General features: G+C 37.6%; 107 protein-coding genes and 3 pseudogenes (2 of these 110 running past the window's edge). 85 read left to right on the top strand and 25 right to left on the bottom strand.

What is annotated here, in order from left to right:
* From ACYP5M_RS06880 to ACYP5M_RS06840, 9 genes are all read left to right on the top strand, one after another.
* Positions 1 to 1,080: the 3' portion of a spore germination protein gene (locus ACYP5M_RS06880; protein WP_459734906.1), read on the top strand. It extends 555 nt beyond the left edge of the window; 1,080 of the gene's 1,635 nt are visible here — the last part of the coding sequence; its start codon lies beyond the left edge, outside the window; its stop codon occupies positions 1,078 to 1,080.
* A gap of 25 nt (positions 1,081 to 1,105) precedes the next feature.
* A complete protein-coding gene (locus tag ACYP5M_RS06875) occupies positions 1,106 to 2,293 on the top strand; it encodes a Ger(x)C family spore germination protein (protein WP_452444956.1) in 1,188 nt (395 codons plus the stop codon).
* Between the two features lie 6 nt (positions 2,294 to 2,299).
* Positions 2,300 to 2,533 (top strand): hypothetical protein, encoded by a 234-nt coding sequence (locus tag ACYP5M_RS06870; RefSeq protein WP_063575803.1) that lies wholly within the window; start codon positions 2,300 to 2,302, stop codon positions 2,531 to 2,533.
* 13 nt (positions 2,534 to 2,546) lie between these two features.
* Positions 2,547 to 3,632: a GerAB/ArcD/ProY family transporter gene (locus tag ACYP5M_RS06865; RefSeq protein ID WP_459734818.1), complete on the top strand. Its 1,086-nt coding sequence runs from the start codon at positions 2,547 to 2,549 to the stop codon at positions 3,630 to 3,632.
* A 178-nt stretch (positions 3,633 to 3,810) separates the two neighbouring features.
* Positions 3,811 to 4,797 (top strand): SIS domain-containing protein, encoded by a 987-nt coding sequence (locus tag ACYP5M_RS06860; protein ID WP_459734817.1) that lies wholly within the window; start codon positions 3,811 to 3,813, stop codon positions 4,795 to 4,797.
* Positions 4,798 to 4,911: 114 nt separating this feature from the next.
* Positions 4,912 to 6,198: an ABC transporter substrate-binding protein gene (locus ACYP5M_RS06855; protein WP_434167272.1), complete on the top strand. Its 1,287-nt coding sequence runs from the start codon at positions 4,912 to 4,914 to the stop codon at positions 6,196 to 6,198.
* A 41-nt stretch (positions 6,199 to 6,239) separates the two neighbouring features.
* Positions 6,240 to 7,118: a carbohydrate ABC transporter permease gene (locus tag ACYP5M_RS06850; RefSeq protein ID WP_459734816.1), complete on the top strand. Its 879-nt coding sequence runs from the start codon at positions 6,240 to 6,242 to the stop codon at positions 7,116 to 7,118.
* Positions 7,119 to 7,204: 86 nt separating this feature from the next.
* Positions 7,205 to 8,011 carry a carbohydrate ABC transporter permease gene (locus tag ACYP5M_RS06845; RefSeq protein ID WP_241590391.1) on the top strand — a complete coding sequence of 269 codons (807 nt, stop codon included), beginning with the start codon at positions 7,205 to 7,207 and terminating at the stop codon, positions 8,009 to 8,011.
* Positions 8,012 to 8,028: 17 nt separating this feature from the next.
* The gene (locus tag ACYP5M_RS06840; protein ID WP_402937948.1) at positions 8,029 to 8,865 is read left to right on the top strand and encodes a PfkB family carbohydrate kinase; all 837 of its coding nucleotides are present in this window, start codon (positions 8,029 to 8,031) and stop codon (positions 8,863 to 8,865) included.
* Positions 8,866 to 8,903: 38 nt separating this feature from the next.
* On the opposite strand, the gene ACYP5M_RS06835 is transcribed toward ACYP5M_RS06840, so the two are convergent.
* Entirely contained in the window at positions 8,904 to 9,662 is a 759-nt protein-coding gene (locus ACYP5M_RS06835) for a GntR family transcriptional regulator (protein WP_101222324.1), read from the bottom strand.
* 248 nt (positions 9,663 to 9,910) lie between these two features.
* On the opposite strand from ACYP5M_RS06835, the gene ACYP5M_RS06830 reads away from it, so the two are divergent.
* The gene (locus ACYP5M_RS06830; RefSeq protein ID WP_459734815.1) at positions 9,911 to 11,104 is read left to right on the top strand and encodes a M14 family zinc carboxypeptidase; all 1,194 of its coding nucleotides are present in this window, start codon (positions 9,911 to 9,913) and stop codon (positions 11,102 to 11,104) included.
* 249 nt (positions 11,105 to 11,353) lie between these two features.
* On the top strand, positions 11,354 to 12,418 hold the full coding sequence (locus ACYP5M_RS06825; RefSeq protein WP_101222322.1) for a M14 family zinc carboxypeptidase: 1,065 nt from the start codon (positions 11,354 to 11,356) through the stop codon (positions 12,416 to 12,418).
* A 230-nt stretch (positions 12,419 to 12,648) separates the two neighbouring features.
* Here the strand turns inward: ACYP5M_RS06825 and speB are convergent, their stop codons facing one another.
* Complete coding sequence (speB, locus tag ACYP5M_RS06820) at positions 12,649 to 13,617, bottom strand: agmatinase (RefSeq protein ID WP_230176897.1); 969 nt, start codon at positions 13,615 to 13,617, stop codon at positions 12,649 to 12,651.
* 404 nt (positions 13,618 to 14,021) lie between these two features.
* On the opposite strand from speB, the gene ACYP5M_RS06815 reads away from it, so the two are divergent.
* From ACYP5M_RS06815 to ACYP5M_RS06800, 4 genes are all read left to right on the top strand, one after another.
* The gene (locus tag ACYP5M_RS06815) at positions 14,022 to 15,368 is read left to right on the top strand and encodes an APC family permease (protein ID WP_290370117.1); all 1,347 of its coding nucleotides are present in this window, start codon (positions 14,022 to 14,024) and stop codon (positions 15,366 to 15,368) included.
* Positions 15,369 to 16,066: 698 nt separating this feature from the next.
* Positions 16,067 to 17,344, top strand: coding sequence for a Glu/Leu/Phe/Val family dehydrogenase (locus ACYP5M_RS06810; protein ID WP_230176896.1), 1,278 nt, complete (start codon positions 16,067 to 16,069; stop codon positions 17,342 to 17,344).
* A 34-nt stretch (positions 17,345 to 17,378) separates the two neighbouring features.
* On the top strand, positions 17,379 to 17,669 hold the full coding sequence (locus ACYP5M_RS06805) for an SAV0927 family protein (protein ID WP_101222319.1): 291 nt from the start codon (positions 17,379 to 17,381) through the stop codon (positions 17,667 to 17,669).
* Positions 17,670 to 17,686: 17 nt separating this feature from the next.
* Positions 17,687 to 17,935, top strand: a complete 249-nt coding sequence (locus ACYP5M_RS06800) for a biotin/lipoyl attachment domain-containing protein (RefSeq protein ID WP_101222318.1) — start codon at positions 17,687 to 17,689, stop codon at positions 17,933 to 17,935.
* Between the two features lie 76 nt (positions 17,936 to 18,011).
* Here the strand turns inward: ACYP5M_RS06800 and ACYP5M_RS06795 are convergent, their stop codons facing one another.
* Positions 18,012 to 18,752, bottom strand: coding sequence for an IclR family transcriptional regulator (locus tag ACYP5M_RS06795; protein ID WP_101222317.1), 741 nt, complete (start codon positions 18,750 to 18,752; stop codon positions 18,012 to 18,014).
* Between the two features lie 176 nt (positions 18,753 to 18,928).
* Between ACYP5M_RS06795 and ACYP5M_RS06790 the strand changes: the two genes are divergently transcribed.
* From ACYP5M_RS06790 to ACYP5M_RS06745, 10 genes and pseudogenes are all read left to right on the top strand, one after another.
* Positions 18,929 to 19,807, top strand: a complete 879-nt coding sequence (locus ACYP5M_RS06790; RefSeq protein ID WP_459734905.1) for a dimethylarginine dimethylaminohydrolase family protein — start codon at positions 18,929 to 18,931, stop codon at positions 19,805 to 19,807.
* Entirely contained in the window at positions 19,804 to 21,420 is a 1,617-nt protein-coding gene (locus tag ACYP5M_RS06785; protein WP_459734814.1) for a M20/M25/M40 family metallo-hydrolase, read from the top strand. Before ACYP5M_RS06790 ends, ACYP5M_RS06785 begins: the two co-directional genes overlap by 4 nt.
* Before the next feature lie 166 nt (positions 21,421 to 21,586).
* On the top strand, positions 21,587 to 22,930 hold the full coding sequence (locus tag ACYP5M_RS06780; protein ID WP_402940081.1) for a YfcC family protein: 1,344 nt from the start codon (positions 21,587 to 21,589) through the stop codon (positions 22,928 to 22,930).
* A 45-nt stretch (positions 22,931 to 22,975) separates the two neighbouring features.
* Complete coding sequence (locus ACYP5M_RS06775; RefSeq protein WP_459734813.1) at positions 22,976 to 24,154, top strand: amidohydrolase; 1,179 nt, start codon at positions 22,976 to 22,978, stop codon at positions 24,152 to 24,154.
* 198 nt (positions 24,155 to 24,352) lie between these two features.
* Complete coding sequence (locus ACYP5M_RS06770) at positions 24,353 to 25,114, top strand: dimethylarginine dimethylaminohydrolase family protein (protein WP_459734812.1); 762 nt, start codon at positions 24,353 to 24,355, stop codon at positions 25,112 to 25,114.
* Between the two features lie 51 nt (positions 25,115 to 25,165).
* Positions 25,166 to 26,581, top strand: coding sequence for an amino acid permease (locus tag ACYP5M_RS06765; protein WP_434167265.1), 1,416 nt, complete (start codon positions 25,166 to 25,168; stop codon positions 26,579 to 26,581).
* 255 nt (positions 26,582 to 26,836) lie between these two features.
* Positions 26,837 to 27,174: pseudogene (locus tag ACYP5M_RS06760) on the top strand (VOC family protein).
* A gap of 636 nt (positions 27,175 to 27,810) precedes the next feature.
* Positions 27,811 to 28,950 carry a YibE/F family protein gene (locus tag ACYP5M_RS06755; protein WP_452444950.1) on the top strand — a complete coding sequence of 380 codons (1,140 nt, stop codon included), beginning with the start codon at positions 27,811 to 27,813 and terminating at the stop codon, positions 28,948 to 28,950.
* Positions 28,947 to 29,723 carry a YibE/F family protein gene (locus ACYP5M_RS06750; protein ID WP_434167262.1) on the top strand — a complete coding sequence of 259 codons (777 nt, stop codon included), beginning with the start codon at positions 28,947 to 28,949 and terminating at the stop codon, positions 29,721 to 29,723. The genes ACYP5M_RS06755 and ACYP5M_RS06750 overlap by 4 nt, the downstream gene beginning before the upstream one ends.
* A gap of 169 nt (positions 29,724 to 29,892) precedes the next feature.
* Positions 29,893 to 30,021, top strand: a complete 129-nt coding sequence (locus ACYP5M_RS06745) for a hypothetical protein (protein ID WP_452444949.1) — start codon at positions 29,893 to 29,895, stop codon at positions 30,019 to 30,021.
* 69 nt (positions 30,022 to 30,090) lie between these two features.
* Here the strand turns inward: ACYP5M_RS06745 and ACYP5M_RS06740 are convergent, their stop codons facing one another.
* Complete coding sequence (locus ACYP5M_RS06740) at positions 30,091 to 31,926, bottom strand: sigma 54-interacting transcriptional regulator (protein ID WP_452444948.1); 1,836 nt, start codon at positions 31,924 to 31,926, stop codon at positions 30,091 to 30,093.
* Positions 31,927 to 32,094: 168 nt separating this feature from the next.
* Between ACYP5M_RS06740 and ACYP5M_RS06735 the strand changes: the two genes are divergently transcribed.
* The 10 genes from ACYP5M_RS06735 to ACYP5M_RS06690 all read left to right on the top strand — a co-directional run bounded on the left by ACYP5M_RS06735 (position 32,095) and on the right by ACYP5M_RS06690 (position 44,763).
* Positions 32,095 to 32,325, top strand: a complete 231-nt coding sequence (locus ACYP5M_RS06735) for a hypothetical protein (RefSeq protein ID WP_459734811.1) — start codon at positions 32,095 to 32,097, stop codon at positions 32,323 to 32,325.
* An 82-nt stretch (positions 32,326 to 32,407) separates the two neighbouring features.
* Positions 32,408 to 33,820, top strand: a complete 1,413-nt coding sequence (locus tag ACYP5M_RS06730) for a purine-cytosine permease family protein (RefSeq protein ID WP_230176887.1) — start codon at positions 32,408 to 32,410, stop codon at positions 33,818 to 33,820.
* 47 nt (positions 33,821 to 33,867) lie between these two features.
* Positions 33,868 to 34,854, top strand: coding sequence for a heme-dependent oxidative N-demethylase family protein (locus tag ACYP5M_RS06725; RefSeq protein WP_101222305.1), 987 nt, complete (start codon positions 33,868 to 33,870; stop codon positions 34,852 to 34,854).
* 16 nt (positions 34,855 to 34,870) lie between these two features.
* The gene (locus ACYP5M_RS06720; RefSeq protein WP_459734810.1) at positions 34,871 to 35,389 is read left to right on the top strand and encodes a hypothetical protein; all 519 of its coding nucleotides are present in this window, start codon (positions 34,871 to 34,873) and stop codon (positions 35,387 to 35,389) included.
* Positions 35,390 to 35,394: 5 nt separating this feature from the next.
* The gene (locus tag ACYP5M_RS06715; protein ID WP_459734809.1) at positions 35,395 to 36,360 is read left to right on the top strand and encodes a PDR/VanB family oxidoreductase; all 966 of its coding nucleotides are present in this window, start codon (positions 35,395 to 35,397) and stop codon (positions 36,358 to 36,360) included.
* Between the two features lie 51 nt (positions 36,361 to 36,411).
* On the top strand, positions 36,412 to 37,905 hold the full coding sequence (locus tag ACYP5M_RS06710) for an aldehyde dehydrogenase family protein (RefSeq protein WP_260358942.1): 1,494 nt from the start codon (positions 36,412 to 36,414) through the stop codon (positions 37,903 to 37,905).
* Between the two features lie 1,126 nt (positions 37,906 to 39,031).
* Complete coding sequence (locus ACYP5M_RS06705) at positions 39,032 to 40,636, top strand: sigma-54 interaction domain-containing protein (RefSeq protein WP_452444944.1); 1,605 nt, start codon at positions 39,032 to 39,034, stop codon at positions 40,634 to 40,636.
* A gap of 133 nt (positions 40,637 to 40,769) precedes the next feature.
* Positions 40,770 to 41,921 (top strand): iron-containing alcohol dehydrogenase, encoded by a 1,152-nt coding sequence (locus ACYP5M_RS06700; protein ID WP_459734808.1) that lies wholly within the window; start codon positions 40,770 to 40,772, stop codon positions 41,919 to 41,921.
* A gap of 14 nt (positions 41,922 to 41,935) precedes the next feature.
* Positions 41,936 to 43,327, top strand: coding sequence for a DUF3360 domain-containing protein (locus ACYP5M_RS06695; protein WP_230176884.1), 1,392 nt, complete (start codon positions 41,936 to 41,938; stop codon positions 43,325 to 43,327).
* On the top strand, positions 43,324 to 44,763 hold the full coding sequence (locus tag ACYP5M_RS06690) for an NAD-dependent succinate-semialdehyde dehydrogenase (RefSeq protein ID WP_459734807.1): 1,440 nt from the start codon (positions 43,324 to 43,326) through the stop codon (positions 44,761 to 44,763). The genes ACYP5M_RS06695 and ACYP5M_RS06690 overlap by 4 nt, the downstream gene beginning before the upstream one ends.
* 93 nt (positions 44,764 to 44,856) lie before the next feature.
* Here ACYP5M_RS06690 and anmK read toward each other — a convergent pair whose 3' ends face one another.
* Both anmK and ACYP5M_RS06680 read right to left on the bottom strand, forming a co-directional pair.
* A complete protein-coding gene (anmK, locus tag ACYP5M_RS06685) occupies positions 44,857 to 46,029 on the bottom strand; it encodes an anhydro-N-acetylmuramic acid kinase AnmK (RefSeq protein WP_459734806.1) in 1,173 nt (390 codons plus the stop codon).
* A gap of 117 nt (positions 46,030 to 46,146) precedes the next feature.
* Entirely contained in the window at positions 46,147 to 47,757 is a 1,611-nt protein-coding gene (locus tag ACYP5M_RS06680) for a glycoside hydrolase family 10 protein (protein WP_459734805.1), read from the bottom strand.
* A 340-nt stretch (positions 47,758 to 48,097) separates the two neighbouring features.
* Between ACYP5M_RS06680 and murQ the strand changes: the two genes are divergently transcribed.
* The 10 genes from murQ (at position 48,098) to ACYP5M_RS06630 (ending at position 56,600) form a co-directional block, all read left to right on the top strand.
* Positions 48,098 to 48,982, top strand: coding sequence for an N-acetylmuramic acid 6-phosphate etherase (gene murQ, locus ACYP5M_RS06675; protein WP_459734804.1), 885 nt, complete (start codon positions 48,098 to 48,100; stop codon positions 48,980 to 48,982).
* Positions 48,983 to 49,023: 41 nt separating this feature from the next.
* Positions 49,024 to 49,329: a PTS sugar transporter subunit IIB gene (locus tag ACYP5M_RS06670; protein ID WP_061463755.1), complete on the top strand. Its 306-nt coding sequence runs from the start codon at positions 49,024 to 49,026 to the stop codon at positions 49,327 to 49,329.
* A gap of 49 nt (positions 49,330 to 49,378) precedes the next feature.
* On the top strand, positions 49,379 to 50,668 hold the full coding sequence (locus ACYP5M_RS06665) for a PTS sugar transporter subunit IIC (protein ID WP_101222295.1): 1,290 nt from the start codon (positions 49,379 to 49,381) through the stop codon (positions 50,666 to 50,668).
* 69 nt (positions 50,669 to 50,737) lie between these two features.
* The gene (locus ACYP5M_RS06660; RefSeq protein WP_101222294.1) at positions 50,738 to 51,022 is read left to right on the top strand and encodes a hypothetical protein; all 285 of its coding nucleotides are present in this window, start codon (positions 50,738 to 50,740) and stop codon (positions 51,020 to 51,022) included.
* Between the two features lie 35 nt (positions 51,023 to 51,057).
* On the top strand, positions 51,058 to 52,404 hold the full coding sequence (locus ACYP5M_RS06655) for a 6-phospho-beta-glucosidase (protein ID WP_290370116.1): 1,347 nt from the start codon (positions 51,058 to 51,060) through the stop codon (positions 52,402 to 52,404).
* 80 nt (positions 52,405 to 52,484) lie between these two features.
* Complete coding sequence (locus ACYP5M_RS06650) at positions 52,485 to 52,814, top strand: PTS lactose/cellobiose transporter subunit IIA (RefSeq protein WP_101222292.1); 330 nt, start codon at positions 52,485 to 52,487, stop codon at positions 52,812 to 52,814.
* Positions 52,815 to 52,828: 14 nt separating this feature from the next.
* Positions 52,829 to 53,914, top strand: coding sequence for a DUF871 domain-containing protein (locus ACYP5M_RS06645; RefSeq protein WP_434167252.1), 1,086 nt, complete (start codon positions 52,829 to 52,831; stop codon positions 53,912 to 53,914).
* A gap of 56 nt (positions 53,915 to 53,970) precedes the next feature.
* Complete coding sequence (locus ACYP5M_RS06640; RefSeq protein ID WP_459734803.1) at positions 53,971 to 54,867, top strand: N-acetylglucosamine kinase; 897 nt, start codon at positions 53,971 to 53,973, stop codon at positions 54,865 to 54,867.
* Between the two features lie 25 nt (positions 54,868 to 54,892).
* Positions 54,893 to 55,759, top strand: a complete 867-nt coding sequence (locus ACYP5M_RS06635; protein ID WP_402937873.1) for a MurR/RpiR family transcriptional regulator — start codon at positions 54,893 to 54,895, stop codon at positions 55,757 to 55,759.
* A gap of 115 nt (positions 55,760 to 55,874) precedes the next feature.
* Complete coding sequence (locus ACYP5M_RS06630) at positions 55,875 to 56,600, top strand: GntR family transcriptional regulator (protein WP_434167250.1); 726 nt, start codon at positions 55,875 to 55,877, stop codon at positions 56,598 to 56,600.
* A gap of 162 nt (positions 56,601 to 56,762) precedes the next feature.
* Here the strand turns inward: ACYP5M_RS06630 and ACYP5M_RS06625 are convergent, their stop codons facing one another.
* Positions 56,763 to 57,965, bottom strand: coding sequence for an MFS transporter (locus ACYP5M_RS06625; RefSeq protein ID WP_101222287.1), 1,203 nt, complete (start codon positions 57,963 to 57,965; stop codon positions 56,763 to 56,765).
* A 25-nt stretch (positions 57,966 to 57,990) separates the two neighbouring features.
* The gene (locus ACYP5M_RS06620) at positions 57,991 to 58,581 is read right to left on the bottom strand and encodes a TetR/AcrR family transcriptional regulator (protein WP_434167249.1); all 591 of its coding nucleotides are present in this window, start codon (positions 58,579 to 58,581) and stop codon (positions 57,991 to 57,993) included.
* 408 nt (positions 58,582 to 58,989) lie between these two features.
* On the opposite strand from ACYP5M_RS06620, the gene ACYP5M_RS06615 reads away from it, so the two are divergent.
* Positions 58,990 to 59,730, top strand: coding sequence for a VCBS repeat-containing protein (locus ACYP5M_RS06615; RefSeq protein ID WP_459734904.1), 741 nt, complete (start codon positions 58,990 to 58,992; stop codon positions 59,728 to 59,730).
* Positions 59,731 to 59,932: 202 nt separating this feature from the next.
* On the opposite strand, the gene ACYP5M_RS06610 is transcribed toward ACYP5M_RS06615, so the two are convergent.
* Together ACYP5M_RS06610 and ACYP5M_RS06605 are read right to left on the bottom strand one after the other, a co-directional pair.
* The gene (locus tag ACYP5M_RS06610; protein WP_434167248.1) at positions 59,933 to 60,553 is read right to left on the bottom strand and encodes an NAD(P)-dependent oxidoreductase; all 621 of its coding nucleotides are present in this window, start codon (positions 60,551 to 60,553) and stop codon (positions 59,933 to 59,935) included.
* 205 nt (positions 60,554 to 60,758) lie between these two features.
* Entirely contained in the window at positions 60,759 to 60,923 is a 165-nt protein-coding gene (locus ACYP5M_RS06605) for a hypothetical protein (protein WP_434167247.1), read from the bottom strand.
* A gap of 270 nt (positions 60,924 to 61,193) precedes the next feature.
* Here ACYP5M_RS06605 and ACYP5M_RS06600 point away from each other — a divergent pair, with 270 nt between their 5' ends.
* Entirely contained in the window at positions 61,194 to 62,177 is a 984-nt protein-coding gene (locus tag ACYP5M_RS06600) for an MBL fold metallo-hydrolase (RefSeq protein ID WP_459734802.1), read from the top strand.
* Positions 62,178 to 62,531: 354 nt separating this feature from the next.
* Here ACYP5M_RS06600 and ACYP5M_RS06595 read toward each other — a convergent pair whose 3' ends face one another.
* Positions 62,532 to 62,699: a hypothetical protein gene (locus ACYP5M_RS06595; protein ID WP_350299224.1), complete on the bottom strand. Its 168-nt coding sequence runs from the start codon at positions 62,697 to 62,699 to the stop codon at positions 62,532 to 62,534.
* A 366-nt stretch (positions 62,700 to 63,065) separates the two neighbouring features.
* A complete protein-coding gene (locus ACYP5M_RS06590) occupies positions 63,066 to 63,884 on the bottom strand; it encodes a histidinol-phosphatase (protein WP_459734801.1) in 819 nt (272 codons plus the stop codon).
* Positions 63,885 to 64,144: 260 nt separating this feature from the next.
* Between ACYP5M_RS06590 and ACYP5M_RS06585 the strand changes: the two genes are divergently transcribed.
* From ACYP5M_RS06585 to ACYP5M_RS06565, 5 genes are all read left to right on the top strand, one after another.
* The gene (locus ACYP5M_RS06585) at positions 64,145 to 64,780 is read left to right on the top strand and encodes an FMN-dependent NADH-azoreductase (RefSeq protein ID WP_434167236.1); all 636 of its coding nucleotides are present in this window, start codon (positions 64,145 to 64,147) and stop codon (positions 64,778 to 64,780) included.
* 533 nt (positions 64,781 to 65,313) lie between these two features.
* Positions 65,314 to 65,940, top strand: a complete 627-nt coding sequence (locus ACYP5M_RS06580; protein ID WP_101222281.1) for a fumarylacetoacetate hydrolase family protein — start codon at positions 65,314 to 65,316, stop codon at positions 65,938 to 65,940.
* Between the two features lie 251 nt (positions 65,941 to 66,191).
* A complete protein-coding gene (locus tag ACYP5M_RS06575) occupies positions 66,192 to 66,620 on the top strand; it encodes a MarR family winged helix-turn-helix transcriptional regulator (protein ID WP_459734800.1) in 429 nt (142 codons plus the stop codon).
* Between the two features lie 516 nt (positions 66,621 to 67,136).
* A complete protein-coding gene (locus ACYP5M_RS06570; protein ID WP_434167234.1) occupies positions 67,137 to 68,081 on the top strand; it encodes a sporulation protein in 945 nt (314 codons plus the stop codon).
* Positions 68,082 to 69,016: 935 nt separating this feature from the next.
* Positions 69,017 to 69,244, top strand: coding sequence for a hypothetical protein (locus tag ACYP5M_RS06565; RefSeq protein ID WP_101222274.1), 228 nt, complete (start codon positions 69,017 to 69,019; stop codon positions 69,242 to 69,244).
* 139 nt (positions 69,245 to 69,383) lie between these two features.
* Here ACYP5M_RS06565 and ACYP5M_RS06560 read toward each other — a convergent pair whose 3' ends face one another.
* From ACYP5M_RS06560 to ACYP5M_RS06550, 3 genes are all read right to left on the bottom strand, one after another.
* Positions 69,384 to 70,091 carry an SDR family oxidoreductase gene (locus ACYP5M_RS06560; protein ID WP_434167233.1) on the bottom strand — a complete coding sequence of 236 codons (708 nt, stop codon included), beginning with the start codon at positions 70,089 to 70,091 and terminating at the stop codon, positions 69,384 to 69,386.
* 142 nt (positions 70,092 to 70,233) lie between these two features.
* On the bottom strand, positions 70,234 to 71,406 hold the full coding sequence (locus ACYP5M_RS06555; RefSeq protein WP_459734799.1) for an MFS transporter: 1,173 nt from the start codon (positions 71,404 to 71,406) through the stop codon (positions 70,234 to 70,236).
* Positions 71,407 to 71,668: 262 nt separating this feature from the next.
* Positions 71,669 to 72,415: an SDR family oxidoreductase gene (locus ACYP5M_RS06550; protein ID WP_459734798.1), complete on the bottom strand. Its 747-nt coding sequence runs from the start codon at positions 72,413 to 72,415 to the stop codon at positions 71,669 to 71,671.
* 184 nt (positions 72,416 to 72,599) lie between these two features.
* On the opposite strand from ACYP5M_RS06550, the gene ACYP5M_RS06545 reads away from it, so the two are divergent.
* The 4 genes from ACYP5M_RS06545 to ACYP5M_RS06530 all read left to right on the top strand — a co-directional run bounded on the left by ACYP5M_RS06545 (position 72,600) and on the right by ACYP5M_RS06530 (position 78,202).
* Positions 72,600 to 73,145, top strand: coding sequence for a TetR-like C-terminal domain-containing protein (locus ACYP5M_RS06545; RefSeq protein WP_101222270.1), 546 nt, complete (start codon positions 72,600 to 72,602; stop codon positions 73,143 to 73,145).
* Between the two features lie 223 nt (positions 73,146 to 73,368).
* Positions 73,369 to 74,031 (top strand): hypothetical protein, encoded by a 663-nt coding sequence (locus ACYP5M_RS06540; protein WP_434167231.1) that lies wholly within the window; start codon positions 73,369 to 73,371, stop codon positions 74,029 to 74,031.
* Between the two features lie 912 nt (positions 74,032 to 74,943).
* Positions 74,944 to 77,688, top strand: coding sequence for a DUF3289 family protein (locus ACYP5M_RS06535; RefSeq protein ID WP_434167230.1), 2,745 nt, complete (start codon positions 74,944 to 74,946; stop codon positions 77,686 to 77,688).
* Complete coding sequence (locus ACYP5M_RS06530; protein ID WP_434167229.1) at positions 77,681 to 78,202, top strand: hypothetical protein; 522 nt, start codon at positions 77,681 to 77,683, stop codon at positions 78,200 to 78,202. Before ACYP5M_RS06535 ends, ACYP5M_RS06530 begins: the two co-directional genes overlap by 8 nt.
* Positions 78,203 to 78,865: 663 nt before the next feature.
* On the opposite strand, the gene ACYP5M_RS06525 is transcribed toward ACYP5M_RS06530, so the two are convergent.
* Positions 78,866 to 79,357 (bottom strand): hypothetical protein, encoded by a 492-nt coding sequence (locus tag ACYP5M_RS06525; RefSeq protein WP_057277227.1) that lies wholly within the window; start codon positions 79,355 to 79,357, stop codon positions 78,866 to 78,868.
* A 613-nt stretch (positions 79,358 to 79,970) separates the two neighbouring features.
* Between ACYP5M_RS06525 and ACYP5M_RS06520 the strand changes: the two genes are divergently transcribed.
* From ACYP5M_RS06520 to ACYP5M_RS06505, 4 genes are all read left to right on the top strand, one after another.
* Positions 79,971 to 80,312, top strand: a complete 342-nt coding sequence (locus ACYP5M_RS06520; protein ID WP_101226114.1) for a hypothetical protein — start codon at positions 79,971 to 79,973, stop codon at positions 80,310 to 80,312.
* Positions 80,313 to 80,493: 181 nt separating this feature from the next.
* Positions 80,494 to 80,769, top strand: a complete 276-nt coding sequence (locus ACYP5M_RS06515) for a hypothetical protein (RefSeq protein WP_459734797.1) — start codon at positions 80,494 to 80,496, stop codon at positions 80,767 to 80,769.
* Positions 80,770 to 81,378: 609 nt separating this feature from the next.
* Positions 81,379 to 82,467 carry a tetratricopeptide repeat-containing glycosyltransferase family 2 protein gene (locus ACYP5M_RS06510; protein WP_434167227.1) on the top strand — a complete coding sequence of 363 codons (1,089 nt, stop codon included), beginning with the start codon at positions 81,379 to 81,381 and terminating at the stop codon, positions 82,465 to 82,467.
* A gap of 471 nt (positions 82,468 to 82,938) precedes the next feature.
* The gene (locus ACYP5M_RS06505) at positions 82,939 to 85,740 is read left to right on the top strand and encodes a beta strand repeat-containing protein (RefSeq protein ID WP_459734796.1); all 2,802 of its coding nucleotides are present in this window, start codon (positions 82,939 to 82,941) and stop codon (positions 85,738 to 85,740) included.
* A gap of 420 nt (positions 85,741 to 86,160) precedes the next feature.
* Here the strand turns inward: ACYP5M_RS06505 and ACYP5M_RS06500 are convergent, their stop codons facing one another.
* Positions 86,161 to 86,778: a TetR/AcrR family transcriptional regulator gene (locus ACYP5M_RS06500; protein ID WP_434167225.1), complete on the bottom strand. Its 618-nt coding sequence runs from the start codon at positions 86,776 to 86,778 to the stop codon at positions 86,161 to 86,163.
* 174 nt (positions 86,779 to 86,952) lie between these two features.
* Here ACYP5M_RS06500 and ACYP5M_RS06495 point away from each other — a divergent pair, with 174 nt between their 5' ends.
* A complete protein-coding gene (locus ACYP5M_RS06495; protein WP_434167224.1) occupies positions 86,953 to 88,143 on the top strand; it encodes a YhgE/Pip domain-containing protein in 1,191 nt (396 codons plus the stop codon).
* Positions 88,144 to 88,354: 211 nt separating this feature from the next.
* On the top strand, positions 88,355 to 88,711 hold the full coding sequence (locus ACYP5M_RS06490; protein ID WP_101226108.1) for a VOC family protein: 357 nt from the start codon (positions 88,355 to 88,357) through the stop codon (positions 88,709 to 88,711).
* 390 nt (positions 88,712 to 89,101) lie between these two features.
* Here the strand turns inward: ACYP5M_RS06490 and ACYP5M_RS06485 are convergent, their stop codons facing one another.
* Positions 89,102 to 90,559 (bottom strand): S8 family serine peptidase, encoded by a 1,458-nt coding sequence (locus ACYP5M_RS06485; protein WP_434167223.1) that lies wholly within the window; start codon positions 90,557 to 90,559, stop codon positions 89,102 to 89,104.
* 202 nt (positions 90,560 to 90,761) lie between these two features.
* Here ACYP5M_RS06485 and ACYP5M_RS06480 point away from each other — a divergent pair, with 202 nt between their 5' ends.
* The 3 genes from ACYP5M_RS06480 (at position 90,762) to ACYP5M_RS06470 (ending at position 92,722) form a co-directional block, all read left to right on the top strand.
* Positions 90,762 to 90,971, top strand: coding sequence for a hypothetical protein (locus ACYP5M_RS06480; protein ID WP_434167222.1), 210 nt, complete (start codon positions 90,762 to 90,764; stop codon positions 90,969 to 90,971).
* A gap of 403 nt (positions 90,972 to 91,374) precedes the next feature.
* Positions 91,375 to 91,623, top strand: coding sequence for a hypothetical protein (locus ACYP5M_RS06475; protein ID WP_434167221.1), 249 nt, complete (start codon positions 91,375 to 91,377; stop codon positions 91,621 to 91,623).
* A 949-nt stretch (positions 91,624 to 92,572) separates the two neighbouring features.
* The gene (locus ACYP5M_RS06470) at positions 92,573 to 92,722 is read left to right on the top strand and encodes a hypothetical protein (protein ID WP_434167220.1); all 150 of its coding nucleotides are present in this window, start codon (positions 92,573 to 92,575) and stop codon (positions 92,720 to 92,722) included.
* Positions 92,723 to 92,756: 34 nt separating this feature from the next.
* Here ACYP5M_RS06470 and ACYP5M_RS06465 read toward each other — a convergent pair whose 3' ends face one another.
* Entirely contained in the window at positions 92,757 to 93,023 is a 267-nt protein-coding gene (locus ACYP5M_RS06465; RefSeq protein WP_434167219.1) for a hypothetical protein, read from the bottom strand.
* A 994-nt stretch (positions 93,024 to 94,017) separates the two neighbouring features.
* On the opposite strand from ACYP5M_RS06465, the gene ACYP5M_RS06460 reads away from it, so the two are divergent.
* The 8 genes and pseudogenes from ACYP5M_RS06460 to ACYP5M_RS06425 all read left to right on the top strand — a co-directional run bounded on the left by ACYP5M_RS06460 (position 94,018) and on the right by ACYP5M_RS06425 (position 99,189).
* Positions 94,018 to 94,479: a GNAT family N-acetyltransferase gene (locus ACYP5M_RS06460; RefSeq protein WP_434167218.1), complete on the top strand. Its 462-nt coding sequence runs from the start codon at positions 94,018 to 94,020 to the stop codon at positions 94,477 to 94,479.
* A gap of 674 nt (positions 94,480 to 95,153) precedes the next feature.
* Positions 95,154 to 95,663 (top strand): ankyrin repeat domain-containing protein, encoded by a 510-nt coding sequence (locus ACYP5M_RS06455; protein ID WP_434167217.1) that lies wholly within the window; start codon positions 95,154 to 95,156, stop codon positions 95,661 to 95,663.
* A 105-nt stretch (positions 95,664 to 95,768) separates the two neighbouring features.
* Positions 95,769 to 96,221, top strand: a complete 453-nt coding sequence (locus tag ACYP5M_RS06450; RefSeq protein WP_101226091.1) for a tetratricopeptide repeat protein — start codon at positions 95,769 to 95,771, stop codon at positions 96,219 to 96,221.
* Between the two features lie 155 nt (positions 96,222 to 96,376).
* A complete protein-coding gene (locus tag ACYP5M_RS06445; protein WP_434167216.1) occupies positions 96,377 to 96,775 on the top strand; it encodes a hypothetical protein in 399 nt (132 codons plus the stop codon).
* A 256-nt stretch (positions 96,776 to 97,031) separates the two neighbouring features.
* Positions 97,032 to 97,556, top strand: a complete 525-nt coding sequence (locus ACYP5M_RS06440) for a DUF2199 domain-containing protein (protein ID WP_230178943.1) — start codon at positions 97,032 to 97,034, stop codon at positions 97,554 to 97,556.
* A 170-nt stretch (positions 97,557 to 97,726) separates the two neighbouring features.
* Positions 97,727 to 98,194 carry a DinB family protein gene (locus tag ACYP5M_RS06435; RefSeq protein WP_434167215.1) on the top strand — a complete coding sequence of 156 codons (468 nt, stop codon included), beginning with the start codon at positions 97,727 to 97,729 and terminating at the stop codon, positions 98,192 to 98,194.
* A 164-nt stretch (positions 98,195 to 98,358) separates the two neighbouring features.
* A pseudogene (locus tag ACYP5M_RS06430) lies at positions 98,359 to 98,765 on the top strand (GNAT family N-acetyltransferase).
* Positions 98,766 to 98,913: 148 nt separating this feature from the next.
* A complete protein-coding gene (locus tag ACYP5M_RS06425) occupies positions 98,914 to 99,189 on the top strand; it encodes a hypothetical protein (RefSeq protein WP_434167213.1) in 276 nt (91 codons plus the stop codon).
* A 156-nt stretch (positions 99,190 to 99,345) separates the two neighbouring features.
* On the opposite strand, the gene ACYP5M_RS06420 is transcribed toward ACYP5M_RS06425, so the two are convergent.
* Positions 99,346 to 100,731 carry a cytochrome P450 gene (locus ACYP5M_RS06420; RefSeq protein ID WP_434167212.1) on the bottom strand — a complete coding sequence of 462 codons (1,386 nt, stop codon included), beginning with the start codon at positions 100,729 to 100,731 and terminating at the stop codon, positions 99,346 to 99,348.
* Positions 100,732 to 101,187: 456 nt separating this feature from the next.
* Positions 101,188 to 102,039: a LysR family transcriptional regulator gene (locus ACYP5M_RS06415; RefSeq protein WP_459734795.1), complete on the bottom strand. Its 852-nt coding sequence runs from the start codon at positions 102,037 to 102,039 to the stop codon at positions 101,188 to 101,190.
* 267 nt (positions 102,040 to 102,306) lie between these two features.
* Between ACYP5M_RS06415 and ACYP5M_RS06410 the strand changes: the two genes are divergently transcribed.
* Together ACYP5M_RS06410 and ACYP5M_RS06405 are read left to right on the top strand one after the other, a co-directional pair.
* Positions 102,307 to 103,482: an MFS transporter gene (locus ACYP5M_RS06410; RefSeq protein ID WP_452444913.1), complete on the top strand. Its 1,176-nt coding sequence runs from the start codon at positions 102,307 to 102,309 to the stop codon at positions 103,480 to 103,482.
* Between the two features lie 30 nt (positions 103,483 to 103,512).
* Positions 103,513 to 104,160: a DsbA family oxidoreductase gene (locus ACYP5M_RS06405; protein WP_452444912.1), complete on the top strand. Its 648-nt coding sequence runs from the start codon at positions 103,513 to 103,515 to the stop codon at positions 104,158 to 104,160.
* A gap of 406 nt (positions 104,161 to 104,566) precedes the next feature.
* On the opposite strand, the gene ACYP5M_RS06400 is transcribed toward ACYP5M_RS06405, so the two are convergent.
* Entirely contained in the window at positions 104,567 to 105,433 is an 867-nt protein-coding gene (locus ACYP5M_RS06400) for a PhzF family phenazine biosynthesis protein (RefSeq protein WP_452445285.1), read from the bottom strand.
* Positions 105,434 to 105,647: 214 nt separating this feature from the next.
* Between ACYP5M_RS06400 and ACYP5M_RS06395 the strand changes: the two genes are divergently transcribed.
* Together ACYP5M_RS06395 and ACYP5M_RS06390 are read left to right on the top strand one after the other, a co-directional pair.
* On the top strand, positions 105,648 to 106,217 hold the full coding sequence (locus tag ACYP5M_RS06395) for a nucleotidyltransferase domain-containing protein (protein ID WP_452445284.1): 570 nt from the start codon (positions 105,648 to 105,650) through the stop codon (positions 106,215 to 106,217).
* A gap of 73 nt (positions 106,218 to 106,290) precedes the next feature.
* A pseudogene (locus ACYP5M_RS06390) lies at positions 106,291 to 106,911 on the top strand (uridine kinase family protein).
* Positions 106,912 to 107,166: 255 nt separating this feature from the next.
* Here ACYP5M_RS06390 and ACYP5M_RS06385 read toward each other — a convergent pair.
* Positions 107,167 to 107,796, bottom strand: a complete 630-nt coding sequence (locus ACYP5M_RS06385) for a YczE/YyaS/YitT family protein (protein ID WP_452445283.1) — start codon at positions 107,794 to 107,796, stop codon at positions 107,167 to 107,169.
* Between the two features lie 2 nt (positions 107,797 to 107,798).
* The gene (locus ACYP5M_RS06380) at positions 107,799 to 108,494 is read right to left on the bottom strand and encodes a YjjG family noncanonical pyrimidine nucleotidase (RefSeq protein ID WP_402937807.1); all 696 of its coding nucleotides are present in this window, start codon (positions 108,492 to 108,494) and stop codon (positions 107,799 to 107,801) included.
* A 77-nt stretch (positions 108,495 to 108,571) separates the two neighbouring features.
* Between ACYP5M_RS06380 and yeiL the strand changes: the two genes are divergently transcribed.
* From yeiL to ACYP5M_RS06365, 3 genes are all read left to right on the top strand, one after another.
* Entirely contained in the window at positions 108,572 to 109,243 is a 672-nt protein-coding gene (gene yeiL / locus ACYP5M_RS06375) for a transcriptional regulator YeiL (protein ID WP_452445282.1), read from the top strand.
* Between the two features lie 508 nt (positions 109,244 to 109,751).
* Complete coding sequence (locus ACYP5M_RS06370) at positions 109,752 to 110,237, top strand: HIT family protein (protein WP_134783723.1); 486 nt, start codon at positions 109,752 to 109,754, stop codon at positions 110,235 to 110,237.
* A gap of 231 nt (positions 110,238 to 110,468) precedes the next feature.
* Positions 110,469 to 111,215, top strand: a complete 747-nt coding sequence (locus ACYP5M_RS06365) for a polysaccharide deacetylase family protein (protein WP_452445281.1) — start codon at positions 110,469 to 110,471, stop codon at positions 111,213 to 111,215.
* 269 nt (positions 111,216 to 111,484) lie between these two features.
* Here ACYP5M_RS06365 and ACYP5M_RS06360 read toward each other — a convergent pair whose 3' ends face one another.
* Positions 111,485 to 112,102 (bottom strand): cell wall hydrolase, encoded by a 618-nt coding sequence (locus ACYP5M_RS06360; RefSeq protein WP_452445280.1) that lies wholly within the window; start codon positions 112,100 to 112,102, stop codon positions 111,485 to 111,487.
* A gap of 356 nt (positions 112,103 to 112,458) precedes the next feature.
* Between ACYP5M_RS06360 and ACYP5M_RS06355 the strand changes: the two genes are divergently transcribed.
* The 5 genes from ACYP5M_RS06355 to ACYP5M_RS06335 all read left to right on the top strand — a co-directional run.
* Complete coding sequence (locus ACYP5M_RS06355; RefSeq protein WP_459734794.1) at positions 112,459 to 113,025, top strand: sugar O-acetyltransferase; 567 nt, start codon at positions 112,459 to 112,461, stop codon at positions 113,023 to 113,025.
* Between the two features lie 236 nt (positions 113,026 to 113,261).
* Positions 113,262 to 113,681, top strand: a complete 420-nt coding sequence (locus tag ACYP5M_RS06350) for a VOC family protein (protein WP_452445278.1) — start codon at positions 113,262 to 113,264, stop codon at positions 113,679 to 113,681.
* A gap of 163 nt (positions 113,682 to 113,844) precedes the next feature.
* Complete coding sequence (locus tag ACYP5M_RS06345; protein WP_260358058.1) at positions 113,845 to 114,066, top strand: hypothetical protein; 222 nt, start codon at positions 113,845 to 113,847, stop codon at positions 114,064 to 114,066.
* A 257-nt stretch (positions 114,067 to 114,323) separates the two neighbouring features.
* Positions 114,324 to 114,584, top strand: coding sequence for a hypothetical protein (locus ACYP5M_RS06340; RefSeq protein ID WP_452445277.1), 261 nt, complete (start codon positions 114,324 to 114,326; stop codon positions 114,582 to 114,584).
* A gap of 535 nt (positions 114,585 to 115,119) precedes the next feature.
* Positions 115,120 to 115,343 carry the start of an APC family permease gene (locus tag ACYP5M_RS06335; protein WP_459734793.1) on the top strand. The gene runs 1,312 nt beyond the window's last position, so 224 of the gene's 1,536 nt are visible here — the first part of the coding sequence; the start codon lies at positions 115,120 to 115,122; its stop codon lies off the right edge, out of view.

The following is a 115,343-nucleotide window of genomic DNA, read 5'->3' as shown; positions in this document are numbered from 1 at the left end:
GTAGTCAGAGGACCAAAGGATGGGTTCACTGAAACGCTGCGAACAAATACTGCTTTAATACGACGGAGAATAAAAGATCCTAACCTATGGCTTGAAACAAAACAGATTGGAGAAAAAACGCAAACAGACGTAGCGATTATGTATTTAAAAGGTGTTGCCGATGATAAAACGGTTTCAGAATTGCAAAGCCGTTTAAATAGAATCAATATAGATGCGATTCTTGAGAGTGGTTACATTGAAGAGCTTATTCAGGATGAAGTATACACTCCTTTTCCAACCGTTTATAATACGGAACGACCTGATGCTGTAGCCGCTGCCATTTTAGAAGGAAGGATTGCGATACTAATTGACGGAACTCCGTTTGTCCTTATCGTTCCAGCATTGATGGTGCATTTTTTCCAGTCCAGTGAAGACTATTATCAACGGGCAGACATTGCAACATTAATTCGAGTATTACGGTATTTATCCTTTTTCCTTGCTTTGCTTACACCGTCACTTTATATCGCTGTCTCGACCTTTCATCAAGAAATGCTTCCTACTCCTTTACTCATAAGTCTAGCCTCACAGCGAGAGGGTGTTCCTTTTCCAGCTTTTGTAGAGGCGATGCTTATGGAGGTAGTATTTGAAATCTTGCGTGAGGCAGGTGTGAGGATGCCTAGGGCAATTGGTTCATCCATTTCCATCGTGGGTGCATTAGTTATTGGACAGGCTGCTGTCGAAGCAGGGTTCGTTTCAGCAACAATGGTTATCATCGTGTCCTTAACAGCCATCTGCAGCTTTGTGTTCCCAGCCAATAGTATGGCCATGGCTTTTCGGATGCTTCGATTCTTGTTTATGATCCTTGCCGCTACATTTGGGTTATACGGAATCATTTTAGGGCTGATCGTGATGGTCCTGCATTTAAATAGCATACGATCTTTTGGTTTACCATATTTGGCTCCAAATGCACCATTCATTTTACAAGATCAAAAAGACAATATCATTCGTATGCCGCATTGGTCATTATTAAAGCGGCCTCGGTTGATCAGTAAAAATGATACAGACAGAGGAGAAGTAAGTTCTCCTAAACCACCTAGATAAAATGATGAGATTATGAGGGTTCACTATGAAAAAAATGCTAAAGGTATTTTTAATGCTACCTATAATTTGTTTATCAGGCTGTTGGAGCAGCATTGAGTTGAACGAACTTGCCATCGTTACTGCCATGGGAATTGATAAAAAAGAAGATGGGTATCTTGTAACCGTCCAAGTTCTAAATTCGAGTGAGCTGGCAGGTGATGCCCGGTCCGGCCGCACGGAAGTTGTAACCTTCAGGAAAAGCGGTGCAACCATTGCTGAAGCAATTAGAAGCCTATCAACTGATGTACCAAGGAGGTTATATGTCGCACATCTTCGTGAAATAGTCTTTGGTGAGGAAATGGCCAGGGCGGGAATTGCAAAGCCTCTGGATGTCCTTTCCCGGCAAAAGGAGTTGCGTTCGGATTTCTATATGACCGTTGCGAAGGGTGCAACTGCTTATGAAACGCTTAATGTGCAAACGGCCCTTGAAAAAATACCGGCAAATAAAGTTTTTGATGCCTTGGAAAATTCAGAGAGAAGGTGGGCACCGACAAGGACGGTCACTTTGGATGAGCTGGTCAGCAGTATCGTCAGCAAGGGCAGACAGGCCATGCTAACGGGGATTTTCGTTTATGGTGATCCCGAAGCAGGAAGCAATGTTACGAATGCACAAAATATCTCTCCGAAATCCGGCTTGCGTTTGGATTATCTTGGAGTATTCAAGAAGGATAAACTTGTCGGCTGGTTAAACAGGAACGACAGTAAAGGTGTTAGTTACATTACGGATCATGTTAAGTCCACCGCGGTAAATATTCCATGTGAAGGTGACCAAATTACGGTCAACACGACAAGTACAAAAACGAAAATCAAGGGAAAAATGGAAAAAGGAAATCCGAAAATTGATATAAATGTCACGTCAGAAGGGAGTATAGGTGAAGTAGAATGCACAATTGATTTAACTAAACCCGAAAAAATCGAAGAATTGAATAAAAGATACGCAAAAGACATTAAGGATAAAATAGAAGGATCGATAAAAACGCTTCAAGAGAAGTATCAAAGTGACATCTTCGGTTTTGGTGACGAAATTCATAGAACCGATCCTAAAGCATGGAAACGTTTAGAAGGAAATTGGGATCAGGAATTCGCAAAATTGGACGTGAATGTAACCGTTAAAGCAAAGATTCGCAATTTAGGCACCATATCAGAATCCTTTCAAAAAGAAATCGAGGAGTAAAGATCAATGTGGGCAATTATTGGAACAGTGTGTACTGGAGCTATTATTTCATTTTTCGAAATACCACCCCTTATCAAAAAGAAATGCTGGAAGGAAATTGTCATTTTCATTTTATTGCTTTTAGTTGGCATGACGTTGAGTATTTTAATTATCAAGGATGTTACCATTCCCACTCCTATAGACTGGATAACGAAAATATATAGTCCACTCGCTCATTTCATGGATCGTATTTTATCCTAGGGAGGTATCGAATATGCTCGAAAAAGGAAAAATCAGCTCTGGTGAATTTCTAATAATGGTCATCATATTCACCATAGGAGGAGCGATACTTACTTTACCTTCCGTACTTGTCTCTTTAGCAAAACAGGATGGCTGGATTGCCTATATCTTAGCTACTCTCATCGGTTTATGTTTCGTTTTCTTATTTACCCGGCTCGCATCACTTTACCCATCCATGACTTATATAGAAGTTAATGAAAAAATATTTGGGAAATGGATCGGGAAGATATCTGGAATCCTATTCTTATTTTATTTATATTACCTTTCTTCAGCGTTACTTAGTGAAATTGGGAATTTTTTTTCAACTCAGGTCCTGGTTGAGACACCTATGGAAATGATAATGATCTTGTTTATATTAACAAGCTTATTTGGTGCACGGCTAGGATTGGAAGTTATCTGCCGGACTGCATTAATCTTTTTTCCTTGGCTTGTACTGCTGCTTTTCATATTATTCGTATTTCTTATCCCGGATATCAATATCGAAAATTTGCAACCTATATTTGAAGAAGGCATGAAACCGATAATGGGGGGATCATATCACTCTTTAGCACTGCCTTATGTTCAGCTTGTTTTCTTTTTAATGATCACTCCATATGTAAACGAAAAGACTAAAGTGAAGAAAAACTTTTATTTAGGAGCTTTGTTAGGTGGCGGCGCTCTTTTCTTAGTGATCATTTTCAGTATCCTCGTATTGGGTGCTGATAATACAGCAAGATTGACCTATCCTTCTTATGAATTGGGGATGAGGATAAGCATCGGTAATTTTTTTGAAAGGGTCGAGGTCATTGTGGCCTTCATTTGGGTTTTTACAGAGTATTTTAAGTTGACCATATGCTTTTATGGACTCGCTTTAGGAATAGCTCAATTGCTAGGATTAAAAAATTACAAAATTCTTCTATTCCCATTAGCTTTTCTAATTCTCACTTTTACCATCTTTTCGCATCCCGATATCGTGCATTATCAAAACTTTATGGCTACAGCCTGGACACCATTATCCTTAACGATTTGTTTTATTCTGCCATTGTTATTATTAATGGTTGGGAAAATCAGAAAAAAGTAAGAAGTGTATCACATTGATGTTCAAGTGGACGTTTATTACATCTGTAAATATAAATTTGCCAAGAAAGTAATAAATGAAATATTCTGACAAATACATTGACTATATAAAACTTATGATTTAATATAACAATATATAACATTACATAATGTTGTATATCAAATATTAAAGGAGTGGGAAAATGAGTAAATCGGTTATTAATGTAAAAAGTAATGTAAAAACAGTATTGGATCAATTAAAGGGTAGGAAAATTAACAATATTTATTTTGTAGCATGCGGGGGATCTTCTGCCATCATGTATTCAGCTAAGTATATACTGGATCGTGAAGCTGAAAATATAACATCCGATCTATATAGTTCAAATGAGTTTATACATCGTAATCCACAACAACTAGGGAAGGAATCTTTAGTAATTTTATGCTCTATGTCTGGAACAACTCCCGAAACGGCAGAAGCGGCTAAGTTTGCAAAAAGTAAAGGTGCGTTTACTGTGGCATTAACGAACGAACCAGGATCACCATTAGCCCAAAATGCGGACCTTTTCATTAAATATGAATGGGGTAACGGTGTAAACGCCTTTGATACAAACCTGAGTGTTTTATATCAACTAGTTTTTGGTGTACTTCATTTAGCGGAAAATAATGAGAAGTTTGGAAAACTAGTATCAAGTTTAGAGAATTTACAGCCAGTGTATGAAAAAGCCCTGGAGCAAGAAGCTTCTAATGCAAGAGTATTCGCCCAATCCCATGCAAAAGAACCTGTTATCTATACAATGGCAAGCGGTTCCAACTACGGGACAGCCTATTCTTTCAGTATTTGTATCTTAATGGAAATGCAATGGATACACTCACATGCCATTCATGCGGGCGAGTACTTCCATGGACCATTCGAAATTTTTGACGAAAATGTACCGTTCATCATTCTATTGGGATTGGATGAAACAAGACCATTAGAAGAAAGAGCTTTATCTTTTTCTCAGCGTTATGGCAAAAAGCTAACGGTGCTAGATGCAAAACAGTATGATCTTGATGGTATCGATGAAGAAGTAAAAGGGTATATTGCGCCGCTTATCTTAAATCGTGTATTGCGTCAATATGCAGAAGAATTAGCGGAAGCGCGTAATCATCCTTTAAGCAAGAGGCGTTATATGTGGAAAGTAGAATACTAATAATTGAAGAAAACTTAATATTCTGTATATTTTTTACGAATTATACTATAATGTTTTATAACATTATAGTATAATTTCCTGATGATAAAAGCATTTATAATAAGGAGGGTATTCATGAGAAAAACAAAACTTATAATCGCATCATTTTTAAGTTTATCTTTAATGCTAGGGGGATGTTCTGGTGAAAAAACATCTTCAGAATCAGATGTTGGAAAAACTACCTTAACATTTTTCCATAGGTGGCCAAAGGAACCTGAAAAAACTTACTTTAATGAAGTTGTAAAAGAATTTGAAAAACAAAACCCCGATATCAATATTAAAACCGAAGCAGTGCTAAATGATTCGTATAAAGACAAAATTAAAGTAATGACTGGTACAAATAATCCACCTGATGTTTATTTCTCATGGAGTGATGAATTTGCCAGTCAGTTTGTGCGAGGGAATAAAGCTTTGGATTTAACTTCTTATTATGAAAACGATCCGGAATGGTCTTCTCAACTCGTTCCATCCCAAGTCAAACCGTATACATTTAATAATAAGGTGTATGGTGTCCCCGTAACAATGGATGGGAAAATGTTTTTCTATAACAAGGATGTCTTCGAAAAATTGAACATAAACCCGCCTAAAACCTGGAATGAATTAATCGACGTGTTAAAAGTGTTAAAAAAGAATAACTACACAGCCATTCAATTCGGCAGTCAAGACACTTGGACAATTTCACATTATTTGGGCACATTGAATCAACGCCTTGTTAGACCGGAAGTGCTGACAATGGATTATAATCGAAAAACCGGAAAATTCAAGGATGACGACTACATAAAAGCGCTTGAAAAATTCCAAGAGTTATTACCTTATTTTAATGAGAATACGAATTCAATAGATCACGAATATGCTAGGCAGCAATTTTCAAACGGTAAGGCACCCATGATTTATGCTGAATCGGCAGAAATCAAGCTATTTGGACCCACTAAGTTTGAACTTGGAATGTTTAACTTTCCTGAAGTAGAAGACGGAAAAGGCAATCAAACAAATCTAACGGGTTCTCCTGAGGGCTTTATGATTTCTTCCAAGACAAAGCATCCTAAAGAGGCGATGGAGTTTTTAAAGTTTTTAACCACTAAACAGATGGGAGAGAAACTAGTCACTGATGTGGGCAAGTATAGTGCAGTTGAAGGTACAGTGAATGAAAATAATTCTTCCCCGGAACAGCTTGAAGCGGTTCAAAGCATATTGAAGGCCAATGAAATGGCTCCATGGTTTGACATGAGTATTGATGCGCGTATTGCAGATGCTTATTTAACAGGAGCACAAATGATGTTAAATGGAGATAAAACACCTAAACAAATCATGCGTGATGTTCAAAAAGCTGCCGATACTGTTAGAATCGAAGCGGGAAAATAAGGGAAATCATTTTTCCGTTTTATTAAGGGAGTGATCTTTTAATGATAAAACTCGATAAATTTGTACCTTATCTATATCTTCTTCCAGCCTTAGTTTTTTTACTGCTAGTTTATATCCCCATTTTCCAGAATATTGGCGACAGTCTGTATAATTGGAGTACTTTTTCACCAAATAAAGCATTTGTAGGGTTGGACAACTACTTTACTTTGTTTGAAGATCCCGTATTTTATGAAGCTTTAAAAAATAATATTCTTTATGCAGTCATTTCAATTGTTTTCCAAGTATTTGGAGGGTTAATTGTTGCAGCTGTTTTAGAAGATAAATTGATCCGTAAATTTTCACCCATCTTTCGTACAGTCTATTTCTTACCAGTCGTCGTTTCAATGACAGTCATAGCGTTGCTGTTTTCATTTTTTTACAACCCGGAAGTGGGGTTGTTAAATCAGTTTCTTAAAACGATTGGATTGAATAATTTAGCACTGCCATGGTTGGGCGATGGTGATACGGCAATCTATGCAGTCATTGCTGTCTCACAGTGGCAATCGATTGGTTATATAGCCATGTTATATATCGTATCCATTCAAAAAATTTCACCTGAGCTATATGAGGCAGCTGAAATTGATGGAGCGAATAAAATAAAAACGTTTTTTCACATTACGGTTCCAGAAACGAAGGAAATGACATTTGTAGCCGTAATCTTAACACTGACAGGTGCTTTTACAGTGTTTAATGAGCCATATATCTTAACCGGAGGGGGTCCGGGAACTTCTTCGGAAGTCCTAAGTACCTATTTATATAAAACGGCTTTTTCAAAAGATATGATGGGATATGCTTCAGCCATTGCAACGGTTATCCTAATTATTACGTTACTTATTTCTCTTGTTCAAATTAAAATATTTAAAACAGGAAAGGGGGACTAATAATGGAGATGCCTAAATCAACGATCAGAGTACCGGAATTAGTTGTTAAAAATCTAAAATATGCAAGGAAAAGAAAAGACTATAATATGAGAGTAGCACTAGTCTATGCAGGTTTAATCGCATACTTTCTTGTTGTAGCCTATCCCTTATTATGGATGGTCATCAGTTCTTTTAAAAGCACAGAGGAAATTTTTAACCATAGTTGGTCCCTTCCTCATACATGGCTGTTTGAAAATTATGTAACAGCCTGGAATAGTGGGATTTCTTCCTACTTTTTAAATAGTGTCATGGTTACTGGTTTGACATGTATTCTAACGGTATTAGTAAGTGCATTAGGTGCCTACGGATTATCTCGCTTTGATTTTCGTGGAAAGGCTTTCATTTTGGTCATATGCTTAGGGGGGTTGATGCTATCTCCCCAAGTAAGCCTGATCCCTTTGTATAATATAATTCAGAAGCTAGGTATATATAACACCCATTGGGCATTAATCTTACCTTATGTAGCATACAGAATTCCGCTAACCATCTTGTTGATTCGGGCCTACTTCCTGTCCATTCCGAAAGAACTTGAAGAGGCTGCCCGGTTGGATGGATGCACAAACCTTGGAATCCTTTTTAGAATTTTCATCCCTATGAGTAAGCCTATTTTATTAACAACGACAATTTTAACAGCTTACTATACATGGAATGAATTCATGTTCGCGATCATCTTTATAGATGATGATAGTTTACGTACGATACCTGCCGGTTTAATGCAATTTCGGGATGCACTGCAAACCGATTGGGGAGTGTTACTTTCTGGATTAACGATTTCAGCGGCACCTATCGTCATTTTATTTTTATTCATGCAGAAGTACTTTATCCGTGGAATTGCTAGTGGAAGTGTAAAATGATAACAGGGGGAACAGGTATGAAATTAATTGGAATTGGCGATAACGTAGTAGATTTTTATAAAGATCAAGGAAAGATATATCCTGGCGGCAATTCATTAAACGTGGCAGTATTGTGCAATCGTTTAAATGATGAGCAATCTTCATATATTGGCATTGTAGGAAATGACGGGGCAGCAGACCATGTGTTAGAGGCATTGCAAAAGGAAAAGATAGAGATTAGTAGAGTAAGACAAGCAGTAGGAGAGAATGGTATGGCAGTCGTCGCGTTGGATAAGGACGGGGACCGAATTTTTATTGGTTCGAATAAAGGGGGAATTCAATCCAGATTGGGGATCGTACTGAATGACAAGGATTTGGATTATATTCGGCAACACGACCTTCTTCATACAAGTGTATATAGCCGAATAGAGAATAACCTTCCAATATTAAGCCAATTCATTGAAATTTCTTTTGATTTTTCGACAAATCAAGAGGATCACTATTTACAAAAGGTTTGTCCGTTTGTGAATTATGCATTTTTTTCCGGAAGCAATTTAAACGAGGCAGAGTGCAACGCACTTATTCAAAAGGTTCATTCGTTTGGCACAAAGGTGATATGTGTTACTCGTGGGGAAAAGGGGGCACTTTTATCGACTGAAAATCAAATATATGAACAAGCCATTATCCAAACCAAAGTTGTAGATACGTTGGGGGCGGGAGATTCCTTTATTGCTGGTTTTCTCTCATCGTACGTTCAAGGACAAGATGTATATAAAGCTTTACAGAAAGGAGCATTAGTCGCCTCCCAAACCTGTCAGGATTATGGTGCTTTTGGGTATGGCAAAGTATATAATCCAGATCATATGATGGTTTAAAATGATGCATCGATGAATAAAGGTAACGAGATCCCGGATTAGGAGGGGGATTCGTTACCTTTTTCTTGCGATATTGAACTATCAATCGTAAAGGTCACGCGATTAGCAGGATAATATAGGAAGGATGAATGGATAGGCTGCTTCTTACCGTCATATGCCACTTTCTCCACTTTGAAAAGGGGATCTCCCACTTCGCATTCTAAATATTTTGCTTCATCTGCATTTGCCAATACCATATTTAAAAGTTTCGTGTTATGAACAGGAGTTATATTATATTTATGCTTTATGATATCATACATGGAAACAGAGTTATGGACATGTTGATTTAAATTTGGCAGGATCTTTAAGGAATAATGTGAAATTTCTAAGGTGAGAGGTTGATTATCATAGTATAAGATCCGTTGTAATTCAAGAACATCACTTTCAGGAGTAATCTCCAAGGATTTGGAAATATTAGCCGGTGCAGGCAGTATTCCAAATGAAAGGATTTTAGTTTGAGGTATCTTCCCTAATTCTGACATATATTCAGCATGCCCATTTACAGCAAATAATTCTCTTTTTACTTTAGGGTATTGGACAAACGTTCCCTTTCCCTGTTGGCGTATTAGCAGCCCCTCTTCCACCAGATCCAAAACCGCTTTTCTTACAGTAATGCGACTTACTCCATATATGTCGCATAAATCTGTTTCGGTTGGCAATCTTTCGCCAGAAGAGTAAATACCTTTGTTTATATCTTCGATGATAGATTGCTTTAATTGCATGTATAATGGCGTAGAACTATTAGTGTTGAGTTTCATATTTTCCCCTTTCTCGTATTTTTCCTCTAATTATAACGTAATGTGATGTTATAGTACAAATCATCAATTCGACAGACCGCGAACAACAATCCTCGATAAAAATGTCACGTTTTTTTTTGCGTGAACTTAAAGCAGATGCCCAAATCATAAAATAGCCATAATACGACATCAAATTCCAACAAATTTCTACTTTCCCATTTTGTATAATGAGATAGAAAAATAATTTGAGGGAGAGTGATTATTGTAATATGAAAAACAGGAAAGTTATTTCAACTCTGGGAGTTGCCATTTTATCGGCGAGTATTGCGGCACCAACATTTGCAGCTAATGAAACAGCCCCGGGAACACCCATTCAACAAACTTATTCGGTTTCAGGTTTCACAGATCATGCTGAACTAGGAAAAAAGCTAGAACAAATTGAGAGTGATAGCCAAGGTAAAGTAAAAGTGGATGTAGCTGGATATTCCAATAGAAATAGAGAAATCTATAAAGCAACCGTGGGAACTGGCGACAAAGTCGTTTTAATTCAAAGTGAGATTCATGGAAATGAGAAAACCGGTACGGATGCCATCTTGAATATCTTGAAGTTTTTGGGGACCAACTCTCCTGAAGCAGAGAAAATTCGTAAAGAAATTACCCTGGTCGCTTTGCCTAAAATGAATCCGGATGCTGCTGAATTGAACCGTCGGGGAAATGATATGACCTGGGCAGAGGTCGTGGAACAGTTTCCACAGTTAGCAGGAGCGAATCCATCTTGGAACTATTATACATACAAAAATGAATCATTCGATTATGAGTCCAAACCTGGTTTCGATGTCAATCGTGACTTTAATCCTGATTTGAATTATATTCCCCAAGCTAAAGACTTCCCTGGAAAATCATCCACCCCTGGCTGGTTCATAACACCTGAATCACAAACAACACGTGATGTTTACAAGTCTCTACTGAAGCAATACGGAAAGGTGGAGATTTTTGTGGACTTGCATCACCAAGCTCCCTATTATGAAGTTGATGGAACGGATGATTTAGTCACATACTCGATTTCCGCTCAATTTGTTCCAGATCCAAGCTCGCCTTCAGGACAAGATTATGCCAAATATGCAAAAAACTATAATTATGATTTTTCCAGACAATTGAATGTAGCGGTATATAATGCTATGAAAGAACAAGGTAATTCTCCATATGGAAATATATCCTTATATCCGCAAAACCAAAACCTTCCTGGAACGGCTTTAGGAGCCTTTGCTTTAAATGGAAGTGGGACAGTGCTCTTTGAAGTTAGAGGCCAAACACAGTCCTTTGGCCAAAAGAAAAAAGGCATGCTCATTAAAGCAGTTGAAAGAGGGTTATATGGAATTATTGATGGAGTTACTGATGGATCTGTATATAAAATCAATCCGGAACAATACGAGTCAATTCCATTGACGGAGGGCAGGCAATAATAAATATTTGGTGAGTGTATCAACTTCCAGCCTAGATTGAAGTAACCAGACGGGTGTCCGCCTGGTTTTTCTTCATCGGGAACATTTGAATATCGCCTTTGCAGAAGTAATTCCTTCAAGTTATATTGTGTAGAAGAAAACTATTTGGAAACATAGTTATTTTTCACTATTAACATAAAGTAGTAAAAATGTCAGAATATTATTAATAGTTATTTTTCTGATTATTATATTTTATAAGGAGGGTTTTTATTGAATTTTAAAAAGAAGGTTCTATCAGTTTCATTATCTAGTTTAATGACCTTAAGCGCAGTAACAGCTGTTGCGCTACCAGTCGGAGCGGTTGGAAATGGCCCCAGTGCTGGAAATGGACAAGTTACAACTTCAAATCTTCATACATATGAAAGCCTTGTAAGCTATCTTAAAACGCAGGATGCAAAACAAGAAAGGCTGGCACTGGAAGTAATCGGGGAAACGGTAAAAGGGAGGGATATTTACCTAGCGAAGTACATCTCAAATCCTAAGAATCCTACTATACTATTTTTGACTCAACAGCATGGAAATGAACAACTGACTACTGAGGGTGCACTCGAATTCATTAAACATCTAGGCACGAACAAGACTAAAGGTATTTTGGAAAATGTTAATATACTGATCATTCCCATGTTAAACGCAGATGGGGCCATGGGAGATGTTAATTTCCCTCTTGATGACTATTTAGCAAAAGGTGATCGGCATCTAACACGGGCAAATGCAAATGGGATCGACTTGAACCGTGAGCATGATAAAAAAACTGATAACATGCAAGTAGAGGTAAAGGCTTTACACGAAAATGTATTTGCGAAATACGATATAGACTACATGATAGATTTACATCATCAAGGGACGCTAAGCGAAACGGACGGTGAACTTGTTTCAGGTTCAATTCTTTATCCTACAAACGCAAACGTAAAGCCTGAAGTGTTAGAAGCCTCAAAAAAACTGGGTGCTGTTGTATATAACTCCATTGAACCAACTGGTTGGGGGCATATTGGTAGGTATGATGGCGGTTCTGGAGAAAATATAGGCCGTAATGGTGCAGCCGTTCGCTATGATATTGCTACACTTCTTTTTGAGATGCGAGGTATGTCGGACCACAATGTCGAGTCAGTAGCGCTTGGACAAAAAAGTAATGGCTATCTAATAAAGCAAACGGTAACCACTTTGGATGCAGCTGTCAGAGCTATTGCCGATGATTCAATTGAAACGGTTGATGCAAGCTTTTGGGACACTCTGCCAACACAATCCAATCGTCCCGGGTTAGAATCGGACGAATAAAATGAAGACACATTCCATTCTTTCAGATGGGATGTGTTTTTTTATTTTCCTACACCCTAGTAGCTTGAACTTGTTCATCAGACTATATGAAATGATTTATAGTGGAAATAGCAGGACAAGATAAAAGATTACATAGAAAAAAGGCATCTGCTTTCACTAAAAGCAGATGCCTTTTGAACGATTACAGTTTGTACCTGATTTGTCCCTACGTTAATAGTGGGTGTTTGCTCCTATAAGCTTTTTTCGGTTGAATTCTCCTTTTTTTGTTCTTCTTTTAGTTGTAAGGCTACTAAACTGGCAAAGTCATGAATGATGGTGGCTGCCAATAGTGAAGTAATTTGTGTTGGATCATACGGCGGGAGGACTTCCACCAGGTCGAACCCAATAAAGTTGAACCCTTGCAGAGAGCGTATCATCTCTAGGGTTTCAAAGCTATTTAGACCGCCGACCTCCAATGTGCCAGTTCCAGGAGCGCAGGATGGATCAACAAAATCAATATCAAAGGTCAAGAAACATGGTGTATCCCCAATGGTTTTCTTGACTTCCTTCACGACATCTTCGATTCCTCTCTTCTTCAGCTCGGGCGTTGTTATCACATTGTAGCCTAGATCTGTACTGGAATCTAAATCTCCTGGATGATTGAGCGTACCTCTGATGCCAATCTGGAAAACTTTATCCGTTTGGAGCAAACCTTCCTCATATGCACGGATAAACGGCGAACCATGCCAGTATTTTTCTTCATAATAAGTATCCCAGGTATCTGTATGTGAATCAAAATGAAGAAGTGCAACAGGACCGTGTATTTTTGCGGCTGCTCTTAGATTAGCCAATGTTACTGAATGATCTCCTCCGATTCCTATTGGAATGATCCCGTTTTTCATCAAGTCTGACATGGCCTTTTCAATTAACTCATAGCTTCGATGTATATTATGGGGAATCACCGAAACATCCCCAATATCAATTGCATTACATTCGTCAAACGGAAATACCTTGTGAATGGGATGATAAGGAAACAACGTCATGGATGCTTGGCGGACTGCCTGTGGAGCAAAACGGGCTCCTACCCTGAATGAAGCAGCTGTATCAAAAGGCATACCTACCACTGCCAATTTGGCATTTTCTCTTGTAGAAGGTAAGCGCATAAATGACCCTGTGGTACAAAACTCTGGTTGAACATCAGGTGATAAAGGATATTTCATTTTTCTATTCCTCCATTTTCTTATAACTTAATAGGTTTTGAAACTCATATAGGTATTTATGCAATTACCATGCCAAGTCACAGGCAGTGATTTCTTGCGGTTTCTAACCAGGTAACATGTGCTTGGAATATGCAAAGGCGAATAATTTATGGGAGATTGAATCGCCGATGGAAGAGATGCTGAAAGACTTCATTTCTATGAATCAATCTTTTTCGATTAAAAATACAGGAATTAAGTAGCATTTTAGGCGTTTTTCGTTTGTCGAAGTAAACAGAAATCATGTGGCACAGAAATTGCATTTAGGTATATAGGTAAAACTTTTAAAAAAGAGGGAGGCATGGAGATTTATCTAGTTAAGAAAATGAACCCACTAGTTTGAAAGCGGTTTCAAGGAGGAATGATAGGTGGAGAATGAGGTTACATTGAAAAGATCACTGAAGTTATGGCAAATCGTTATGATGGGGTTAGCATATATGACCCCCATGGTCGTATTTGATACATTCGGCATTGTATCTGGGATTACGGGCGGCCATGTGCCGACTGCCTATATCGTTGCATTGGTGGGGATGCTTTTTACAGCTGCCAGCTATGGAAAACTTGTAAAGGTTTTTCCTGCTGCAGGTTCTGCCTACACTTATACACAAAAGGCAATAAACCCGCATTTAGGATTCTTGGTAGGATGGTCTTCGTTGTTAGACTATTTGTTTTTACCTATGGTAAATGCATTGTTAACCAAAATTTATCTGACAGCATTATTTCCAGGTGTTCCTACATGGATTTGGGTATTATTGTTCGTAGCAATCGTCACCATTCTCAATCTCAGGAGCGTCAATGTACTTGCAAACTTTAATGCGCTTTTTGTTTTAATTCAGATTGCCATCATGGCAGTGTTCATCATTCTTGTTGTCAAAGGCTTGAATAATGGAGAAGGTACAGGAGAAGTGTTTACAATAATCCCTTTCGTAAATGAAGGAATGGATTTCTCGGCCATAATAACCGGGGCCACAATCCTTTGTTTTTCCTTTTTGGGATTCGATGCGGTAACGACACTATCTGAGGAAACGCCGGATCCGAAAAAAACGATACCAAAAGCGATATTTTTAACTGCACTTTGGGGTGGAATCATCTTCATTACCGCATCTTTCTTTATTCAGCTCTTTTTTCCGGATATATCCCGTTTTAAGGAACCGGATGCTGCATTACCGGAAATCGCCCTTTATGTAGGCGGGAAGCTATTTCAATCCATTTTTCTTTGTACGACTTTCGTCAATACGCTAGCCTCGGGACTAGCATCACATGCCAGCGTGTCCCGTCTTTTGTATGTTATGGGCCGTGATAAAGTGTTTCCGGAAAAATGGTTTGGATTTATTCATCCTAAGTGGAAGACACCAGCGATTAATGTACTCATAGTTGGAGTCATTTCAATGTCGGCTTTATTCTTTGATTTAGTGACAGCAACGTCACTGATCAACTTTGGTGCTTTAATGGCATTTACCTTTGTAAATCTGTCAGTGATCAGCCATTTTATCATTCGGGAAAAGAAGCATCGAACGATAAAGGGGTGTATTCAATACTTAATCATGCCTTTAATTGGTGCTATAGCAATTGGCATTCTTTGGATCAACCTTGAGACAAGTTCCCTAATAATGGGGACAAGTTGGTTCATTATTGGTTTTTGTTATCTATTATATATCACAAAGGCATTCCGGAAAGCTCCGCCCCAATACCAAGTTGAAGAAATTCAGCTATAGGATTTTCCAAGAAAAAACGCATCCGATAAGGATGCTTCAGTTTATAGACAAAAAGGTTTCGGAATGGTTTCATTCCGAAACCTTTTTGATTTTTTAATAGGATTTGAAGCAGGTATAGAGAATAGATGACCGCAACCATTTTCGTCCCTTGCCTGTCAGTTGGAAATCTTCTTTAAATTCATGGCAGCTAAAGTAAGCGTCTCCCGGGTCTCGGCTAGCCACTATTCGGCAGGAGTGTCGCAAATTTCTTCAATCCAGCGAGTTTTCATCATATAAAACAGTAAAAATAAATAAAGGATAACCAATGGTTTTGTTTTAAGAATGTGGTAAAAATCGCTTCGATATCCAGTTTGTAAAAAAGGAGTTCTATCTAAATTTTAAAACAAATTTGATAGGAGCGAGTGCCTGGAGGCAATGTTCAAATTGTACAACCCATTAAATGACTGTAGACAAACTCGATGAAAATCGAGTTTGTCTACAATCTGACGCAACCTAAAAAGGATGCTTTTTTTATGTATTTAATCATTACTGTTTATATATGCAAATCTGAATTGCTTATGAATTAATACATATTTCCTGATGATTGCATGATGATGCTGATGATTGGGAAATGGCGGTATATTGCTATCCACATAATATCCTCAAAGCTGGCATGAAAGTTGCTTAATAAGTTATAAGAATATAAGTGAGGTGCTAAAATGACAGAGAAAATTAAGGTAATTGAAAAACGTCAATTGGATAATCCACTGCAAGAATTCCAGGATATCTTAAAAGAAGCGATTCATGTTTTGAACTATCCAGATCAGGTTTTTGATTTTCTAAAAGCGCCAATGCGTTTTCTGGAAGTCTGTATTCCTATTCAAATGGATAATGGGGAGACAAGGATGTTTCAAGGGTATCGGGCTCAACATAATGATGCAGCCGGTCCAACTAAAGGGGGGATTCGGTTTCACCCGGATGTCACTCCCGAAGAAGTTAAAGCATTGGCCGGGTGGATGAGCTTGAAATGCGGAATAACAGATCTTCCATATGGAGGTGCGAAAGGCGGCATTGTGTGTGATCCCAGACAGATGAGTTCATCTGAGCTTGAAAGATTAAGCAGAGGGTATGTCAGGGCAGTAAGTCAAATAGTGGGACCTACAAAAGATATCCCGGCACCTGATATGTATACGAATTCACAAATCATGGCCTGGATGCTGGATGAATACGATCACATCAGGGAATTCGATTCACCCGGCTTCATTACAGGAAAGCCTCTGAGGTTAGGGGGATCGAAGGGCAGGGAAAAGGCCACTTCCAAAGGAGTATTATACACACTTCAAATGATATGTGATTTAAAGGGGATTCCTATTGAAGGCATGCGGGTAATCATTCAGGGATTCGGTAATGTTGGCAGTCATTTGGCCATGTATTTACATGAAATGGGGGCTAAGGTTGTCGGAATAGCGGATGAGCTTGGAGGTTTATATGATCCGAATGGCCTGGACATTCCTTACCTTTTGGAGAACAGGGACTCGTTTGGGGTCGTTTCGAACTTATACAAAGATTCGTTATCCAATCAAGAATTATTGGAAAAAGAGTGTGATGTGCTGATTCCTGCAGCCATCAGCGGAGTGGTGAATAAAGATAATGCAATACGATTAAAATGTGAAATCCTGATTGAAGCAGCAAATGGTCCGACCACAAAGGAAGCAATCAAGATTCTTGATGATAAAGGTATAGTGCTAGTTCCGGATATTTTGGCGAATTCAGGAGGGGTGATAGTCTCGTATTTTGAATGGTGCCAGAACAACCAAGGCTATTACTGGACGGAAGAGCTTGTGGATGAACGATTGAAGGAAAAGATAACGGCCAGCTTTTTGAATGTCTACCATACTTCACAAAAATATTCCGTGAACATGAAAGTTGCGGCTTATATTGAAGGAATCCGCAAAATAGCTGAAGCATCCCAGCTTCGGGGTTGGATCAGGTTCTGAACGAATTAGGGCTTACAAGAAAGGAGGCAATCCGTTGAATTTTGATATTCTTTCCGAGAATAAAGAAAACCAGGCTATTCATCATTACTGCTTATTGTCACAAGATTATAGATATGATGTGACCATTGTATATTCGGGCCAGTTTTTCGGTAAAGCAATGGTGACTTCCATGCAAAGCGGAAGAATGATCCTGCTTTGTGCCAATGATATTAATTTAGATCAGTACTGGGCTCCGACCCTGGGCATTGAACAAGAAGATATACCTGAGTTCCAAAACTTTCTCAGGTTAGTGTTACAAACCCCATTTCATTTTGAAGAATACTGAAGGAAGGAATGATTTAAATGTACGTTGATGTGATTCTAAGCCCTTGTGAAGGCAGGATTGAAAAAATATCAATATCCAAAAATTCCAGGTTTTATGAATGGGAACAATTATTTCAGATTAAGAAGGCAGATGGCTGTGTGGAAATCATTGATATTGGTGTCAGCGGAAAGATAGAATCATTAGAGGTATTGGAGGGAGAACCTGTTGTGGCCGGCGAGGTCCTTGCCTATTTCAGGGAAGATTTATTCGTGACCGGCAGCGATTAATATAAAAACGAAAAGAAGATGAAATGATTCATCTTCTTTTTTTGGCTTATCCGATAATCCACCACTGCCCGCTTATTCATTGTCCCCTATACCCCAATTTTGCAGAAACCCGATTGCCAGTTTCCATCACATTCTTAATGAGGAAATCAAGTCTTTCTTCTGTCAGGTTAAAGCTGACAAAACCTATGCTCACCGCACCATGAACTTCCCCAAAATGGTTCAATATCGGCACGGCAACAGAACATGTTCCCTCTGTTCTTTCACTGTGACTGATTCCATGCCCCTTCATTTTAGTCTCTTGCAATATATCCCAAAAAGCTGCTCTTTCTTGAGTTGGCAGAAGAGCATCTACAATTTTTTTCGCTTGTTTATATGGCATATAGGCGAGCATCGCTTTATTGGCTGCCCCAATATGCATAGGAACTCGTGAGCCAAGCTGGTCATAAACCCGGATTTGGCTTTTTTCACTGTCGATTCGTTCGATAACAAGTGATTCCATTCCGATTGGCTGGCTAAGATAGACGCTTTCCTCCACATTGTTCATCAGTCTTTCCAGTTCAGGCCTTATTTGGCTGATGTAATCCATTTTGTCATACATACGTAAACCGTATTCGAGCCAAATATTCCCCAAACCATATTGTTTGGTTTGCCCGTCCTGTTGGATTAACCCATGCGAGGACATCGCTTTTAACAAACGATGCATGGAGCTGACAGGAAGATCACACTCTTGAGAAAGTTCCGTAATTGACAGCCAGTTTTCCGATGAATTGGAAACCAGCACCTTTATAACGTTCATGGCACGGTCGATCGATTGCATAAACAAACCACCTATCTTTCATTCCAAGTTGTATAAAACGTTGATTTATTTGAATATTTAAAACATATTGACATTATACCAAAACTAATTTTATAATAAAAGAAAATATTCCTATTAGCGGAAACGTTTTCCGATATGCGGAAAAGGAGGGAGAGGCAGTGACTTATTGTTCGTCCATGTACAAACCATTGGAACGTGTCATTGTAAAACATCCGAAAGAAGCTTTTATTAGTCAAGAGCATTTAAGCCAAGCATGGCGGAACTTCAACTTTGCGGAAGAGCCAGATTTTAACGAAGCTCTAACCGAGTATGGTGAATTTATTTCCATTTTGGAGAAATATGTTCCAAACATCGATTATTTGCCAGCATCTTCGGTAGTCGGGATTGACTCCTTATATGCGCATGACCCAATCAAATTCACAAGCCAAGGGGCCATTATTTTAAAGTCAGGGAAAGAATTGAGGCAGCCTGAAGCTAATGTATACAAGGAATTTTGCAAGGAAAAGAACATCCCGATTATTGGGTATTTAACGGGTGATGCGGTCGCGGATGGCGGTGATATCATTTGGCTTGATGATAAAACCCTGGTTGTCGGACATGGTTATCGTACAAACGCAGAAGCCATTCGGCAATTAAAGGAAATGACCTCACATCTTGTGGATGATTTCATCGTAGTTCAGCTGCCGCATGATCAAGGAGAGGGAGAGTGTCTCCATCTAATGTCTTTCATCAGCCTTGTCGACCATGATTTAGCCGTAGTTCATTCCCGCCTTATGCCTGTCTTTTTCAGAAAACTGCTTATTGAACGAGGCATTCAGCTTATCGAAGTGCCGGTTGATGAGTACTTGAACTTGGGCTGTAATGTGCTTGCCATCGCTCCGCGGGTTTGCGTTATATCTTCTGGTAACGCTTACACGAAGCAACAGCTTCTTGATGCCGGAGCAACGGTTTATGAATACAAAGGAACTGAAATCAGTTACAAAGGCACTGGCGGTCCAACTTGTTTAACCTGCCCGGTGGTTCGTACAAATATTGATGAAGGGGGATTGAAATGAGTCAATTACTATGGGGTACTCCAGAAACGCTTCGTGCTTTGTTATGTGAACTTGTTAGCTGGGAAAGCCGTACTCTTACACCAGGGGAGCGAGTGTTCCCTTATAAGGTTCAAGAGAAATTGAGGGAGCTTGAATATTTTAAAAGGAATCCGGCGTACTTATCGCTTCACGAGGCTGATTTAGGGAGGAACTTTGTCAATGCCTTTTATAAACATCCCGATAGCAAGGAGACCATTGTATTAATCAGCCATTTTGATACGGTTCATACTGAAGAATACGGTGACCTTGAGACTCTTGCATTTCAGCCGGAGGAGCTCACAAAAAAACTTCATGACCGAAAAGATGATCTACCGGAAGAAGCGCGCATTGATCTTGAATCAGGAAAGTACTTGTTTGGTAGAGGAACAATGGATATGAAAATGGGGCTTGCCCTTCATATGGCTATCATCGAAAAGGCAAGCGTTGAAAAATGGCCGATCAATCTCCTGCTGTTAACCGTTCCTGATGAGGAAGTGAATTCTGCGGGAATGAGGGCTGCAGTTAAAGAACTTGTGTCTTTACGTGATAAATATGACCTTTCCTATAAAATGTTTTTTAATAGTGAACCTTCCTTTTCACAGAAGCCAGGCGATAATAGACATTATATTTATTCCGGAACTTTGGGGAAAATCATGCCCGCTGCCCTTTTTTATGGGAAAGAAACTCATGTGGGTGAGCCATTAAAGGGCATAACGGCTAACTATATAGCCTCATTCCTTACGCAGCTCATGGAGTGGAACACTCTTTTTCAGGAAAGTGATCTTGGCGAGGAAACACCTTTACCAGTATCGCTTCAGCAAAAAGATCTGAAACTACAATATTCAACACAGACACCCTATCGTGCAGCAGCGCTATATAATGTGTTCATTATGAAAAGGACAGCTGCAGAAATAATGGATTTATTCGAGCAGGTTGCAAACGAAGCAGCGATAAAATGCAATGAATCTTATAAAGCTCTTTGTCTGCGAGAACATATTGAAGGTGTAGGTGAAGTACAAGTATTGCGCTACGAAAAGTTACTTTCATATGCCGAGGACAAATTTGGCGGCAGTTTTGTTGAGCAAATAAAAAGTGAAGTTAAAGGAAACATGGATTTGGATGAGCGGGAAAAATCATTTAGGATCGCAGAAAAATTGATGATACAATGTCAGGAGCTTTCACCTGCCATCGTATTGCTGTTCGCACCGCCATATTATCCAGCCGTCAATACGTCCGATGATCCGCTTATCATGGAATCTGTGAAATTAATGAAGGAAACTGCTAGATTGCTTGATGAAGAAGTCAGCCAAATTCATTATTTTAATGGCATTTGCGATTTAAGCTATGTTCAATATACTGATGAGTCTGATGGCTGGACGGCTTTTGAAAAAAATACACCGGTCTGGGGCGATACTTACAGCATTCCTTTTGCTGATATGCAAAGGCTTCAGGCACCCGTACTTAATGTGGGGCCGTTCGGCAAGGATGCCCACCAGCGTACTGAGCGCCTTCACATCGATAGTGCCTTCGTCCATACGCCCGTTATGCTGGAGAAGTTAATAAAGAGTATGTTTAAGTGTTTGGTTGAGAAGTGATGGTCCGACAGGAAAACTGGATTAGTAGTATAAAACTTTAACTGGGGGTATTTATATGAATGACCTGCCTAATGGTCAAATCACTTCCGAGCCGCTTAATCAGAATAATAAGCCACTTAACCAACTAACGGAGTTACCGGAAAAAGGGATTAATCCCTTTGTCTTAATGTTTATCGTAATTGTAATCGTGACGGTTTTAACCTATATCTTGCCTGCAGGCCAATATGAAAGAATTGAAAAGGATGGCCGAAGTGTAGTCGATCCAACTTCATTTGAATTCATTGAATCAACACCAGTGGGATTATTGGAAATGTTCAGCAGCATTCACGCAGGGATGATTGAAGGAGCATCAATTATCTTATTCGTCTTTTTGTTTGGCGGGGCATTGGGAATTATGCAGGCAACTGGAGCACTGGATTCTTTCATTAAGTTTGTGGCTGTCCGATTCGGAACAAAAGTGAAATTGCTCATTCCGTTGATGGTATTGATCTTCGCTTCATTAGGGACACTGATCGGATCTGCTGAAGATGCATTAGTTTATATCGCAATCATTGTTCCGATGACGATTGCATTAGGCTTTGATGCACTTACGGGTTTTGCGATCGTCATGCTTGGGACATTGGCGACTGGATTCATTTCGGGCATTACGAACCCTTTTAATGTAGGAGTTGCCCAAAGCATTGCAGAACTGCCCATGTATTCGGGAATGGGATTGCGAATCGCTCTTCTTGCAGTGTTTTATATCGTTACAGTATTGTACATCTATTTCCATGCAATGAAGGTTAAAAGAAACCCTGAACTGGGGGAGTATGGGAAATTCAGGCGTGAAGATCATGCACATTTTGATAAAAACTTTAGGATAAGTAAAAGACATAGCGCAGCTTTAATTATTTTATTGGTGAATTTCATCCTATTAATATACGGAGTTATTAAATTAGGATGGTATATAAGTGAAATTGGCGGATTGTTTTTATTAAGCGGGATCATTATGGGCATAATTGGAGGCTTAACTCCATCCAAGATGGCTAATGGTTTTATTTCAGGAGCAGGCGATATGGTTTCTGGGGCATTGATAATAGGAGTTGCGCAGACAATCCTGGTCATCATTACAAGTGGCGGATTGTTGGATACCATTTTATATTATGCTGCTGGATTGGTTGAACAACTTCCTCCCGCGATAAATGCAATCGGAATGTTCATTGTCCAATTATTTCTTAACTTCATTGTTCCATCCGGAAGTGGGCAAGCTGCATTGACGATGCCAATCATGGCTCCATTAGCGGATTTAATGGGTGTTACAAGACAAACGGCAGTATTAGCTTTCCAATTAGGGGATGGGATTTCGAATATGATATTTCCGACTTCTGGAGTGCTATTGGCTGGATTGGCAGTGGCAGGCATATCATTTACGAAATGGGTAAAATGGGTGTTTCCATATCTTCTGATTCAGTTTGCGATAGCGATTATCTTTTTGATCATTGCTCAAAGCATACAGTATGGCCCTTTTTAAAGAACTGAAAAATCTGAATATTGGCACTAAAAGGAGGCGTTTATGATGAAGACAATACAGGAGACGGTTGTGGATGAAGTGATTTCATGGAGACGACATTTTCACGAAAATCCGGAGCTCTCATATCAGGAGCACCAGACTTCTGAATTTATCTACAGGAAATTAAAAACCTTTTCAGGATTGGAAGTGACGAGACCAACCGAAACGAGCGTTTTAGCGGTTCTTAAAGGAACTAAAAAATCTTCCCGAAAATCGAATACCATATCTTTTCGTGCAGATATTGATGCTCTCCCGATTGAAGAGGAAGCAGAAATTAAATTCAAATCAAAAAATCCTGGAGTTATGCATGCATGCGGACATGATGCACATGCTGCGATGTTATTAGGTGCTGCTAAAGTCCTCTCCGGAAAAAAAGATTCGATTGATGGAGAAATCAGGTTTATTTTCCAACATGCAGAAGAGGTACTGCCTGGTGGAGCTCAGGAGTTGGTGAAAAAAGGGGTAATGGAAGGAGTGGATTATGCCTTTGCACTGCATGTTACTCCTTATGAACGAACAGGAACTATATGTTTAAGGGAAGGGGTATTCTGTGCTGCAGCCGATGATTTTGAAATTAAAATCATTGGTCAGGGCGGTCATGCATCGACTCCGGAATTAACGGTAGATCCGCTGATCATTGGTGCAGAAATTACGACGAATATTCAACATATCGTTTCCAGAAAAATTTCAGCACTTAGGACACCAGTCATTTCAGTCACTCAGTTCCATTCCGGAAGTGCGCTCAATGTCATACCTGAATATGCGGAAATCGGTGGTACCATTCGTTCCTTAGACTCGGATAGCCGAGTGAAAGCAAGGGAGCATCTTGAGCAAATCGTTAAGGGGATTTCGGAAGCGCATGGGGCAAAATGTGAAATTACTTGGTATTTAGGGTATCCAGCTGTGGTAAATGATAAAGCTGCTGTTGATATTTCAAGAACGGTCATGGAAGGTATTTTTGAAGAGAATAACATCATCAAGGTTGATGATCCCATGTTTGGAACAGAAGATTTTTCGGCTTTTTCCGAAATCGTTCCATCTTCCATGCAGTTTCTAGGCGTCCATAATAATGAGTTTGGAAAAGCTTATCCTCTACACCATCCTAAATTTAAAATCGATGAGAAGGCTTTAGGGTACGGTGTAATCTATTTTGTAGGAATAGCGGATAAATTGTGCAGTCATTAAAATAATTGAGAAAGCATGGGCTAAGAAGAGGCACCCGTTATAGTTTAAGAGAGGAATTTGGTTGTCTCTTCTCTCTATCATTCCTATATTTTTATAATTCCGCTTCAGGAATAAAAGAAACTCCATTTAAAGTACGGCAGGAGCAAAAAGGTATTCCACATTTTAAAAAGATAAACTACCTATTTAGGAGGAAAATATATGTTTAATCACGCGATTGTAAGAAAGATTGGAAAAAGTTTTGTAAATGGCTTAACAACATCGGATTTAGGAAACCCGGATTATGAAAAAGCGCTTATACAACACGAGGCTTATGTAGAAGCATTAAAACGCTGCGATGTGAAAGTGACCGTTCTCGAATCGGATGAAAGATACCCTGATTCTACGTTTGTAGAAGATACCGCAGTGTTGACCCCAAAATGTGCACTTGTAACCAATCCTGGTGCAGATAGCCGAAATGGTGAAATTATTGAAATGAAAGAAGTTTTGAAGGACTTTTATGAAACAATCGAATATATTCAATCACCAGGTATGCTAGATGGCGGAGATGTAATGCAAGTTGAAAATCACTTCTATGTTGGCCTTTCAACCAGAACGAATGAAGCAGGTGCTCTGCAGTTCAAAGATATCATGGGTAAGTATGGTTATGATACGACCATCATTCCCCTTAAGGAATTCTTTCATTTAAAAACGGGTGTCAATTACCTGGGAGACAATAATTTATTAGTGGCCGGGGAATTCATTAATCACGAGGCTTTTTCTAGCTTTAATCAAATCATCGTAAAAGAGGAAGAAGAATATTCGGGTAACTGCGTCAGAATGAACGACTGCGTTATTGTCCCGAAAGGGTTTGATGGTACAAAGAAAAAAATTGAAGATTTGGGATACACAGTGATTGAAGTGGAGATGACTGAATTTCAAAAACAAGATGGCGGCCTTAGTTGTCTCTCATTGAGGTTCTAAGATGGTTTGGGAGAAGGAATAGGCTAATAGATAAGATAAGGACGTGATTTTATGGGGTATGGACTGGAGAATAATGATCAGCTGCAACGCTCAATGAAAAGACGCCATTTATTTATGCTTTCACTTGGCGGCGTAATTGGTACAGGCCTTTTTTTAAATGCTGGCTATACAATTAACCAAGCGGGGGCAGGAGGAGCCCTGATCGGTTATCTAGCCGGCGGTCTTATTTTGTATATGGTCATGGTCTGCCTTGGCGAGCTAGCCGTTCATATGCCGGTTACAGGTTCATTCCAAAAATATGCTGCCGAATATATTGGGCCTTCCGCTGGTTTCTCTCTAGGATGGATGTATTTCGTAGGCTCAGCAGCAACTGCAGGAGTTGAGTTTACGGCAGCAGGAATATTGATGAAACAATGGTTCCCCCATAGTCCTACCTGGATTTGGTGTGCTGTGTTCATAGTGCTATTATTTACATTGAATGCATTAACGACAAGAGGTTTTGCAGAGGCGGAATATTGGTTCGCTGGAATAAAAATCGTTGCAGTGATTTTGTTTATCTTGATTGGAATCGCTGGCATCTTTGGTTTTGTCTCTTTATCTGATCGTCCAACCCCATTCTTTGAGAATTTGGCACCTTCTGGTCTTTTTCCAGCAGGAGGCATTACAATTATCTTTGTGACAATGATGAATGTGATATTTTCTTATCAAGGCTCAGAACTAATAGGAATAGCGGCAGGGGAAAGTGAAAAACCTGAAGAGAACATCCCTAAAGCCATTCGAAACGTACTAGTTAGAATCATTGTTTTTTACATTTCGTCCATTATCATCCTTTCCGCCATATTCCCTTCTTCGGAATTAGGCTTATTGGAAAGCCCTTTTGTAACTTTAATGAAGATAGCGGGGATACCTTATGCAGCAAGTATCATGAATTTCATTATTTTGACAGCCATTCTTTCTGTAGGGAATTCATGTCTGTATGCTTCCACGCGTTTGCTTTGGTCGATGGCCCATGATGGAATGGCACCTAAGATGTTTGGTCTATTGTCCAAAAGGAAAGTGCCATTGAATGCCCTTCTTTTTACGATATGCTTTTCGCTTCTATCGTTATTGACCAGCTTCATTGCGGCGGATACTGTGTTCGTGATACTAATGTCCATAGCTGGAATTTCCGTCACGATTTCTTGGATGGGAATTGCTTTATCGCAATATATGTTTAGAAGGAAGTTTATAAAAGCGGGTGGTAAAACGGAAGATTTACAATACATAGTACCATTTTACCCATTTGTCCCGTTATTCTGTTTAGGCTTTTGTTTACTGATTCTAGTATTCCTTGCCTTTGACCCTACTCAACGAGTTGGACTGTTTTATGGAATAGGATTTTTGGTAGCCTGTATATTATTCTATAAATTTAAATTGGCTAAGAAAGTAGAGTCAAACACTAACTTTGAAAATGAAAAAATATTGTAATTGAGTTGACCGAAGGCTAGCCAGTTTTTACTGGCTGGCCTTTTTTTAATCTTGTAATTGCGGTAACTTGGATGATTATTTACAGAATCGGAAAGATGATACTGTCATTTTCACTAAAAAGAAGGAATACCTTACAAAATAGGGAGGGAGAAATAACAAGTCCGATTACAAAGTGACTAACAACATCACAACGATCCAGTGGAAAATTAACTTTTTTACCGAGAGAAAACAATAATACCAAAATTGGGGGAAGTAATGAAAATCAATCATTTAAATTTAACTGTTAATGATGTTATAGCTTCACGTGAGTTTTTAGAAACATATTTTGGACTAACATGTGCAGGAAGTCGAGGAGATGGGTTCGCTGCAATGAAAGATGATGATGGCTCCATATTGACTCTAATGAAAGGAAGCGATGTACAATACCCCAAGACATTTCATGTTGGATTCATACAAGAAAATGAAGACAAGTTAACAGGATCAATAAGCGGTTGAAAGATGATGGATACAAGGTAAAACTCCCACAACACTTACACAGATATACTTTCTACGTAGAAGCGCCCGGAGGATTTAATGTTGAAGTACTATGTTAAATTGGAGAAAAAACGCAGTTCTGTGAGGTACGGTGAACCGTATTACAAGTTAAGCATTTAACAACTGAAGTATTCAATGTTTTTCAGCATCAGGCTCATTATAAGAAGCCCAATTCCTCAATTTAAATGGTGAGAAATTGGGCTTTTTATATTGGTATTTTCCTTAACGATGTAAATCTGCATTTTCCTGACGCTACGCCTAAAAGTGACAATAAATTATTAAATATTTAGATATAGACCTCGCTAGAATATTTAATTTGATAATACACAAAGCGGTGGTTTGTAAATATGTAAGGAAAACAAAGGGTAGACAACAAAAGAGTTAAGACAAAACATCTCTGGTAAAATTCTATGTCCATTAATGCGTGAATGGGTTTTGAGTCAGCGGATTGTTACTGGTAAGGGTGTCTTCATGATCCGCAATGTGATCTCTGCTTGTTTTTCCTGAGATGTCACCTCAATCTCTTCTTAGCGTTTTACCTGGGGAGGCGTAAAGGAGGTAGATCGGACGTTGTTCGCATACTAAATCTATTCATGATAAGATAAATAAATCAAATACTAGTAAGGCGGGGTGGAGTCAGTCAATTCTGGCTACTCCCTGCTTTTTTTGCCCACCCGATATTTGGAGGTTTTATTTTGAATGTTATCGTAAATAAATTTAAAAAAATGGGTTACAAGCATGTTTCTTTGTACGCCGTCATAGCACTTTGTTTTGTCGCTTCTATTTTCTTTGTTCATCACAATTATTCATTCTATGAACTTCCAATAGCCAAAGTCATCAAAACAAATCTGGAAAATACAACTGAATTGAATGATATGTATCAAAATGAAGATCGACTATTTACCCAGAGTATAATAGCCGAAATACAAAATGGAGAAGAAAAAGGAAAACTTATTCATTTAAAGAATGAATATTCCTCATCCGGAGCTTATGATCAAGAATATCGAGTTGGAAATGATTTATTTGTTTCGATTGATACAAAGACAGAAGAAAATTCAGAGTTAACTGGAACCATAAAAGACGTAAAGCGTGATAAATTTGTGTTGATTGTAGCATGGGTTTTTATCTTTACATTACTTATTGTTGGAAAAAAGCAAGGCCTGTTTTCAATTATAAGTTTGGCAGTCAATGCCATATTGTTGTCATATGCATTAGATTTTTATTTGAATTCATCAGACATTGGTTTGGTATTGATATGCAGTATAAGTATCATTCTATTTACGGTCTTTTCCCTTTTACTCGTTAACGGTTTTAATGAAAAAACATATGCAGCTATTATTGCGACACTGTTAGGGACTTTTTTATCGCTGTTCATTACTTATCTTGTTATGTGGGTAACTTCCGAAAATGGCCTTCGATATGAAGAGATGCAATTTATCACTCGTCCTTATAAAATGGTGTTTATGGCAGGGTTATTTATCGGATCTTTAGGAGCCGTAATGGATATAGCCATTACCATGTCTTCTTCGATTTTTGGGTTGTATGAAAAGAATAACCACATATCAGTAAAAGCACTTAAAACTTCAGGATTAGAGATTGGAAAAGACATTATGGGAACCATGACAAATATTTTGTTTTTTGCCTATATAAGTGGCTCAATACCTATGATTATTTTGTATTTGAAAAATGCTTCTGCATTGGGATTTACCCTTTCCATGAACCTTACATTGGAATTAGCCCGTGCCCTAGCTGGTGGTATTGGAATCGTGTTAACTATTCCGATAGGTCTATATGTCTCTATTTTTTTCATTAATCGAAAGAGGGAAAGACAATGAATGTATTATTGTTGCTAGCGTTTGTACTATTAATATTGATGGTCTTGATTGGCGGAAAAAAAGGGGCACGTTCATTTTTTGCTTTATTCCTAAACTTTGGTGTGTTACTTTTTACCATCATTTTTATGACAAATCCAAATAATGATCCGTATATCGTAACATTGATTGCATGTACGGTGATTAGTTATATTAATTTATTTTTTATTAACGAAGTGAACAGTACAACAAAAACGGCATTCATTTCTACTATTATCACGATTGTTATAGTACTCTTTTTTATTGTCATTGTGACGGAAAATGCGATGATACAAGGTTTCGGTGAAGAAGAAATAGAAGAGCTTAGCATCTTTTCCCTTTATATTGGAGTAGATTTTGTTAAAATTGGAGCTTCAGTGATTATTATGAGTACTATTGGCGCGATTATCGATACAGCCATGGCCATTTCATCTCCCATGCGAGAAATGTTTCTTCACCATCCATCCATTAGTAAGAAAGATTTATTCGCATTTGGATTAAGTATTGGAAGGGATATCTTAGGTACATCTACGAATACACTATTTTTTGCTTTCTTTGGAGGCTATTTGGCACTGCTTATATGGTTTAAAGATTTATCCTATTCTGTTGGGGAAATCGTAAACTCAAAAATATTTAGTGCTGAAATGATCACTATATTTTGTGCTGGAACAGGTGTAGCCCTGATAATTCCTATTACTGCCTTGATTACTGCTTATTTTTTGGTGAAAAATAGAGAAAATAAAGAGAAAGTTATATAGGTTTCATGGCAATAAGGCTTATGAGCACTCATTTGTATAATAGGAATAAGTCATTGGGTTGTTCCATTAAATCATTGAATGAGTATCCATATGCTCTGCCAAATCCTCTTAACAGTTTATATTTAGTGGAAGAACAACATATAAAATTGCCTATATAGGGGTGGTCAATTTGGGAAAACCAGTTAGACCGAAAAATGGGTGGCGTTACTGCCATTTTAATTCCTCCATAACGTTCATGATGTATATGGTAATAATGAAAAAGCTGACTGCAGAAGCCCGTTCTAGATGGCTCCTGTAATCAGCTTTTCTTTTTTTACCCTAGTATTCAGTTGGTCTAATAGACTCACCGCATGACTGCATTCCGAAATCAAACATGTATATTGAGTTGCTTACGGAGACGCTGCATTTCCGAATTGAAATAGGCTTTGCTGTAATCACATCCGACAATACCTACGATAGTGCCATCATCATCAATGATTGGCGCAAAGCTTGTTTTCCACTCACCGTACCTGTCTTCGTATATGGGAGTAACACCCGCTTTACCATTAAACGCCTGGTAAGCGACATTAACCATTTCCGGGGGACCCATATATTCTTCCCCCGGTTCAATTACAAAGCCCTTGTCGGCAACGAGGTGAATCAGACGTCCATCATCCGTCATGATAAATATAAAGACCCATTCAATTACGCCTTCCTTTTCTTGAATCATGGTAAGTTTTTGTTTTAATTTCTGGGAATAGGAATTTTGCCGGTTCATATTTTTTTGTAGACTGATTACCTCCTCAGCTGGAATGATAGCTGCGGTTACAACAGCTATGGATCGAAGCCGCTGGTTTATTTGTTCTTCTAAAATGGCCCGTTTATCCACTGGTGAAAAGCTTGCCTCTTCAATTTTATTACGTAATTTTTTATATTTCCTGCTCATCGTCGGCTGGCTGACTTCCAATACTTTTGCCGCTAGTTTTAATGATTTGTATTGTTCCATCGCCATATTGATCAGCTGTTCTTCCACAAGGTCGACTGCTTCCTGCAAAGGCATTAGAAAATCGATGACAGGTAGAGAAGTGGGTTTGTTGGGTCCTTTAAAAGGAAGCACCTCTCTAACCAACGCAACATCCACTTCCGGTATTCCGCTAGTAATCACAAGCCTTTCAACTGTATTTTCAAGCTCGCGCACGTTGCCGGGCCATTGATAGATACATAGCAAGTCGATTGCATCCGGTGTGAAAGCTACCTTTCGATTGTATAGTGTATTGTACTTTTGTAGAAAAAACTGAACCAGGTGAGGGATTTCATCTACACGATTCCTAAGCGGCGGAAGATGGATAGGCACGACATGAAGACGATAATATAAGTCTTCTCGGAATTCTCCTTTTTTTACCATTTTTTCGAGCGATTTATTAGTTGCGGCAATCACTTGAATGTCAACAGGGTGTGAGGCCGTGCTCCCAATTGGCGTGACAATGCGCTCCTGAAGGACGCGAAGCAGTTTTACCTGAACATTAAGCGGTAATTCGCCCACTTCATCCAAGAATAAGATACCTTTATGGGCAAGTGTGAATTTTCCCTTGGCGCCGTCTTTCCGAGCGCTGGTAAAAGCCCCTTCTACATATCCGAACAGTTCGCTTTCAATCAGGTTTTCCGGGATGGCGCCGCAATTGACAGGTATAAATGGCCCGTCACTTCTATTACCCATATTATGTATGGCCCTGGCTGCTATTTCCTTTCCTACACCGGATTCCCCCAATAATAGGACTGTTGCGCTGACATCACAAACCATTTGCATTTTATGCAGAACATCAAGCATCGGTTTACTGCGGATCACAAATGGAAAAGATGGCTTCTTCGATTCCAATAAAGGCCCCGATTGCCCCCTTGATGTATCTGGATAAGAATCTATGAGTTCTTTGTAAGCCCAGACCCATGCCCCGGATTCAATCGGGTATGCAGTCATCAGCAGCTCTGGCCCCTGCCATGAAGACTGCATGAAGGATCTTTTTTCATTTTTGCCCATTATCTCTTCTGCAAAGTTTGTAGCAAATAAATCTTGTTCAACATCCTTGATGGAACCTCCGACATTGGCGGATTTGATTGTATGGAATAAGGTATTCCCTGTTCCGGTCGATTTCAGTATTGTGCCATTTTTATCTGTCACAATAAGCTGATCGTAAATAGACAAGAGTGCAGAGGTGAAGTGATCCATTTATGTCTACCTGCCTTTCATTTAACTTCCTAGTTTTATATTACAGAAATTTCACAATTGTTCAATAGTTTCAAAAATGAATATTCTTCCTTTTGAAAACCCTGTTAGCATAGTGTTTTCTGATTGGCATGGTTATTGCAATAAAGTAAAGAGAAGGGACCAGAAAGCATGATTGCAAAGGAGGGAGAAGCGATTTTGAATAAAGAGAATCAGTTTCAACAGAATATCAATTCAGAAGATCCCTTTATTAAAAATCTATATTCAGATTTGAATGAGCGGATCAATGCGTATGAGCAGGATGAAGCCGTGAAAATCGACAAAATGAAATGGAGTGATGCGGCAGGTTCTATTTTTTTCATGATTTTAATCATCGCTTACCTAATCTATTCACTTGCCTAATGTAGTTGTTTCGATCACCCAGAACTATATCAGCCTTATTCCAAGTAATACAATCACTATTCTATAGTTGGGAGAGAAGCGTGTGAGCAAAGAGAATTCCTCCATTTCAAAGGATGTGGCCTTTGGGTTCTTACCGGCAAGTAAAAATGACCGGATTTTTAACCTTCGGGATTTAATTTTAGTTCAAGTTGTTATTGGCCTCTCATCTTTTGGGCTGTTAACTGGTGGATACACAGGGACGATGCTTGACGCGAAGCAGTCACTTGCAGCGATTTTATTCGGTAATGCCTTCCCTATGCTGTTGATAGTTCCCATTACCCTTTATTTTGCGCGTTATGGCATAGACACTTTTGTAGGGTTTCGAAGTTCACTTGGGTATCTAGGATCGAATATCTTTTTCTTTGTTTTTCTTATTTTAACTCTCGGCTATATTTCCATCGCGCTTTTTATGTCCGGCCAGGCGTTAGCAGAGGCGGCTAATTGGATGGGCATGCCCGCGATTTTCTCAAGCCAAGCAACGGGAGCGCCGTTTTTCTCGATTTTGCTTTTCGTCTGTGCATTCCTTGTAACGGTGAGGGGACCGGTAGCGATTCAAAAATATACCGCAGTAGCCGTTCCAGTTTTTATGGTTCTCATGTTTGGCCTGCTCGCAATAGTCTTGTTTGGACAGGGGTTCACGGAAGTGGCTCATATACTTCCTTCTGAGCCATTTGAAACGAGTTCTCGTTCATTCGCGACAGCCCTGGAGTTAAACATTGGTCTCGGCTTTTCATGGCTTCCGTACCTTGGCCAATACAGCCGTTTATCTAAAACAGAAGGAGGAGCATTTAAAGCGGGATTTTACAGCTATGGAATCATCGTCTGTATCGCCGCATTAGTTGGGGCACTTGCTGCATTAGTCACTGGTTCTCTTAATCCTTCTGACTGGATGTTTTCCATCGCAGGAAGTTGGGGCGGCTTCATTGGCTTGATTTTACTTTCGGTAGGGAATGTCGGTGCAGCCATATTCCTTATGTACTCACAAGCTGTCAGCTTTAAAACTGTATTCCCGAAAAAGTCATGGATGATTGCGATGGGTACAACCGTACCGACTATATTCTTACTTCTAAGCTCAACGTTCTACGATGCCTTTGGTTCATTCATTGCTGTCATCTCTTTTATAATGGCTGTTCTCGGCGGGATTGTCGTTGCAGATTACTTCTTTGTAAAGCGCCAACGCATTTCAATAAGGGATTTGTATGACACGCAAGGCTCTTATACCTATTGGAAAGGCATTAACCCTTCGGCCGTTCTCACGGTGGTTATCGGAACGACCGTTTACTGGGCACTCTATAATCCATTGACTTTTGAAGCAAGTGGCTTTTTCCTTTATACAGCTGCCGGAATTCCAACATACTTTGTCGCTTTAGTCACCTACTATGTTTCATCTAAATACATTTTCCGTTATGAAGTTGACATGGAGCGTCCATCCGTGGAATTAAAGGAAGCTAAATAGAAAAAAACTCACTTTAAAGAATCTAGGGAACGAGAGGAGATTGTTCAATGTTTACACAAAGTTTAGATTTCAAAACAACAGATTTAGATACATTCCCATTTCCATTCACTTCAGGTAACTATCGTTATTCAAACGACTTGAAAAAACTCTCAAACGTTAACTGTATTGAAGTTACACCAGAATACAAACTCCAAGTGGAAACGAAGCGTCGTCTCCTTCAAGAACAGCCGCATATAAGGTTTCAATCTTTTTCACACACAATGGAAATGCAATGGGAAGTGTTGGAAATGCTGATTGACATGGCAGCTGATCGCTATCCGGAGCATTTCGAGGTCATTAAAGATGGTGACAACTGGACTTTCAAGAACCACATATTCGGGGAATCCGATTCATTCGTATATGGCGATGCCAGCACGCTTCCAAATGAGCCGCTTGATTATATAGGCCGCCATTTCCATAATGATTTTGTTTTAATGGTTCATCGCGATAGTAATTTCTACTTGGAAGTGGGGCAAGTTTCATACGCTGCACTCTTCTCGGCTAACTGGAATAAAGGCATGTCCTTTGATGAGATCCATGCACCTGTTCCATTCGTATCACGGAAAGGTGATGAACTAGCAGATCGCGTTCGTAAGTTTTTATTATCCATCGAGCCAGGAAAGCCATGGACACGCATTAACTGGAACCTGATGGCGGACCGTTGGGATGTCAACTATGAAACGATGGATGTATGGGGACCGCAGCGCTCTGAAATAACACCGGAAAATGCAGGTAAACTTGTTCGTTTGCGAGTTGAAGAACAAAAATTTTATCGCATGCCACGAAGCAACGCCATTCTATTCGTATTGAATACTCAGTTCCTGCCGCTGGAGGATTTGACAATGCGCCAGGAGTGGTTTGATCTGACATATAGCGTACTGCAGGATATTCCGGAACCTATGGCTGAATACAAAGGAATTGCCCCGTTTCTTTCGCAATCGGTCGAATATTTGAGGAGTATTGATGAAAAACAAAAAAGCGAAGATAAACAATAAGTAGGAGGATAGGGCCTTGTACAATAGTCCAGTATTGTTTGATAAATCCATTACGATCGTAAATAAATTTACTCCTCGGAATGAACGAAGAAAGTTTGTCGTCATTTCTGATCAAGCCGGATATGAAAAGGCGAAAAGTTTCACTTCTGAAATCGCAGGAACAGTGCCTGTTGAATATCTTTCCATTAATGGAATGGAAGATAAAGAGGAGATTAAGAGAGTCATCTTGTCACAAAAGATGGGCACCCAATTTTATATTGCGGCAGCTTGGAACAATGCCGTAATGATCTTCTCGCTCGGGGTGGAAGCTGGTCTATCTGAAGCTGAGATCCAGACGGTGATTATCGGCCCTAAACGGCGGTATGTATATTGCATGAAATGTTTCGAAGTGTCGGAAATCGCAGAAGAAGCCGAGATTGCAGAATGTGACCATTGCAAAGCCAGTCTTGAAATAGGACCATTTTATTCAATCGTACGGGAAGGTTATATTGGTTACCCATTCATCCCAATCGGAAAAGAAGAAGTAGGGAGCTGATCATCATGCGGGTAGTAGGAAATATTCAAATGAAAGTAAACAAGATCATTCAAGAAACTCCATTCGTAAAACAGTTCGAATTGATTCCAGTTGATGGAAAACCATTGCCTGCTTTTACTGGCGGTTCGCATTTGACCACTTTCATGCCAGTAGGGGATACGATAATCGAGCGAGAATATTCCCTTATCAGCAACCCAAGGGACCGTAAAAAATATGCTATTTCCATTCGGCGTGATGAGGCGTCACGCGGAGTTTCCGCTTTCTGGCATGATCATGTAACAATAGATTCCAGATTGGAAGTCAGCTTCCCTAAAAACAACTTCCCTCTCAGCTTTCGAGCTAAGCATCATGCATTTTATGCAGCTGGAATCGGCATCACTCCATTTCTGGCAATGATGGAAGATATGGCTGCCGAAGGACAAACCTTCGAACTCCATTATGCAGCACGCACACCGGAATTATGTGCTTTTTATGATCTGTTGAAAGCCAAATATCCTGATCAATGCACCTTTTATTTTTCGCAGGCAGAAGATAAACGCAGAATGATGCCTGAGACGATGATGGATCATCGCATTGGCACGCATGTATATTTTTGCGGACCAATCGAGATGGTACAAGAGTACCGAAAAGCTGCCAGTTCATATGGTTATCCGGAACATGCGATTCACTTTGAATTATTTGCTACAAAACATGACGGGCCGCATGAACCTTTCATTGTCGACCTTACAGACAGCGATCGGTCCATCCGTGTTCATGAAGGTGAAACACTGCTTGATGCGCTTTTAAGGGAAGGCATTGATGCACCTTATTCTTGTAAGGTGGGCGGGTGCGGAAGTTGTGAGGTGGATGTTGCAGAAGGTGAAGTGGATCACCGTGATTTCTTCCTTAGCGAAGAAAACCGCCAAACACGCAACTCAATCCTGACATGCTGCTCACGTGCGAAGGACGACAGACTTGTTATAAAACTTTAACGGTTCCTTAAAGATAAAACTAAAAAATAATGAAAACCGGGGGAATAAAACATGACAATTTTAGAAACGGCAGTTTTAGAGCTTAAAAATTACATCGACGGTAAGTGGCAGACCTCATCTTCAAATGAAGTAATCCCAGTAATCAACCCTGCAACACAGGAAGTCATTGCAAGGGCTCCGCGTGCCACCAAGGAAGATACAGAAAAGGCAATCTCAGTTGCAAAGGCAGCTTTTGAAAGTGGAATCTGGTCAGGCCTAACAGCACAGGAGCGTGCTTCCTACCTATATAAAATCGCTGATAAAATAGATGAACGTGCTGAAGAGTTAACGATTCTCGAAACAATGGACAATGGGAAACTTAAAGCAGAGGCAGGTTTCGATATTGCCGATGCCGCCGCGTGTTTCCGTTACTATGCTGGTTTGGTGCTTCATCCAGAAGGGGAAACTTATCAAGTTCCCGCTCCAGTACAAGCGATGGTTGTTCGTGAGCCAGTAGGTGTAGCCGGTTTGATTGTACCTTGGAATTTTCCTCTTCTAATGAGTGTCTGGAAAATCGCACCGGCCCTTGCGGCAGGTAACACCATTGTATATAAACCGGCTGAAGTGACACCTGTTACAGCAATGAAATTATTTGAAATACTAGAGGAAGTAGGCATCCCTAAAGGTGTCGCTAATATGGTGATGGGCCGCGGCACTGTTGTCGGTCAAACCATTGCAGAAAGCAAGGATGTGGACATTGTTTCATTTACAGGAAGTACGGATGTTGGCCGAACAATCATGAGGGCGGCCGCGGGCAACTTAAAGAAAATTTCACTTGAGCTTGGCGGTAAATCACCTAATATCGTTTTTGCAGATGCAGATTTAGAGACGGCCGTCGATTACGGATTATTCGGCATCTTTTTCGGTGCCGGTCAAGTATGTTCATCAGGCAGCCGCATTCTGGTTGAGGAAAGTATTTATGATGAATATGTAAAACGCTATGTGGAACGCGCAAATAAAATCAAAGTAGGACCTGGCCTTGCGGAGGACAGCAACATGGGAGCAATTGTCAGCGAAGCGCAAATGAATAGCATTTTGAACTATATTGAAATCGGCAAACAGGAAGGTGCGACACTTGCAGCTGGCGGTTACCGTCTTGTTGATGAAGACCTTGACAAGGGATACTTCATTGCACCGACTGTATTCACCGATGTAACACCTGACATGCGCATCGTACAGGAGGAAATTTTCGGTCCGGTCGTTGTCATTCAAAAGTTTAAAGATGAAGAAGAAGCTATTAAACTTGCAAATGATACAGATTACGGCCTTGCAGGCGGCGTCTTCACTAACGATGGGGCAAAAGGATTGCGAGTGATCAAGAAGGTACGGGCAGGCATCACATGGGTTAATGATTATCATCCAACATATGTCGAAGCGCCATGGGGCGGTTACAAACAGAGCGGGATTGGACGCAGTTTAGGAAAATACGGCTTGGATGAATACCAGGAAATTAAACAAATCAACATTAATCTCGATGTAAAACCGGTCGGCTGGTTTCCAAATTAAGCATCTGATTAGAAAGGAAGCAAATTACTATCTTTAATCAAATCAAAAAACCTAATCCAAATAAGTATTAAGTTTCAGTTTGGCTACAAAATGGGGTTAGGAGTCCGATTAGAGAGAATGTTTTTTTACTGTAATCCTCATTGGATTGAAGAGATTTGCGACACTCCTGCCTAATTACTGGCTAGTCATGACCCTATAGGCGCTTGCTTTTATGAGGCTTGGCAGACAAGTCGGCGGAAAGGGAGCGGATTTCCCGAAAGGGTTATGTGTAATGATTTCCACTCCAGGCACTCGCTTTCCGCGGGCGGTCCGGGAGCCTCCTCGGCTGTTCGCCTGCGGGGTCTCCCTTGGCCACGCTTTTCCCGCAGGAGTCTCGTACCTTACGTTCCAATCAACCGGAACTACTTTTTAAGAAATATTTTAGGGAAACTGGCTCTTCTTCTCCAATTCGTTTACAGTCTGGCGGTCTCCACTCCTGTCGAAATACTGTCTGCCGAGACCCCACAGGCGCTTGCTTTGATGAGGCTTGGCAGACAGTCGGCGGAAAGGGAGCGGATCTCTGAAATCAGCTGCAACTTTTTTCAATAAAAAAAGCTGCAGGCAAACTGAGTTTTCATCGAGTTTGTCTACAGTCTGAAACCTAATCCAAATACGGATTAGGTTTTTTCAAACTGTAGAGAAGCTTTTTAAAGCACTTAACAAATGATCTTAAGCTTCAACTGAGAATTAAAAAATCTCAAGGAATGAGCCATTTCGCAGGCATTTTTATTATACAACAAAAGGACAAAATTTCCTGAGATGAGTGAAAATGGATTTGAGCATAAAAAACACCATTGATATGATAAAAGTAACATACAAATGCTATTTATCGTTTTAAACAGAAATAGGATATTGAGATTGAAACGTTTTTACCGGTGTAGCATTTATTCTTGGTGTCGTTGATTGTCGTACATAGTATCATTAAAAAGAAATGGACATTACATAATGCTCACACAATATAAGTTAATAAGTTTATTGCCTTCTTTAATTTGAAAAGACTAGGAAGCCGCCAGAACTTTCAAAAAGTCTTCAATCAAGGAGGAAGTGCTCTATCAAATATTAAAGACCAGTCAGGGAGTGGATATTGATGACTAAGTTTTATTCGGATATGACAGTGGAGGAAGCGATATCATGTTTCCCGATAGGAAGCACTGAAGTGGAAGTTTTGGATGATTCAGAGGATTTCATCGGATTTTTGACTATAGAGGCGCTATCTGCAGCAGTGCAGCAGAGTGATTTGACGAAGCCAATTTCTCATTTCATTACCGTTAATGCACCGCTGCAAAATTTACGGAATTACTCAATACCCTATGAACAATTTCAAGCATTCTTCGAGAGTGATTTATGCAAGGTTGTATTTAATGCCCTGTATGATGGGGTGTATATCACGGATGGTGATGGAACGACATTATTTATCAATCAAGCGTATCAGCGTATTACTGGAATAAGAGAAGAGGAAATCATCGGAAAACCAATGAGTTATTTAATTGAGCAAGGCATGATATCCGTTTCTGCTTCATTGGACTCCATTCGAACGAAGAATCAAGTTACTTTGACACAAAGAATTCGAAATGGAAGAAAGATCATCGTATCGGCCACACCTATTCTATCGCCACAGAATGAAGTCATATTTGTCATTAATAGTGTTAGGGATATTACTGAATTAATCCGGATGAAGTATACGATTGACAGCCAAAAGTTATCTTTCCAACCTATTTCTCAATTATTGCCTGGCTCGGAACAGGTGAATTTACAGGAAATAATCATTGGTCCCTCCACAACTCCTTTATTCAATTTGGCTGATAAAGTAGCTAAAACGGATGCGAAAATCTTGTTACAGGGGGAAACGGGAGTAGGGAAGAGTTTAATCGCCAAGTACATACATGCCAAAAGCTCCAGGAAGGAAAAAATTTTCCTTGAATTAAATTGCGGAGCCATTCCAGCGAACTTGGTGGAATCTGAACTTTTTGGATATGAACCCGGGGCATTTACCGGATCCCTTAAGAATGGGAAAATGGGGATTTTTGAGAAAGTGAATGGTGGCACGTTATTTTTGGATGAAATTGGGGATTTACCTTTAGAGCTACAGGTAAAACTTTTGAAAGTGGTAGAAGAAAACAAGTTTATGAGAGTTGGTTCTACCGAAATGAAAGAAGTGGATGTCAGGTTAATTACAGCCACCCATCGCGATCTGGCCTCCCTCGTGCAAGAAGGATCTTTCCGTGAAGATCTTTATTACCGGCTTAATATCGTTTCCTTTGAAGTCCCGCCTTTACGCCAGCGAAAGGAAGAAACGATCCCGCTTTTAGAAATGTATTTGAAAAAATTCAATGAAAAATATGATGAAAAGAAAAAGATGACACCGGAATGCTATGAATGGCTGACGAACTATTCGTGGCCTGGCAATATACGTGAGCTTGCGAGTCTTGCAGAGCGGCTGGTCGTCACGACATATGATGATACGATTGATTTGCCTAATTTACCATCTTTCATCCAGCCGGTCTTATCAAAAAAAACGACAACACATTCTTTGAAGGAAGCCGTTTCCGAACTGGAGCGTTCCCTGATCCTGAATGCGATGAAGAAGTATGGGACTACAAGGGCCGCTGCCATCTCTTTGGATATCAGTCAAAGCGCTTTGGTGCAAAAAATGAAAAAATTTCACATGCGATTAGAAAACGAATCGAATTAGTTTATTTGATTTGTTTTCCACTCATTATTTATACTGTTACCCATGAAAAAAAGGTTATCCCCCTTATGAATTAAGCGTTTTCAAACTTTGGCATGATTCCTGCATTAGTAAATACATGAAAGGGGAGATAACCATGAATATTTCTATTTTTTCTATGGCTAACAAATTGGTGACAGGAGCAGATTCTTTACAGCAGCTGACTGATGAGGTTACGCGATTAGGGATGAAGAATCCGTTGATCGTTACAGATAAAGTTTTAGTGGGTGCTGGGGTTGTACAAAGGGTTGAGGATTTACTTTCTGCAGAATGTGGTATTTTCTCGGATGTGAATCCAGAACCGGAAATTGAAATCGTTGAGCAATGTGTACGGTCAATCAAGGATGGAAAACATGATGGACTGATTGCGGTAGGCGGTGGAAGTGCGATGGATATTGCGAAAGCCTCTTCCGTCATGGCTACGAATTCAGGCAGCATCGAGACATATTTCGGTACGAACTTGATTGAAGTCCCAGGTCTACCTTTAATAGCCATACCGACGACGGCAGGAACCGGGTCAGAAGTGACGAATATTTCGATTTTATCGGACAAGAAAGAAATGGTTAAGAAGGGAATTGTAAGTCCGTATCTTTTACCGGATGTAGCGATTGTATCGCCCGTCATGACGCTGACTTGCCCGCCAAGTGTGACTGCTGCGAGTGGAGTGGATGCACTTGTTCATGCGGTCGAGGCTTATATTTCCAAATTTGCTTCGCCCGTTACGGATGCTTTGGCAATTGGGGCCATGAAGTTAATCGCAAAAAATTTACCAAAGGCTTATGCTGCGCCAGATAATCTGGAAGCACGGGAAGCGATGATCACTGGAAGCCTAATGGCAGGATTAGCTTTTGGAAATGCTGGTGTTGGAGCTGTTCATGCTTTAGCTTATCCTCTTGGAGGCCGCTTCCATTTATCACATGGAGTCAGCAATTCATTATTACTGCCATTTGTGATGAAGTGGAATAAAATTGCATGTTTGGAAAGGTTCCGCGAGATTGCTGAAGCACTTGGAGAGAAAGTCAATCATTTAAATGATGATGAGGCAGCGGATAAGGCTATAGAAGCGATGACCAGAATATGCCGTTATGTTGATATACCAGAGTCACTAAGTGAATTTGACATTCCTGAATCGGCTTTAAGTGAAATGGCTGCCGAGGCCATCAAACAAGTCCGTTTACTTCGCAATAATCCCCGTGCATTAAACGTCCGGGATATCGAAAAAATTTACCGTTCAGCCTATGGCTTTTAAGTGGAGGAAACAACATGAAATGGAAAAACCGTCGCTATGGAGAAGAGACATCGTATATACCTGCGGGACCTTTTAAAATTAGACTGCCATTTGTCCATTATCGTTTTGAGTGGCCTGACTATGTTCAAGGCTTATTGATGTGTGCAGTTGATCTTGGAGCTATTACACTGCTTGCAGACCATCTTGGTATGCCTTTTGATGTGGCTCTAGCCGTCGTTGTCTTGAATGGATTATTATACTTGGCGCATCATTTACTCGGGGACCCTGTTATACCAGGATGGATTACACCTGCGGTTCCATTGCTTGTATTGTTCGTCGGGCAATTTCCCGAAGGACCTGATCGGGTCTATGCTCTCGTTGCATTTCAACTAACATTAGGTATTTTATCAATATTGCTAGGAATGACCGGACTTGCCAGTAAGGTCGTGCGATTAGTGCCGAATGCAATCAAATCAGGCATCATTTTAGGAGCGGGTATTGGTGCTGTCGTTTCCATTTTTGAAGTGGGTGGAAAGTTTGATTTATTTCCTTATACAATAAGCATTTGTATCGGCTTTGCCTTTTATCTGCTTTTTTCGAAAAGTTTTGGAAAATTGAAAATGCGAAACAAAGTTTGGATATTCATAGGCAATTTAGGGATATTGCCAGCAATCTTACTTGCTGTATTTGTAGCCCCCATTTTTGGAGAAGCAAAATGGCCTGATATCCAATGGGGATTCAGCAGTCCGGATTTTGCTACGCTTTGGTCAGACTATACTGTTTTTGGTTTAGGTTTTCCCGCCTTGACCTTCTTTTTAAGTGCGATTCCAGCTGTTTTCGCTACTTATTTAGTCGTATTCGGGGATGTGCTCAAAACGAAAGCGCTGCTTTCTGAATCCGATGAGGTCAGGGAAGATGAAAAAGTGGACTATAATCCAAACAGAGCCCATTTAATTTTTGGTGGCCGGAATGTGATCATGAGTTTTATCGGACCCGATATAACAATGTGCGGTCCGTTGTGGGCAGCCATGCAGGTCGTGGTTGTGGAGCGATTCAAGAATGGCAAGAAAGCCATGAATTCTTTCTTCGGCGGTGCCGGCTCGTTCCGTTGGGGTACGAATACAGGGTTATTCTTATTGCCGGTAGTAAGCCTGGTGGAACCAATTCTCGGTGTGGCCTTGGCCTTGACGCTTTTGGTTCAAGGATATGTTAGCGTACGCGTAGGCGTCATGCAGGCAAAGAGCCAACGCGACCTGGGAATTGCAGGAGTCGTAGCTGCCATCCTTGTTATAAAAGGTGCTGGAATGGCGTTTGCAGCAGGAATTTTATTATGTGCCCTTTTATATGGCAAGGACTTTTTCAAAGGTGAAAATGATAAGACATTTACAGATCATGAAGAAGAAGAAGAGGAGATTAAAGCAGGATGAAAAAAGTAGCGGAAAAATGGCCAATTTATATAAACGGCGAATCTATTCATACAGAAAGTCATTTTGTAGTGGAAAACCCAGCAACGTTGGAGCCTGTGGGCTATGTTCCGGACGCTAATGAAAAAGAGGCAAAGGCTGCAGTGGATGCAGCTCAGGCTGCTTTTCATACTTGGTCGAAAACAAGTTCATACCATAGGGCGGAATTACTTGAGAAGTGGTACACGATCATTGAGAACAGGCTGGATGAACTCGCAACGATCATGACATTGGAGCAAGGAAAGCCATTAGCAGAGGCAAAAGGTGAAATGAAATATGCTTCAAGTTTCGTGAAATGGTACGCTGAAGAAGCAAAGCGCAACTACGGGGAAATCATACCAGCCTCCGTTGCATCAAAGCGTATTTTAGTGCAAAAGCAGGCAGTCGGTGTCGTTGCTGCCATTACCCCGTGGAATTTTCCTGCTGCCATGATCACGAGGAAAGTGGCGCCAGCCCTTGCCGCAGGATGTACCGTGGTCATCAAACCAGCGGAACAAACACCTTTGACCGCTTTGCTATTAGTTGAAAGTGCCCATGAAGCAGGCATTCCGGCAGGCGTGATGAATATTGTAACTACACAGAAACCGAGAGATATATCAGACGTGTGGATGAATGATTCACGTGTTAAAAAGATCACATTTACCGGCTCCACTCCTGTAGGGAAACATCTAATGAAAAAAGCCGCAGAAACAGTAAAAAAAGTCTCGCTTGAACTCGGTGGATTGGCTCCGTTCATCATTGCTGAGGATGCGAATATCGAAGAAGCTGTAAATGGTTTGATTCAATCAAAATTCCGGAATGCTGGACAAACATGTATTTGTGCGAATCGAATTTTCGTCCATGAAACAATCGAACAGCCGTTTTTACAAGCTTTTGAAGAAGCCGTTTTAACTTTGAAGGTTGGAAATGGAATGGAAGGAAACGATCTTGGTCCATTGATAGATGGAGCCGCAGTAAAAAAAGTTCAGCTTCAATTAGAGGATGCTGCAAGTAAAGGGGCTATCATCCATAACACCTCAAAAGTCGATGAAAAACAAGGCCATTTTATCGCACCAGCCATACTTTCCAATGTAACGGATGATATGCTGTGCATGCAGGAAGAAACGTTTGGGCCAATTGCGCCAGTCAGTACATTCAAAACCGATAAAGAAGCGATAGATCGTGCCAATAATACGAATTTTGGCTTGGCAGCTTATGTGTATACCGAGTCATTAAATAAGGCAGTTGCCTATTCGGATGCTCTTGAATATGGGATTGTCGGTATTAATGACAGTGCCCCATCCACTGCCCAAGCACCATTTGGAGGAATGAAGGAAAGTGGTTTAGGCAGGGAAGGGGGACACTTTGGCATGGATGAATATTTAGAAGTGAAGTATGTATCCATGCAGCTTGGCCAGTAAAATAAAACAGAAGAGTCCGCGATGATTCTTCAGGTTCAAAAAAGAGTGGAAGGCACATCAAATATCGATGTGCCTTCCACTCTTTTTAAATGGTTAAAAAGTATTTTTATGCTCCTTCAGATATGAAGGAGGGAAGGTCATGCTTCCTAGGATGACATCGAAGTCAGCACCGGTAGCCTTGGGGACGTTACTCGTATTACCATGGAAAGTCTCATTTGCAAGTAATGCAAAGGCCACTGCTTCCTTCGCTTCAGAAGAGTACCCCAACTCTTCTTGAGTCAAAACTTGAATAGAATTTCCAAGCAGTGATTGAATCATATTTAATAACGTTTTGTTATAGCTGCCTCCGCCGCCAATTATCACTTCTTCAATATTGGTTTTTGGAAAGATGAATTTTCGATAGTTCTCCACAATCGACTTTGCTGTAAACATCGTTACTGTAGCTAAAATATCATGACTGGGAAGTGATTCAAACATCTTTAATAGTTTTACTACATATTGCTTGCCAAATAATTCCCTGCCAGTTGATTTTGGCGGAGGGCTCATAATATAAGGATGGCTGATACAATAAGATAAAAGTTCGTCATTAATTTGTCCTTGTTTAGCTATGTTACCACCTTCGTCATAGCTAATATTGAACAATTGGCGGCATACTTCATCAATGATCATATTCCCAGGCCCTGTATCAAAGGCATACATGTCATTCAGAGATGCCTGCTTGGGTAAGACGGTTACATTTCCAATGCCCCCTATGTTTTGAAGTAATCTTCCCTTCGTTTCACTTCTATAAAGAATGTATTCGGTAAAAGGAACAAGAGGAGCTCCTTGTCCACCAGCAGCCATGTCCATCGTACGGAAATCAGAGATTACAAGTGTGTTTGTATCGTGAGCAATTACTGCAGCTTCCCCAATTTGCAAAGTGGAGGGTATATAATTTTGTTCTTTTAAAGGCTGGTGGTAAATGGTTTGTCCATGGGATCCAATAAGATCCAGTTTATTTATGGGAAATCCAGCTTTATGACAAACTTCCTTTACTGCATTGGCAAATAATTTTCCTAATTTAAAATTCAAACTGCATATTAACTGCACATTGGATGTTTCTGCAGATAAAGACTGCATAATTTCTTTTTCAATATCTTTTGGAAAAGGGCATGTCATGAACTCAATCATTTCCATTTCAGTCTCGAGTCCACTATTATTCACCCGAACAAGTGCAGCATCAATTCCATCCAGTGATGTTCCGGACATTAATCCAACTATGTACATCGTCATTCCACCTACTTCAATTCTTTTATAATCCTGACTTAGCATCATATGCAGCAGTGTATGCTGCCATTGTTCACTGAGATATAACACTTAAGCTATAAAGCTATTTCTTGAAGATCATTTTACTTTTATATAAATCTGCCTAGTTTGTTTACTTTCATTGTGGGTACGGTCCAATGCTGTCACAACATATGTGTAAGTCTTGCCTTTTTCTACACTGCCATCATTAAACAATTGACTTGTATTTTCTTTATGCACTGTGGCAAGTAAGTTCGTTGAGTCTTCTATGTTTCCTTTTTTCTTCCCTTCAAAACGATAAATGGCATAATAGGATGCATCTGATTGCTTGTGATCTTGAATTTCAAATTGTATTCCATCTCCTGCTTGTGTTGCCTTGCTCACCTTTGGAGCCTTTGGGGCATGATCATCAATCCAAGGCATGGCTGGAACCAATGCGGGATGCTTATAAATATCCCCGCTTAACCGATCCGCTATCCCAAGGGGGTTTTTCCGTAAATCTTTGGCACTGAAATGCATGCTTCCATCAAATTCCTTATATGTTCGGTTCAGTTTTAACTGGTTTGGCATTTCTTCAGGATTAAACCAGTTTTGTACACCATTGGACTCTGTATTAATTTTATAGTCTCCTTGTCCAATATAGAGTTGAACATTTTTACCTTCGACTTCTTTTGTCCACCAATCAAGAAGTTTGGCATAGTCAGCTACCGGCAGTCCTATATTCCAATATAATTGAGGGGCAATATAATCAATGTATCCATTATTGATCCACGTTCTGGTATCCGCATATAAATCATCATAATTCGTTTGTCCAGCGGCAGTGTCAGATCCTGTGGGATCAACTGCTTTGTTGCGCCAAACTCCAAATGGACTTATACCAAACTTCACATATGATTTTTCTGCCTTGATTTCTTCATTTATATGCTTAACAAGGTTATTTACATTATCCCTGCGCCAATCTTCTACATTTGTAAATCTATCTTCTCCATATTTTTGATAGGAATGTTCATCTGGGAAAGGAACTCCTGCAATCTTGTAAGGATAGAAATAATCGTCCATATGGACTGCATCGATATCATAATTCTTAACAACTTCCATTATTCCATCGATCACAAACCGTTGTACGCCAGGAATGCCTGGGTCAAAGTACAATTGTTGTCCATATGGTATGACCCAATCCGGGTGCTTTCTAGCAGGATGAGATTCTGGAAGATTATCAATATCCGATATTTCAGCTGTTTTACCTAAAGGCATAGTAATGCGGTATGGATTAAACCACGCATGAAATTCCATATTACGCTCATGTGCTGCTTCTACCATGAATGCAAGAGGGTCATACCCAGGATCTTTTCCTTGGACTCCTGTTAAATATTTTGACCAAAGACCGTATTCAGAAGGATAAAAAGCATCAGCAGTGGGTTTAATTTGCATAACGACAGCATTCATCCCCATTGCTTTTTGTTCATCCAAATATTTTATGAATTCTTCTTTCTGTGCTGATATGGATAAACCAGGTTTGGAAGGCCAGTCAATATTTAACACACTTGCAATCCAAGTTGCGCGCAGTTCCTGTTTTACATAAGTCGTTGTTTGAGGAATTGTCCCAGATTCTGCATTTGCTTTCAAATCAGCTGGAAGGAGAAGTGATCCCCCCACCAAAGCGGCTAGAGCCAATGAACCCAATTTTTTCTTAGTAATCCTTTCATTCATCAATAGTACAACCTCATTTCATTACTAATATTTATATTTAATTATTTGTAAGCGTTAACAAATAATGAATATATGAATTTGTCATCTATGAATAGTTAGATAAGATCCACAATAAATAGAATCGTAGGTTTGGTTCACTAAATGGCTACTCGGTTTACATTTTTTATTTTTAGTAGAAAGCTAACATTCAATCAATCAATTTAGGTATCTTACTTTTATTTTAAAATTAAATTTTAAAAATGTATATACAATATTGAAATTAATTTTTAATAGTGATATATTCTCTATAGCAAATAAAGTTTCACCACTTTCACCACTGAAATAAAAAAGGATGATATGTATGCTTGAGCATTTAACGACAGAGCGTCGTAATGAAAAGACCATGAGTTTAGATGAAATGGGGACACTGGAATTTTTAGAGGTGATGAACGAAGAAGACATTAAAGTTGCCCATTGTGTAAAAAAAGAACTTCCGCAAATTTCTAAAGCCGTGGAGATGATCGTTGAAGCCATGAATAAAAACGGCAGATTAATTTACATGGGTGCAGGAACAAGCGGGCGCATCGGTTTATTGGATGCAGTAGAATGTCCCCCAACATTCAATACCGATCCGAGTGAAGTAGTGGGTCTTATAGCTGGTGGGGAAAAGGCTTTCATTAAGGCGGTTGAAGGTGCTGAAGACAGTTTTGAATTAGGTCCTGAAGATTTGAAGAAAATCGAATTAACAAACAGGGATGTCGTAGTGGGCATTGCAGCTAGTGGACGCACTCCATATGTTATTGCTGGATTGGAATATGCCAATCAAGTTGGTGCAGGAACTGTGTCGATAAGCTGTAACAAAGGTTCTGAGATAGGTAAGATGGCAAAAGTTGCGATTGAAGTTGTAAACGGGCCTGAAGTCCTGACGGGTTCTACACGTTTAAAAGCTGGAACATCGCAAAAGTTAGTATGCAACATGCTTTCCACCGCCTCAATGGTTGGAGTTGGAAAAGTTTATGGTAATTTAATGGTAGATTTACAGTTAACTAATGAAAAGCTGGTTGAACGTGCAAAACGTATTATCATGGATGCTACTGACTGTAGCTATGAAATTGCAGATGAATACTTAGAAAAGGCACATGCCCAGCCTAAAATTGCAATTGTCATGATTTTAACGAATGTATCATATGAAGAAGCCTCAAATCGTTTAGTGAAAGCACAAGGATTCATAAGAAAAACGATTTAACGCTTTTAATAAAAAAAATAAAAAAATTGGAGGAACAAAGAATGAAAGTATTATTCGTATGCTCAGGTGGAATGTCTAGTGCAATCGTTGTAAGCGCTTTAAAAAAGGAAGGAGAAAAACAGGGTGTAACCATAGAAGTATTGGCAGTCGGCACTCAAGAATTTGATGCAGAAGTACGAAATGGCTGGGATGTTGCAATGGTAGCTCCGCAAGTCAAACATCGTTTCGATGGCTTTAAGGCATCGGCAGATGAAGCGGGCGTCCCATGTGAAGCCATTCCAGCCCAAGCTTACAGCCCTCTTGGCGGACCTAAACTATTAAAACTGGTAACGGAACTAGCAAAATAATAAACTAATTACTATTTCTTTTCACTAAACGTAAAAGGGGAAAACACGAATGGACAAGTTTGTAGCTTTTTTAGAAAATAATCTTTCAACACCTATGGCTAAATTGTCTGAGCAAAAACATTTACGCGCGATTCGGGATGGTGTGGTTTCTGCGTTACCTTTCATCATCTTTGGAAGTTTATTCTTGATCATTGCATTTCCGCCCGTTGCAGCAGATACTGCATTAGGTGAATGGTCTGCAAAACATATCGCTGAAATTTTAATACCATATCGATTAACGATGTTTATCATGACGCTATATATTACTTTTGGTATAGGCTACAGTTTATCTCAAAGCTATAAACTTGACCCGCTATCTGGAGGTTTACTATCATTAGCAGCCTTCTTGTTCACAATTGGTGTAAAGATGATGGATGATGTGGGGTTTGTTTTGCCAATGACAAATCTCGGAGGCCATGGTCTTTTTGTAGGAATGATTGTATCCATTTTTGCTGTCGAAATTTTACGTCTTTGTAAGACCAAGAATATCACGATTAAAATGCCTGATTCTGTTCCAACTTCAGTGGCCCGTTCATTTGAAGCATTAATACCAGTTTCAATTGTACTGCTTGTCATGACTTTAATTACAGTTGTTTTTGCTGTTGATTTACATTCACTTGTTGATAAAGCGGTTGCACCACTCATCAGTGCAGGCGATACATTGCCAGGTGTATTAATTCCAGTATTTTTGATTACATTCTTTTGGTCATTTGGTATTCATGGCGTTTCAGTAGTAGGTGCCGTAGCTCGTCCGGTATGGGAAGTATACTTGGGGAATAACTCGGCAGCAGTTGCAGCTGGAAAGGCAATTCCCCACATAGCTCCTGAAACATTCTTCCAATGGTTTATTTGGATTGGTGGGTCTGGTGCAACCTTGGGTTTGGTAATAGCCATGCTCTTAACGGCAAAATCCACCTATAGTAAAGCAATGGGGAAAGCAACAATTGTCCCAAGCATTTTTAACATCAATGAACCTGTTATCTTTGGGATGCCGATTGTATTGAACCCGGTACTTATTATTCCATTTATCATTACACCGCTAATTGGTGCGACACTTGCATATATAGCAACATCCATCGGACTTGTGAACCCGACATATGTAATGGTTCCCTGGACATTGCCCGCTCCAATAGGTGCCTACCTTTCAACAGGCGGTGATTGGAGAGCCGTTGTTCTCGTGATGGTGAATTTAACAATTTCAGTCCTTATTTATCTGCCATTCTTTAAGATGTACGATAAAAAGCTTCTAGCGCAGGAAAACGTGGTAGAAACAACGGATAATCAAAATATCGCTTTATAAGGAATACCTAAAAGGGAGTTTGGGACTAAATGCTCCAAACTCCTTTTATAAATTGAGGGGGTAAAGGATATGAATTCAACATCCAGAATTCACTTTTTTAGTTACAAAAGTGCCTTTCTATTTTTTAGCTTCATTCTTGTTTTTAATTTTATCTTTAACGGATTAATGGATGCCTTTGAAATAAATAAACAATTATCACTGTACTTGGGAAATACCTTTGCCATAAGCGCAGGATTGACGATGGTTGTTTGTTTTGTTGAAGGTAAGTTTAAAAACAAGAAACATGCATCACTATTATTCTTGTCTTTATTAGCGGTGAGCGCACTGATTTGCTATGTAATAATCTATAAATGAAAATTCAGATTAGCTAACTATGAGGTGTTAGGGGAATGGAAATGAAAAAAGGGTTGAAGATTGCCACAATTGGTGGAGGCTCCAGTTATACACCAGAATTAATAGAAGGTTTTATTAAACGATATGATGAGTTGCCAATTAGGGAACTGTGGTTAGTGGATATTGAGGCAGGAAAAGAAAAACTGGAGATTGTAGGAACCTTAGCAAAACGGATGGTTGAAAAAGCAGGACTTCCAATGGAAATACATCTAACGTTAGACCGCCGGCAAGCCTTGCAAAATGCCGATTTTGTCACGACGCAAATGAGAGTGGGATTACTTGATGCACGAATCAAGGACGAGCGGATCCCGTTGGAATTAGGATTGATTGGTCAAGAAACAAACGGTGCAGGAGGATTGTCCAAAGCATTACGAACTATACCTATTATTCTGGAAATTGCAGAAGAAATGCAGGAGCTCTGCCCTGATGCTTGGTTAATTAACTTCACAAACCCAGCGGGGATGGTAACGGAAGCCCTTCTCCGCTACAGCAAGCATAAAAAAGTCATTGGGGTATGCAATGTTCCATTTAATATGCATATGTCTATTTCTAGCATGCTTGGTGTGGATAGGAAGAGAGTTCATATAGATTTCGCCGGGTTAAACCACATGGTATTCGGGATGCATGTATTCGTTGATGATCAAGAAGTAACAGATAAAGTGCTTGAAATGCTTGGCAATCCTGAGATTCAGCTGACGATGAAGAATATTGCCCCATTGGCTTGGAACAGAAGATTTTTGAAATCCTTAGGAGTGGTGCCTTGCCCGTACCATCGTTATTATTACAAAACAAAAACGATTTTAGAAGAAGAATTGGAAGCATTCAAAACAGGGGAAACTCGAGCTGAAATTGTGAAAAGATTAGAAGAAGGTTTGTTTCACCTATACAAGGATGAGACCCTTGACATCAAGCCTCCGCAATTAGAGCAGCGCGGTGGAGCTTACTACAGTGATGCAGCGTGTAACGTCATTTCTTCTATTTATAATGATAAAAAAGACATTCAAGTGCTAAATGTACAAAACAATGGATCGCTTACTGATATTGATTATGATTCAGCAGTAGAAGTAAGCTGTATCGTCACGAAGAATGGACCAATTCCTTTGGCTATGGGGAAATTACCCATACAAGTGCATGGCTTAATCCAACAAATCAAATCATTTGAAAGAATTGGTGCAGAGGCAGCCGTTACAGGTTCTTATGATAAAGCATTATTGGCTTTAACGATTAACCCGCTTATTCCAAGTGATGACCTGGCGGAAATCGTTTTACAAAAACTTTTAAAAGCGCATGAAGAATACTTACCGCGATTCTTCAGTGAAAGTGCTGTTCCGACCATCAAGTGAATGGTGTTTTAAACAGTGAATATGGATTACAGTAATCCAATGAACCTTCATAATCTAACATAAAATAGGAGTGGAATGATATGTCAACTGAAATGAACAATAACGAAATGGAAATTTTTGAAATAATATCACATAGTGGAAATGCAAGAGGATTAGCATTCGAAGCACTGAAAGAAGCGGAAGAATTTAATTTTGAAAGTGCAGAAGAACTAATTAAACAAGGCCAGGAAGAATTGAACTTGGCCCATAAGACACAAACCAAGCTAATTCAAGCAGAATTGAATGGAGTTCCAAGCGAGAAAACTTTATTGATGATTCATGCTCAAGATCACTTGATGACGGCAATGAGCGAACAAAAACTAATTGAACATATGATTCGCATTGTAAAAAAGCTAGCCCCACAACAGTAAAGAGGTGATTGAAAATGGGTAAACTTGGTATATCTATCTATCCAGAGCATTCAACCGTCGAAAGAGACATGGAATACATTACACTTGCACACAAATATGGATTCAAAAAGATCTTTACTTGCTTGCTTTCTGTCGAAGGTGATAAAGAGAAGATATTAAAAGAATTTAAAGAAACGATAGTTTATGCCAATCAATTGAATATGGAAGTGATGGTCGATATTGCTCCCCGTGTATTCGGTTCGCTAGGCATTTCTTATAATGACTTATCGTTTTTTGCAGAATTAGGTGCATATGGAATCAGGCTGGACATGGGTTTTACAGGTAACGAAGAGTCGGTTATGACACATAATCCATATGACCTGAAAATTGAAATAAACATGAGCAATGCAACAAAATATTTAGATAATATTATGGATTACAAACCAAATAAAGAGAATTTAGTTGGATCGCATAACTTCTATCCGCATCGCTATGCAGGATTGAGCTATCCTCATTTTATAAAATGCTGTGAGTCATTCAAAAAGCATAATATCCGCACGGCAGCTTTCATCAGCTCACATGCAGCAACGTACGGTCCTTGGCCTGTAACGGAAGGATTATGTACTTTAGAAATGCACCGGGAATTGCCGATTACAACACAAGCGAAACATTTGTATGCGACAGGGTTGATTGATGATGTAATCATTGCAAATGCTTACGCATCTGAAGATGAATTGAAGCAGCTTAGCCTGTTAAACAGCGGTCTGTTAACATTTAATGTTAACCTTCACGAAACCATAACAGCACTAGAGAAAAAAATAGTATTGGAAGAATTCCATTTTTACCGTGGAGATGTTTCCGATTATTTAATTCGCTCGACTCAATCACGTGTGAAATATAAGAGCGAAGAATTTAAACCAACATATACGCCTGATATCAGGCGCGGTGATATTTTAATTGAAAATGAGCTCTATGGACAATATAAAGGGGAATTGCAGATTGCATTAAAGGAAATGAAGAATTCGGGGAAAACAAATGTAGTTGGCCGAATAACAGAAGAGGAAATTTTTCTTCTCGATTATTTGGAACCATGGGGGAAATTCCAATTCAATATTAATTGATCAGGGAAGGAAGGTGATCTTCCTTCCTTTTTTACTGAATAGGAGAATAAAATAATATGAATTATATTATCGGAGTTGACGGCGGAGGCACTAAAACTGAAGCAGTGTCTTATGATTTAGATGGAAATAAAATTAGTGAAGGCATAGCGGGATTTGGAAACCTGCTTATTAATGAAAAAAAAGCCATCGCTAACATTATACAGGCAATTGAAGAATGCGTAATGCCCATTAACAATGGAAGCTGCCATTACATTTGCTTAGGATTAGCCGGGTATGGAGGAGTTGAAAATCCGCAGGGCATAAAAAGTGCATTAAGCATGGCATTTAAGGCCCCGTTCACCATTGTAAATGATGCAATTATCGCTCATGCTGCTTTGCTTAAAGGAAATGATGGCATTTTGACCATATCCGGAACTGGATCTGTAAGTATCGGCATCCATAAAGGAATCGAGAAATCGGCTGGTGGCTGGGGACACATCCTTGGGGATGAAGGAAGTGGCTATTGGATCGCCATGCAGGCTTTTATAAAAATGACGAAAGAAGAGGATGAGGGGTATGAATATAGCCATTTAACCGAGTCGATACTGAAAAAACTTGGCTATCATAGTGTAATGGAACTGAAGAAATTCATTTATTCTGCCACGAAATCCGAGATTGCCTCATTTGTTCCCCTGATTGTCCAACATGCGGTTAAGGGCGATGGTTTCTCCAAAAAAATTCTGAATCAGGCTGGGTACCACCTTTCAAAACAAACACTTGAGGTTATCAAGAAGTTAAAGTTAAGTGGGAATGTTACAATTGCAATAAAAGGTAGCATCTTGACAAATATACCATTGGTGCAAAGCTCTTTCATCAATCATATTAAACTTGAAAATCCAAATGTGAATTTTGTTTTGGAAGACGTATCAGCTACCTTAGGTTGTTATTACATAGCAATGAAGCATTTAAAGTAAGTATAGATCAAGGAGAGTAAATCATATGCACGTCGAAAATATTATATTGAGAATTGAAAGCTTATTGAACCAGTTGCCTAAATCAGAACGGAAAATTGCACAATATATTTTAGAAAATCCAAACGACATTATAAGAATGACGATACATGAATTGGCTGATCATGCCAATGCCAGCAGTTCGGCCGTAACGAGGTTCTGTCATTCTATAAAAGTTAACAGCTTTTCAGAACTGAAGGTATCCCTATCATCCCTGATTTCCCAACCTGAGAAAAAAGGTTTCCATGACATTGAGCCTAACGAAACAATTGCGTCCATTAAAAATAAAATAGTTTCCAACTCTGTCCAAGCTATACAAGAAACTGCGCATTATTTGGATGAGTCCGTTCTTGACAATATCATTGAAACCATGAGGAGTGCAGATGTAATTTATGTCTATGGTTTAGGTGCATCATGGCTCGTTGCTGAAGATATTACACAAAAATGGTTACGGTTAGGAAAGATTGTAAGTGCCAATCAAGACCCGCATATTACGGCAACTGCACTGGCTGCATCATCAAAGAATACCGTTTTTTTCTGTATTTCCAATAGTGGCGAAACTGAAGAAGTCCTTGAACTCGTTGATATTGCTAAAGCATATGGCATAAAGACAATTGGTTTATCGCGACTGGGGAACAATGGCTTAACTAAAAAAGTTGATATGTCCCTAAATCATGTACGTGCCCCGGAGGCTAAATTCCGAAGTGCTGCAACAAGTTCGCTTTTTGCACAATTTCTAACGGTCAGCATCATTTTCTATGCGTATGTTTCTAAATACTATAATGAAAATAAAAACGAAATTGAACGTTCAAGGGAATCGGTATTGAAATTCACAAAAAGGAATTTGGATACTTAGAAAGGCGAGTCATAACTTATCGTGTTCATATGCATGGATAAGATTGATGAACTGTATGTTTCCAATCAGGATGCCTTGTGAAATTTCATAACGATGAAAGGAAGATGTACGCTGAATGATCCAAAAGAATTCTCCCAGTCCCATTTATCATCAACTTGAAGAGGAGATTAAAGGAGCGATTCAAAATCTTGAATTGGTGCCAGGAGAGATGATTCCTTCAGAAAAAGAATACACTGAAAAATATGGAATAAGCAGGATGACTGTGAGACAGGCCATTTCTAACCTAGTGAATGGCGGTTATTTATATAGGCAGCGCGGAAAAGGAACATTCGTTGCCCAACAAAAATTGGAGCGGCCCTTGCAAGGATTAACAAGCTTTTCGAAGGATATGATTTCAAGAGGACTTGAACCCAGTACACGATTTATCAGTTTTACGGAGATCAATGCTGATCATGATCTTGCTGCAAAGCTTGATGTTGAAGCAGAAGCTCCTATTTTCGAGCTGGAACGTGTTAGGCTTGCTGATCGGTTGCCGATGGCATATGAAAGGCTATTTATCTCTAAAAATCTTGCCCTGGATCTAACGGAAGAAATAGCCATAACTTCCATGCATGACTATGTAGAAAAAACGTTTGGTTTAAAAATTCAGCATGACCAGGTAATTGAAGCCGCGATTGCTCAAAAAAAAGAGGCGGAAATGCTCGAGGTAGTCGAAGGTGCCCCTGTATTGCTGATTGAACGAAGAAGTACCCTGGATACCAATCAACCACTTGGGCTTGTCAGATCTGTCTACCGGGCAGATCGATATAAATTCGAAATCGATTTGGAGCGGTTATCATGAGCAAAAAAAGTAGTAGTAAGAATCCCGTTCTCAAAAAGATTACTAAAAACCCCCCTTGCCCAAATATGGGCAAGGGGGGGTTTTTAGTAGAATATCATCTTTCAAGTTTGGGAGTTTTCCAGCTCGAAAAGGAAAGGTACGAATAACCATCCGGGACTTTCATTATTTCGCTAAGCTTTCTGTCAATCGGTTTTCTTTCCAAATGACTGTAATGCCAAGGCCAATGACGATAATGACAGCAGCGAAAAGGTAAGGGTAGTGGATGTTTACGTCAAAAAGCAATCCTCCCATGGATGGCCCGGCGATATTCCCTAAGCTCGTATAGGTGGAGTTCATTCCAGCAACGAATCCTTGTTCTTTCCCGGCAGCTTTTGATAAAAATGTCGTCAAAGCCGGACGAAGAAGGTCAAATGCAAGGAATATGAAGCAAGTTACCACTAGTACTGCCGAAAAACTGGAAATCATAGTGGATGCTACCGCAAAAATTGCACCGACGATTAAACATAATTGAATAAGCTTCTTTTCGCCGAGAATATCTACCAGCTTTCCAAACATAAAGACTTGCACAACAACTCCGAAAATAGAGCTTATTGTAATGATAATGGCAATATCCTTCGGCGTGAAGCCGAATTTATGATCAGAAAATAGGCTAAAAACCGTTTCATAGGCTGATAAACCAAAAGCGAGTACAAATACAATGATGAACGCAATAAAGTAAAGCGGATTTAGTGATTTTTTTAAATCGCCCATAAAGTTTGTTTGCTTTGTATTAGCGGAAACTTTTGCAAGCTGTTCCTTTGTCATCGGCTCTTTTAAAATGAATATCGATGAAAGGCATGCTAAAAAAGCAATGGCCGCCGCAAGGAAGAAGGGCAAGCGTATACCATATTCTGCAACAAAGCCACCGATCCCGGGTCCTATTATAAAGCCCAAGCTAATTGCGGCTGAAATATAGCCCATTGCTTTTGGCCTTTCCTGAACGGATGTAATATCTGCAACATATGCCGTAACACCTGGCATGATGAAGGCAGCACTGATACCCCCAAGGATCCTTGATAAATAGAACACGGATACGTTTGTCCCTACACCGAAGATAAGTTCTGAAACACCAAAAAGGAATAAGCCGATGATGATGATTTTCTTTCTGCCGTAACGGTCAACCCAACGACCTGCGAAAGGTGACATAATAAGCTGTGAAACAGCAAATACGGCAACAAGATAGCCCATCGTACTTCCTGATAAATGCATGATATTCATAAATGACGGCATAACGGGGATGATGAGTCCAATTCCCAGAAAAGCAATGAATATATTGCTTAGAAGAATGATTAATACCGCCTTTTGTTCTTTAATTGGTTTATTCATGTTTTAACACCACTTTCTTTGTGAATCATTCTTGTGAAATACCTCTCCAAAAAACTTTCCAAGAGGCTGCTAATTTATCCTTCAGCCGTTTCTCATCATTGCCGTATACAAGCTCAAGCAAAATGGAATCCACAACTCCCAGAAAAGCATAGGTCGGTGTTATGGCTTCTTCATCGACGATTAATTTGGCATTGATCCAATCATGGAATTTGCATTCAAGGATCTCCTGCACTTTTTCCTCGATATCCATCACTTCCTGCCCGATTTCTTTTTCAAGATGTGCTGGCGGAAAAAAGGACATACGCAGCCAAAACTTTATATGCTCATTTTCTTGGAAAAGATCGATGACCAATTGTAGGAATCCAAATAAATCTTTTTCAGGATTTTTTGAATCAACTTTACTGAAATATTGGAGTTTCGAAGATAGCTCCGTCTCTTTCGCATCACGTAAAACTTGCAGAAAAAGATCATCCTTGCCTTTAAAATGAGCGTAAATGGATTGCTTTTTCATGCCGACTTCTTCAGCTATTTGAGAAAGCGACGCTCCTTCATAACCATGAATCGTAAAATATTTTAGAGCGGCGTCCTTAATTTCATTACTTTTCAATAATATCACCCCATAATTTAACGAACGTTCGTCAGTTATAATAGCAAATTAAATAAATTTATGCAAGCGAATTTGTTTATTGTATTATGCCCAGAAATCATAATTAGGCGATATATTTGAGAAGGACAATATTGTTGTTTCCAGCAATAGATATGCACTCAAGGCTATTCACTAAATTCCCGCATATAATTCTATATGGATAATAAAGAGACAGGTGGGATGAAGGTGGATACGTATGACATTAGAAAGGTGATTCAATACTATTACACAAAAATACAAGAAACGAATCATCCTTATTATTGGTACTGTTTGGCTGAGACCCAAAGTAGGGCCGGACTAACAAATGAAGCACTACAAACGATAGATAACGCCTTGTCGTTTCCAAACCCTTATCCTTCAAGGCAGGAACTGCAAGACATGCAACTGAACCTCCAAACTGTTCTTACAAGGGAAATGAACTCCAACAGAACAGTCATAGTGACATCAAAGCAAGGCGATATTGATGGGGACGGGATAAAGGACAATGTTTTTCTAACTGCAAACAAAACCCCTGATAGCCCCTTTTGGAGGGATATAACTTTGGTTATCCAAAATGGGAGGACTCATCAATATCAACAAGTTCCCATGAAAAATAACGCAGGATATAATCCGACCATTTTTCTTGGTGATTTTACAGGTAATAAGGGGGATGACATTTTAGTGGTCATTGATACAGGAGGAAGCGGTGGCTCCATTTATGCATATGTTTTTGCATATCTTAACGGTCAACTCATGAGCATTTTTAATTCAGATACTTTCAATGAAACCTATAAATACGATGTGAATTATGAAAACCATTACAAGGCAATGGTGAATAGTACTTACCTAAAAGAAAGGTACATTCTTGACCTTACTTATAAGGATAAGGACTATTTAGCTGAAATATATAACAAGGATGGTGTACTGAAGGCGCCAATAGAAGGGTGGGTCAATCCTTTATCTGGTTTATATCCGGTTGATTACAATAGGGATGGCATATATGAGCTCGAAGCGTATCAGAGGATCGCAGGGAGATACAATGCCGACTCACTAGGATTTGTACAGACCGTATTGAAATGGAGCGGGCTTGCTTTTGCTCCTGACCGGCAGAATGTGGCTATTTTTGGAGGGGAAATATAGCACAATGGAATAGAAGTTCATGAACAAGGTACAGGCGAAATCTTCGCCCTAATGAAACCGGAAAATATTCTTGGCAATGGTTCAGCTGATTGTGTGCATTTACGAAAATTGTACCGGCTTTCTAAGAGGACGTGATGGTTTCTTTACTTCATCTAAGATTAAACAAATTTTTTTCAAAGGGGAGTATCGCTAATTGGAATTATTAGTAGGCAATGCCTACACGTGATTTTAAATAATCGCTACTTTTTATTTGGCTGAATGCAAAGTCTGCTGTATCCGGGACCGATATTTCAACCCCATCCTCCGGCAAAAAGTCACCTTCTACACGATACGTACCAACACTTTCTCCATCGGGCAGATAAGTAGGACAGACAATCGTCCATTGAAGTGTTGATTGTTTAAGTATATCGTAAACTTTATGATGCTCTTTCGCTGCGCGGGTAGACCTTCGCTTCGATTCACTAGACTGATAACGCAGAGAATTGGGGGTTGTTCTGCTTTGCAGGATTCCTGCTGTTCCAATGGTTATAATTCGTTGTATTCCTTCGTTTTCCATTGCTTCGATAATCAGGGGCATACTTGCTGATAAAGTGGTTGTCCCATCAGTATTAAGCGCACTAATAACAACATCAATCCCATGCATGGCACGAACGATATCAGTTTTATTTAATACATTACCTTGAATAATGGTTAAATTGGCATTGCTTATTCCAATCTTCTCTGGATTGCGTACTAAAACTGTAACATGATGCTTATCATGCAGACCGTAAGTAACTAATTGACCCCCAACTCGTCCAGTTGCACCCAAAATTAAAATATTCATAGAAACGAACCTCCTTTTTGCGAATACAATCATTCGACTAACATTATATCGTCATTTTCAACTAATGACATCATAATTCAGAGTCTTGCTGTTAAGGAAACTGTACGTTGATGAAATAAAAAATGGGCCCCTCAATATGAGGGGCCCATTTGAATTAAAATAACAACATTTCTTAAACAAGACAATAGCGACCGGAATTTCTCCTCTAATAATCCTGTTCTTTTTTCGATTTTAGAAAAGAATCAACTGAGTCATCTAATAATTTCTCCCGATTAGGATCTTCATTGACATCTGTATCCACTTCCATCACTTCGTTTAATCGACTAACCTGATTTTTTTGTTGAGCTGGATTATTTTTTCCGTTCGGCATATAAACTCCTTCTTGAACAGTTATTTTTTATTTAGTATGAACAATGATCCAATATGAAATCCGATTTGTGTAAGATTATTTCAGAGTCCAGTAATCTTGACGGAAGGTTAAAACAATGTACATGATTTTATTTTGGGCATTATTGACTGAATATTAAAAATATTGTAATATTTAGCTTGCGTTAATGTTTTTTTTGAAACGTAGTTTTATATTCGAAACAAGTGGTTTTTCCTTGTGTAAAGTCAAATAATCTGACAGGAGGTTTTTGTTATGAAGAAAAGAATAAGGTATACTTCTTTTGGTTTTTGGTTGGTGGTTTCAATAATTCTATCATTATTACTTCCTTCTTTTGGCCAAACTGCTGTAAAGCAAACCGACTTTAAAGTAACCCTATTAGGAACAGGTTCTCCACTTTTAAGTACATCCCGCTCCGGTCCAGCTACTCTTGTTGAAGTTGGTAATGAAAAACTCCTCTTTGATGCTGGACGTGGAACTGCTTTACAATTATATAAAGCGAATATGTTACCAGGCAGTGTAGATAAGTTATTTCTAACTCATTTGCATTCGGATCATACTATCGGCATACCGGACGTATGGCTTACAGGTTCTTTACCAACAGGAGGGAAAAGGGAGCAAGCATTTAACATTTGGGGACCTAAGGGAACCGAGAAAATGATGTTACATATGCATAAAGCATTTAAAGCCGATTTGGATGCAAGGGATGACTCTGGAAATGGAAACATTGAAGGAGCAAGTATTATGGCAAATGATATCAAGGAGGGCGTTGTCTATAACAAAAAGGGGATTGAAGTAATAGCCTTCAAGGTAGACCATAAATCAATTGAGCCTGCTTTCGGTTATCGGGTTAATTACAAAGGACATTCAGTAGTTATCTCAGGTGACACCCGCTATAATGAAAATCTAATTACATTTGCTAAAGGTGCTGACGTAGTTATTCATGAGGTTGCAGCGGCAAAACCTGATAATGAATCAGAATCAATCGCCAATATACTTAATCTTCACACTACACCGGAGGAAGCAGGTAAAGTCTTTAGACAACTACAACCAAAACTTGCTGTGTACTCACATATAGTATTATTGGGTGGATTAACAGAAGAAAAAGCTAATTTGCTCGAAAGAACTAAAAAAACATATGGAGGAACTGTTTTAGTAGGTGAGGATTTGTTGTCCATTGAAATAGGGGACAAGGTACAAGTACAGCAGCGGAGCAATGAGGCGAACTCGGGGAACTAAACAGACAGGGCTGCAGCTATTTCATGAAAAAGAGCGCTTACTTCAAAGGGAGGTTGCTGATGCAACCTTTTTTCTTATGTTCCTAAAGGGGCAGACAGTTTAAAAAGTGCCGATAGTTGAATCAATTAATAAATTGGAGAAGTGTTAATTCCAGAAGAACCTGGTGAGATAGACTAACCTGAAGAGCCAAAGGAATATCATTAACGAAAAGGGCGCTTGAATTTAATAAAAGGAAAGCACATATTAGACGTGACTAATATGTGCTCTTCTTTTTAGGAATTTATAATGTTTTAGGTCTTGAAATCTAATGCTTTAAACCATGTTCTGAAGGTATATTGAATAAGGAAGTATAAATTAAAGATACCCATTTAATACTGTGCCAAAAAGATCGAATTCAGGATCTTTTGACGGAGTTATTGGAGGGGCTTCGGATCGCCCTATTGAAGAGTTGAAAACAGGCTTACCTTCATCTGACTCTACAGAGTTTTCGTCATTCTTTTTATACAATGGATTATCGATCATACCCAAATCAACTCCTTTTAATAAGATTAACGAATGGTAAGTTATTAATTCCCTAAAGATATTGATTTTATGCTAAAAAATATTGCGATGACTGGGATTCGTTGAAATGAACGGGTAAAACTTGTAACCAATCGTTTATTACAGGATGCATAATGATTATTTTATGTTCAAAAAAAAGATTGGTACCGATTCTTTAAGTGTAATGAAATTCCAAGCATGATCATTATCGAAATCTGTACATTATTTTTTTATGCATCGCCCTTCTTAGTAGCAAAAGGGTTGAAAAACATCATTCCTTCCCTCCGATACACATTGTTACAGGACTCTCAAGCGATTGGACAAGTTCATTCCTTTTGACAAAGAAGATCAAATTGGAGTGAGAATCCTTTGCTTGTTAACAAAGTAAGCCCACTCAGAAAAGCCGATTTCCTTTAGTCTTTTTTTTACTAGTTCAAATTCATCACAAATACGTTCAGGTGTATGCGAATCTGATCCAAATGTTACCTTCACATTATAGAAAAGAGCTCGTTCTAAAATGTCATCTGCTGGATACCATCCACCACAATCTTTTGTTTTACCAGAGGTATTGATCTCAATGGCGATATCTTCTTGACTAATGATTTTTAACGTTCTTTCAATACTGTCTGTCTCAATGGAAGAAAAGGATGGGTAAAACCCTTTCATTGCATCAATATGGCCTAAGGTTTGAAACACTCCGCTTTTTGCAGATTTCTGTATTAATTCATAGTATTCATCCTTTATTCTTGACTGTTCTTTAGAGGTCAAACCATTCCAACGCCCTCTTTTAAAAATGCTAATATCTTGAACATAATGAACAGATCCAATAATGTAGTCAAAAGGGTGTAAAAGATATTGATCACGGTAGACTTCAATGTGATCAGGGAAGAAATCACTTTCCATTCCTAATAACAAGTGAATTTTGCCTGCATATTTCTCTTTTAAGCGAAGTACTTCTTCAATATAAGGAACAAGTTCACTTTTTGCCATTGCAATAGTTGGGTAGAGATGGTCTTCCTCACTATAAAAATATGGAGAATGATCAGAAATCCCAATATAATGCAAACCATATTCAATGGCTTGCTTTACATAATCCTCAATTGTACCGATAGCATGTCCACAGCGTTGATGGTGAGTGTGCAGATCAAATTTTATTGAATTCGTCATTCCTTAGGCCTCCTAAAATGAACCAGGTTGTTTTGTTTTATCATATCCAAAAATCACACTCTTTCCCACGAATTGAATTTCAATTGCCTAGGAAATATGAAAAAAGTTTGGTAATACCCCTTCAAAAAAATTTCTTTTTAACAATTTAATCTTATACCTATTAATTAAAGATATTTTAGTTCGAGTAATTGTATAAGTGTTGAATTCCCTAGGCAAAATAAAATGTTCAAATATGTAAAAGGAAAGGAAGGATATATACAATGACAAAGGTATTGTACATCACGGCTCATCCTCATGATGACAAGCAATCTTACAGTATGGCCGTTGGAAAAGCATTTCTTGACACTTATAAAGAAGTAAATCCTAGCCATGAAATTGTGAATATTGACCTTTATAAAGAAAATATTCCTGAAATTGATGTGGATGTTTTCAGTGGTTGGGGGAAACTTCAATCTGGAAAGGGTTTTGAAGAACTCTCGTCGGAAGAGAAAGCAAAAGTTAGTCGACTTTCAGAGTTATGTGAGCAATTTATAGCGGCGGATAAATATATATTTGTAACGCCTTTATGGAATTTCTCGTTTCCGCCAGTAATGAAGGCATATATTGATTCCGTTGCAGTTGCAGGTAAATCATTTAAATACACCGAACAAGGCCCTGTTGGTCTTTTAACTGATAAGAAAGCCTTGCATATTCAAGCTCGTGGTGGAATTTATTCAGAAGGACCAGCAGCTGAAATGGAAATGGGTCACCGATATCTAAATATCATTATGCAATTCTTCGGAGTGCCTTCTTTTGAAGGTTTATTCGTTGAAGGACATGCAGCAATGCCAGATAAAGCACAAGAAATAAAAGAAAATGCAATAGCACGATCAAAAGATTTAGCTTCTACTTTTTAAAAAAAAAGAGTCAACAACTTGTTGGCTCTTTTTTTCATAATGAAATGGTGATATATGGATTTACCCTCAATACACCAATCATGCGTATTTCTCTAATAAAGGAATATGCTTTTTTATTTAGTCTAATAGTGGTTATAGGGGGGAACTTGTAATAGAAATAGCTGAAAGTGAGGGAAGAAGCTAAAAAGGCCCATAAGGGTACCTTGATTAGCTAAATTGACTAGTTTAGAAATAATTTAAAGTTATCAAGTTAGGCGTTCAAATTGCCGGAGAATCTCATGCATATCAACATAAGATTTTTTCTCAATGATATTGCCATATGTAACTGGTAAAAGTACCACAAGTGAAAATTTAACGTATTTTCCCGTAGCAGGGATACTTTATTATAAGTATAACGGTTGTATAAAAAATCAGAAAAATATAAAATGTATTTAAATTAGAGTTTTTTTTATTTACAAATTGTAATTTGGGAGACTAATAAAACTTCTATTTTTAGAATCATTAAATTTATTAAGAAAAGAGTGAGTTTAATAATGAAAGACATTAAAAATATCTATTGTGTAGGTCGAAACTATGCCTTGCATGCAAAAGAGTTGAATAATGAAATCCCAACTTCCCCTTTTTTATTTTCAAAACCCACTCATTCGCTTGTGGAAGCTAATGGACAGTCCATCACGTTGCCGAGTAATCAGGGTTCCGTTCATTTTGAAACTGAACTTGTTATACATATCGCAAAACAGTACGAATCAGGAATGAAAGTAGATGAAATAGTAGATGCCATGGCCATTGGGTTGGATTTAACACTTAGAGATGTTCAATCACAGTTAAAACAAAAACAGCATCCTTGGCTTTTGGCTAAAGGATTCAAAAATTCAGCAGTTGTTAGTGATTTTATTCCGTTTCCAGGTGTCGAAGCATGTGAACAATCAGATTTTTCCCTTTTAAAAAATGGAGAGCGTGTACAAGTCGGAAATATTAAAGACTTACTTTTTGATTTGCAAACCATTATAGAATTTACAGCAGAGCATTTTGGGCTTGGAAAAGGAGATATAATTTTTACCGGTACTCCAAGTGGCGTCGGTCCTCTTTCAGATCAAGACAAGCTTTCACTTAACTGGGGTGGAAATGAAATAGGATCCTGTTCAGTTATAATGCGTTAATGAATAAAGGCAGTCATTTTGACTGTTTTTTTTTATGGAATAACTCAATCTTAGACAAAAAGAAGAAACTCGTCTAAAATGAGAAGAACCATATAACATACATGGAAACGGCCAATATGGCACCACTTTTTCAAATAAGTTTGACCATTAAATTCTGGCTTTGGAGTATGTTAGAACTATTTATATGTCTTATGAAAATCAATTAAAGTGCCATATTTTAATTATATAGGATAGAACAGGGTGGAATGTGCATGAAGAACAACCAAGAAAAGAAGTATTTAGATAATTGGCTTTCTCTTACTAGTATTCAAATGAGCATTACGAATGAACTTGAAAGTTCTTTGCAAAAAAATCATAACCTGTCGTTAAAAGAGTTTTACGTTCTTTACTTTTTATCCAAAACAAGCGATAAACAATTGAGGCTACAACAATTACAGGAGATGGTTGGATTAAGCCAAAGTGCTATATCAAGGCTGGTGGGCAGGCTAGAAGCAAAAAGCTGCGGAGCATTACAAAGGCATATATGTGAAGATGATCGAAGAGGCATCTATACACGTTTAACCACATTAGGAGAAGAAAAACTACAAATTTCCTTAAATACTGTTCATGAAATTCTTCACTCTGCTCTATCAAAAGGAAACCTTCAAGATGAATTACAATCCTTAATCCAGAAATTGTAATATGGTTCTTGTAATTTTAAGTGATAAGTGAGGTCGGTTATTTCTATATATCTTGGATAGGAATATCCCTTTAGCCCAGTAAGGTAATAATGAACGGATCTGTTGAGAAAGAGAGCAGGGATAATGCGGAATTAAATGTAAGCGCATGCATTTAAGGGTTTTTTTGACCACCGAGGATAAATTAAAGGCCATGGCTATAAAGTAATGAAGATTATACATCCGTCTTTCAATGGGTGACCCTAACTTGCTGTATTCAGTCAAAGGAACATCATTTGTTTTTTCGCCTATTACATGAAAAATAAAAGCCAATAGTCCATCAACAATATCATAAAAAACATATTCATCTGAAGTCACCTACTGCGGTAAATTATTTGAAACTATTTTCATTTTTCGACGTAATACTATCAGGGATAAATTAAGAAATCTCATGAATTACAAATAGATTTCTTGTCCTATCTTATTACGCCCATTTTACATATGAATTCTAATAGAGGGTTGACGAAGGGAAGAGGAAGCATGTTCAAGAAAATATTAGCAAGCTTAGGAAAAGGAGCAGCAACTGTAGATTTACAATATGATAATCGTAATTATCAAGCTGGAGATAGCATTCAAGGGGAGGTAGTCATTCAAGGTGGTGAAGTGGAACAGAAAATCAATCAATTGACTGTACGGTTGATGATGAACGTGGTATTAAAACAAGGAAGCGTTTCTAAGGAAGTTGCCCATATACCATTAGTTAATCGAGATTGTATTCACCCCAAAGAACGTAAGGTCATTCCGTTTCATTACGTCCTACCTACGAATATACCTATTTCAAGGGGAACTGTCTCATACTATCTGGATACACATCTTGATATTGAGGGCGGAGTTGATCGTAAAGATGTAGACCGGCTGGTCATCCAATCCCAAAAATCCATCACATCCATTTTTAATGCAATGGCTCAATTAGGTTTTCGCGAGACAGCAAACTCGGGTAAACTCGACCAATATGGACAGGAATTTGCTTTTTTTCCCACTCAACAATTCATGGGACAGGTAAATGAAGTTGAAATGCGGTTTGCCAATGAAGAATCAGGTATCCGGGTCTGGATGGAAGTTGACTGTAAAAGCGGCTACAAGGAAATTGAAGCAAAACGTGAGTTTTATTTAAGTAAGAATGTTCTCGAGCATGAAGCCGATCTTCATAAACTACTTGGAAAATATATATCGGAAGCTATTGATCAGCCTTATGCTTTTACACAGCCGTTCTCTTATTCCACCAACCATCATCATGGTCGCGCTTCCCAATTAGGAAACGCTATACCTGGAATGGTTGGTGGATTAGCAGTAGGTGTTTTAGGGTCGATGTTACTTACTGAGATGATGGATGGTTTTGATGTTGGGGATATGTTTGAAGAAGCAATAGAAGATCTTGATGGGGGATTTGATTCATTTTTTGATAGTGGGGATGGGGAATCCTAAGTAAGCCATTAAATAGTCCTATGTTAACCAATATAATTAAAGACTCTTTTTGTTGCCGACTTTATTGGGGAAACCAATGGTTATGGAAGTGGATTTATTAGAAATCCTTAATAATGAAAACTATCAAAAGAGTTTTCGCAAGTTAAGAATTCAGATAAAAAGCTTGTAATAAGACCTGAACACTTAAACATTAGTCAAAGTCGCTTTCAGCCTTTCTTGGGTACTAGAAAAGGCTTGGTGAAAATACTTTAATATGTTGGTACGCTCTGTTAAAGGAAACTTTACAGAGCTTTTTTTATTGAAGAAACTGGACGGCGGCGCAAACTCTTCACCGAAATTTAGCATTCATTTCATGCCTTCTCGGAACAGTTCAGTAAAAACGAAGTCATATCTAGACGATTGTGATAAAAGGATTAGGTGAAGGCAATCATGAAGCTAATCATTTTATATGGATAATAAGAGTCAAGAAAAGAAAAACATGTAGGTAACTGAGTTTGTAGACAAATGTATGATTGGAACGGAAGGTGCGAGACTCCTGAGGGAAAAGCTCGTCGAGGGGAGAAGACCCCACAGGCGCAAAAGCGCAAAGGAGGCTCCCGGACCGCCCGCGGAAAGCGAGTGCCTGGAGTTCCAATCGACGTACGAGGTTCTACAGTTTGATGTAGGTAACCTTTTTCATCCTAAATTAAAGGTTTTTTTGTTATACAACCTTTTGGGTAGAAGTGAAGGAAAGAAAATAAGAAAGCCCAACTATACCTACATAACTCCTTTAGAGATAACCACAAAGTTATGTTGATATCGACTTTTTGATTGCTGTTTGGTTTAATGCTTTCATCACCTGAAAATAGCCCTTCGGTTTTTGGCGTGAATAAAATGAATAAACAATCATATAAAGCCAATTCTATATACAAGAATGATAAAAAGGAGATTACATCGTGAAGCCATATGAAATAAAAAATATGATTATTGATGATGAGTTTGATGGTGAAGAATCGGTTACAGCTGATTTTACTCACAAATATAAAGATTATAGCATTACTTTTAAAAAAGAAGATCTTGAAGTAATTAATACCTGGGTTTTTGAGGGTAATTCATCTCTTCCAGCAAATTTATCAAGTACTATCATTGAATCATTAAGGGAAGAAATTAAAAAAAGAATCTAGTCAATTGGACTAGATCCTTTTTTTGGTCATTTTCTTAATCGAGGAAAAATTTTGCCTTGTTAATATTGATGATAAAAGATAAGGTATTTATTGTATCGAACCACACTTAAACACAGAATAATGTGTTTAAACTGTAATGTTACCAATTGATTCGTTTTCCATCTCTAAAAAACCCACCATTAGGTCCTTCAGGTCCAATAGTTGCTAACCACAGGATAGACTCAGCTGCTTGCTTGGGTGTTCTTGGAGCAGATGATCCACCCATATCTGTACTTACCCATCCCGGATCGACCGCATTTATTTTGATATCACCTTTGATTTCTGCAGCTACCAATCGTGTCAATCCATTAAGGGCAAATTTAGATATTTTATAAGCTCCTACTCCTGGATATGACATTTCGCTCATCGCCCCGTATTCTGAGGAAACATTAATGATTCTCCCATAGCCTTGCTTTTCCATGAGGGGAATAAAGGAACGGATCACATGGTAAACTCCAAAGAAATTGGTTGCCATTGTTTTCTCCAGAGTGGAAGTGTCCATAGTCACTAAATTTTCACTCTCATCCAAATACACGCCAGCATTATTAATCAATACGTCCAATCTTCCATATTGATCATTTACAGTAATCGCAGCTTGATGGATGCTTTCTTGATTGTTTACATCCATTACCAGAAACGACACGTCAAGATTTGAATCCTTAAGTCTTTGCGTACTTTCATGCCCTTTTTCTGGATCCCGACTTGCCAAAATGACCTTAAAACTATTCAAAGCCAATTGTTTGACCAGCTCATATCCTATTCCTCGATTCCCACCAGTGACAAGTGCAACTTTTATATCCTTTGACATAATATATCCTCCTTTTTTTCGGCTACTAATCTTGGGCCAGAGTAGAATTTTCCACACCCTAGAAATTCAATAAAAGAAAGTAGGGAAGGGAAAATAAAGCAATAATGAACAGGGAACTTTTATAGAATGTTGAATTTATTCCTTATCTAGATAGTTGTTGTGCAGGAGTAAACATGTAGTTTCTAAGAAAAATAGTAACCAAACTTAGTATCAATGATAGGATTCCTACTAATACGACGTATTGTGTACCCAGTTCTGATATAAATAACGCGCCTGCAGCTGCACCAATTGTTGTTCCTACGTTACAGGATGATATAAATAAGCCATTGGCGAAATCAGGCGCTTCGGGAGCTGAAGACGCAATCAAATATTGATTAATATTTGCCATTATTCCTCCGGCTAATATTCCCCAAATTAAAGTTGTAATTTCCATAGGTACGGTAAATTGTCCTGTGAAGAATAAAATGATGTAAACAGCACCCAATAACAAAGGAAAAGATACTACAGACTTAATGGCACTATGAGTAAGTGAATTTCCTGCGACAATGTTTCCGATAATACTGGCTCCACCGAAGACGAATAATGTTAAACTTATGGTATTCGGGGGCATATTCGTAACTGTTTTCAGATATTCAGCAAAATAACTATAAACCCCAAATATAGCTGAGTTTAATAAAATGACAGTCACGATGGAAAGCCATAAAATAGGCTTTTTTAATACGGAAAGTTGTGTACCATAAGAAATTCTTTCCTCAACAGGTATAGATGGAACAAAAATCAATGTAGCAATGAATACAATAGCATTAACAATAGCAAAGAATGCCATCGCCATTTCATACGAAACGGCACTATCAATAAAATTTGCGATCGGTACGCCGGCTACCATACCAGCAGATACTCCGATAAATACTTTAGAAACAGCTTTTGGAGCTTCTTCTTCACTTACTGAGGAAGCAGCTACTGTAAATGCCAAAGAACAATAAATTGGATGGAAGAAGGCTGGAATTATACGAGCAATTAATAGAATGGTAAAATTAGATGTAAATATGGATACAATGTTTCCTATAACGAAAACTCCTAATACAAGTAACATGACCTTCTTACGATTTATCCCGGAAAACAATAACGGCATCGTTGGTCCAGATACAGCAATAGTAAGAGCAAAAAGACTCACAAGCAATCCTGCTTTTGATATGCTGACATTGAAGTGATCAGCAATGGAGGGCATTAACCCAATAACCCCCATTTCGGTATTTAAGATGCCGAAAACTCCTATGGTCAATATGAAAATCAGCAAGTTATTTCGTTTAGTCATAAAATGGATCTCCTACTTTCAGTACAGTGTCATTTTGTAATTGCGTAAAGGGGGAGATTTTTAAGGGTATTAGATAACTTTCAATTTAGCTGTTTTCTCCATTAATATCCAGACCTTTTAAACGATATCAGTTTTTTTAAAATCCTCTTTGTTCCTGTCTCTGAATAAATTTCAAAGTATAATGTGCCAGGCTGTCGAGGTCTACTCGACAGCCTGAGCTTTAGAAAATGAATAGCGCTAGTTTTATCTCATCTTGTAATTATTACCAAGGTTGACTTGTTGGCCCAATTGTAAACTCATTAATGTTCGTATCTTTTGGCTGATCAACAGCGAATGCCACAATATTGGCAACTCGATCAGGTGCAATACCATATTGTTCGTACAACGCAGTCATACCTTCTGAAATATTCTTATCAGTAATCGTATCCAACAATTCCGTGTTAATCGCTGCTGGATAAATAGTTGCTGTGCGGATGTTAGTACCTTCTTGGGCAGATTCCATACGCAAAACTTCCATTAAATCACGAACAGCCCACTTTGTTGCGCCATAAACCGCACCGCCTGGGTAAGCTTTAAGCCCAGCTACTGATGAAGTAGTGATGATATATCCAGACTTTTGCGATGTAAATGTTGGCAATACTGCGGCGATACCATTCAATACACCTTTAATATTAACGTCAACCATACTGTTCCATTCGTCAGTTTTTAATTCGGAAAGTGGTGAATTAGGCATTATTCCAGCGTTCAAGAAGATTACATCGACACCACCAAAAGTGTCTTTAGCTTGTTGAACAAGCTGATGACTATCATCTGGATTAACAACATCTGTGACGCGATAAGCAGCTTGTCCACCAGCTTTTTGAATTTCCTCAGTCAATGCTTTTAATTTGTCTTCGCGACGAGCGCCCAAAACAACTTTAGCACCTTTACTGGCCAATAATTTTGCAGTTGCTTCACCAATTCCAGATGAGGCCCCAGTGATTATAATTACTTTGTTTTCAATTGTCATTTCGTATCATCCCTTCACGTGAAATAAAACTACAATTGATGTTTTCTCGACATCTGTCTATAATTTAAAATATAAATATATACAAAACAAGGCATATAAATCGTTAATTTAATCAGTTTTGATGTTTAAACAACAAATCAATAAAAATTGTTGACTATCTCAGTGAAAGTATGGTGTCAATAACATGGCAAAAGTGGATAGAAGAATTGTTAGAACTCAAGATGCAATAAAAAAAGCATTTCTTGAATTGATGTCAGAAAAAAATTTCGATAGCATTACCATTCAGGATATTTCTGACAGGGCAAATATTAACCGTGCAACGGTTTATCTTCATTACTTGGATAAATTTGATCTGTTGGATAAGATCATAGAAGAACATATAAATAACATGGTTAACCTTTGTGAGACGGAAGCTGAAATGGATTGGATTGAATCGACTGTACACTGCATGGAATATCTTGAAAGTAATTATTTATTTTTTTCGACGATGTTGGTGAGTGAAGGAGCTCCGTACTTTCGCAGCCGGTTTGTTCAGCATAATATCGAAGAGTTCAAAAAAGACGTCGATATAACAAAAGGAAAAAATTTTGGTCAAAGCGAAGATGTAGTTGTTGAATTTGTTGCAAATGCTTACGTAGGTGTAGTGGAATGGTGGCTAAAAAATGGCATGCCTTATCCACCAGAGGAAATGGCAGAAAAAGTGGGGGATTTATTAGAGAGGATTTTATAGATTGTATCGCATGATAAATCTACTTTAGCTGAATGTCGGAGCTGTATTTAAGGCAGCTCTTTTCTTATGGATTATTGGAAACGGCATTAGCGCCTCTGGTAAAGATGACCTGCTTGGAATCCTTTTCGGGTACTTTTTTGTATGCTTCGGAGATCGTTTAGGTATAAGGTTTGGTATAATTGGTTGAAGTATGATGGAAAAGTTATAGAGATGAGGAGAATATTTGAAAAAAGCATCACTTGTTTTATTTTCTATTTTATTATTGGGGTTATTGGGTTGTGAAGCATTAAACACGGAGAACAAGAAAGCCAATTCGGAAGATAAAATAGTCAAAGAAGATGAAGAAAAAACAGTCAAAGAAGATGAAGAAGTCAAATCTCTTTATACGGTAGACAGCTATATGAAGTCAGTCGAAGAAAACCTTGAAGCAAAATCGGAAACATTTATCAGTAATATAAAGGAGCTACATAAATACACCATTTACTCTAAAGTGGAATTATTGGATTTTGTAGCATTTGTAGATGATCCTTCCGAGTTTAACTTATCCATTACTATGTTCTCAATGGATAGACAGGCTAATGAAGTCTTTAACGAGGGTAAGGATTCTACTATCTTTGCAGGTAGTAAGGGTATGATTGAAAATGTAAGATACACCCACCTTATAGGTAATCAAACAGGTGACTTTTGGGATTTCTACGAAAAAAATGAAGAAGAAATTAACCTTGCAGAAAAACAAGCGTTTGCTACTTGGGTCGCAGATTGCTGGAAAAAAGCAGATGGACAAGCAATAACATTGCCAGCCTACTTTTCTCTTCACGATGATTATGAATCCTTTGATTTAAAGAAAAATCAGTGGGTTACAGATGATGAGAAATGGTCTTATTGACACATTAAGGAGGGGCCTTTATCCAAATTGTTCCTCATATGAGTAAAGACCTTCAATTGAAGGTCTTTTTTGTTCATTCATCGGTTACATAGTAAACCTGCAATGGCTAAAGAAATGAACCCTAAAATTGTACAGAGTGTGGTATCTAAAATAAAGTCACGTTGTTTATAAAACCTGCGATATTTTGAATAAAGTCGCGATGTTTGCAAAAAAGTTACGATGCTTTGCCCCTTTGTGGTTATCTAAAGGGGTTTTCTTATAGGAAAAGGAAAGTACATATGAATCAAAAGGTGGGTTAAAAGAAAATTGGCTATATATTGGTTCAATCTCTAAAATAAGATCATTAATTCATAAGTCTGATAAAAATATATAGGAAATCCTTACCTTATATTCCATATTTTTAATCTGTAAACTAATACTTAGTTGAAAAAATTATTTTTAGGGAGGAAAGGAGAAAAAATGAATTTATCCCTCAAGGAACTATAAGAGCTGTTACTGTTTATTTTATGCTCTTCAATGCTTTTTGCATTTTCGCCACAGTCTTAGGAACAAAAAGCATCATCCCCTGACACGTTTCATATAAACGGTTGAGGAGCTAAACGGGATTCATTCATTGGTTTACAGTCCGAAAATCTATTGGATCAAAGATTTATTTATGTTCGGTTAATTTAAAAAGACAATGAACTAGGTGTCTTTCTGATTTATTAAATTTCAGAATATTCAGCATTATTTTCGTTTGGAGTAAATTCCTATTTATGCTTTTGATAGGTACTAACTAGTTGCTATTAGAAAATAACAATTGTAAAGGAGTTGATTTAATGACATTAACTCAAGGATTTTGACAATATTTCTTTGGATGGGAACCATACGTAAATAGGTTAACTTAATATTTTTATAGAGGTGATTATCAAGTTGAAAAATAAAGTAAAAAGTATATTGAGTTTTTTATTGATCTTTGCAATGATTTTCGGCGGAATTGGGCAAGCGGCGGTTGCCAAGGGTAATAACTCTAGTGAGCAAAATGTAAAACAATGGTTAAGTGAATATGAATTCTATGAGGACACCAGAATTGCGAAAATCTATGATCAGATTGCAATAAATGAATTAAAGCGTTTCGCGACAGTCATAAAAGAAACTAATGCTAAGTTTGATTCTAAACTGATAGCGGAATTTGATGAAATCGGAGACTTTAAACAAAAAGATTTTAATGAACTTGATGTACTTCAACAATTGATTAACCAATATGAACAAGCTGTTCAAGAGGAGTATATACATGAGTCGGTTCTTAAAAGTGATCGGCTCTTGGAAATCAAACATAAGTTAACCATATGTCTATGGGGGTATGTAACAAAAAACGATTTTAATGAACCAACTGAAGTATTACTTGCAGATATACTCTTTAATTTTTATTTATCGGATAAAATTGTCAATAAAAATGCTATCGGCATCTTAAAGGATATCTCCGATCAAGCAGATCACAAAGGAAATAAACTAAAAGCTCATTTGAATAACGCTGGTAAAATGTCTGAAAAAGGTAATGAGTTTCTAGAAAAAGATCTAGCTGTCCCTGCATCAAAATCCTATCAAAATGCATATAAACAAGTGTTATTCGGACTTGAAAAAGCAGGCTATTCATTTAACACAGAATTCTTTGAATCTACCTCTGAAACGGATGGTGATACTTTAACAGATGGAATAGAATTCCTAGAGGGAATGAATCCATTTAAAAAGGATACAGATGGTGATGGATTGCAGGACAATATTGAATATGAGGTCAAATCATTTATTTCCCCGACAAAATATGATTCAGATCGTAATGGCATAAGTGATGCAGATGAAGATATCGATGAAGACGGCCTGATTAATAAAGACGAGCAAGCTAATCAAACAAATTTGATTAAAGGAGATTCAGACCAAGATGATTTAACTGACGGATTTGAAGTACATCAGTTCGATTCATTACCTAATAAGTATGATACAGATAACGATGGGTTAAGTGATGGAGATGAATATGTTTTAAAGACAAATCCGAATGCTGCAGACGGCGACAATGACGGAAGCGAGGATTCACAAGAACTCTATAAACAATCGATTAGTAAATCATTGATTCAGCCTGATAAATCAGAAATTAAAAGCGTAGAAGTTGGGTTTAGTGCAAAGGATAATATTAATAAAACGACTAGAATTAGCAGCACAAACAACATAAATATTAAAACAACTAATTTACACGGTATTATTGGTTCTCCTGTAAGCATCAATACGCAATCAGAATTTGAGAAAGCAAGCATTCAGTTTACGTATGATGAAGCGAAGCTCGGAGACACGTTGGAAGATGATCTAGCCATCATTTGGTACAATGAAGACGAGGAAATGTTTGAAAGCATTAACACTGTGTTAGATACAAGTAAAAATACAATAAGTGTGGAAACTACTCACTTTGGTGAATATCTGGTTGTTGATAAGGCAAAATGGTTGGAGCTATGGAATAGGGAAATAGACTACTCAGGGACGCATGATGTAAATAAAGATCTGCTTAACAATCTTGCAACGAAGACAGTAGGTGATGTAGGAAGAGATGACGAAAATGGTATATCAGGTGATGTAGAAATTGATAAAACAGATTCGGACGGGGATGGCTTATACGACAGCTATGAAATTGAAGGAATGAAAACACCGTACGGTATAATTTACTCAGATCCTAACAAGAAGGATAGTGACGGAGATGGATTAACCGATGGGCAAGAAATGGGGCAATTAAAATCATTCACGGTAGAAATTTTTGGAGTTAAAATTCATTATGAAGGTTTCTTTCCAACCAGTTTCCCTGACCGAAAAGATAGTGACGGAGATGGAAAGTTTGATAATGAGGATTTGAGACCGTTGTACTCTGATTTTACCGATACAGAAATTTATCAATCAGATAGACCAGAAGGCTATGATGAAAATGGAAATATAGCGAATGATATGAAAACAAATGATTATACAGAAGATGAAATAAAAGATATTAGCTGGATGTTCAGATTCCAATTACTTGAATCTTATTTCCCAGGTATTCTCTTTTATGAGTTCGAGGATATGACAACAAGCTTGTTTTCCATGGGAGATATGGAAGAGGTTATTTTAGATATGATTAATCATTTTAAAGTGGGAACTGGTAAAGAGTACAAAAACCAGACTTTAACTAAAGAAGCAAGTGAGCATGAAACAACGAAAGCCTATGTTGAATTTGTCAAAAATGCCTTAGTTGATGAGCTAAAGAAAAATGGAGGTAATTTGGCAGCACTTAAGATGGATAAAAGTACAAAGAATACAAATGAATTTTATAATTTGATACAGAGAAATGCTAGTTATCCGACGTTTAGCACCTGGAGTGATCGAGTAGGTGGACTTACAATTACAGTAAATGATACTTGGGGGAATACGGTATCCGTAAAAGATTTTTCTGTAGAGAATAATCACTTTAAAGGAGTCATGCGTGTTCGTTTATATGATCATTTTGGGTTGGATCGGCCAGATGTTGAGAAGGAGTATGTCAACTTAGCAGGATTCCGTTCCTGGTTTGTCTTACAGCATTATGATGAATATAATGGCAAATATAAGCCCTTTGTTACTGTAATGGAAATGGATGTACCATTTGAGGGGAAATTGAGTGATTAAAGTTAATTTGAAAATTATAGTTTTAATGATTTGTATATTCTTAATTCCATTAAACTTAATTGGATGTATAAAGAATGAGGAATCAAGTGGGGAAACAAAGATTTTCGAAATTGAAAATACAGAAGAGATCTTTGGTAAAAAGGATGAAGAAGAGGTGACTGTTAAAAAGCATTATATGATTCTAAATCCACCAAAAGATTTAATAGAATTGAAAGAAATAGTTGAAAAATACAGTAAGGAACATCCAGTTGAAGAAGAAATAAAAGTAATGGAAGGAAAAAACAGGATTTTTGATATATCCTTTTATAGGGAAAGTGAGGATTTGCCAAGAGACTGGCAGCTTGATGAAAGTTACATGAATACAGATCGGCTAGAACATCATAAGAATGATCTAATTGCATATATAATTTGGTCAGATGCTGAAACACAAAAAGAATACAATGTTTATGATAAAAATAAGGAAGGAAAGGTAATCAATAGTGAGCATTTTATTGAGGATCAGCTTGTTGAGTGATACTCTATCCATACCCCGTAAAGGGATAAAATGGAAATTACCTTTCTTAGTGAACTAATGGTTGGCTTTAGCTGAAGAATCTGAGCTGTCTTTAAGGCAGCTTTTTCTTATGGAACTAAAGGGGCAGGTTAGTTCAACAAGGACTTTACCAATATTTGTAGAATGTTCTTTGTTACAACCAATTTTAGGAGGGGGTAACTTGAACAAAAACAAAGTAGGATGGTTGTTTTTAGGGCGTTGAATTTTTTAGGGATAAAAATCGCTGACGGTATTACAACAACCGCAAGATGGAACCAGTATGGAACATATTTTTATCTATGGAGTTTAGTACCATTAACATTAACTATCTTCTGTTATCGTAAATTTTTAAAACTTGTACCAACTATTTCAAACTAATATATTTGAATAGCTGTCTTTTAGGACGGCTTTTTTTATTTATTGTTAAGATTGTGAAAGAGTGTACTTAAACTAATGGGTGCTTTACTTCATTACCAGGAGCTGATCAGCAGCTCCTTTTCTTATGCAACTAAAGGGGCAGTTTAGTTGAAAAAGGAATATTAATTTTATTGGGTTATGGAAAGAACAAAATATAATAAAAAACTCGCCAAAAACTGAACGAGTTTTAAATACCTATTTTTATTGCTGGTTGAAATAATAATGCGCTCAACATAAAACGATTATACGATAGGGTGTGGTTTGAGCAGGGATACTTCTTGTGGCAGGTCCATAGAAAACAATTAAATCTCGGTTCGCTGGATATCTTGAAAAGAGTTGCCCATTTGTTAATAATATTTGGGTATAAGGAGATAATTTTAATTGTAATTGTCCATCACTACTCACCAATTGGTTATTAAAATAATCAACTTTTACATTCTGATTTGGGTTATCTTTTACCATGACAAGCGCTTGATATTGTGGAGGGTAAATAAGAATAGCAGGTAAATCTCCATCATAATATCCTGTCACGCGATCTCCTACTATGACCATTTCATGGTCAACGAAGTAAGTTGAGGGTGAAACCACGAAATTTACTATTGAACCCAATTCATTTTCTATTGTAAATAATTTATAACAACCTTCTCTTTCACCATTTTGACCTGTAAAAAAATCACTAATCACCGTGACAGTTCCATGAAATGAATAAAAAGTTGTCATACAATACCTCCAAAATTAAAAGATAGGGGCGAACTTTTATTTTGAGACTATTCGAGATAAGGCTTTTTTAGAATTTTAGTATAATGTAGGGATAGGAGGACAGGTAACAGCATCTATAAGTCTTGGGTCAATACCGTAGAATTGCCAGAAAGCACCGTTCCATCTATATCCAGATACTTCTCCATATTCCACACGAGTAGGGTAAAACCAAAATTGTCTGCCATTTATAAGCCATACATAAGTGTTTTGATATAGACAGTCGACGATATAGGACACAGAAGGTTTTGGTGGAATGAATGTTGGAGGAGGGGATTGTGGACTCATTGTCCCCTGGCGTGGGAAATATCTCATGTGATTTCACTCCTTTTAGTTAGGTTCTCAACATTATATGTTGAGAAGAAGTAAAAGGATTATATAACGTGAAAACTAAAGATTGTGAAGTAATGTACTTAAACTAACGGGTGCGTTAGCTGAAGACCGGAGCTGTCTTTAAGGCAGCTTTTTTCTTATGGAACTAACGGGGCAGTTTAGTTGAATAAGAAAATGTTATAAAATAGAGAGTTGAAAGGTGATGCGGATAGTAAGTAATTCAGTTGATATAGGGGATGTTTATATGAATTGGAACTGGAATGAAACCACTATAGATTTTCCATTCTCGTCCAAAAACTTAAAGAACTTGTTAAATACCGTATGTAGAAAAGAAAACAGATTTTCACAATATGAGTTAATTAAGTGGTGTGATAACCTCACAATGGCTTTTGAGGAAGATGAAGCTGGAGAATTTAATGAATTTGATGAAATAGCTTTTGGAATAGCACGAGATATTGAATGTCAATGGGATTTATTTTTGGTAAATACTTACTCATTAAAAGAATTGCTGAACTTAGACCTCTCAAAAGTAAAGTTACCTCAAGATTGGTTTATAGAGTGGTTAGAGCAATTAAACGAGAAATAAAAGGTAACTACTTATTCAGATAACAAGGTACTTTACTTCTAATAAGGGAGTTGCTTTTGCAGCTCTTTTTCTTATGGAGCTAAAGGGGCAGGTTAGTTGCATAAAGGGATGGAAAATCGACCCAAATATAACTTGTTTTATGTTAAAGTTTAAGAAACATAACTTTTCAAAGGAGCTCATTGTGCAAAAGACATTTATTATTGTTTCTTATATGTTATTCCTTTTTCCTCTAATATTCATTGTGAATTTTCTGTTTGATATTGTTACACTCGAAAAGATACAAGGATTGCCTATATTTTTTCCTTTAGTATTTTGTGCTATTGGTCTTTTCTTCGCTTTAAAAGCACATAAAATACAAAAGGATGTTTTGACGCTTGGTGCTATCATTTTAAATTCGGTCTTATTAATGTTTCCTTTTGTATATATGATTTTAGGAACATTTTTATTTGGTGTTTAAGTTTATATAATACCGAAGACCTTTCTTCAATTAACAGATGTTCGGACGAGTTAAGGTTGGAGTGTTTAGTAGGGAGAGGGCTTCTTATAGGAATATCAAGTAGACTGTATTCTATGAAAGAAACAGTTTCTTGTTTTCTCATGATATCTTTACTTGTTGTTTAAGTATTGAGATTTAAACAGGTGACTTTAAGAAGAAAAAACATATCCCCTATCAAATATTTGTATTGATTTGTATATTTTGTTTATTACCATTAACTAAATTTATACTGTATAGTTCAATTCATTTTTGAACAATTTCAATAATTTTGTGAAGTTTTATACTTAAACTAATGGATGCTTTAGCGCCATAAGAGGGCTGCCAATTGGCGGCCTTTTGAATGTACGATCATTAACATAATCATACATTTGGTGTTTACTAATATAAACAAATTAGAGTCCTTCAGCAAAGGAATTGTAACAAAAGATGCGTTTGCAAAAAAAAGATCTTAACTTTCCTGCAATTGACGATTTTCCGTGGTCATGTCTTGAATTTAATTAGGTCATACTTACGCTATCTCCAGGCACTATAGAAGGCAGAAACTAATATGCTGTTATTGGAGGTGGTTTAATGGGCGGGATTTCAATTAGTTTATGCATGATTGTAAAAGATGAAGAAGATTCACTTTCTAACTGTCTTGCTTCTGTAAGGGAACTAGTCGATGAAATTATCATCATTGATACAGGATCAAAAGATAACACGAAACAAATTGCCTCAGCCTTCACTGATCATGTTTATGATTTTGAATGGATCGATGACTTTTCGGCTGCGAGAAACTTCGCTTTTTATAAAGCGACAAAAGAATATATATTTTGGCTTGATGCGGATGATATTTTAACTGAAGAGAATCAGGAGAAATTTTCAACCCTGAAAAAAGAGCTTCCTCCTCACTTCGATTCTGTCATGATGTTTTATCATCTTTCTTTTGATGGGAATGGAAACCCTAGCTTCAGTTCCAGGCGGAACCGGCTCGTAAAACGGGAAAAGAACTTTCAATGGATAGGATTCGTTCATGAGTATCTTGAAGTAACCGGACTCACATTTCAATCGGATATTGCCATACATCATAAAAAGGAAAAAAGCTTTAATGATCGTAATTTGAGAATTTACAAGAAGCTCCTTCAATCAGGAATTGATTTTTCACCGCGCGACAAATATTACTATGCGAATGAATGCAATGACCATGGTTTATATGATGATGCCATCAAGTGGTATCGTAAATTTCTTGAAGAGGGTAAAGGATGGAGTGAGGATAACATTCAAGCATGCGGCAAGTTGGCGGACTGCCATATTCAATTTAAAGATTGGGTTTCAGCAGTCCAGAGCTGTTTAAAGTCTTTCGAGTACGATACACCAAGAGGGGAAATCTGCTGTCGGCTCGGATACATCCATTTGGAGCAACATGATTATGAACGCTCCATATTCTGGTACAATCTAGCAACACAAATAGAAATACCTGAAACAAAAAGCCCTTTTATCGAGCGGAATTGTTACACATGGCTGCCGCACATTCAGCTTTGCGTATGTTTTGACCGCATCGGCAAGCTAGAGGAATCAAAAAGACATAATGAGTTAGCTGCTGATTACTTTCCAGATCACCCTTCCATCGACTATAACCGCAGATACTTTCAGAGTATCGAAAAAAAGGAAAAAAGCTGATCCCTTGAACGCCAAGGGATTAGCCTTTTTTTGCTTCTCGAAAAGTTAATTTGGATCTTTTAATCGTAAAAATGGGGATGATTCCACTAGCCATGCAGAAAACTGGAAAAAGAAGAAATACGAATGCTAATGGTTTTACTCGTTCGAGAATTTATGAATACTGAAACTACTTAATGTAGGTTTCAGTTTTTTTTTTAAGCAATCCAAGAAAAAAATACCCTTATTTAAGGGCAGAATAGCTCTATAAAAATATTGATTATCCTTAGACTAAATAAAAAAAAATACAGATTGATATTTTCCTTATTTTTGTATAACACAAGGTATTTTACAAGGACAAAGGGTTTGTGCCGTTTCACTGTTGTTGCAAATTTCATAAAGTATTATAAGGTTCTAAAGCCAAATTAAAACACCTAGTATTTGGAGAAAATTAAATTCATTTGTATTTTTATAAAAAAGTAGGTGGAACAAAGTATGCCAGAATTCTTTGATGAAATAACATCTCAAAATGCTTCCTATGCCAACTCCATTAATATTCCCACTTCGTCTGCTTATCAATTTTTTGGTCAAGTTGGCCTTAATGTTAGCGAAGCAAATCCAACTTCAATGATTCGTGTTCAATTTGATGGGATCATCACCTTAAGAGTCAATCCACAAGCCAGCGTTCCTGTGAATTCTATTGAAATTAAAATTGTTAGAGGGACCAATCCTAATGCTAATACAATTTTTACCGGTATTAAGACTATTGTACTTAATGGCTCTGAGGCCGGACCTCATGAGTACTCATTTTCAGCTGCAGATTACAATGTCCCCAAAGGTTCAGGATCTTTAGTATATACAGCTTTTGTTCGTAACATTACTGGTTCAGTTGATACAGATGTAACGCGTGTTGGTCCAGAGAGCTTTAATGCGATAGCTGGTGGAATTACAGGGACAACAGGAGCTACGGGTGCCACAGGGCCAACAGGGCCAACAGGGCCAACAGGGGCAACCGGAATCACAGGCGCAAGGGGAGCCACAGGAGCCACAGGAGCGACAGGGGCCACGGGAGATCCAGGCGCAACAGGAGCCACGGGGACTACAGGAGCCACGGGAGATTCCGGTGTAGCAGGAGTGACAGGAGCAACAGGAATTACAGGGGCCACGGGAGATCCAGGCGCAACAGGAGCAACAGGAGCAACAGGAATTACAGGAGACACAGGAGCAACGGGAGCAACAGGAATCACAGGAGCCACAGGAGCTACGGGTGCCATAGGAATCACAGGAGCCGCCGGGGATCCAGGTGCGACAGGGGCTACAGGAGCCACCGGAGCGACAGGAATTACGGGAGCCGCAGGAGCAACAGGAATTACAGGAGCCACCGGAGCGACGGGTGCCACAGGAATCACAGGAGCCACCGGAGCGACGGGTGCCACAGGAATCACAGGAGCCACCGGAGCTACGGGTGCCATAGGAATCACAGGAGCCACCGGGGATCCAGGTGCGACAGGAACCACAGGAGCCACAGGAGCCACGGGAGATCCAGGAGCGACAGGAGCCACTGGAATTACAGGGGCCACGGGAGCTACAGGAATTACGGGAGCTACAGGAGATCCAGGTGTGACTGGGGCAACGGGAACTACAGGAGCCACGGGAGATCCAGGAGCAACAGGAGCAACAGGAATTACAGGAGCAACAGGAATTACAGGGTCAACGGGAGATCCAGGAGCAACAGGGGCAACAGGAGCCACGGGAGATCCAGGAGCTCCGGGAGCCACAGGAACTACAGGAGCTACCGGAGATCCAGGCGCAACAGGAGCAACGGGAACTACAGGAGCAACGGGAGCCACAGGAATTACAGGAGCTACGGGAGAACCAGGAGCTACCGGAGCAACAGGAGTAACGGGAGCCACAGGAATTACAGGAGCCACCGGAGCCACAGGAATTACAGGGGCCACGGGAGATCCAGGAGCAACAGGAGCAACCGGAATTACAGGGGCCACGGGAGCCACAGGAATTACAGGAGCCACAGGAGATCCAGGAGCCACCGGAGCAACAGGAGCCACAGGAGTAACGGGAGCCACCGGAGCCACGGGAGCCACAGGGGAAACAGGAGCCACAGGGTCAACGGGAGCCACAGGAATTACAGGAGCCACCGGAGCGACGGGAGCCACAGGAATCACAGGAGATCCAGGAGCAACGGGAGATCCAGGAGCAACGGGAGATCCAGGAGCCACGGGAGCAACCGGAATTACAGGGGCCACGGGAGATCCAGGAGTAACAGGAGCCACGGGAGATCCTGGGGCAACAGGAGCGACGGGAACTACAGGAGCCACGGGAGCCACAGGAACTACAGGAGCCACGGGAGCCACAGGAACTACAGGAGCCACGGGATCCACAGGAGCCACGGGGACTACAGGAGCGACGGGAGCAACAGGAATAACAGGAGCCACGGGAGATCCAGGCTCAATAGGAGCAACGGGAACTACAGGGGCCACGGGAGATTCAGGCGCAACAGGAGCCACAGGAACTACAGGAGCCACGGGAGCCACAGGAATTACAGGGGCCACGGGAGATCCAGGAATAACAGGAGCCACGGGAGATCCAGGCTCAATAGGAGCAACGGGAACTACAGGGGCCACGGGAGATCCAGGAGCCACCGGAGCAACAGGAGCAACAGGAGTAACCGGAGCCACGGGAGCCACAGGGGAAACAGGAGCCACAGGGTCAACGGGAGCCACAGGAATTACCGGAGCCACGGGAGCCACAGGAATTACAGGGGCCACCGGAGCGACAGGAATTACGGGAGCCACGGGAGATCTAGGAGCCACAGGAGCAACCGGCGCAACAGGAGTAACGGGAGCCACCGGAGCCACGGGAGCCACAGGAGCAACAGGTGCAACTCCTCAATTATTTTTTGCAGAAGTGGCTGGTCCAATCGCTCTCACATCTACTGGAACCGAAACGACAGTGGTTACAATGAATGTACCAACTACTGTTGGCCAGACCATTAAAGTGGACTATGCAGTATCAATTGATGTGGTCACGACGGCCAACTCAAATTTCACTTTTCAAGTTAGGCTATATCGTAATGGGGTTTTAATCGATACACGTTCCGTTCAAAGAAGTGTAAGTGCTGCAGGTACATCAAGATTTCCTGTTGCATCTACTAATGTAAATACTGCTGCTGTCACTGGAACTACAACATATGAAATTAGAATCGCTTATACAGTAGCAACAAATGTAACCTCCTCAAGTGCTATAAATGTCGATATTAACGCAATACGCTTTCCATAATGAAAGTAACTCTATATCACCAGCCAGCCATATTCCTTTTAAGAAGGGTATGGCCTTTTTTATAAGGTCATATACTTTTTGAATGTACTGTATTTTGATTGAGTACAATGGTATAAGAAAGGGCGTTAAAATGAAGGTTTTATAGGTTGGTATTTTCTGATTACGATTTTAGCTACAATGTATTGGAAAGGACTTGGTTGGTAGTTTTTAATGATTTGTGCAATTGTATTGTTTTTTGGTGACGGCTTGATAAGAAGATTATTTAAAAAATAACTATTATTTTTTAAACTAACAGTGCCATACAGTAGATAGGAGCTTTTTTTATTGTTCACTATCTGGGCAGGTTAGTTGCATAATCATATTAATAATAAAGGGACAGTACCTATTTTTCATAGTATTGTCCCTTTATCCCTGTGTGTTTTATTTTTTCAAACCAGCTGCAAAGAAGGGACCATTAACTGTAATGGTTGATAGGATACGAGCCATTTCTTGAGGGGATTCTTTCCTGCCACTATCCAACCATTGTTGAATTACTCCTATATGTGCAGATGCAACGTAAGAAGCAAAATATTGTCCTGGTACAAGTAAATTTTCCTCCTTAATAAGTGCATTTGGATTATTTCCAAGAAATGTTTTCCACATAAAGTCTTTCAATCTTGTTTGAAAAGATAAATCGCCTTTTGGACCTAACACAGCCTTCATAAAACCACTATTCTCATTAAGATACTCAAATATTAAAACTGAAAGGGAAAATGTTGTTGCAGTCGGTGAGTTGGTTTCAAGTGCGGCAATAACACCTGGGAAGTTCTGTTTTACAAGTCTGGACATTTCAAGCATGATTTCTTCTTCGCATTTCGTCATTAAATCAAATTTGTCTTGGTAGTGGGCGTAAAATGTACCCCTATTAATTTTTGCTCTAGTTGTTATGTCTTTAACCGTAATTGCTTCGAACCCTTTTTCATCTATCAATTCAACTAGTGCATCTCGGATGGATTCTTTTGTTCGAATGACCCGTAAATCCGTATTACTATCTCGCAAGCGACTTCCTCCTTAATTTTAATCAACACATTTATAAAAGGTGTTCCGTAACCAACACATGAGCCATTTTTGATTATTGAAACAGAACTAGTCCCCAATTATAATTTGAATGTAGTAAATAAAACAACAGGTTGTTCTTTATTATAATATAATCCCAAATAAGGAGAGTAAAATATGTTCAAAAATAAATTGGTATTGGTTTCACCGATCATCGCATTAGCAGTTATTTTTATTTTTTCACTTACATTATTTCCATCTGTTCAATCACAACCGAAAAATCTGCCGATTGCAATCGTAAATGAGGATGAAGGAGTGAAAATTCCTAATCAACCAGAAATGAATATGGGTAAAACCATCGTTGAAACAATGGATAAAAATACAACAACAAATGAAGACCCTGTTGTAAAGTGGGTTGAAGTAAAAACAGCAGAGGAAGCACAAATTGGAATGGATGAACAAAAATATTATGCAGCATTGGTCATTCCGAAAGACTTCAGTGCTAATCAGGCATCATTAAGGACAACAGCACCTTCTGCAACTGAAGTACAAATATTTATTAATCAGGGTATGAATACGGCTGCTTCAACGATGGCAGGACAGTTCTTGAATGGAGTAGTGGATAACATGAACAACACTGTCCGAAAACAACTACTTGATGGTTTTGAAAAACAAGGAGCAACTTTGACTGCAAAACAGGCAGCAAGCCTTGCAGTTCCAATCGCTAAGAAAGTCACAAATGTCAATGAAATCGGCACGAATAGTGCGAATGGAAATGCTCCTGTTTCCTTATTCCAGCCATTATGGATGGCTAGTTTGGCAAGTGCTGCGATAATCTTTATTTCCATTAGCAAAATGCCGATTCGCACTAGAAAAGAAAACCTTGTCACAAAGATGGGGCAAATTTTTATGGGTGCCGTTGTAGCTCTGGTAATTGGATTTGGCTTAACCTGGATAGCAGATGGTATGGTTGGTTTAAATATCCCGAATTTCATGGATACGGCTTTATTTTTATCAATAACATCCTTTAGCTTTTTTCTAATGATATTAGCTGTACTTTCACTATTGGGGCTTAAAGGTATGCCTATTTTTATCTTACTGCTTTTCTTCGGTGCACCTTTACTGGCAATGGCACCTGAAATGATGTCTCCATTTTATCGGGATTGGATTTATTCTTGGTTGCCAATGCGATTTATGGTAGAAGGGCTTCGTGGATTATTCTTCTTTGGGGAAGGCTTAACCTGGAGTACGCCTGTTTCTGTTCTTGTTTGGATTGGATTAGTAAGCATGATTGTGATAATGAGTACTGCTTTAAAACGCAATAGAGTGAAGGAAGTAGTATTCGATTCTGAAATATATATAAAGTAATTGCAGGGATACAAAGCTGGTCAAATTGTTTTCATATTTACCAAAAGAGTCGTTTCTCTTATAGGGAAAACGACTCTTTTTATTGAGTAAGTGAAAAAATGTACGTAAACTAACGGGGCAGTATAGTTGAAGAAGGAACTTAAATTTAAATCTCGAATATCTAATGTAATCGGATAGCTAAAAATTTGAAGACAGACAGGAGTTAGATACGATGATAAAAGGTTTTGGAGGAATATTTTGGAGAACTAAGAATCTTGAAGTTGTGAAAAAATGGTACAGTGAAGTGTTGAAGATTGAAATAGACAATTGGAATGGGACTGTGATAAAACCCCAATTAGGGAATGAGACTATCTTTTCTTTCTTTACCGAGAATGACAGTTATTTTCCAACAGAACAACAAGTGATGTTAAATTTCCAAGTACATAATCTTAACGAGACTATTAAGCATCTTGAACATATTGGTGTACCACTTGCAAAGAAAAAAGAGATTAGTGAATTTGGAAAGTTTATTTGGATTGAAGATCCTGAAGGTCGACTGGTCGAGCTTTGGGAGAATAACGAGTTGTAATTCATTTGCTATTGAGCTAACGGGTGCGTTAGCTGAAGATCAAAGCTGTCTTTAAGGCAGCTTTTTCTTATGCAACTATCGGGCCAGTATAGGTCCATAACACAAATTGGAGAATATTTTTTTACTCGGACTAGAAATTGTAATTAAGCGATAAAACAAAAAAATCCCAACAATTAAGTTGGGAATGAATTTTAACTGGTGAGTTGTGATATTTAGAATATGGCTTCACGCATTTTATGTGTTTCTGTTTTTTATATTTCGGGCATATAGTTTCTTTGTTGAGCAAAGAAACCTTATTTTATATTCATCTCCAATTACTGTTCGTGTTGCAGATTCTGATCAAGAATCTTCCTTGTACTTTTAATATTTCATCTTATTTTGAAACATAAGCTACTTCTTTATATTTTCTAATGCTCTATAAGCATTTGCTTCTCCTGAACCAAATAAAGCATCTTGTCCTTTCTTTCCATAGTCAACAGCTGTTTGCTTAATGCGCGCTGTTACTTGGGCAGGTTTATAATCCGGATGAGCTGCCTTAATAACTCCTGCAATTCCAGCTACTTGAGGAGTAGCCATGGAAGTACCAGCATTAAACTCATATGAAGTACCTAAATAGGTAGGCCAAGTACTTAGGATTAAGTTACTTGGATCAGCCGCCGCAGGATCATTGGTTTCTGCATATTCAGGCCCATAATCTCCTCCGGGAGCTGCCACGTCAATAGCACTGTTTCCATAATTAGAGTAGAAAGCAAGCTGTTGAGTGGACCATTTTGTGGAGGCAGACACATTAATGACTCCTGGCATTTGTGCTGGTACCACAGTTGCAGGACCTTTCACGCTCATTCCATATGGTTCATACAATTTGTTTAAAAATTCGTTAACTTCCTTCTTGTCATCTAAATTTAAACTTTCATTACCACTACCGGCTACTACAGTTACTCCATTCTTTACTGCATATTGAATTGCTCTCTTCCATAGTAACGTTTCAGCGACTGATTTATAACTTTCTCCCTCAATTGTCATTTTGTTATTATTATAGAAACGAAGAGACATATTAATAACATCTACCTTGTCATTTGTTGCTGCAATTATTCCATCTATAATCCAAGTTGGTAATCCAAGGGCTTGCTCAGAGTATAATACGCGATAGGATCTGATTCCTAAATCTGGTCCTACACCCTTTACTTTACCATTTGCTCCAATGATACCGGCAACGTGAGTACCATGCCCATTTCGATCTTTTATATCAGTAGGATCACCTGTTTCAGATTCATCCATTCCAGCAGGAACAAGATTACGTCCACCTATTATATTATTCTTTAAATCAGGATGAGACTCATCAATTCCAGTATCAATCACTCCCACCACTGCTTTATGAGTAATACTGCCATCGTTATTTTTATATCCGCCTGTTTCTAAATCATATGATTTCCCGTCGTTGGTCACCCTTTGAATATCCCATTGGGAGTCCCAATAGCTCTCTGAATTTTGCTGGCTGATGATACTAGATCCATAGTTATAAGGGCTGACTGCAGATTTGTTTAAGGTTAGGGGAATTTCTCTGTTAGCAGCTTCTATTGAAGAATTACCTTTTAGGTTTTTAAGAAAAGAAGGCTCGTCAGATTGAGCTTCTATTCCTCCAACTTCGGGAAGAACTTTGGTTACTTTACCACCAGCTTTCCGTATTACCTCTTGATAATTCTCTGGTAATCCACTTTTAAAAGCTATTGCGTATGTGTCATTCAACTCCTGATTTTGACTCTTAGCTTGGGTAGGATCGCCACCAACGGATAGTATCCCTGCTCCTACTGCAATCGAAAGTACCGTATGTAGAATTTTCTTTTTCATATGTCTCCTCCTATATAATGGAAAATATTAATCATATACTATCTTAATATACAACAACTTAAATTCCAAGTTTTCCTAATAAATCTATTATTGAAATTGGCAGCTCTTTTTCTTATGGGACTATCGGGGCAGGATAGTTGCATAAGGAGTATGAAATATATGGTAAAATGTAGGTATCGACTTTTTGATTGGGGGAGGTTAAATGCAATACTTTGTACTTGCATTAATTATCGGGGTGATTATTTTTACTCTTTTTAGGATGTTTAAGAAGAATAAAACAATACCAAGTAATCAATATACACCTATTGATGACATCAATAATGGATTAGTTCGAAATTACTCAAGCGAACTTCAAGAAATAGAGTCAAGAAAAGAAATACCTTATGAAGAAGTTGATAAAAAGAGTGATTGAAATAAAGCACTATTCAGCTAACGGGTGCTTAAGCTTAAGATCGGAGCTGTCTTTAAGGCAGCTTTTTCTTTATGGAACTATCGGGGCAGGTTAGTTGGATTACCTGCCAAAGAATAGGGGTGGTTTGTATTATGGCAATAGCAAAGAAAAGATTCTTCATTAGTTATATAGTGGGTTTCATACTCATATATATTGCAAACTCTGGTCTACAATACTTCAGGGGGCAAACTATAAATTGGTTAGGGAATTTTGCATACGCATTCTGTTTCGTAGTATTTCATTCACTTTTAAGTTGGTTATGGGGAGATTTTTATAAGAAAAAAGCCACTATGTGATGGGGATTTTGGGTTATTTTAATTTTTATCCTCAGTTCATATTTGATAAAGGGCAGGAGGACACAAAATTGAAAAAGTTCTTATTATCATTATTAGTTGGAGTAATAATAGGAGGAATAATTTGTTGCGTTTTTATGGATTATGAAACTTCCAACTATGTAATTCAAGATTTTAATGGTCAGGAAGAGAAGGAAATTAAAGAGTGGGACTTTATGTATATCACACAAGCTGGTTTCATAATTTTAGCCATCACTCTATTATTTTATTTCTCTTGGGGCGTAATGGCAAAACGGATGGATAAAGATCAAAAAATGTAAATATTTATATTTTTCAGTATGATTCACCAACTCCCGCTGGACTAACTGCAATTGTAATTGAGTCTGAAGAATTAACTCCTTCTAATATTATGCCAATTAAAGAAATAAATAAAAAAATCTTGTTGAACTAACGTATTCTTTGCTTCAATGCTAAGAGCTGATTAGCAGCTATTTTTCTTATGGAACTAAAGTGGCAGGTTAGTTCAAGAAGGTATTATTTTAGTGTATAGTTATTCCAATGAAGAATGAGTACAAAATCAATCAGTATTATTTAATAATTGCTGCTAGGTGTAAAAAATGGGAGTGACTCTATATTAAAAATAATCCAATGTTACTTCTTTTTTCTTTTCTATTTATTGTCATTTTTGGATTTTGGTTAAGAAAAAGGATTCTTTCATTCGATTTTAAAAATAAAAGTAAATTGTTCTTCATATTGGGTAACTTTGAGTTAATTGGTGGAGTTCTTATTGGTGTAGGATTACTATTTATTGTGATTTTTCTCTAAGGTGTTAATTCAAAAAAGGGTGCGTTAACTGAAGATCGGATCTGTCTTTTAGGCAGCTTTTTGTTATGGAACTAAAGGGGCAGTCATCGAGAACGTAATGGTTATTAGCATTAAGAACCATTTAAAAGATGGAGTAGACTTAGATTGTTTTAATATTTTAAACCTTATTTACCGAACAATTGGACCTTTGGAAGAGAGCTGAACAAACAAGAAATAGAATTATTGAGGCTTATGCAGAGTGTCAAGGCATTTTATTTTGATTATAGCAATGAAATGAATACCATTTGGCGATCAATTATTTTACTAAGTTTTTAATGTTTTTACTGATATATATGCAAAGTTAGCAGTACACTAATAAAGTAATAAGGTTTACTTCAGTAAAATAAGGTATATTATATTTGTTGAATAGATTTTCTTTAAAGACAAGCAAAGTAGGTGAACAAAGTGGGAAAATATCAATTGGATACCAAAGGTAAGGTAGCTGTGACAAAGTTTCATGAAAAACAGACGCCTGCCAAATTTGATAAAAAGCAGCATCTTGAAAAAATACGTGCGGAGTATTTGAGAAAGAAGCAAAAACAAACAGATAAATAATATGAATTGAAAACATAGGAAGACTAAAATCTCCCTATGTTTTTTTTATTCGAAGTTCTTTTTTCAATTGATGATAGAGTTTATTATTCCCATAAATTTCAGATTCGGTGACAAAAAACTCGTCATCAGATATCCATTCCTCACTAAAAATTTCAGTAGCAGAATCAATAGACCAGCCGCCGTTATTTTGGATACACCAGTAATCTCCAGCAGAAATTTTTAAAACATATGGATACTCACTTGGCTTAGGTAGCTGAATAAAAAGATAAGTCTCGATCTTTTCAGCAAGATACTTTCTCAACACCCCACACTCAAAGAAAGTCAGGGAATACCAATGCGCTGAATTTCCTTCTAATAACTTAAAGGTAAACCAATGAGTAAACCTATAAAAAACCTACTATATCAACGTTTATAGGTTAAAAGGTTTACAGGTTTACGCAATTATGGAATTATTTATATGAAAAAATAGATAGATGATGAGTTAGAGTTAGCCTTAGACAAATTAGCTTATCAATCATCATTAGAAAGTTTGAAAATCGCTTAGAATGGTTTTCTGAACACACAAAGCTGATTAATAAGCATAGATGGAATGTAGCAAGCTACCAGCGTTTAGGTTAATAGCTTTTATTGCTAGTAGTTTTCTTACCACAGCTAAACATTTCTGATATGCTCCAATAAAAAATAAAGCAACGCTTTCCAAAATAGAAACGGCTGCTTTAATTCATACTTTCAATTTTACGCTTGACGAGTTTTTTATAAAAATGGTTACGGTTTTGGTTACGTTTCTAAATGGTTGTAAATCAATTCTAGTCAATTGCGATAGTTAAGAAACATTGTATTCATCGTATGAACTAATATAGAATAATTTAAAATAATTGAAAAAATATACCTAAATTACATAAACTGCAATCTATTAAATTGTTGATATATCAATGTTTCTAACGTATTTTTTGATGAATTTATAAACTTAGTTACGTTTTTGATTGCGTTTTTCCCAATTTTCTGTATATGGTGCAAACAAACACAAGAAAATAGGTAAGTTATTCATCGTTCAAATATATACAGGCTATTACTTCAAACCTCTTACTTATACTACTAACGCATGCTTAACCTCTTTATGGGGCTGGAAACAGATCCATTTTCTAATGGAACTAAAGGGGCAGGATAGTTGAATAAGAATATATTAAAAAACTGAAAACCATTCTAATGAAAAGAATGGTTTTTGTATTTATCCCTTATGATATATGTTATTATTTGGAATATTATATCATTTATCAATAGGGATGTGAATATTGGTGGTAGTCAGTATCAAAAAGACCAAATTGAATGAAGTCGAAGATTTATTAGCTATACAAAAAGAAGTTTTTGCAGAAGATTATGCCTTATATGAAGACCACGATTCAACCCCTGTAAATGAAACGGAAGCAAAATTAATCGAAAACATTGAGCGTTTTTTTCATTACACTATCTTGTCGGGCAATGCTATTATTGGAGCAATAGATATTCGCCCTTTGGATGAAAACCGATTAAGATTAAGTAAATTATTCTTAAGAAATGAATTTCAAAATAAAGGACTTGGAAGTAAGATAATCAAGTTAATGGAGTCCGAATTTCCGTTTATAAAAAATTGGAGCTTATATACTCCTTATTTAAACAAAAGAAATCACCATTTTTATGAAAAGCTAGGTTATATAAAAATAGGTGAAGTACAAGTTACTGAAAAACTGCAGTTATTTAAATATGAAAAAAAATTATAAGAATATATATGTTTTTCTTCTCTTCTATAAGAGCTGTCTTTAAGGCAGCTTTTTCTTATGCAACTATAGGGGCAGTTTAATTCATTAAGATGATATAATAAAATTACAGTTATTAAATGTAAGTACCTTGTTCCACTAACAGTTGCAAGAGTTGAAGAATATATGAGTTAATTTAACATTATCACTTTAGGAATTATAATTGAGGTGTAAGAGTAAATGGAATTATATCCTAAACGAACTGAAAAATATAAAAGGAAACAGCCTCCAGGCATGTTGTTTTTTTTTGGAAGTGTTTATCTATTAACTGAATTACTTCCTATCCATTATAGGAACATATGGACAGCATTGGGTGTATCCTTGGGTATATCTCTTATTATTATTACTCTTTCTGTGGTTATTGATAGAATAAAGGGCTGGTATTATACAAAGTGGATTGTGTTTATTCTTATTTTTATATTGGGTGTAGGTTTATATATCTTCAATGACATAAATGGGAATTGAAATACCACTATTCTAATTTAACTAACGGGTGCTTAAGGTTAGGATCGGAGCTGTCTTAAAAAGGCAGTTTTTTTCTTTATGCAACTATAGGGGCAGGATTGTTGTATTAACTGCAATCATCCTAGAGGCTACGTTAATGATGGTTAAAATTAATTAATTTAAGGGGAAGACCTATGAAAAGAAGAATTAGAAATAAACTTAAAAAGAGGAATAGAGAAGAATTAGTCAGAGCCATTTACGAAGGTCATTTTGGAAAAGTGAAACGGTTAGTACAAAATGATTCAGATGCAAATAACAAAGATGAGGATGGGTGGGCTCCACTCCATTGGGCAACACAAGAATGCCAAAAAGAGATTATTCTATTCCTTTTATCTATGGGAGCTAACATCAATACCAGGGATAATTACGGTTTTTCCCCTTTGTATCAAGCAGCCTCTGAAGATCGTATAGAACTAGTGGAATTTTTGTTAAATAACGGTGCCAAAATTGATATTAGGTCTAGCGATGGAACTACTCCATTGATTATAGCTAGCTGCTACGGGAATTTAGAAACAGTAAAGTATTTAGTGGAAAAAGGTGCAGACATCAACGTTAAAGAAGATGAAGGAAATACAGCTCTCTCATTTGCTGAGCGATATGGAAACGAACAGGTAGCGTTATTTCTAAGAGAACAAGGCTCATAATGAATTACTTGAATTTACAAATATACAACAAACGGAGACTTTTCTTAATGAACTAACGGGTGCTTTTACTTCAATAAAGGAGATTTAATTTAGGGGGAAAAATACTTGATAGCATTACTATTACTTCTAATTTATATCGTATATAGAATTTATAAATCCAAAAGACCTTTAACAAAGTTTGGACATTTCTATGACAAAGCTTTTTATCTTGAAGAAAAAAAGGAATATGAAAAAGCCCTTGATCTAAGAAAACAAGCATTAGAATTAGATACACTTACTAATCTGGAACGTGCTGAATTAAATTTAGCTAATGCCAGAATGTATTTAAGGTTAGAACAATGTAAAAAGGCAACTGATTACTTTGATATATCATTTGAACTAGCAAAAGAAGAAAAGTTTCCGTACTCTAAAGGGTTTGACGAGGTAGTTGAAGCTTATTTGCAGGCAAATCGCAAAAAAGATGCCATTGAATTAGTAAACAAGATGTTAGAAAGACAAAGCTACGATAAGAAATTCAAAAAATTACAATCCATAAAAGAAAAACTAAAATCAGTTTAAAAGACTACCATATTCATTCCTGATTCAAATAGGGAGGAGCTAAGGCAGCCTTTTTCTTATGGAACTAAAGGGTTAGTTAAAGAAGTCTAATAAATAAAAGGCATAATTCCTTTTTATTTTATGTATAGCAGAGGTATGTTAGAGGTGGTGGTTAAATGAAGGAAGATTACCCACGACAAGGATTAAGAATAAGATGTGAACAAGGCGTCTATCCAGAAGTCAGAAGGGCTTGTCTAGAATTTGCAAAGTGGTTAAGGATAGAATTTGAATTTCCCATTCGAGTTGTTGTATATCTAAAAAAAGATTATCAAATTAAAAGCAGGTTCGATAAAGAATTAGTATCGGGTACATTTTTTGGTCCTTTTGACAAAAGTGAAGAACCATATATAAGAATAGCTACTGGTGACTATTTAGAATTATTGGCGGAGAATGGGCGAGATAATGCACTTGCAGCTATTCTTGGTACTATTGCCCACGAGCTGGGACATTATTATCAATGGATTGATGACCTTAACTTGATGAAGAAGGGGCAGAAAATAATAGTGAATATATGATTGATTTGTATGCTGAGACTAGAGACCATCCGTAAAAGATTTAAGCACTGTGTTATTAAGCAACGGGTGCTTTACTTCAATAAGGGAGTTGCTTTGCAGCTCTTTTTTCTTATGGAACTAAAGGGGCAGCATAGTTCAATAAGAATTCTATGTTATTCAACCAACGTATCACGCAAAATTATCAAACTTAGCATTATCTTTTTGGGTTAATATTGAGATAAGATAAGGCTATTGTTTTATATATGGGGGATGTAAAATGAGCAATTATAAAGTTGGTTATCAATGTAAAAGTTGTGGAAACTATCACGATGAACTTCCCTTGAGTTATGGAAGTCCTGTTCCTGATTACTATGAAGAAGTACCATTCGAAGAACAAGAAAAACGAATTGAGATGAATGAAGATGTGTGTATTATTGATGATGAATATTTCTTTATTCGTGGCTATATTGAACTTCCAGTAATAGATGGGGAAGGTCCTTTTATTTGGGATGTTTGGGTTTCATTAAGTGAAACGAATTTTGATAAAATGATGGAGTATTGGGAAGTTGAAGGCAGAGAAAAGGATTTGAAACCAATGTTTGGTTGGCTGCAAACTTCTATTCCTTGTTATCCTGAAACATTAAACTTAAAAACAATGGTTCACACTCGTCCAATAGGTTTACGTCCTTCTATAGAATTAGAACCAACACAACACCCGTTATCCTTAGAGCAAAGAGAAGGACTTGGATTTAAAAGAATAAAGCAGATAGCAGAAGATTTGTGTAATGTAGAAGAAAAATAATAACTCTGCTTAATGAACTATCGGGTGTGTTAGCTGAAGGTCGGAGCTGTCTTTAAGGCAGCAACTAAAGGGGCAGGATAGTTGACTAAGGATTAAGCTAAAACGAAATATGAATTTATATTCTTATTTATTAGAAGTAAAGGAGGATAAGATGAATACATAATGTAAGAGTGCATTGCATCAAATGTGCATTGCATCAAATTAAAGTCGCTGTAACGACAATTGTTGAGATGATAGAAAAGTTAGCAGAAAATGACTTGCAAAAAAGACCTACACCCAATAAGCATTCCATAGGAGAGCTGTTAGAACACATTGCTATTATTTGTGAAGCTGATTCGCTTATTTCAGATGGGGTATCTCAAGACACGATGAATAAATTTTATTCAAATGTTTCATATAAGAGTCTAAGTGAGATGAAAGAAGCATTGATAAAAAATCATCAATTTTTAGAAGATAAATTTATGAATTTTACAGAAGTTGAACTTCAAGAGGAAATTACTTCTTACTGGGGTGTTACATACTCACGATATGAATGGTTGTTAGAGATCGTAGCTCACGTTTATCATCACAGAGGCCAATTACACTCTATGCTTGTTCATTGTTATGGGATAGACCCAAAAGTTACATTATTTGAATAGAACTTTACTAATGAACTAACGGGTGCGTTAGCTTTAGATCAGAGCTGTCTTTAAGGCGGCTTTTTCTTTACGGAACTAACGGGGGAGGATTGCGGATTTGAAAATCATACAAATTATGTGTTGAGATTAAGCTGTAAGATATAAAAATCCAGGGAGGTGCTTAAATGGAAAAACCTATACATTATACAATAGAACCACCTGAAAATTTTAAGCAATTACTAAACTTATATGAATCTATAGGATGGATTTCACTTAAATTAACAGTTAATGATTTGAAACAAATGTGCACTCAAAGCTGGTATGCAATTTATGCTTTTGATAAACAACAGTTAGTGGGTATGGGACGTGTTATTTCAGATGGTGTGATACTGGAGTGGTATGTGGAGTGTGTGTACTACCGAGCTACCAGTCCAAAGGAATCGGCAAAGAAATTGTGAATCGAATGATTGAACATTGTGAGCAAAATCGAGTAATTCCTCAACTTATGTGTGTAGAAAGTTTGGAATCATATTATGAAACTTTTGGATTTGAGAAGTTTACCATTGGTATGACTAAGAATCTAAAACGATAAGTTTAATTTGTTGTCTAATTAAAGGGTACTTTACTTCAATAAGGAAGGTTGCTGAGGCAGCCTTTTTCTTATGGCACTAACGGGGCTGGTTAGTTCATTACAGTTTTTAAAACGAGTAGACTTTGATTTAGATTGAGGAGATAAAATAATGCGTTCTTTTTTGAGAAAAGAATTTTGGGATGACAGAAATAAACCTATTCTGTTTATACAGTGGGTATTGATAATCTTTGCAATAATAGTATATTTCCAAACTTATGACAGTATAGATTATATTTACTCTGGAATTTTAAGATTAATTGCAGGAATAATCATCCTTTGTTATTGGGTTTTATTACTTACCGGACCTTTGATTCTGAAACAGAGAAAAATCCTTCCAAAGGGTTTTGGAGGGGTATTTGGCATGGCCAAAAATAGTATATCATAAGGGAAATGAAAATTTCAGAGAAAGATATTGACATCCTATTAGCTGGTTTACTTCAAAAGCTAGGGTTGATGCTGCAGTCTTTTTTATGGAACTAAAGGGGGGATCTACCTTAGGTGTAGAGTGACAATTTTGTTCATTAATACAACTTATATTCATTTAAATTTCAGAAGCTTCTGGTTGGAAACCTCCTATATTTCTATCTTCGACTACCATGCGCAATCCACGCTTCGGTCTGAGTGTAATAGACGGAAGTGGCTTTACTTCATGATGGTCAGGCGCCAGCCTTATCCGATATCGTTGAGCAATGCATGCTAGGACAAGCACAGCTTCCATCACTGCAAAATGATTACCGATACAAACTCTCGGACCTCCGCCAAATGGAAAGTAAGCGAACGGAGGTAGGGTTTTCATAAAGTTGTTTTCAAATCGCTCAGGTTTAAAGGAATCTGGATTATCAAAATACTCAGGCTTGTGGTGCATCACATACTGACTCAACAGGATCATATCGCCTTTTTTAAAAAGATACCCTCCAATTAGCACATCCTCCGCCACTTCCCGTTGTATGATATAGGCAGGCGGGTATATGCGCATTGATTCATAGATAACATTTTGTGTGAATGTTAATTTCATAAAATCGCCAGTTGTTAGATTACGGTTGCCGATTACGCTATCTATTTCATTGAAAAGTTTAGTTTCCACATCAGGGTGTTGGGAAAGCAAGTATAAGGTCCAGGAAAGCACATTTGCTGTTGTTTCGTGACCGGCAAGGAAAATGGTCATTAACTCATCACGTAACTGCTTGTCTGTCATAGCTAAGCCATCCTCATCATCTCGAGCATCCATTAGGATCCCAAGCATATCCTCATGTCTCTCTGCCTCTGTTCTACGTTTTTCAATAAAGCTATAAATCACCTTATCAAGTCTCTGTTTCGCAATTTTATATTCACGGTTGTTTTTAGTTGGAACCCATAGTGGCATTTGAAGTGTTCGCATTCTTTTAACGGCAATTCTCATGAAGGCTTCTATAGGATCCCCGAGCATGCCATATCCTTCTTTGAGGTTCATGCTGAACATGGTCTTGCTGATAATACCCAGTGCAAGGCTCATCATATCCTCCGTAATAATCCTTTCTTCTCTGTTTTTCCAAGTGGAAATATAGTCCATTGTTATATCAATCATATCCTGACCATAATTGCTAATATGAGACTTTTTGAAAGAGGGTTGAATAAGCCTTCTTTGGCGCATGTGAATTTCTTTTTCACTTGTAAGAAGGCCTTCTCCGAGTACTGGTTTTAAAGCAGAGAAGTCCTTTGATTTCAAGAAGGATTTTTGTTTTGTTACAAGTACCTGCTTAATTAAATCTGAATTTGAAATAAGGTAAACATTATGGAAAGGTCCAAAACGAATTTTAGCAACTTCTCCATATTCTTTTGCTAAACGGGTAAGAAAGCCAAGTGTATCTGAAATAAACTCCTTTGAATGGCCAGTAATTAATTTTCCTTTTGGGCCTGGAGAATCATTTGAAAAATTTGTGTCACTCATTGGTTTGTTTCCTCCATTTCGGTATAATTACTTGTATTCATTCTATGAGGAAAGTATTGATTGGTTTGGACAAGTTGTTAATAAGAAGACTAACAAATACAATATTTTTTTAAAAAGATAGTTAATCAATTTGAATGAAATTATAAGTGTGTATAAAGGAATACTATTAATAAACGAAATCAAAGTGTTTATGAAATTGTAAAGGCACCCATCCCTGGTTGTCACTTTCTTTTACTAATGAAAGCAGGTATGTATGGAACTACCTTACAAAAGTTATTATCTTGTTGAACTAACAAATATGGGGTTGGAAACAGCTCCATTTTCTTATGCAACTAACGGGGGAGTTTAGTTTAAGAAGAAACAGTTTTAATAAAAGAGAGAAATGAGTACCTATATGGTCGCATTTCTCTCTTTTTACTTCCTTTATTACTTAGTGGATTCTTCCTTGCAGAACTGTTATACCCAACTTTTTGCATGGGCTCTTATTAAAGTAATCATGCTAATGATCGTTGGAGATAGCCATTTGTCTTTATGGTATGCAAGGAATGTAGAAATGGCAGGATGTTCTGATGCTACTTCTTCTCCATTTAGTTTATTGTTCTCTAATTCCTCCTTCACTGAAAAATATGGTACCAATGAAATCCCTAAGCCACTTCTGACACATTGCTTAATCGCTTCAATACTTTGGAAATCTAAACTTTCTTTAACATCCATTTGTTTATAATTTATATAGTGGTCAAAAACAGATTTATAACTACATGATCTTTCCGTATATAATATTGTTCTTGTGTTTTCTTGCTCTAGTGGGCTTATCAATACCATTCTTTCTCTTTTTAGAATTTCACAGGAAAGTTCAGGAAGAGACCAATCTTCTTTTTCTAATATAAGAGCTAAATCAATGTCACCATTTTGAAGACTTGAAGCTATATGATAATTTTCTATCGATTTAAGTGAAAGGTTAACTTTTGGATAAGCTTTTTTATACTCTAGAAGAATTGAAGGAATTCTACCAATAGTAAGTGATTCCGATATACCAATAGTAAGATCACCTGTGGGTTCTTCATTCGTATTTAATGCTTGGGAATAAAGGTCGATGATCTGTACAGCATAAGGAAGAAAATGGTGTCCATATTGGGTTAACACGACCTTTTTTCCTAGCCGATCAAATAAAGGCTTTCCTACCTCCTCTTCTAATTCTTTAATATGCGTTGTCACTGATGATTGGGCATAACCAAGATGTTCAGCAGCTTTTTTAAATCCTCCTTTCTCCACAATTGTTTTAAGAGTTATTAGATGACGAAGTTCCATAAATAATTACATCCTCCATTAAGTATCGATTTTGGTGAACTAAATGTTCGTTTATTTCAATTTTACTAAATTTAATACTTATACTACAATACAAATGTGACAGGGGATACCTGTTAAATTATTGCAATGAGGTGAGGACATGTCTTAATCCAGTGAATGATAATTACAATAGGATTAACACAGTATAACAATTATCTAATTAAATATGATTTGATCATGAGTTAATAATCATTCATTTAACCAATATAAAATTAAAGGAGATTTAAAATGGAAAAAACTAAATCACAATCATTTCCATTGTTAGGCTTACTAGCATTAGCAATGGCAGGATTTATAGCGATCATGACAGAAACACTTCCTGCAGGTTTACTACCGCAAATAACAGAAGGGCTAAATATTTCGGAAGCTTTAGCGGGCCAGTTAGTTACCTTATATGGTGTTGGTTCTTTAGTCGCTGCAGTTCCAGTTGCGTTAGCCACACAGAGCTGGCGGCGCCGTCCTCTTTTACTCTTAACGATTCTCGTCTTTTTAATTTTTAATACGGTTACGGCAATATCTACAAATTTTGTCTTAACACTTGTGTCTCGCTTTTTTGCTGGAGTAGCTGCTGGTGTAGTGTGGGGTATGATAGCAGGATATGCTATGCGCATGGTACCAGAAAAATTCAAAGGACGTGCAATGGCAGTGGCTTTGGCGGGTACTCCTATCGCTTTATCAATCGGTGTACCTGCTGGTACATTCCTAGGAGCAATGATGGGATGGCGTTTGGTATTTGGAATTATGTCGATTTTATCGCTTATGTTAATAGGATGGATACTTTGGAAAGTGCCAGATTTCCCAGGTCAGGCATCTGGAAAACGTACTTCAATAGGTAAATTATTTGGCACACCAGGCGTCATACCAATTCTGTTTGTTATTTTAGCTTGGATGTTAGCACACAATATCCTTTACACTTATGTAGCCCCTTTTCTTGCTAACGTTGGGCTCGGGAATTATGTTGAGATTGTATTACTTGTTTTTGGTTTGACAGCTCTCATAGGTATATGGATAGTAGGAGCATTCATTGACCGACAGCTTCGACTTATGGTTCTAGTCAGTCTAATTGTATTTGCTGTAGCATCCCTTTTACTAGTGATTAACAGCGCAAATGTAATTATTGTATTCCTATCAGTTGGATTGTGGGGAGTATCATTTGGTGGAGCAGGAACTCTACTTCAAACAGCACTTGCTCACGCAGCTGGAGAGGAAGCCGTGGACATTGCAATTCCTATCAGTGCTACATTCTGGAATCTTGCGATTGCAGGTGGTGGCGTAGTTGGAGGAATTCTACTTAATATGATGGGAGCCGATTCTATACCATGGACATTATTGATTATCATCTTGATTGCTTTAGTGGTTTCTTGGGGAGCAAAAAAACATGGTTTTATAAAAAGTAGAGGGTAATTTAAACATAGATGTGGGGAGGAATATAACATGACAGTAAAAATAAAGGTTTATTCAGATTATGTATGTCCATTTTGTTTCTTAGCAGAAAAACCACTAGAAGAAGCCATCAAAGGAAAAGATGTGGAAGTAGAATGGATGCCTTTTGAGTTGAGACCCTTTCCAAGTGAAACATTAAGGCCTGAGGGTGATTATTTACAAAGGTCATGGAAACAATCGGTATATCCGATGGCTGAGCAAATGGAAATCCCTATCATTCTTCCAAATGTTTCACCACAGCCACACACGCATTTGGCATTCGAAGGATTTCAATATGCTAAGGAAAAAGGGAAGGGGAATGAATATAACGATCGTATACTTCGGGCCTTTTTCCAAGAAGAACAAAATATTGGAGAAGTTGATGTACTAACAAAACTGGCTGGAGAAGTTGGAATTAATGAGGCAGAATATCGGACAGCACTTGAGAAAAGAACCTACCGAGAAAAACACCAAAAAGCCTTGGAACATGCTATTAAAGAAGTAGGTATCACTGCAGTTCCGACACTTATTATTGGGGATAATGTAGTCGCAGGTATTCGCTCAAAGGAAGTACTAGAACAACTCATTAATGAAGAAATAAACAAACAAAAACTTAATTTAATGACAGAAGGAATGGCTTGCGGTATAGAAAGGTGTTAAATACACCCTGAGGGTAGAGAATAGTTTGTTTTAGTAACTTGATATTAAATTTAATAATCATAAAAATGTTGTCATTAATAAATAAAATAATCAATACAAGTGATTAAAAAGAGCACTTCAGACAGCTAGACATACGACAATATTGATGTTATCTGAATTGTTAAGGGTTGCTGCGGCAACCCTTTTTTTATGATGATAGTAAAGAATGTGAATTGAAGTACTTAAACTAACGGGTGCGTTAGCTGAAGATTGGAGCTGTCTTTAAGGCAGCTCCTTTTCTTATGGAACTATCGGGGCAGAATTCTTTAATAAATAGTGAGTGCTTTTTATTGAAGAGAATCGCAAGTTTATTAATAAAATTATAAAATATTAATCTAAAAAAAAAGCCCGAATTTGGACTTTCTTGTTAATACCATTCTCCTTTTGCGATTAAAAATACTTTACCACCTACAAGGATTTGAATGGAATTTTGGGAATTTTCAGCTTGTATATTTAAAATAGATGGTCTTCCCATTTGGAATCCTTGTTCAACTCTGTACGCTATATTTTTACTTTCAAAAAAGTTATGTGCGATAAGGTATCCAGCAAGATTTCCGTTTGCACTTCCAGTCGCAGGATCTTCAGGGAATCCTGTGTCATCTAAAAATACTCTTACGTTTAAATCATTTTCTTTTAGTTTGGTTTCAGGAGAAAAGACAAGGATATTTGCTTTTATAACGTTATCAATGAAATTTTGATAATTATTATGATTGATCTTGCAACGATTTACAGCATCCAATGAACAAAGAGGAACAATTACTGCTGGTAATCCAGTTGATACAATTTGAATTGGAAAACGGGAATCAATATCTTCATTTGGTATCTGTAATATTTCGGTGAAAATATCTTGATCAGGAATAATCGTTCCTAATTCGGGTGGGTTTTGCTTCATTATTAATTGTTCACCTTCAATATTTACAGGTATTTGTCCTACTTTAAGGTTAAGAGTTATTTGTTTACTTTCATTGTTTTCTAAAACTTTCTGAATGATAAATGCGGTTCCTAATGTTGGATGACCAGCAAAAGGAACCTCAACATCAGGAGTAAATATTCGAACATCGTATCCTCCGTTGTCTTGTTTGCCAGATAAAATAAATGTTGTTTCATTAAAGTTAATCTCTCTTGCAATCTTTTGCATTTCTTCAGTAGATATTGTTCTCGAGGGAATAAGTACAGCTAATTGGTTACCTTGATATTTTTCTTCTGCGAATACATCAACAATATAAAAATCCATAAATATTACAACTCCTAATTTAAAATTTTAGAATATTATATCATTTCTTATTCAACTAGCGGGTGCGTTAGCTGAAGATCGAGCCGTCTTTTACGGCAGCTTTTTCCTTATTGAACTATCGGGGCAGGTTAGTTGCATAAGAGTTCAATATAGAGGTTATTCAAAATAGACAAAGAATACTAAGGATATAAGTATTTTAGCTTGGGGGATTTATATGTCATTTGAACAATGTCATAGTATTACTTCTTTAATGTCAGGATTTAATAAAACGTGGTTCTTTGCAGGTGGTTGGGCAATTGACCTTTTTATCGGTAGAGAAACAAGACAACATCAAGATATTGAGATTGCCCTATTTCGAAAAGACCAATTAAACCTGAAGGAATATCTAAAAGAATGGGACTTTAAAAAGGTTATTAAAGGTAAATTCTATGCTTGGGAAAATGAGTTTTTAGAGTTACCTATTCACGAAGTACACGCTTTAAATAAGTCAAATGGAGATAAATTAGAGGTACTTCTAAATGAAACAAAGGATGATGACTGGAAGTTCAGAAGGGATTTAACGATCTCCTATCCACTTAAGTCAGTTTGGAGTTATTCGGATACCGGGATTCCTTATCTAAATCCAGAAATTGTACTTTTATATAAAGTGAAAAACACAAGAGAAAAAGACGACCAAGACTTTATGGAGATATTAGACAATCTAGATGATGAGAGGAAAAAACGGCTTAAGTATGCCATACAATTGCACGAACCAGAACATAAATGGCTTCAATTCTTAACATAACTTATTGATGAAGAGCTTAAAGAGGAAAAAGCGAGTATTAGGTTTAATTCTTATAATGAACAGGGGGAGAGGGATGGATAAGTTATTACAAGATATCATAAATCGGGTCAGAATGACTGATGAACAGATTGTTATTGGCATTTCAGGGCATGGTGCTGCTGGAAAAACGACGTTTGCCAATAGGCTCGCAATCCTACTAAATCAAAATGAAGTGAATTATATTAATACAGATCCATATATTGTTAGTTTGAACATACGAAAGCATGCAGTTATCGACTATACATATCAAAACGAAAATCATCGTTATAAAATGACGGCTTGCCATCCATCAGCTCATCATTTGCATTCTTTAGAAAGAGATGTTTAGATGGTTAGAGATGGTTTAGACTTATATACAATAGATACGCATTATATGAAAAGTGAGTTAATTTCTTCGAAAAACAAAGTAACGATTGTAGAAGGAATGAGTGTCGCATTTATTAATCCAGATTTATTTGATTTAAAAATTTACTTCTATACAGATGGTGAAACGGAATTAATGAGAAGGTCGAGCCGTGATATTGTTGAGAGAGGAACCAATATCAATTATTTAAGGCAGTCTCATGAAGAACGTCGGATTCAGTACGAAGTATTTATGCATCCATACAGTCAGCGTTTTGATATTATTATCAAAACTTTTGATGAAGCAATATGACTAGAAAAAAATACATTTGAATTTAAATGCAAATAATCAACTATTTGTTGTGTTTAGAACGGGTGCTTTAGCTGAAGATCGGAGTTGTCTTTAAGGCAGCTTTTTTTATGGAACTATCGGGGCAGGTTAGTTTAACTGTAGTGTTACAAAAAAGATTGATCATTTAGAATAAAGTTCGATAATTTATATTAAAGTTTGATAATAATAACCTCTTTGGATTCTCAACCGTAAGAGGTTATTTTTTAGTTATGCTATTTATTGAGTTTGGGGTTTCTGTTGATAGTTTTTAAATTTCAATCGTGTATATGAAATAATGCCGGACAATAAGAAGAAGCTGATAATCGTTCCTTCACGAATATTGATTGGTAAATTGTATAGTAGTGATATTGTTATTGATAGAATAATGGAGAATAAATCGACACAATATCTGTATTGAGAGAAAGGGCGTTTTGTTAATTCAGCTATTCGTAAACAGAAACTTTCAATAGGAAAAGGAATAATATCTAATGATAAAATAATGCCTGTTGTTCCACCGGCTAGTATCGCACCGAAAATAAATAGTCCGATTCTTACTAAATAATTCTCTACGTAAATCGTACCGAAAATAGTATAGAGGAAAAAATTAATAACCATTCCAAAGAACAAGATGGAAATGAACATCAAAGTAAATTTTCTAAAATCCTTTTTTTCGCATAGGCAGATATAACCGAATAGAAAAATGAGATTTGCAATGAATGTAATTGTGCCAACTTTGATGGAAGTCCATTCAGATATTGATAAATTCATCGCATTAAAACTGCTGACACCAACATCAGCTTTTAATGTAAGACTAATGCCAATAGCACTTACTATATAGAGTAGAATCGATTGAATTACTTTTTTCATGATTATTCCTCTAATAAGTCCATTATTTGCATTAAATTTGGTATCGTATATGTGCTCTTAGGTGAACATGATTTAGGCATGCTTCTCTTAGGGTTAAACCATACACAATCAATTCCGACATTGATAGCTCCTTGAATATCCGATGTTAAACGATCACCTATCATTAGGAATTCTTCTTTACGGCTTGTATGCAGGGCATCAAAAATATAGTAAAAGAAATGGGGATTCGGTTTTTCATAACCAATTTCTTCGGAGATAAAAAGTTGTTCAAAATATCCTTGTAGCTTGGCACCTCCTAATCTTTTTCTTTGAGTCTTTCCTACACCGTTTGTTCCAATATATAATTTATAATCTTGCTTACTTAAAGCATTTAATAATTCATGTGCATGGGTAACGGTCTTATGTCCTTGGTTTAAATGCTCACGGTACATAGCTTCAACCTTTGCTCCGTTTTCATCTATATGAAATTCCTTCAAAAAAAGTGAAAAACGCGTTGTCAGCACTTCTTCACGAGAAATCAAGCCTTCCTCTAATTGATGCCATAATCCATCATTAATGCGCTTATAACATGCAATTGTTTGTTTGTTATAGGGCAACTCGTACAGCGTAATAATTTGTTTTAAAGCCTTTTCTTCTGAATCTTGAAAATCAAGTATCGTATCATCTAAGTCAAAAATAATATGTTTGTATTTGTTCATTCCTATCCACCTCTTGGTAGTAATATATCGAAAGGAACAATATAATAATAGGAGATATCTCATATTGAGGTGATAAAATGGAAAAAATCAATTTGAAGGATTACGCTGAAAATTTTGTGGATATATATAATGATATTCAAGAAACTTTTCCGAAAGCAGTTTTACATCAGGCTTTTATTTGTAAGTTTTCTTCTAATGAATATATAGTGCGCTTTGATGAAGATATTCAGTACTTATTTTTATTATTGGATGGGCGGGCAAAAATATATATAGTACACGAAAATGGAAAACGTGCGCTGATTCAGTTTCTAAAGAAAGATGATTTTATTGGTGAATTATCCTTGATTGAGGTGGAAAAGAATTTAAAAGATGTTGTGGCTATAAATGACTGTACTTGCTTAGCGGTTCCATTGGCTTCATCGAAAGAGCATCTGTTAAATGACAATCTTTTCCTCCAAAATTTATCAAAATACTTAGGTGATAAATTACTTAAAAGAACGGATCATTACACAGCTATGCAGGATTATGAATTCAAAAATCGATTGGCCAAATATATTCTTCAAATAGAAAACGATGGATGCTTTCAAGAGAAGCATACCGAAACAGCAGAATACGTGGGGGTAAGCTATCGACATTTATTATACACACTTAACCAATTCCATGAAGACGGATTATTAGAAAAAAAAGGAAGAAAATATTTTATCATTAATAAAGAAAAGTTAGAAAGATTGAGTTCAAAAAAGGATTAATTTAGTATGATTTGATAACTTGAAATATAAACAAGTTGTTACACTTTTTTCTTATCACAGAAACGAATACTGCTTTGCTAATATACGTTTTCAAATTAAAAAATAGCTAATAGAATATTTACTACCACCATTAAAATTTAAGATTAACCAAATCTTTTGCGTTTTTTCATTCAACCAAAGTCTTTAACATAGCCTAATAAAATAAAAATATTGTTAAGATGAATTAATATTCTGTTAGTGATGTTCCTCACTTAAACTAAAGGGTGCGTTAGCTAAAGATCAGAGCTGAGTTGTCGTTAAGGCAGCTCTTTTCTTATGGAACTATCGGGGCAGGTTCTCATTTAATGCTGAGAAATTAGGTTTTTTAATATTGAAACTTCCTTAACGTTGTAAATCCGCATTTTCCTGACTCTACCCCTTAATGAACTAAAGGGGCAGGATAGCTCAACAAGGGTTTGTTTATTTTTATATTTTTAAGAGAGATAATATTTTGTTTTTGGAGGGAATTATGAGGGAAATTACTTTGTCTAATGGAAAAACAGTTGAAGTCGAATGTTTAAGTTGTGCTTTAACAAGTGGGGAAATAGAACCGGATGGTGGTGTAATAGTCGAAACTGAATATTTTCATGCTCACCAAGACGTTGCATATCCCATTAAAGGTTTAGTAATTTTAGCCTCTAAACGCCATATTAAGTGCTTTGACGAATTAAATGACTTAGAAAAGGTTGATTACATAAACTTATTATCTAAGATTAGAAAAGCTCAAAGGGAAGTATTAGGGATAGAACATGTTTATTACTTTTATAATGAAGATACTACTCACCATTTTCATACTTGGATGGTTCCTCGATATGAATGGATGTACGATTTTGGACGATCTGTGGAATCTGTTAGACCAGTTTTGCTCCATGCAAGAAACAAATTGAATAATGATGAAAATGTAAAAAGTGTAATTGATGGAATTAAGGCTTTAAAAAAAGAACTATACACTTAATCCTTCCTTGTCCCACTAACAGTTGCTTTGGCAGCTCTTTTTCTTATAGAGCTAATGTGGCAGTTAGTCCGATTCCTTAGTGTTTTAAGAAATTAGTTTTTCATTTGGGATTATCAAAGTCATCATTGCAATGGGAGATAGAATCAAATATGGGAGAAATCATAATAGAACTATGCTTTTGAGGCACAATAAATTGAAAAGATATAAAAAGGACGCAAAGCGAGGAATTTTATGAAAAAGGTTGTAATGTTTTTCCTATGTCTTCTTATCTTAATTCTTCCATCACAAGTTTTTGCTCAACGAAAAGTACCAATTTTAATTTATCATTCGATTGACGAGTTTACTGGGCAGGGTTCTAAGGAGCTATATGTAACTCCTGATAATTTCCAGAAACAAATGATTTATTTAAAAGACCATGGCTACACATTATTAACTTTTGATCGTTGGCAAGAAATTCATAAAGAAAATAAACCCATTTTCATTACCTTTGATGACGGATACAAAAACAATCTGAATGCATTTGCTATCTTTCAAAAACTTGAAAACGAACGTTTTAAACCAAGGGGTACCATTTTTGTTATCTCTGACTTTATCGGTCGTTCAAACCGATTATCGAAATCGGATTTAAAAATGATGGCTGATTCAGGTATAATCTCAATCCAGTCTCATACTGCTACACATCCTGATTTGACGGAAATAAAAAATTATGAATATGAACTGAAAGGGTCCAAAGAAAAAATTCAAAAAATAACAGGCAAACCAGTTAATGCTCTTGCGTATCCATACGGAAATTTCAATGACAAAGTGGTAGAAGAAACGAAGAAATATTATTTGTTTGGACTTACGACAACTCCTGAACTATTTTCTGAGAAGGGCATTAAAGACGAACTTTATCTTTTACCACGAATTTATATCAAGTATTCAACTACTCTTGATGACTTTGCAAAGATAGTTGAAGGCGGTTCCTATACCAGGTAATCGCTTTTTCTTTTGGAACCAAGGGAAAAGTACTTAATATTGTTTATAAGTAAATGGGTACGGAAAATAAGGAAAAACAGGTGCTTTAGCTGTAGATCGGAGCTGTCTTTATGGCAGTTTTTTCTTTTGGGGGTGCCGCCAAGGGTACCGCCAAAAAGGTCGGGCAAATACTGCCCGACCTTTCAACTATACTCCACGACATAGTTAATGGGATATTTATAATACGAAACTATAAAAATATCATGCCTCAATATGTATGTAGATTAGTTTTACTTTGCAAATAAGTGGTTGCCTATTCTAATGACTGTTTCCCTTGTGAAAATCCATTCATCTGTTGCCGAGACCGGATTATAATAATAAACAGAACCATGAGTAGGATCCCAACCTTGTAATGCATCAATAACAGCTCGATAAGAATAGCTATTTGGGGTCAAATAATATTGCCCATCATGTACAGCTGTAAAAGCATTTGTCTGGAAAATAACATCGTAAGTATTTTTAGGAAAACCTGGTGTTGACATTCGGTTCAAAATTACTGCAGCGACAGCTACTTTTCCTTCATAAGTTTCTCCTCGAGCTTCTCCATAAACAACCCTTGCCATCATTTCAATACTATTTAATTTTTGTTGTGTTTGGAATCCAAAAACTCCATCTGGTAATATTCCAGAATCTAGTTGAAGTTGTTTCACTGCATGATCAGTAATTGAACCATAATACCCTGTTGGTTGACTGTTAAAGTAACCCATTTTCTTTAAATTTTCTTGTAAGTCATAAACTGCTTGTCCTTGACTTCCATTGTGTAAAATTTCTTGAGCAAAGATTGAATTTGGTATAAAAAACATGAAACAAATAAAAACAACAAACGGCATTTTTTTTACATTTAACATCAAATAATAACACATCCTTCGATTCATTTTCCTACTATTCTACTTTATCATACAAGAAAAATAGATTTATCTTACATTATTCCTATTTTAAACCAAGAACTGAAGAAATTTTCAGACGAATTTTCTGTTTATTGGGGTACCGCCTATCGCCATCAAGCTAAGAAAAAGGATTATGCCCATAAAGAAAAAATAAGCTATTCTTTCTGTAAATGCTGCTGAAGATAGCTTTTTTCGTTTTGAGGTATAAAGAAATTTTAACTTGATGGGCATGCGTCAAGACTCCTTATGGCACTAACGGGACAGGTTAGTTGAAGATTATGGTAACATTTGTACTAACTGAAAGGAGGAAATTAGGTATGAGCGATAAAGAGAAAATCTATTATGAACGAGGAACAGAGGAACTAAAATTAAAAAATATTCGTGCTCATAAACTTGTTCAAGAATTTAACAATAGTGCTATAGAAGATTTCTCAAAAAGAGAGGAAATTATAAAGAATTTGTTTGGTACTGTAGGTGTTGATCCTAGTATTGAACACAATTTCCATTACGACTTGGGCTACAATATCCACGTTGGCGATAATTTCTATGCTGGCTATAACTGCACTATTTTAGATATGGCAGAAGTTAGGGTTGGTGACAACTGTATGATAGGTCCCAATGTAGGTATATATACGGCTGGTCATTCAATCGAACCCAAGGATAGGAACAAGAGTGGATATGGAATACCAATTATAATTGGAAACGGTGTATGGATTGGTGGAAGTTGCATAATTCTGGCTGGAGTCACTATTGGAGATAATTCAATTGTTGCTGCTGGTTCTTTTGTTACAAAAGATGTTCCTGCCAATACAATAGTGGCTGGAAACCCAGCAAAGATACTCCTTTTTATGTTCCTTAATAAACTAATGCATCCGTTACTTTAAGTAGATTATTTCACAATCATAGTAAGTTCCACAGAAAAAGGCCATAAATCCTTCCTGCTGAATCAATGCCTTCACTTTTTAAAATTAACTTTAGGTTGCTTTGGCAGCTCTTTTTCTTATGGAACTAACGGGGCAAGATAGTTGAAATTGCAAAAGGGTAATTATGGATAATTAAAAGGGGGAAGATATATAAGTGGAGAATGAGTTTATTCAAGTAATTAAAGGAGGCGAACAGGGTGAATAAAAAATTATTAAGGGTAGGAACTACTTATATCCCAGTTTCAAATGTAGAACTTTCTTCTAAATGGTATGTAAACAAATTGGGGGCAGAGTTAAGCTATAAAGACGAAGACAAAGCAATTCTTAATTTTGCGAACCAAAGTATTTTCCTTGTTAAATCTAAAGAAAATCAAAGCTCAAATTTCTATGATATTTACGGTGTTGAGCGTTTTTCTATAACATTTGAAGTTAATGGATTAAATGCTTTAGAAGCTATACATAGAGATTTTATCGATAAACAGATTAGAATTGGGGCAATTGAAAATAGAGGACATTCTGGAAGGAATTTTGTTTTCTTTGATTTAGATGGTAATAAATTTGATGTATGGAGTGAATTGAGTCCAATTTTCAAAGAAAAATACCTTATCTCACAATAGAAAAGACTTTTTTCTTGTTGAACTAACAGGTGCGTTAGCTGATGATCAGAGCTGTCTTTTAGGCAGCTTTTTCTTATTGAACTAAAGGGGCAGTTTAGTTGAAGAAGGATTTTGTTTTTACGTTAAACTGTATACAGTTTAACGGTTTTAGGAGGTGAAAATGATGAAACGTGCGATAGGAATATTTCTTACTCTTTCATCTTTACTAACATACTTAATTGTGGACATGCTTTATGATCCTGTTGAGAATAAAATAACAACAACCGATATGAATTCAACAGTACTATATCAATATCCTTTGATGTATTGGTTAATTTGTGTCATTTTAATAATTACTTTTATTCTTGGGATTTACTTTATTTCTAGCAAAGGAAAAGCAATATGAGGAATGTCCACTCTGTGATACTCCAGAATATACTAGAAATAAGTGAATCGAACTAATGGGTGCTTTACTTCAATAGGGGAGTTGCTTCCGCAGCTCTTTTTCTTATGGAACTAACGGAGCAGAATAATTCAATAGAAAGATAAGTTTATTTTAGAATAAATGGAGTAATTTTCAAAAAAGGTGTGAAGGAAAGTGGCTTTAGAAGAGGAAAATCAATACTGAAAATAAGATGAGTAAAAAGAGAAGGGGGCTATAAAATGTTAGTTAAATATATTGAAGGTGAATTAGGAGAAATTAAAGAAAATATAAATAGTTATTCTTATAACAATCTATATGTGCGAATTGGTGAAAAAGTTGAGCTAGGTTCAAAATTGTGCGAAGTAGTTGATATTGTACACTATCCTACTACGATTGAAGAAAATTATACAGTAGATGTTTTTGTGAAAGTAATAAAAAAACTCCCTGAATCATGGTGGGAGAGACCTTTATTGTCACGAGCTAAGAAAAGTGAATATTAATATCTTAGACCAAACAGAAGAGATAAAAAAACGTGAAGAATTAGAAAAAGGTACTAAAAGTTAGAAGTTCCTCCTCAACAAACGGGTGCGTTAGTTGAACAAGAATTACACATTAAAGACCAAAAACACTTGGGTACTCAAGTGTTTTTTATGCTAATTATATTGTTATTTAATCTGCTATTTAACTTGCCAATTCGTATGTTATTTACTTTGTTATTTGGCTTTTTCTTCACGTTATCTGAACTACTTACTAAAAAGCTAGGGTTCTGCCCAACAATTCCACGTTCCTATGAAGTTATGAATAAATTATGCATTAATGATTAAAAAGTAATAACAGATGGAAGTTATTTGGCATAAAATCCCTATCCCCCATCTTAAAATTATTTCAGAGTTGAATACAAAATATCAAAATTGAAATTTGATTGTAAAATTTACCTCTATCAAAGTGTAATTAACTGAATATTTATATTATTTTTTTATATTGGCGCAACAATTGCATATAAGAATATATCTACCATTTTAAGGAGGCTCAAATATGCAAGAAAATCTGAATAAAAATATTGGAGGTTCTCCGTCAGAACATTATGATAGTGATGCTGCACAACTGGCATCGCTTGGATATGAATCTGAATTTCGCCGCGACATGAGTCCGTGGGCAAACTTTTCGCTAGGGTTCACTTATCTTTCACCTGTAGTAGGTGTGTACTCACTATTTGCATACGCACTTGCGCAAGGTGGCCCACCCATGATTTGGAGTTT

Source organism: Peribacillus sp. N1, from assembly GCF_054600815.1.
The sequence above is the reverse complement of the archived record's forward strand: the minus strand, read 5'-3'. Positions and strand labels throughout refer to the sequence as shown.

Bases quoted from the DNA above. Each gene is read 5' to 3' on its own strand.
- ACYP5M_RS06830 (WP_459734815.1), top strand. From the start codon at position 9,911: ATGAAAAACAGGAAAGTTATTTCAACTCTGGGAGTTGCCATTTTATCG.
- ACYP5M_RS06600 (WP_459734802.1), top strand. From the start codon at position 61,194: ATGAAGAAAAGAATAAGGTATACTTCTTTTGGTTTTTGGTTGGTGGTT.
- ACYP5M_RS06640 (WP_459734803.1), top strand. From the start codon at position 53,971: ATGAATTATATTATCGGAGTTGACGGCGGAGGCACTAAAACTGAAGCA.
- ACYP5M_RS06445 (WP_434167216.1), top strand. From the start codon at position 96,377: ATGAAGGAAGATTACCCACGACAAGGATTAAGAATAAGATGTGAACAA.
- ACYP5M_RS06510 (WP_434167227.1), top strand. From the start codon at position 81,379: ATGGGCGGGATTTCAATTAGTTTATGCATGATTGTAAAAGATGAAGAA.
- ACYP5M_RS06810 (WP_230176896.1), top strand. From the start codon at position 16,067: ATGACAGAGAAAATTAAGGTAATTGAAAAACGTCAATTGGATAATCCA.
- ACYP5M_RS06380 (WP_402937807.1), bottom strand. From the start codon at position 108,494: ATGAACAAATACAAACATATTATTTTTGACTTAGATGATACGATACTT.
- ACYP5M_RS06615 (WP_459734904.1), top strand. From the start codon at position 58,990: ATGCAACTGAACCTCCAAACTGTTCTTACAAGGGAAATGAACTCCAAC.
- ACYP5M_RS06725 (WP_101222305.1), top strand. From the start codon at position 33,868: ATGTTTACACAAAGTTTAGATTTCAAAACAACAGATTTAGATACATTC.
- ACYP5M_RS06655 (WP_290370116.1), top strand. From the start codon at position 51,058: ATGGAAATGAAAAAAGGGTTGAAGATTGCCACAATTGGTGGAGGCTCC.
- ACYP5M_RS06795 (WP_101222317.1), bottom strand. From the start codon at position 18,752: ATGCAATCGATCGACCGTGCCATGAACGTTATAAAGGTGCTGGTTTCC.
- speB (WP_230176897.1), bottom strand. From the start codon at position 13,617: ATGAAATATCCTTTATCACCTGATGTTCAACCAGAGTTTTGTACCACA.
- ACYP5M_RS06770 (WP_459734812.1), top strand. From the start codon at position 24,353: ATGTTTAATCACGCGATTGTAAGAAAGATTGGAAAAAGTTTTGTAAAT.
- murQ (WP_459734804.1), top strand. From the start codon at position 48,098: ATGCTTGAGCATTTAACGACAGAGCGTCGTAATGAAAAGACCATGAGT.
- ACYP5M_RS06480 (WP_434167222.1), top strand. From the start codon at position 90,762: ATGCAATACTTTGTACTTGCATTAATTATCGGGGTGATTATTTTTACT.
- anmK (WP_459734806.1), bottom strand. From the start codon at position 46,029: ATGTACATAGTTGGATTAATGTCCGGAACATCACTGGATGGAATTGAT.
- ACYP5M_RS06440 (WP_230178943.1), top strand. From the start codon at position 97,032: ATGAGCAATTATAAAGTTGGTTATCAATGTAAAAGTTGTGGAAACTAT.
- ACYP5M_RS06365 (WP_452445281.1), top strand. From the start codon at position 110,469: ATGAAAAAGGTTGTAATGTTTTTCCTATGTCTTCTTATCTTAATTCTT.
- ACYP5M_RS06345 (WP_260358058.1), top strand. From the start codon at position 113,845: ATGAAACGTGCGATAGGAATATTTCTTACTCTTTCATCTTTACTAACA.
- ACYP5M_RS06850 (WP_459734816.1), top strand. From the start codon at position 6,240: ATGATAAAACTCGATAAATTTGTACCTTATCTATATCTTCTTCCAGCC.
- ACYP5M_RS06410 (WP_452444913.1), top strand. From the start codon at position 102,307: ATGGAAAAAACTAAATCACAATCATTTCCATTGTTAGGCTTACTAGCA.
- ACYP5M_RS06570 (WP_434167234.1), top strand. From the start codon at position 67,137: ATGTTCAAGAAAATATTAGCAAGCTTAGGAAAAGGAGCAGCAACTGTA.
- ACYP5M_RS06370 (WP_134783723.1), top strand. From the start codon at position 109,752: ATGAGGGAAATTACTTTGTCTAATGGAAAAACAGTTGAAGTCGAATGT.
- ACYP5M_RS06650 (WP_101222292.1), top strand. From the start codon at position 52,485: ATGTCAACTGAAATGAACAATAACGAAATGGAAATTTTTGAAATAATA.
- ACYP5M_RS06860 (WP_459734817.1), top strand. From the start codon at position 3,811: ATGAGTAAATCGGTTATTAATGTAAAAAGTAATGTAAAAACAGTATTG.
- ACYP5M_RS06490 (WP_101226108.1), top strand. From the start codon at position 88,355: ATGATAAAAGGTTTTGGAGGAATATTTTGGAGAACTAAGAATCTTGAA.
- ACYP5M_RS06635 (WP_402937873.1), top strand. From the start codon at position 54,893: ATGCACGTCGAAAATATTATATTGAGAATTGAAAGCTTATTGAACCAG.
- ACYP5M_RS06630 (WP_434167250.1), top strand. From the start codon at position 55,875: ATGATCCAAAAGAATTCTCCCAGTCCCATTTATCATCAACTTGAAGAG.
- ACYP5M_RS06520 (WP_101226114.1), top strand. From the start codon at position 79,971: ATGAATTGGAACTGGAATGAAACCACTATAGATTTTCCATTCTCGTCC.
- ACYP5M_RS06750 (WP_434167262.1), top strand. From the start codon at position 28,947: ATGAATGTATTATTGTTGCTAGCGTTTGTACTATTAATATTGATGGTC.
- ACYP5M_RS06740 (WP_452444948.1), bottom strand. From the start codon at position 31,926: ATGGATCACTTCACCTCTGCACTCTTGTCTATTTACGATCAGCTTATT.
- ACYP5M_RS06595 (WP_350299224.1), bottom strand. From the start codon at position 62,699: ATGATCGATAATCCATTGTATAAAAAGAATGACGAAAACTCTGTAGAG.
- ACYP5M_RS06710 (WP_260358942.1), top strand. From the start codon at position 36,412: ATGACAATTTTAGAAACGGCAGTTTTAGAGCTTAAAAATTACATCGAC.
- ACYP5M_RS06555 (WP_459734799.1), bottom strand. From the start codon at position 71,406: ATGACTAAACGAAATAACTTGCTGATTTTCATATTGACCATAGGAGTT.
- ACYP5M_RS06495 (WP_434167224.1), top strand. From the start codon at position 86,953: ATGTTCAAAAATAAATTGGTATTGGTTTCACCGATCATCGCATTAGCA.
- ACYP5M_RS06790 (WP_459734905.1), top strand. From the start codon at position 18,929: ATGTACAAACCATTGGAACGTGTCATTGTAAAACATCCGAAAGAAGCT.
- ACYP5M_RS06870 (WP_063575803.1), top strand. From the start codon at position 2,300: ATGTGGGCAATTATTGGAACAGTGTGTACTGGAGCTATTATTTCATTT.
- ACYP5M_RS06715 (WP_459734809.1), top strand. From the start codon at position 35,395: ATGCGGGTAGTAGGAAATATTCAAATGAAAGTAAACAAGATCATTCAA.
- ACYP5M_RS06550 (WP_459734798.1), bottom strand. From the start codon at position 72,415: ATGACAATTGAAAACAAAGTAATTATAATCACTGGGGCCTCATCTGGA.
- ACYP5M_RS06765 (WP_434167265.1), top strand. From the start codon at position 25,166: ATGGGGTATGGACTGGAGAATAATGATCAGCTGCAACGCTCAATGAAA.
- ACYP5M_RS06875 (WP_452444956.1), top strand. From the start codon at position 1,106: ATGAAAAAAATGCTAAAGGTATTTTTAATGCTACCTATAATTTGTTTA.
- ACYP5M_RS06560 (WP_434167233.1), bottom strand. From the start codon at position 70,091: ATGTCAAAGGATATAAAAGTTGCACTTGTCACTGGTGGGAATCGAGGA.
- ACYP5M_RS06705 (WP_452444944.1), top strand. From the start codon at position 39,032: ATGACTAAGTTTTATTCGGATATGACAGTGGAGGAAGCGATATCATGT.
- ACYP5M_RS06610 (WP_434167248.1), bottom strand. From the start codon at position 60,553: ATGAATATTTTAATTTTGGGTGCAACTGGACGAGTTGGGGGTCAATTA.
- ACYP5M_RS06340 (WP_452445277.1), top strand. From the start codon at position 114,324: ATGTTAGTTAAATATATTGAAGGTGAATTAGGAGAAATTAAAGAAAAT.
- ACYP5M_RS06800 (WP_101222318.1), top strand. From the start codon at position 17,687: ATGTACGTTGATGTGATTCTAAGCCCTTGTGAAGGCAGGATTGAAAAA.
- ACYP5M_RS06775 (WP_459734813.1), top strand. From the start codon at position 22,976: ATGAAGACAATACAGGAGACGGTTGTGGATGAAGTGATTTCATGGAGA.
- ACYP5M_RS06545 (WP_101222270.1), top strand. From the start codon at position 72,600: ATGGCAAAAGTGGATAGAAGAATTGTTAGAACTCAAGATGCAATAAAA.
- ACYP5M_RS06695 (WP_230176884.1), top strand. From the start codon at position 41,936: ATGAAATGGAAAAACCGTCGCTATGGAGAAGAGACATCGTATATACCT.
- ACYP5M_RS06485 (WP_434167223.1), bottom strand. From the start codon at position 90,559: ATGAAAAAGAAAATTCTACATACGGTACTTTCGATTGCAGTAGGAGCA.
- ACYP5M_RS06590 (WP_459734801.1), bottom strand. From the start codon at position 63,884: ATGACGAATTCAATAAAATTTGATCTGCACACTCACCATCAACGCTGT.
- ACYP5M_RS06525 (WP_057277227.1), bottom strand. From the start codon at position 79,357: ATGACAACTTTTTATTCATTTCATGGAACTGTCACGGTGATTAGTGAT.
- ACYP5M_RS06840 (WP_402937948.1), top strand. From the start codon at position 8,029: ATGAAATTAATTGGAATTGGCGATAACGTAGTAGATTTTTATAAAGAT.
- ACYP5M_RS06670 (WP_061463755.1), top strand. From the start codon at position 49,024: ATGAAAGTATTATTCGTATGCTCAGGTGGAATGTCTAGTGCAATCGTT.
- ACYP5M_RS06580 (WP_101222281.1), top strand. From the start codon at position 65,314: ATGAAAGACATTAAAAATATCTATTGTGTAGGTCGAAACTATGCCTTG.
- ACYP5M_RS06780 (WP_402940081.1), top strand. From the start codon at position 21,587: ATGTTTATCGTAATTGTAATCGTGACGGTTTTAACCTATATCTTGCCT.
- ACYP5M_RS06680 (WP_459734805.1), bottom strand. From the start codon at position 47,757: ATGAATGAAAGGATTACTAAGAAAAAATTGGGTTCATTGGCTCTAGCC.
- ACYP5M_RS06605 (WP_434167247.1), bottom strand. From the start codon at position 60,923: ATGCCGAACGGAAAAAATAATCCAGCTCAACAAAAAAATCAGGTTAGT.
- ACYP5M_RS06420 (WP_434167212.1), bottom strand. From the start codon at position 100,731: ATGAGTGACACAAATTTTTCAAATGATTCTCCAGGCCCAAAAGGAAAA.
- ACYP5M_RS06405 (WP_452444912.1), top strand. From the start codon at position 103,513: ATGACAGTAAAAATAAAGGTTTATTCAGATTATGTATGTCCATTTTGT.
- ACYP5M_RS06660 (WP_101222294.1), top strand. From the start codon at position 50,738: ATGAATTCAACATCCAGAATTCACTTTTTTAGTTACAAAAGTGCCTTT.
- ACYP5M_RS06425 (WP_434167213.1), top strand. From the start codon at position 98,914: ATGCGTTCTTTTTTGAGAAAAGAATTTTGGGATGACAGAAATAAACCT.
- ACYP5M_RS06835 (WP_101222324.1), bottom strand. From the start codon at position 9,662: ATGAAACTCAACACTAATAGTTCTACGCCATTATACATGCAATTAAAG.
- ACYP5M_RS06865 (WP_459734818.1), top strand. From the start codon at position 2,547: ATGCTCGAAAAAGGAAAAATCAGCTCTGGTGAATTTCTAATAATGGTC.
- ACYP5M_RS06735 (WP_459734811.1), top strand. From the start codon at position 32,095: ATGATTGCAAAGGAGGGAGAAGCGATTTTGAATAAAGAGAATCAGTTT.
- ACYP5M_RS06585 (WP_434167236.1), top strand. From the start codon at position 64,145: ATGACAAAGGTATTGTACATCACGGCTCATCCTCATGATGACAAGCAA.
- ACYP5M_RS06355 (WP_459734794.1), top strand. From the start codon at position 112,459: ATGAGCGATAAAGAGAAAATCTATTATGAACGAGGAACAGAGGAACTA.
- ACYP5M_RS06845 (WP_241590391.1), top strand. From the start codon at position 7,205: ATGAGAGTAGCACTAGTCTATGCAGGTTTAATCGCATACTTTCTTGTT.
- ACYP5M_RS06690 (WP_459734807.1), top strand. From the start codon at position 43,324: ATGAAAAAAGTAGCGGAAAAATGGCCAATTTATATAAACGGCGAATCT.
- ACYP5M_RS06415 (WP_459734795.1), bottom strand. From the start codon at position 102,039: ATGGAACTTCGTCATCTAATAACTCTTAAAACAATTGTGGAGAAAGGA.
- ACYP5M_RS06385 (WP_452445283.1), bottom strand. From the start codon at position 107,796: ATGAAAAAAGTAATTCAATCGATTCTACTCTATATAGTAAGTGCTATT.
- yeiL (WP_452445282.1), top strand. From the start codon at position 108,572: ATGGAAAAAATCAATTTGAAGGATTACGCTGAAAATTTTGTGGATATA.
- ACYP5M_RS06700 (WP_459734808.1), top strand. From the start codon at position 40,770: ATGAATATTTCTATTTTTTCTATGGCTAACAAATTGGTGACAGGAGCA.
- ACYP5M_RS06785 (WP_459734814.1), top strand. From the start codon at position 19,804: ATGAGTCAATTACTATGGGGTACTCCAGAAACGCTTCGTGCTTTGTTA.
- ACYP5M_RS06665 (WP_101222295.1), top strand. From the start codon at position 49,379: ATGGACAAGTTTGTAGCTTTTTTAGAAAATAATCTTTCAACACCTATG.
- ACYP5M_RS06400 (WP_452445285.1), bottom strand. From the start codon at position 105,433: ATGGATTTTTATATTGTTGATGTATTCGCAGAAGAAAAATATCAAGGT.
- ACYP5M_RS06395 (WP_452445284.1), top strand. From the start codon at position 105,648: ATGTCATTTGAACAATGTCATAGTATTACTTCTTTAATGTCAGGATTT.
- ACYP5M_RS06625 (WP_101222287.1), bottom strand. From the start codon at position 57,965: ATGAATAAACCAATTAAAGAACAAAAGGCGGTATTAATCATTCTTCTA.
- ACYP5M_RS06575 (WP_459734800.1), top strand. From the start codon at position 66,192: ATGAAGAACAACCAAGAAAAGAAGTATTTAGATAATTGGCTTTCTCTT.
- ACYP5M_RS06360 (WP_452445280.1), bottom strand. From the start codon at position 112,102: ATGTTAAATGTAAAAAAAATGCCGTTTGTTGTTTTTATTTGTTTCATG.
- ACYP5M_RS06505 (WP_459734796.1), top strand. From the start codon at position 82,939: ATGCCAGAATTCTTTGATGAAATAACATCTCAAAATGCTTCCTATGCC.
- ACYP5M_RS06645 (WP_434167252.1), top strand. From the start codon at position 52,829: ATGGGTAAACTTGGTATATCTATCTATCCAGAGCATTCAACCGTCGAA.
- ACYP5M_RS06855 (WP_434167272.1), top strand. From the start codon at position 4,912: ATGAGAAAAACAAAACTTATAATCGCATCATTTTTAAGTTTATCTTTA.
- ACYP5M_RS06455 (WP_434167217.1), top strand. From the start codon at position 95,154: ATGAAAAGAAGAATTAGAAATAAACTTAAAAAGAGGAATAGAGAAGAA.